Here is a 115,343-nt window from a genome sequence, read left to right as displayed (position 1 = left end):
ACGGTAAGCGAAGTCCAGCGCGGCATGCCGCCGCTGCCGCCAAGCCAGTGCGAGCTGGTGGTCGGCGCGTTGCAGGAGGCCGGGCTACCGGCCTAGGTGCTCAGCTATTTCTGCGGCATCGCGACCTTGCGGCCGGTACCCTCGGGCCGCGCCACGGCGGCATGCGACGCCACGACCGCGTCGATGCGCGCGCGAATGTCGGGCGGGAAGGGCGCGACTTTTCGCGCCTTCATGTCCATATGCAGCGTCATGTTTTCCGACGTTGCCGAGAGCCAGCCTTCCGTCGCGTGGCGCAATTCCTCGAACGTGTGCAGCCGCTTCTCGTCGGTACCCAACAGATAAACTGAAATCTGAACGGGGTCGCCGAGGTGAATTTCCCTGATGTAACGCACATGGGCTTCGGCCGTGAAGGTGGAGCAGTGGCGTTCCTTCATGTAGGCCGGCCCGATCCCGAGCTGCAGCCACATTTCGTCGATCGCGCGGTCCATCATCACGTTGTAATAGGCCATGTTGAGGTGGCCGTTGTAATCGATCCATTGCGGCTCGATCTGCATCACCGAGGACAGGAACGGGACCGGCGGTAGCGGCATATTCTTCAGGGTTTCCCCGGCGGCAGCGGCGGTCGTCATCATTGATCCCGTGGTTGTTTTCGCGCTCTTGACCCCCCTTATATCCTTTGCCACGGTCCGCTCAAATCCGGGAGGAATTTGACGTGGCGATGACGATATCGGGTAGTGTGAAGCGGCCGGAGCCGCAGGCGCTGGCAAGCGCGGTGGAGGCGCTGGCGGCGCGGTTCGGCAACCGGCTGATCACCTCGCAGGCGGTGCGCGAGCAGCACGCCCACACCACCACATGGCTGCCGACGCAGCCGCCCGACGCGGTGGTGATGGCGGAGGAAACCCGGGACATCCAGGACGTGGTGCGGATCTGCGCCAAGCATGGCGTTCCCGTGATCGCGTTCGGAACCGGCACCTCGCTGGAGGGCCAGGTCAACGCGCCGGCCGGCGGCGTCTGCATCGATCTGCGCGACATGAACCGGATTCTCGAAGTCCATGCCGAGGATCTGGACTGCGTGATCCAGCCTGGCGTCACCCGCAAGGCGCTGAACGAGCATCTGCGCGACCAGGGCCTGTTCTTCCCGATCGATCCCGGCGCCGACGCTTCGCTCGGCGGCATGACTTCGACCCGGGCCTCCGGAACCAATGCGGTGCGCTACGGCACCATGCGCGACAACGTGCTGGCGCTGAAAGTGGTGCGCGGCGACGGCGAGATCATCACGACCGGCACGCGGGCGAAAAAATCCTCGGCCGGTTACGATCTGACGCATCTGTTCGTCGGCGCCGAGGGCACGCTCGGCATCATCTCGGAGCTCACCATCAAGTTGCGCGGTATCCCCGAGACGATCGCGGCTGCCGCCTGTTCGTTCGAGACCGTGGGCGGCGCCTGCCAGGCCACGATCCTGGCGATCCAGACCGGCATTCCGCTGGCGCGGATCGAACTGCTCAACGCCGAGCAGGTGCGCGCCTGCAACGCCTATTCCAAGCTGACCCTGCCGGAGACGCCACTGTTGCTGCTGGAATTCCACGGCAGCGAGATCGAGGTCGCCGAGCAGTCGAAGAACTTTGGCGAGATCGCCAGGGAGTGCGGCGGCGGCGATTTCACCTGGACCACCAAGCCGGAGGACCGCACCAAGCTGTGGCAGGCCCGGCATGACGCCTATTGGTCCGTCAAGGCGTTGCGTCCGGGCGCCGGTGTGGTGGCGACCGACGTCTGCGTGCCGATCTCAAGGCTGGCCGATTGCGTCACCGAGACCGAGGACGATCTGAAGCGGCTCGGTCTCTTGTCTCCGATCGTCGGCCATGTCGGCGACGGCAATTTCCACTGCTCGCTGGTCTGCGACGTCGACAACAAGGAAGAAATGGCGCGCGGCGAGGACTTCATGCACCGCCTGGTCGAGCGGGCGCAGGCGATGGGCGGCACCTGCACCGGCGAGCACGGTATCGGCCAGGGCAAGCAGAAATACCTCAAGGCCGAGCTCGGCCCCGAGGCGATCGACGCCATGCGCGCGCTGAAGCAGGCGCTCGATCCGCAGAACATTTTCAACCCCGGCAAGATCGTGCCGGTGGGGTAGATGAGCCGCGCTCCGCCACCTCCGCGGTGAAACCGCAGGTGGCGGGCGAGAGCTTACGATGGTGTTCTTCGCGCAACAGTTGTACATTGTGGCGGCGATCCCAATTTCGTTCCAAACATAGCCTCGTTTCAACACGGCGCCGCCCGACTTAAACATCATCACGCCTGAAGTTCCCTCTTCAGCTTGGTTCCGCAACATGTGTTGCGTGTGCGTGCGTGATGAGGTGCGTTGATGCGTTTTGTTTCCTGGGGGATTGTTGCCGCTTGCGGCTTCTTGCTGGCAGGTCCGGGGGCTAAGGCTGCCGATCTTCGTGTTCCGGACCTGCCTTCGCCCTCCTATAACTGGACCGGGTTTTATGCGGGTATCTACGGCGGCGGCGGGTATGCGGCCTGGGCGGCCGACTACTGTCGAAACGGGGCGTGCCGTCATGCGGAGGGGCAGGCGAGCGGCTTCGCGGTCGGCGTCTACGGCGGCTACAACTACCAGTTCGCCAACCGTTTCGTGATCGGCGGCGAGTTCGAGTGGGGCAAGTCCTCTTCGTCGCGGGACGAACTGATCTTTGGCGATAGCGTCTTGCTGTCCAGCTTCGGCGCGTTCGGTGCGGCGCGCCTGCGCGCCGGCTACGCGTTCGACCGGCTGCTGGCGTACGGCGCCGTCGGTGTCGGCGTGGCCAGCATCGGCAATGGCTATCGCTATACGGTGCAGAAGGGTTGCGACACCGTGCAGGAGATGATCTGGGACGAACAGGTCAAGGCGGGGCTGATCTTGGGCGGCGGCTTCGAATATGCCTTCACCAAGCATTTTGTCGGACGCGGCGAATATCTCTACGCCGATTACGGCAGCGTCTCGCTGTCCGGCAAGGACCGCACGCGGACTGAATTCCGCAACGAGATGCACCTCGTGCGCGTGGGCGCCAGCTATCGCTTTTAACGCTTCGCTCAAGATGATCCGGCAGCGATTGGCTGCCGGACTATCGGATCGTGTTTCTGCGAGCCCTTTATCAGGCGTGCGGTGCGGTGATTGCCCTGCGGATCGCCGCCAGCGGCGCGGTGTCGTCGAATTCGAGGCTTTCGCCCTGCTGCTTCAATCCGAGGTCGCGCCATAGCGCGGCAAGGTCCGGCGTCACCGGCTTCGGCCCCATTTCGCGGTGAAGGCGCGTCAGCACATCGACGCCGACGGCCTTGTCGGCGGTTGCAAGAATGCGTTCGATCGGCCAGTCCTGTTCGTGATTACCGCCGGCGGCGAGTACGCCGCGCATCGCGTCCTGCAGGCCGAGGCGATTGTTCGTGGCTTTGCGGATCTCGATATCGGCGATCAGGCAGAACATCGCGCCGCCCCAATATTTCCGTCCCCAGGTGCCGGTATTGTCGAGTCCCTGATCGCCGGCCTGCGGCAGGCCCTTCGGCATGTCGCGCATCATCGCCTGCCAGATTTCCTGCGCCGAGAGGTCTCCGGCCTGCACCCGCGCGACCGGCTCGACATAGACGGCGAGACCCTCCGACAGCCACGCGTAGCGGTCGGGCATGTCGGGCAGGGCGGTATGCACCATCTCGTGCACCATCACCCAGTCGCGCCGCAAGACTTCCTCGGTGGAATCGCGGCCGAACGGAATGCGAATGGCGGCGCCGCGATAGCCCCAGGTCGTGCCGCCGCGAATGCGCCCGCCGTCGACCGGTACGAGCAGCAACCGCAGCGAACTGACGGGAAAGCGCCCGTAATAGGTCGTGACGGCCCGAGCCGACATCCTGATCCAGTCGAGCAGTTTTTCCCTCGGCAGTGCGATGTCGCCCGGCGCGAATGCGACATGAATGGTGCCGCCGCCGATCTCGAGATTGGTCCGGGGCAGTCGGTCGAACGCGTCATAGGGCATGCGGTCACCGCGCATATATTCCGATTGCGCGGCGGCGCGGAACGAAACGGTGCCTGCCAGCATCGCGGCGATGACGGCGGCGGCAATGGTCCAGCGAAGAGCGCCGGCGGTCTTCATCGGAGCACGCTTTGCGATACCGGTCGTCGTTGCTCAGGTGTGCCTTGCGCGATAAACGTGGCGGCCTGCTCGTGGAGATCGTCGAGCATGGCGGCGAGCAAGGCTTCGCCCTTGGCCGCTGTCGCCCGTGTTGGATCGCCATAGCAGCCGGAGCGGCTGTAGTTCGGCGAATTCGGATCCGACGGGGTCAATGCGCCCGGCGTCTCCCGGATCAAGGCGGGGCTGGCTTCGGCGCGCGCCATATCGACGAGATGCGGCGCCATCGCTAGCATCAGCGACGTTTCCAACTCATCGGCATGGCTGCCATGGCCCTGTTCGGCCAATTGCCTCGCCACGCGGGGATAGCGCGGACCCTCGTGAATCCACAAATGCCTGATCCGCTCGCCATCGAGGCGCGCCAAAGCACGGTCGACCGGCGCCAGGGTGCTGATCCCGGTATTGAGCACGAGCAGCTTTGGGCAGCCGCTGCCGAGAATCTGCCCCGCGATCTCGCGCACGAAGGCCTCGAAGGTCGAAATCGACAGGCTGCTGCTGCCGGCATATTCGGTGAAGGCGGGATAGTGGCCATAGGTCAGCGTCGGCCAGATCAGCGCGTCGATCTTTTCCGCCATCCTGGCTGCGAGCCATTCGGCCTGAATGCGGTCGGTATTGAGGGGGAGGTGGAAGCCGTGCTGCTTGGCGGCAGCGCCGATCGGCAATATCGCCACCGCGCCATCACCGATGCGCCGTGCGACGTCGTCCCAGTGCATGCGCTCGATGAAATGGCGATCGGTGTCACTTCCCATTCGCCGAGCGCTCCCCTTCATGAGCCGACGGAAACGTCCGTCAATAGTCCCGCCGTGATCCAGCCGTGCAGATAGCCCGCGCCGCGGCCCGCCGCGCTGTCGGGATCGTCATAGGTCGCAAGCATTTCGCAGAGCACGCCGAATGGAATGCCGTTTGCGGCCTCATCCCACATCATCGCCTCTTCTGTCGAAAGCTCGCGGAACATCGGCGTGACGTCCTGGCGCCAGATCAGGAGATGGGCAGGTTGCTCAGTCGTGGTTGCGTCCGGCGGTGTTTCGCCGTTCTTGAGCGCGAGCCAGATCGCAGACGCGTTGGTCGCGAGGTCGAGCCTGAATGCACTCGGATGCGGCTGGAATTTAAGGCCCGACCATGCCTCGGGCGCGAATCCCGCCATGTCGGTCAACTCAACCACTTTCCCTTCCGCGGCGTCGAAGGCGTCGTTGAGGGCCTTTTCCAGCGCGGCGAGATCGGACAACTCGGGATGTTCGGTGTAGGGTGCAGTCGATTTCAAGAACGCCGGCAGGCCTTGCGAGAACCAGCGCAGGTTCGGGTTCTCGGATGGGCGTGCCTTGACATAGGCGTAGCCCATCTCGTCGAACATTTCGTCGCCGAGATAAAGATGCAGCAGCTCGTGGTCATTGCGCATGGCCTCGACCAGCCGCGAGCCATAGGCATAGCGATAGACCCCGAACAGCGCCTCGCGCTTTTCCCGCGGGCTGTCGAGAATTTCGGCCAGCACCGTGTCGTCGCCGTCGAGGATACCGCGCTGGAATACGGCTTGCTGTCGGGCGAAGTTGCTCATGCCGCCTGCGTGCCTGTCGGCAGTATTTGCGCGGCCATCTCGCGGGTCCTGACAACCTCGCGCACAAGTTCATCGAGCGGCGGAATGTTGTCGTCGCGCTCGATCATGGTCGAGACCCGGCCGAAGCGCTTCAGCGCCGCGGCATAGAGATCCCAGACATCCTCGCATACCGGATGATCGTGGGTGTCGATGATATGGGTGCCCATGTGGCTGTGGCCGGCCATGTGAAACTGCACCACGCGATCCGCCGGAATGCCGTTGAGGAAGGTCATGGGATCGTAGCCATGGTTGAAGGCGCTGACATAGACGTTGTTGACGTCGAACAGCAGCCAGCATCCGGAGCGGCGCGACAACTCAGACAGGAATTCCCATTCGGTCATTTCGGAATTATTGAACTGGACGTAGGTCGAGACGTTCTCGAGAACGATGGCGCGGCCAAGGAAATCCTGCACCAGTTGTACCCGGCTCACGACATGATCGAGCGCTTCCCTGGTGTAGGGGATCGGCAGGAGGTCATGCAGGTTCTTGCCGTGCACGCCGGTCCAGCACAAATGGTCCGAGACCCATTTCGGTTCGACGCGTCGGGCGAGATCCTTCAGGGCCTGCAGATATTCGAAGTTTGGCGGTGCGGTGGAGGCGATCGACATCGACACGCCGTGCATGACTACGGGATAGCGTTCGCAGATCCGGTCCAGCGTGCGCAGCGGCTGGCCGCCGGGCAGCATGTAGTTTTCGCTGATGACCTCGAACCAGTCGATCGGCGGATTGCCCTTCAGAATTTCGTCGTAATGCTGGTGGCGCAGGCCGAGGCCGAAGCCGAGGAAGGGCAGCTTGGCCGATGTCGCCGGACGGTCGGCAAGCGCGGCCGCAGCGGTGTCGGGCAATCTGCTTGCGACGTTCATCTCGTCTCCGTTCGAACGGCGCCGTCAAACGGGGCGGCGGTACTCACTGCACTTCAACCTAGCATGGAACCGAGGCCCGGCCTACACCGGGCCTCGACGGGGTCACGCCCTAGGACGGCATGAACTTGCCCTTGGCGGCGTCGCATTTTTCCTTGGTCATGGCCGAGAAGCCTTGACCCTTGCAGGCGTTCTGGCCCTTGCAGGCGTTCGCGCCGCCCTTGCAGGCGCTCTGGCCCTTGCAGGCATTGGCGCCGACGCACTTGCCCTCGCCGGCAGCGTAGGTCGTGGTCGACACGGTGGTGCCGGCCAGGAACAGGGTGGCAGCGGCGGCGGCGAGCACGGCGCCGGATTTGGGAGTCATCTTCATTGGTATCCTCCAAAAGAAGTGTGAGGGTGCACCGCCCGCAAGCAGCGATAAATCCAGCCGACAAGCGGCACCCGGAGAGAGTTACGCAGCGGGTCTGGATTTAGTTACGGGCGAGGCCGACTTTATTTTAGCCGAAAGGCCGAAACAACGAGGGCCCGGCGATGCCGAGCCCCCGGCGCAGATGAATCCGCCGATCAACTCTTGACGAACTTGGCGCCCATGGCGGCGCACGCCTTCTCTGATGTCATCGAGAAGCCGGTGCCCTTGCAGGCGTTCTGGCCCTTGCAGGCGTTCGCGCCGCCCTTGCAGGCGCTCTGGCCCTTGCAGGCATTGCCGGCCACGCACTTGCCCTGGGCCGCGTTGGCAGGCGTCGACACTGTCGACACCACCGAGCCGGCGAGGAACAGCGTGGCGGCGGCAGCGGCGAGCGTCGCACCGGATTTGGAATTCAACTTCATGACGATCTCCTCGATCCTTGTTTGAAGACAACACGCCGCAAGCATCCGCTGATCGCCCGATCACGGACCCTCACAACGCAAGCGATGTGACGGATTGCAATCGGGCCGCGGAGGCTTGCCGGAAGGCCACGTCTTCGTGACCGAGTGCTCATCCGAAAACCAGCTACGGGGCATCAGGCGATTTGGTTACAGAGTTTCAAAAGAAAATTTTCATTTTTTGCGGTTGGGCATTCCGTAAGTCCCTCAGTTGCGCTGCACAACGCATTCGATCGAGTTATCCGCGTGCGGGCTTCAGCTTGGCCATCTGCGCGACCGTGGCCCGCAACTCCTCGGCATTGAAGGATGGAAACGAGCAGATCCGGTTGCTGCAGGCGAACGCGGCAGGTTCGCCGAGATCGGGATATTCGACGTCGGGGTTGGGCAATTTGCCTTCGCGCAGATCGAGCCACTCCAGGCGCTTGTAGCGGGCCGGCAGCGCACGGGCGAGGGCATGCAGGCTTTTTGCGCGGGCGTCGTCCTTGTGCCCGACGATCGTCATATGGGTCGGCTCTACCGCGAGTTCTTCGTCGGCCAGTAGAACGCCGGGCAGGGGACGCATCATCGTGCTTGCAGCGCTGGCGAGATAGCGCATCGCGTGCGCGGCCTGCTCGCGATAGGCCTCATTGCCGAAGTAACGGTTGAGCAGGTTCATGAATCTGGCGACCTGCACCTGATCTTCGATCAGCTTGGCAGGCTTCGCAAGCACGCCGGTCTTGCCTTCCGCGGTCTTTGAGGTCACGAAGCCGCCGGCCTCATCGCGGAAGGTCGCGACGAAATCGCCGGCTTTCGCGGCGGCAGCGAGCCAGTCGCGATTTCCCGTGGAAGCATAGAGATCAAGGAAGGCCTGGCCCATCGCCAGCATGTCGCCGATGAATGGCCCGCCGCGATCCTTCTCGCCATGACGGAAGCCGCCGCCGGGTAGCGCGCGGTTGTCGATCACCCATTTTGCGGCGCGCTCGGCGATATCAAGCGCCTTGGCATCGTTGCTGACATTGTAATAGGCCGAAAGCCCCGAGATCGCCCAGCCGTTCTCGCGCGCGTAGAGATTCTTGTCGATGCGCGGCATGCCGAGCTTGCGGCGCTCGCCATCCGACAGCGCGTAGTATTTGTGCCCGTCGGTATCGTGATCGAGATCCGCATCCTGACTGACATAGAACGCACCTTCGGGGCTGGTCAGGAATTGCGCGAGATAGCGTTCGATGTTGCGCGCGGCAGCGAGATATTTCGGGTCCTTCCACAGCGCGTAGGCCTGGCTGTATTGCCTGAGATACTGCGCCTGAAACGACATGATCTTTTCGAAATGCGCGCGGGTCCAGGAGCCGCCTTCGGAATATTGATACACGCCGCCCCAGACCGGATCGATCAGTGCAATCGCGGCATCCAGCGTCTGCCGGGCACGCTTGGCCGCAATCGCGTCGCCGGCCTCGGCGCGGGTGATCGCCAGGTCCATGCTGTCGGCATCGATGTATTTCTGGTTCTCGCCCCAGCCGCCGAGTTTTTCCTCGTAGGATTCGTCGACATTCTTTGTCAGCGCGGCGCGCTGTTCCTTGTCGAGGAAGGCGGATGTCGACGGCTTCACCTCAAAGGCTTCGCCGACCGACGGTCCGGGCGAGGGGTCATCGATGATCGCCTTGAGCAGCGCCTGCATGCGTTCCGGCTCGATATAGCCCCTGATCTTGGCGATCTCGGCGCCGTCGGGGCCGAACACGATGGTCGCCGGCCAGCCCCAGTCGCCATAGCGGCTCGACAGATCGGGATTGGCGTCCTGGTCGACCCGCACCGGCAGATATTTTTCCGCCAGCAATTCCCTGACCCTGGTATCCGCGTAGGTCGTCTTCTCCATGACGTGGCACCAGTGGCACCACACCGCCTCGAGATCGAGAATGACGAAGCGCTGTTCGGCCTGCGCGCGGGCGAAAAGATCATCGTTCCATTCGCTCCATTTCGGCCCGTCTGCGGCGGGCGAGGGGGACGCGGCAAAGGCGGCGAGGACGAAGGCGGCAATGCGGACGAATTTCATGGCGGCTCCCGAAGCGCTGGCGTTTTTCGAGCTACGCAGGCGGCAAGATCCGGGCTCAGGGTTTCGCCGATGTCACGGCATTGTGAGCGTCTTCGACGCGTCGCGGTGACCGCTGGCATTCACCAGCAGCCGGTCCAGCGAGGCGGCGCCGGGGCCTGCAATGGCGAGCCACATGAAGGCGGCGAAGTAGGTCGCTTCCTCGAAGCCGAGCAGCGTCTCCAGTGAATCGACGTCGCCCCATTTCGCCGACTTGATGGCGACGACCATGACCACCGCCAGCATCGCGGCCGGAATGCGCGTGAACAGACCAAGGATCAGCATCGCGCCGCCGAAAAATTCGACGCCCGAAACAAAGGGGGTGAGTATCGTGGGAAACGGAATGCCCCAGCCGGCAAAATTCTCGGTCACCTGCGCCAGGTTGTTGAGCTTGCCCCAGCCGGCCAGCATGAAGGTGTAACCGACGATCAGCCGCATGATCAGCGGGCCGGCCCATGGGAAGTAGGACGCGATCTGCGCGGGCAACAGAATGAGAAGATTGACGATGAAATGCATGCGAACCCCTCTTTAAATTCGGGCGGCGTGAGGCCGGCCTGTTGCCTCTTCGCGCGGAAAGGCTGCGACTGCGAAGGCGGCAATCTCGCCATGACAGGAATTTCGCAAGTACCCGCCCGCTTGTTACGGGCCTCAGCCGAAATTTTGCAGCGCCGGGAAAGTCTCCAATAGCCAGATGCTGACGCTGGAGACGGCGCCGGTCAGGAAGCCGATGCCGGTAATCACCATCAGGACGCCCATGGCCTGCTCGACCTTGCCGAGATGCCGCTTCATCCGCGCAAACAGCGAGGAGAACTGCTCGATCATGAAGGCCGCCAGCAGGAACGGGATTCCGAGCCCGGCGGAATAGACCGCCAGCAGGCCGGCGCCCTTGGTGACGGTGGCCTCAGCCGCCGCGATCGACAGGATCGCCGCCAGAATGGGGCCGATGCAGGGCGTCCAGCCGAACGCGAAGGCCAGCCCCATGGCATAGGCGCCCCACAGGCCGACCGGTTTCGGCATTTCCATCCGTCCCTCGCGCATCAACAGCCCGATCCGGGTCAGGCCGAGGAAATGCAGGCCCATGATGATGATCACGATGCCGGCGAGGATCGAGAGTTCGGCCGACCATGCCCGGATCAGCCCGCCGATCAGGGAGGCGCTGGCGCCGAGCGCCACGAACACGGTGGAAAAGCCGAGCACGAACATCAGCGCCGCGGCCATCACCGCGCGCTTGGAGGCCTGCGTCGTCTCGGCATTGGCGACCTGCTCGATGGTCGCGCCGGTCAGATAGATCAGATAGGGCGGCACCAAAGGCAGCACGCAGGGGGACAGGAAGCTGACAAGACCGGCAATCAGGGCCGCCGGGATGGAAACATCGTGCATTGCAAAACCTTCGAGAATTGCCGCAAGGCATAGCGCCGTCTTGGCATGTACGGAACAGGCAATCGATAAGTTTCGTCTTCATTACGGCTCAACTGCGGTCACAGAGCCGTGTCCGAAGGCCGAAATGGCCTCGGTCGCGAAACAGACGTTGCTATGATTCCGTATTGCGGTAATCAGACCGTCTACGGGACCCCGCATGCGCCTCGGCATCCGCACCGCCATTTCCGCCCTCGTGCTGACGTCCATCGCCGTCAGCGCCGTCGGCGTGCATCTGCTGTGGTGGCGTACCGCCCATCAGGTCAGCCAGACGCTCGCCAACACCATCAACGACCAGATCGTCTCCGCGGTCGGCGACGAATTGCAATCGGTCACGTCGGAGGCGCGCTCCTCCATGATGGCGGTGCGGACGCTGCTGGCCGAAAAGGTGTTCGACCCGCGCGATGCCCGGAAACGCGAAGTCGTATTCCGGTCGCAATTGCTGTCGCAGCCGACCATCTCCTGGGTGGCGTTCGGGTGGCCGGACGGCTCGTTCTTTGCCGGCCACAAGCTCGGCAACAACGTCATCGAAATGCTCGAGATCACGCCCGACCGCAATTTGCGCATCAATCGCTACGAATTCGTCGGCGACGATCTCAAGCTCAAGGCAAGCTGGTTCGAGGATACCGACTATTCCGTGACGGAGCAGCAATGGTTTCGGGTCGTCAGGGAGACCAACGACGAACACTGGTCGACGCTGACGGTGCATCCGCGCGGCGACCGGCTGGCGGCGGCTTTCTCGGCGCCGGTCGAGATCGACAAGAAGCCGGCCGGCGTTGCCGCCATCATCATCGAGCTCACACGTGTTTCGAATTTCCTGTCGCAGCTCACGGTCGGCAAATCCGCCGGCGCCTTCATTCTCGAGCGGGACGGCAAGGTGGTGGCCTCGCCCGATCCCGATGCCAGCGAACTGGTGGAACTGAAGACCGATCATCCGCTGTTTCCGGTCGCGGTCGAGGCAATCAGGAACGCCGGCAGTGCCTATGAGCCCGGCGAAGGGCAGCCGTTCAATACGACGGTGAAGCGGGACGGCAAGGCCTATCAGGCGGTGATCACGCCGATTTCGTTTCCCGGCTGGTCGCTGGTGACGGTGGTGCCGGAATCGGAATTTCTCGGACCGGTGCAGATGACCATCCGGAACCTGCTGATTGGCCTTGCGGTGCTGATCATCTTCGCCGGGCTGGTGTCGGCCTGGCTTGCCCAGCGCCTGATCGCCGCGCCCCTGATCAAGGTGGTCAACGAGATCAGGCATGTCGAGCGTTTCGATCTCGACAAGGTGCAGCGGCATCCGTCGCGATTGACCGAGATCGGCAATCTTTCCGGCGCGATCGGCGACATGGCGCAGGGGCTGGCCGCGTTCCGCAAATACATTCCCGCCGACCTCGTCAAGCGCCTGATCAGCGACGGCAACGGCGCGCGGCTCGGCGGCGCGGTGCGGCCGATGAGCGTGATGTTCATCGATCTCGCCGGATTCACCGGCATGTCGGAACGCCTCGGCGACCGCATCATTCCGCTATTGTCGCGCTATTTCGACTGCGTGTCGGCGCAGATTCAAAATCAGAACGGCACCATCGACAAGTTTATCGGCGACGCCGTGATGGCGTTCTGGGGCGCGCCGTCGCTCAATCCCGATCATGCCGTCGACTGTTGCCGTGCCGCGCTGGCGTGCCGGCGTGCGGTGGAAGAGGCTGACCTCGTCGATGACCACGGCCAGCGTGCAAGGATCCGCATCGGCATCAATTCCGGCGACATGCTGGTCGGCAATATCGGATCGGAAGTGCGGCTGAACTACACCGTGATCGGCGACGCCGTGAATATTGCAAGCCGCCTGGAAAGCACCAACAAGGCGTATGGTTCCACCATCATCATCGGCCCCGAAACGCGAAGGCTCGCCGGCGACCGCATCGTGGTCCGCGAGCTCGACCGGCTCGCGGTCTATGGCCGCGCGGGGGGACTGCAGATCTATGAATTGCTTGGCATGGCCGGTGAGTTCGATGGCGAGCTCGACTGGGTAACTTCCTATGAAGCCGGCCTCGCTGCCTGGCGCGCGGGCGACTTCACAGCCGCGATCAATGGCTTTGAAAAGGTGCTCGAGGTCCGCAAGGACGATGCCGCGTCATCCCTGATGATCGAGCGCTGCCGGCAGCAACTCGAAAATCCCGCCGGCGCGGATTGGGACGGTACGACGGTCGCGCGAAGCAAGTAGCCGGCGCGGCCACCACCTTGCGCAGGGCGCAGGGCTTGGCCATAGATGTGCCGGTCGTGATCCGCATGCCGCGGCGATCGACAGGGAAGTTGCCAACGTTGAAAGTCCTGCTGACGCATACGCCGCAGTCCCGCGCGCAGTATTACGGCGAGCGCAGCCTTGCCGGGCTGCAGGCCATCGCGCAGATTAAGCTGCATGAGGCAAACGATGCGCTCGACGCCGCCGGCCTGATCGGGGCGGCTGATGACGTCGATATCATCGTCGCCGACCGCCTCACCGCGGGGCCGAGCGAGATATTTCCAAAACTGCCGAAGCTGCGCGCCTTCGTTCGCTGCGCCGTCGATATCCGCAACATCGATGTCGACGCCGCTTCCGCCGCCGGCGTGCTGGTCACGCGGGCCGGGCCCGGCTTCGTCCAGTCGGTTGCCGAGCTCGCGCTGGGCTTCATGGTCGATCTGTCGCGCGGCGTTTCGCGCGCCACTGCCGACTATCATGCCGCACGCAAGCCTGAAATCATCATGGGCCGGCAACTGGCAGGCAGCCGCCTCGGCATCATCGGCTACGGCAGCATCGGCCGTTACCTCGCCGACATCGCCAGGGTGCTGGGCATGGAGGTCCTGGTCGCCGATCCCTTCGCGACCGTCAGCGACGCCGCCATCCAGCATGTGCCGCTCGACGATCTGCTGACGCGCGCCGACTATGTCGTCTGTCTCGCGGTCGCCAACGAGCAAACCGAAAACCTGATCGGGCAGGCAGCGCTGGCGCGCATGCAGCGGCACGCCTTCTTCATCAACCTGTCGCGCGGCAATCTCGTTGACGAGGCGGCGTTATCGGCCGCGCTCCGCGACAACCGCATCGCCGGCGCTGCGATGGATGTCGGCCGCGCGCTCGACCAGATGCCGTCGCCGGAATTGGCAAAGCTGCCGAACGTTATCGCCACGCCGCACATCGGCGGCCTGACGCCGCCGGCGATCGAATATCAGTCGCTGGAAACGGTGCGGCAGGTGGAGAAGATTATCGCGGGTGAAATTCCGATCGGCGCGATCAATGCCGATCATTGGAAGCGCCGTCCTTGACCTCCGAAATCGCGGATGCCAGCGTGACGTTGTCAGGACAATCCGCAACAGCGCGGTTCAAAACGGTAACGCGGTGATGCGTCTTCCCTTCTTCTACGGCTGGCTGATCGTTGTGGTGACGTTCGTCACCATGGCGATCGGTGTCAATGCGCGGACGGCGTTCTCGCTGTTCTATCCGCCGATCATCGGCGAGTTCGGCTGGGACCGCGGCGTCACCGCCGGCGCGTTTTCGTTCGGCTTCGTGGTTTCTGCCGGCGTCAGTCCGCTGATCGGGCGGATGATGGATCGCGTCGGGCCGCGCGGGGTGATGGAGCTTGGCGTCGCGCTGATGGGCGGCGGGCTGCTGCTGGCGCCGCTGACGACGCAGCCCTGGCATCTCTATCTCACCATCGGCGTGATGGTCGGCGCGGGCAGCGTGTGCCTCGGCTATTCCGGGCAATCGCTGTTTCTGCCGAACTGGTTCCTTCGCCGCCGCGGGCTCGCCATGGGGCTCGCCTTTGCCGGCGTCGGCATCGGCTCGGTGACCTTGCTGCCGTGGGTGCAGCACATGATCGAGCAGACCGGCTGGCGCACCGCCTGCACTGCGATGGGCATCCTGGTGTTCGCTGTGCTCGCGCCGATCAATCTCTTCCTGCGCAAGCGCCCCGAGGATATCGGGCTATTGCCGGACGGCGACGCCGCGCCGTCGGCGACATCGGCCGCACCGGTTTCAAACGTCGTCGATCCCGTCTGGGCCGGCACCGACTGGACACTGCGCCGCGCGCTGCGCACCGCGCGTTTCTGGTGGATCTCGATCGGTTACTTCTCGGGTCTGTACATCTGGTACGCGGTGCAGGTGCACCAGACCAAATATCTGCTCGACATCGGCTTCAGCGCGAACGTGGCGGTGTGGGCGCTCGGCGTCGTCAGCCTGCTCGGGATTCCCGGCCAGATCTGGCTCGGGCATCTCTCCGACCGGATCGGGCGCGAATGGATCTGGGCCATCAGCTGCGCCGGCTTTGCGATCTGTTTCGCGGCGCTGATCGCGTTGAAATTCGCGCCGGTGCTGCCGCTGGTCTATCTCATGATCTTCACCCAGGGCGCGCTCGGCTATGGCCTGACCTCGATCATGGGCGCGGTGGTGCTGGAAATCTTTCAGGGCAAGCAATACGGCAGCATCTTCGGCACCATCATGCTGGCGGCGCTGGCCGGCGGCGCCGCAGGCCCATGGGCGACCGGGCTGCTCTACGATCTCTCAGGCAGCTACACGCTCGCCTTTGCGATCGGCATTGCCATCAGCATCCTGTCGGGGATCGCGATCTGGCGGGCATCGCCGGGCAAGGTGAGGGCGGTCGCGGGACAAATGCACAAGGTGCCAATCAAGCGCGGCGCAGGCTAGCAGGATGAGGACTCACCGCGGACGCGCTTCGATGTCGAAGGTCTTTCGCAGCACTTCCGCGCCGTCTCTGGTCACGCGGTATGTCGCGATGTAGCGGCCGGCGGGCCACGCTGCCTCGGTGCGCTTCTTGCCGGTGAGAATCAGGAACTGCGCCTTGTCGCGATCGAGCGCGGGAAGGTTGTTGGCCGCGAATGATACGCCGCCCGGGCCCTGCACCGCGAGGAATTGCTGGTCGCCGGCTTGCAAGCCGATGGCTCTCACATAAGCGACGAGCGCGTCCGAAGCTGATGTGACGGAATGCTTGCCGATTTCTCCTGATTCGACCAGTTCCATGGTCGGAGCGATGGCGGCAAAGCCGTAATCGATGATTTCGCGGGAGCGGTACTGCATCTGTTCGCCGAGCGAAGCAGCCCAGATCGACCGGCCGCTGCCGCAGGAATTCTCCGTCGCGCCATAGGCAAAGGGGTCCACGACCTTGCCACGATGCCGCACCGTGAAATGCAGATGGAAGAATTCGGTATCGCCGGATAGTCCGACTAGGCCGATCGGCTGCCCGGTCACGAGTTGATCGCCGACCTTGACCCGTACGCTGCCCTTGGCCATGTGGCAATATTGCGTGCGCCAGCCGCCTTCATGCTCGATGACCGCGCCGTTGCCGCATTCCTTCCCGGCAATGGCAGCCTTGCCCACGGTTTTGACCGAAACGTCGTCCATGTCGTTTCGCGTGCCGATGACGCGGCCGGGCGCTGCGGCGAGCACCTCTATTCCCTGTTTTTGTATTTCGAGGTTTCGGATCCTGATGTCGGTGCCATCGTGGCCATCATAGCTGCGTCCGCCGCAGCGATAGTCGCGGGCCTTGTCGGAAGCGTCGTGATCGACATAGCTCTGGAAGAAGCAGGTCAGGCCCGGCTGGCACTTGACGGGCAGCGCGAGCGAAATGACTTCCTCCGCCCTGGCGTCGAGCGTGGTGGCAAAGCAGAGCGAAATCAAAATCAGGTATTTCAGGCGCATCCCTCCGCGTGCAGCGAAACGATGCACAGGTTGGCGCGCGGAATGTGTCGAATATCCGATGTATCGTTCGCGAGCATCCGCGGGGCGCGCGCGGGGAGGACGTTTCACTCACGCCGCCGAAATGCCCATCGCCCGCTGCAGGTCGCCTATCGCGCGGAAAAAGCTGTCGGGCGCCGTCGTCTCGGGATCGATCAGGCGGTGCAGACGAAAACCATCCTCCAGTGCCAGCACCAGCGCGCCGGCCCATGTCGGGTCGAGAATCGTCTTTCTGCCGCTGTTCCTCGCCGTGGTCTCGATGATGTCGGTGACAAGCTTCCGCCGCGCGCGCAGCCGTTTGGCAAGTTCGGGACGGCGCTTTTCGGCGCGCGCCACGAACAGGATCATTTCCATGTGGAGCAGGGGAGAGCGGCCGAGCGGATCCTGCGCGCTGCGGTTCATGCTCTTCAGCGCATCGAGGAAATCCGGAAGGTTTCTGTGCCGCTCGAGCAAATCGCGGATGCGCCCGATCGATTGCTCGACGTGATCCTCGAGCATGGCGATGATCAGTTCATCCTTGCTCTTGAAGTTCGAATAGAACGCCCCGCGCGTGAAGCCGGCCGCCGCCGCGATCGTCTCGATGCTGGCGCCGCCGATGCCCTGTTCCTCGAACACGCGCGCCGCCGCCTCGAACAGCTTGTCGCGGGTATCGTCCCTGGTCGGTCTGGTTCGCACTCTTGACATCTGCTCAGTTTAGGCGAGAATGCAACTCAATACAACAATGTATCGAGTTTCGATCGATCGGCCCCGGGGGAAACGCGCTGAATGGCGCATAGCCAGCATGAGGTCACCATGAACGAGCATGTTCAGACAGCCAGCAGCGCTCCGTTGTTCAATCCGCTGGCCCCGGAATTCATCCGCGATCCCTATCCGCATTACGAGCGGATGCGCACCACCGACCCGGTGCATCTGACGTCGTTCGGGGCGTATGTGGCAAGCCGTCACGCCGAGGTCAGTCTCGTCATGCGCGACAAGCGGTTCGGCAAGGACTACGTCGAGCGCACCATTCGCCGCTACGGTCCGAAGATCATGGACGAGCCGGTGTTCCGCAGCATGAGCCACTGGATGCTGCAGCAGGATCCGCCGGATCATACCCGGCTGCGCGGGCTGGTGGTGAAGGCCTTCACCGCACGCCGGGTCGAGGACATGCGCCCGCGCATTCAGCAGGTCGTCGACGAGACGCTCGACCGCATCATCCCGCAGGGCAAGATGGACCTGATCGAGGATTTTGCATTCCGCCTGCCGGTCACCATCATTTGCGACATGCTTGGGATTCCCGAAGAGCATCGCGAAGCGTTTTATAACGGTTCGCGCGATGGCGGACGGCTGCTCGATCCGGTGCCGCTCTCGCCCGAGGAGATCAAGCAGGGCAACGCCGGCAACGTGATGGCGGCGATGTATTTCCAGCAATTGTTCGAGCTCAGGCGCAAGAACCCGGGCGACGACCTGACGACGCAACTGGTGCAGGCCGAGGAAGACGGCAGCAAGCTCACCAACGAGGAACTGACCGCCAACATCATTCTCTTGTTCGGCGCCGGCCACGAGACCACCGTCAACCTGATCGGCAACGGCCTGCTGGCGCTCTATCGCAACCCCGACCAGCTCGCGCTGCTCAAGGCCCGGCCCGAACTCATCACCAACGCCATCGAGGAATTCCTGCGCTACGATTCGTCGGTTCAGCTGACCGGCCGGGTGGCGCTGGAAGACATCGACGATCTCGGCGGCAGGCGTATCCCGAAGGGTGAGAGCGTGCTGTGCCTCCTCGGCTCCGCCAACCACGACCCGGCGGTCTATCCAGACCATCCGGAGCGGCTGGACATCACCCGGCCCAATGTGCGGCCGCTGTCCTTTGGCGGCGGCATCCACTTCTGCCTCGGGGCCCAGTTGGCGCGGATCGAGGCCGAGATCGCGATTTCGACCCTGCTGCGCCGGCTGCCGGACCTGCGGCTGGATGACGCTGTCAATGCGGAGTGGCGGCCGACCTTCGTGCTGCGCGGCCTGAAGCGCCTGCCGGCAAGCTGGTAATGCCCCCGAAACGGCGTTTGGTCGCGCGGCTCCGATTGGTCAGGGGGCCGGCCGCGATGGGCTGGGACTTGGCGATACTTGTCTCTATATTCCGGGCTGCTCCGGCGCCGGGTCCAGCGTGACGCGGCCTGCGCCGGGGCGGTTCAAGAGGAGACACCGTGCAGACGACGCTGCTCGGCCTGGCAATTGCCTTCATCATTGCGCTGATCGCCGCACTCGTCGGGCCGTATTTCATCGACTGGAGCCAGTTCCGGTCGCAATTCGAGGCTGAGGCGACGCGAATCATCGGCGCGCCGGTCCGTGTCGGCGGCAAGCTGGACGCGCGCCTGCTGCCGGCGCCGTCGCTGCAACTGCACACGGTCGCCGTCGGCGGCGCCAACGATCTCGGCAAGGTTCGTGCCGACAAGCTCGACGTGGAGTTCAGCCTGGGATCGCTGATGCGCGGCGAGGTGCGCGCCACCGAATTGACCATCAACGGCCTGTCGCTCGATCTCGGGCTCGATGCCAGGGGACGGATCGACTGGCCGGCAACGACCGGGACCGTCAATCTGGGTTCGCTGGCGATCGACCGGCTCAATCTCACCGGCCGCATCGCCCTGCATGATGCAGCGAGCCGTTCCACGCTCGAACTGAACGACATCGCCTTCAGCGGCGACGTCCGTTCGCTGGCCGGCTCGATCCGCGGCGACGGCAATTTCATGCTATCAGGCATCCGCTATCCGTTCCGGGTCTCGTCGGGGCAGGGTCCCGACGGCAACGGCACCCGCGTTCATCTCAACATCGATCCGGGCCAGCGTCCGCTCGCCATCGATCTCGACGGCGTTCTGAACTTCGATTCCCGCGCGCCGCGGTTCGAAGGCGCGATCACGCTGGTCGCTCCTCCCGGCCAGAAGGGCAAGGGCAACGATCCGCCGTGGCGCATCGCTGCGAAGGTCAAGTCAGACTATTCGGCGGCAAGGCTGGAACAGGTCGAGGTCACCTATGGCACCGAGGAGCGCGCGCTGAAGCTCGCGGGCAGCGGCGACGTTCGTTTCGGCGCGGCGCCGCTGTTGCGCGCGGCGCTGTCGGCGCGTCAGCTCGATGCCGACAGGTTCGTTACCAGGGAAAATGCAAAGGAAAATGCCGCCGAGCCGGTCCGCGCGTTGCCGGGGCTGCGGGCTCTTACGTCAGTCGTTCCGCAATTGCCGATCCCGGCACAAATCGAACTCGCTTCCGAGCAGGTCATGCTCGGCGGGCGCCCGTTGCAGGACATCGCGGCCGAGCTCGAAAGCGACGCCGGGTTCTGGCGCGTCCACAGGCTGGAGTTCCGTGCGCCCGGCGCGACCCGGGTCTCGCTAAGCGACGCCGGCATGAAGAGCGCTGCGCCGGACCAGTTCAAGGCCACGCTCAATATCGATTCCTCCGATCCCGAGGCGCTGTTGACCTGGCTGCAGGGCCGCAGCGACGGTGCCTTTCGCAGCCAGAAGCCGCTTCGCCTGCGCGGCGATCTCACCGCGGCGCCCCAGGGTTTTGCCATCGACGCCATGAAGGCCGACATCGAGGGCGGCACGGTAGAGGGGCGGGTGGCGGTCTCGCACCGGCAGGTGGATCGCGGCTCCCGGGTCGATGCGGAATTGAAGGCGGAGCGTCTCGATCTCGATGCCGCCACCGCCTTTGTGCGGTCGCTGGCGGGACCGCAAGGCGAGTGGCCGGATGAAGGAAGGCTTTCGCTCGACATCGGCCGCGCCACCTCCGCCGGGCAGGTGCTGAGTCCGCTGCTCGCCAGGCTGGCCTACTCGCCGGCGAAGCTATCGCTCGAGCAGTTGAAGATCGGCGAGTTTGAGAATGTGGTATTGGACGGCGCCGGCAATTTCGATCGCGTCAACGCGAGTGGATGGTTCGTGCTCAATTCGAACGCCCCCACGCTCGGTCGGTTGACCAGCCTGATCGTCCCGTTTTCACCGGCGCTGGCCGCGCGGCTCAACGCGATGGGGACCATCCCGGGCCCGGCGCGCCTGAAGCTGGCGCTCGACCTCACGGTGAATGCCGGGCAGCCCGATCGCGTCCAGGCACGCGCCACAGCTGATCTCGAATCGAAGGCACTCAAGGGCGTTATCACGATCACCGCCAAGCCGGCCATTGCGGCGATCCAGGGCATCGATCTCGCCGCACTCCGAAACAGCGAAGTCGGGATCGAGTCGAAATTGTCGTCCCAGCAGGGCCGGGCCTTGCTGGCCTTGCTCGGCCTCGATCGCACCGTCATGGCGGGTGACGGCCCGGCGCAGTTCGAGGGCACCGCGACGGGCGCCTGGGGCGCGCCGCTGCGGCTCAAGGCAAAGATCTCGGCGGCGGGCCTCGATGCCGAAGCGGAAGGCTCGGCCGAACCATGGGAACAGGAGGCGAGGGCCGACCTCGCCTTGAAGGTAGGCCGCGCCGATTTCGCTCCGCTGCTCGACCTCAAGCCGGCGGATACGCTGGCGCAGAACATCGGCCTGTCTTCGCGCGTGCAGCTCGCCGGCAACAGGCTGACCTTCGACGACCTCGACAGCAGCATCGGCGGTTCGCGCCTGCGCGGCCGCGTGGCGGTGACGCTCGGCGAGGAAAAGGAGATCGAGGGTGAAGTCGGCGCCGAGCAGCTCGCGCTGGCGCCGGCCTTTGCCCTGGCGCTCGGTGCCGCCGGACACGATCCCGGCGAGCCGCTCGGCACCGGGCTCGCGAAGGGCTGGCGCGGCAGGATCGCGTTTCAGGCGCTGCGCGGCCTGCTTCCGGGCGGAAGCGAATTGCAGCCGGTGAGCGGCGTGGTCAAGAGCGACGGCCGGGCGCTGACCATCGATGACATCAAGGCCAGGATCGGCGGCGGCGATGTTGCCGCGAGTGTCGATGCAAGGCCGGGCGACAACGGAATTACGGTGAATGCGAGCGTCCAGCTCTCCGGCGTGGACGGCACAGCGCTGCGCTACCGTAATCTCGCGATGCCCGGCGGCCGCGCGTCGCTGCAGATGACACTGTCGAGCCAGGGCCGCAGCGCCTCGGCGCTGGCGGGCGCGCTGTCGGGCAGCGGAACGCTGACGCTGGAGGCGGCCAGGATTGCCGGTCTCGATCCGCGCGCGTTCGAAGCGGCGGTCCGCGCCAATGACAGCGGGCAGGCCAAGGACGACGTCCGCTTGAAGCAGATCGTCGAGGGCGCGTTGCCGGCCGGCGCGCTCGCGGTGCCGTCGGCGCAGATCCCGTTCACCATCCGGGACGGCCGGCTTCGTGTCGGCGCCACCACGCTGGACGGCAATGGCGTGCGGGCGATCGTCTCCGGCGGATACGATATTGCCGCCGATCAGGCCGATATCCGCACCGCGCTTTCGCTGACGATGACGACCGGGAAGCCGGAGATTCAATTGCTTGCAGTCGGCACGCCCGACGCGCTGAACCGCAGCGTCGACGTCGCACCCTTGTCGTCGTGGCTGGCGGTGCGCGCGATCGATCACGAGACGCGAAGGCTCGATGCCATCGAACGCGGCGAGCCGCCGCCGCCGGCGCCGCCGCCGATCGTGCTGCCTGCGGAGGGTTTTTCACCGATCCAGGAAGCGACGCCGCCGAGCGCGCCGGTGACCCCGGCGCCAAAGGGCCGCGAGCGGCGGCCTCCGGCGAAGAAGGCGACGCCGCAGCGCTCGCCCGTCGTCAATGCGCCGCCTGCGCCCGTTGCTGGCGCGCCGCAGGTTGCGCCGCTGCCGCCGCCGATCGACGTCAAGCCCGCGCCGGGCGCCGCCAAGGCGAGGCCGCCGCGTCCGCCACTGGCGCTGACGCCGCAGGTCGCCAATCCGCCGCCACGCTCGAATTAGGGCCACGGACTTGTTGGCACGCTGCAATAGGCAGCGGTTCGCTTTTGAGGCAAAGCAGGCATCAATGATAGGCAGCGCGCGCAGACCCGGTCGAAAATGACCCGTTGCGGACGTTCACTTGTTCATTGAAAATTGAGCATGCGGCAATGCCGGCAGTTGACGCGATGTAACTCCGCAACCAAAAGACGACGGCTAGTGCGCCCAGATACAATCAGAGGATGGACATGCGTCGTACTACGTTCGCTTTCCTCCTTACGCTGTTTTTGGCTGCGACTCTCGCCTTAAGTTACATTCTTGCATTCGGATCTGGCGAAGCTACTTGCATAGTTGCTGATGCAGTCAGATTACAGGTAAACGGGATCGAGTATCGTATTCCGGCTGCGCTTCAGCCGCATTACTCGCCTGAACGGGCTTTACCTACGCGGGACTATTTTCAGAATAATTTCCGAACCAAGCAATATTGCCAATCTCCGCAGAGCCCACCGGTAGTAGTTGACAGCATTTCCTTTCCAATGAAAAGCCTCATTGCTTGGGCTCGCGAGGATGCCGACCGCGCTGAACTCGTCGGTATTTTTCCCCTGGCTATCAATAGTTCGCTTCGCGCAAACGTTCCTGTTGCAGAAGGTGGCCAAACAACGCCGGACGGCTTGTTTCGAAAAATCGTTCAAGGGCCAAGGTTTGAGATCACTTCGATCGAGCCCATCTTTTTCGGCTCCATGATTAATGCAGTTTGTGGTCCCGCTGGGACCGAGCAACCAAGCAACCAATGTATGATCTGGGGCCGGCTCCGCGACGGATCACTCGTAAAGCTTGGCGTTCTCGACACCGAGAAGCCGATCGATGTTTGGCCGCGTATGTTGCGGCAGGTCGAGGCTTTTATTTCGTCTATGGCTATTGGCGTTCGATAGAACGAAGGAACACTGAGCGAAGAACGCCATCCGTCAGCTTTAACGCCTAAGCGGCGGTAAACTGCTTGCTCGAACAGCCTGCAACTTCAGCTAATGGCCCAACCCGAACCTCCGCGCGTCAATAAACGTGCACGGGGAGCGGGGCGCCGGCCGGACCGACCAGCAGGCCCCAGGTCTCGTCGGCAGCGACCTCGAACTCCCGGCTCTGCGCCGCGCCGTTCGCGACCTTGAGGGCGACCTTGTATTTGCCCGGCGGCAGATCGATCTCCGGGCTATCGGGCGATTTGCGTCCGGTTTCAGGATCGTCCGTCAAGTCGCGTCCGGCGCGAGCCGCCAACTTGATGGTCTGCTCGTTGATGGTGATGACGGTCTCTTCATCGGTGGCGTTGCCGAGCCGCAGCCTTACCTGCCCCGGCCGCGGCAGGATGCCGGCATTCGCGGCGGCGGACTTATGCCGCGACAGGTCCGCGATCGTCCTGTGGTCCTGATAGACAAGGCGGAGCAGCGCCGGTCCATCTGATGTCGTGAACGCGATCACGGCCCGGTCCGGCTCGACGAGCGCGTCGCCATTCTCCGTCCAGCCGCGCTTGCTCAGCGCGCCGCGATAGAAGCCGAGCGCAGCCGCGAGATCGAGCGGCGTCTCGACGTGAACCGACACGATGAACCGTGAGTTCTTCGCCGTCCTGAGGACCCAGGGCTTGGGCACCGGCAGCCCGGTGTCGGGATCGTCGCTCGCGGCCTCTACGGGTGCCGTGACCGAGGCGGCGCAGAACAGGCGCCTGGCGATGTAATTCTGCGGACAATGGGCAACGGCCCATGACGTGACGTCGACGTAGCTTGGCTGGAACGTCGGAGGCGAACTCGACGGAGTGGTGAATATCGGGGTCCCTTGGCCGATGCTTTTCGATGACCGTTGGTAGGTGCAGCTGATGAACTTTGAAAAACCACTGTCACAATGATGAAGGAGATCCAGGCGCTGATTGAGCATCGTGGCCGCGACGATTGTCACGACGGCCAGGCCGCCGCCGATATGCAAGATGTTTTTCGTTAGACGATTCATCGCCGGATTCCCATCTCTCCGAGAGCCTTTATGAGAGCCTCTAAGAGCCGGGCTCAGGTGCTCATCATGAGCTTAGTGGCATTGGTCACGTAAAACGTTCATCGCGCATTTATCGCTTGATTCCTCCATCGATTCTCGGTGCGCAGGCCTAGCCGGGCACGATTTCCCTTTCGATCCCGATCGCCCGCAAGAATGCCTCGTCGTGGCTGACCACGATCAGCGCGCCGTCGAATCCTTTCAGCGCGCCCTCCAGCTCCTCGATCGAAGCGAGATCGAGATGGTTGGTCGGCTCGTCGAGCAGCAGCAGAAATGGCGGCTGCGGGCGCGCGAACACGCAGGCGAGACCTGCGCGCAGCCGCTCGCCGCCGCTGAGCGTCGATGCGATCTGCAGCGCTGCCTTGTTACGGAATGCGAAGCGCGCCAGCGCCGCGTGCGCTGCGTTGGCCGAGAGCTCCGGATTGAGGCGTCGCAGATTATCGAGAATGCTCATTGCGGGATCGAGCAGGCCGATGTGCTGGTCGAGCACGGCAATACGCTCGGTGCGGCGAGCGACGTCGCCGCTCGCAGGTTTCAGCTCGCCGATTAGCAGGCGGAACAAGGTGGTCTTGCCGGAACCGTTGGCGCCGCGCACGGCGATCCGCTCAGGTCCGCGTATGTCGAACGACAGCGGTCCGAACAGGCGGCGTTCGCCGAAGGTCATCACGACGTCCCTGAACGCAACGAGTTCGCGGCCGCCAGGCAGATCGGTGCGCGGCAGATCGATCGACAGCGGCGTCAGGATCTCGACCTGCGCCTTCGCCGTCTCCAGCGCCTCGGTGCGCTCGCCGAGCAGGCGGCCGGCGAGGTGGCTGTCGCGCGCGGCGCTGTTCTCGGCGCGCTCCTTCTCGCGGTCCATGAACATCTTGTCCTCGATGCCCTTGGCGCGCCAGGCGCGGCCGGCCTTGTCGCGGCGCGCTTTCTTTTCCCGCGCCTTCTGCACCGCGCGCTCGGTATTGCGCAGGGCATCCGAGGCGCGTTCGAGATCGTCGGCGGCGCGGGCGCGGGCGGCGTCACGCGCTTCGGCAAAGGCCGGCCATGCGCCGCCGAATATCGTGATGCCGACCGGCGTCAGTTCGACGATGCGGTCGACGCGTTCGAACAGTGCGCGGTCGTGGCTGGCGACGAGGACGCCGCCCTGCCAGCGCTCGAGCAACTGCGCCACGGCCTGCCTGCCGTCGGCATCGAGGTTGTTGGTGGGCTCGTCCAGCAGCAACAGGTCCGGCGCCTCGATCAGGAGGCGCGCCAGCGCGACCCGCGTCCGCTCGCCGCCGCTCAGGGAGACGATCGGGCGGTCCAGCGGCAGTGACGGCAATCCGGCTTCGGTCAGCGCCGCCTGTATCCGCGTTTCCAGCGTCCAGTCCGCCTGCGCGGCGTCATCGAGCGATCCTTCGCCGTGGTCGAGCCGCTGCAACCGGGCAAGACCGCCCGTGACGCCGAGAGCCTCGTCGACCGTCAGCCGTTCATCGGTCAGTTGCGCCAGCATGCCGATCGAGCCGATGCGCTGCAGCGATCCGCCGGCGGGTTCGATGTCGCCCGCGATCAGGCGCAGCAAGGTGGACTTGCCGCTGCCGTTGCGGCCGACAAGGCCGGTTCGCTCGCGGCCGATCGCGAGCGTCAGTCCATCGAACAGCGGGCGTCCGTCAGGCGTGATGAGGGATATGGAATCCAGAACAAGGAGGGCAGGCATGGAGAGCTTCCGAAAATGGACGGAGGTCGCGAGGCGGGGTCAGCTTTGCGATGTCCATTTCTCTCTCCAGGGATTCCCGATAGGGCGTCTTCAGATCGTATTCGATGTTCCGCCAACTGCCCTTGCGGGGGAACTGTGACGCCCATCAACTAGATACGCATTCCTCCAGCCTGCCGCAAGGCGCAACGCTTTCCAGGCGAGTGGCGGGAATACTTCGCGTGCGGCGGGGTCAGTACCTGCGGCTGGACCATGGTTTCACTGACGTAAGGAAAATCGGAGGTTCGCATGATGAAGTCGGCCATCAAGCTTGCAACGCTGGCCATGTTTTCAATGGTTCTGATCGCTTCGCCGCCATCCGTTCCGGCCTTTGCCGCAGGCGGCGGTGGCGACCCGCCCTCGGCCGCCCCGCCGCCGCCCAACACGGGGGCGGGTCCGAAGTCGAGCTCGAAAGCCAAGAAGAAGACCAACAAACAGTCGAGCGCCGACGATGCCGCGTTCAGGCAGGGGTATCGCGCCGCGCATGCAACGATCTACGAACGACAGGACTACGCCGACGCCATCGCGCAGCTGAAGGCGCTCGGCCGCGACGACAACGCCAACGTTGCCAACCTGATCGGCTATTCCTATCGCAAGCTCGGCGACTACAGTCTGTCGCAGACTTGGTACGAGCGCGCGTTGAAGGCGGACCCGAAGCACGTGCTGACCTGGCAGTATTATGGCCTGTGGCAGATCGAGCAGGGCAATCGCGACCAGGCGTCGTATCATCTGACGCGGATCGCGGCGATCTGCGGCACCGGCTGCGAGGAGTATCGGTCGCTGGCCGCGGCGCTCGAAAAGCCGCCCGGCACCGGACTCGTTTATTGAGCCCTGCGATGAAGCGGGCGGGCGCGCCGTGTAACGCGCTCGCCTGATCGAGGTCTAAGCCTGCGGCCGCGGTGCGTCCGGCGGCGCGGCGGCCGGCATGGCGCGGGTGCGGAAGTAGTCGAGCACGAAGAGGCGGATCGCCGAGGACAGATTGCCTTGCTGGCGGTTGCCGTCGATCTCGCCGACCAGTTCGGACAGCGTCATGTTCCGCAGGCCCGAGATTTCCTTCATGCCGTTCCAGAAAGCCTCTTCGAGGCTGACGCTGGTCTTGTGGCCGGCGACGACGATCGAGCGCTTGACGACGGGTGACTTCATGACGCCTCTCCGTCATCGAGCTTGTGTTGGTCCAGAAGATCGGCAGCGCGATCCTTGCGACGTTCGTCGAGCGTGCGTTCGGCTTTGGTCCGGCCAAACCGCGCGCGGTTGGCATCGGCCTGCTTTGCCGATTGTTCCCGTTCGTTACGCTTCTTGAATCGCTTCAGATTGATCACGTCTCCCATGCTCGTCTCCATCATCCGGCGACTCGAAGGCATGATGATTCATGGGGCAGAAAAAAGTCGCGTAGCACGCAAGCAAATTGAATGGTCATCCGGAATCCCCGTGTAGCGCTCATTGATAGCATCAAAAAATAAATTTCGCTCTGCGAAAAACCGAATAATTCCTGCTCCTACCATGCATCAACGCAATCGCGATAGATGATCAACCTCATTCTTCCGATATGATCCATAATTTCTAGCTCTCATCCGTAGTTTCCCGGGGGGCGATGCGGCCATCAGCCCGGGTGTGTCATTTTGTCCGGCTGCACCAGGCGTTCGAATTCTGCGGCGTCCACAAAGCCGAGACGCACAGCCTCTTCCTTCAACGTCGTTCCACGTGCGTGAGCTGATTTGGCGACCTTCGCCGCGTTGTCGTATCCGATCTTCGGCGCCAGCGCGGTGACCAGCATCAGCGATCGCTCCATCAACTCGCGGATTCGCTTTTCGTCGGCGCGGATGTCGACGACGCAATGCTCGGTGAACGAGCGCGCCGCGTCCGACAGCAGTTGAATGGAATGTATCATACAATATGCCAGCACCGGCTTGTAAACATTCAATTCGAAATGCCCCTGGCTGCCGGCGACGGTGATGGCCGTCTGGTTGCCGAACACTTGGCAGCACACCATGGTCATCGCCTCGCACTGCGTCGGGTTCACCTTGCCGGGCATGATCGATGAGCCCGGTTCGTTTTCCGGCAGGATTAATTCGCCGAGACCGGAACGCGGGCCCGATCCCAAGAGGCGAATGTCGTTGGCGATCTTGAACAGGCCGGTCGCCACCGAATTGATTGCGCCGTGCACGCTGACATAGGCGTCGTTGGAAGCCAGCGCCTCGAACTTGTTGGGCGCGCTGGTGAAGGGCAGCTTGGTGATTTTCGCGACCTGGCTTGCGAACAGTTTGGCAAATTTCGGCTTCGAATTGAGGCCGGTTCCAACCGCGGTGCCGCCTTGCGCCAGCGGGAACAGTTCCTTCACCGCCGTCCGCAGCCGCGCGATCCCGCTCTCGACCTGCGCGGCGTAGCCCGAGAATTCCTGCCCCAGCGTCAGCGGCGTTGCGTCCTGGGTATGGGTCCGCCCGATCTTGACGATCTTGGCGAACGCCTTCTCCTTCTTGCGCAATTCGCGATGCAGTTCGTCGAGCGCCGGAATCAGGTCGGCGATGATGCGTTCGGCGGCGGCGATATGCATCGCCGTCGGAAATGAATCGTTCGACGACTGGCTCATGTTGACGTGGTCGTTGGGATGAACCGGCTCCTTGGCGCCGAGCTTGCCGCCGAGCAACTCGTTGGCGCGGTTGGCGATCACCTCGTTGAGGTTCATGTTGGTCTGGGTGCCGGAGCCGGTCTGCCAGACGACCAGCGGAAAGTGATCGTCGAGCTTGCCGTCGATTACCTCGCGCGCGGCGCGGATGATGGCGTTGGCTTTGCGCGCATCGATCAGTCCGAGCTCCAGGTTGGTCTGGGCGGCGGCGAGTTTGACGAGGCCGAGCGCATGGACGATCGCCAGCGGCATGCGATCCTGGCCGATCTTGAAATTCTGCCGCGAGCGCTCCGTCTGCGCGCCCCAGTACCGATCGGCGTCAACGTCGATCGGACCGAAGCTGTCGGTCTCGCTGCGGGTGGAATTGTTTCGAGATGTTTCTGATCGAGCCATGTGTAATGTCCGTTGCGCCGTGAAATGGCGGAACGTGTACACTACAGCGAGGCGGAGCTTCCCGCGCTTAGATTATTTCTTGCGAAAACGATCCAGCCGAACCACTTCCGCGCCTTCGCTCGTCTTGGCTGGCTCGTCCTTGCTTTCCGCGGCGGGCTCGGGCTCCGGCGCGGCGACGGGCAGGGCGGACGCTGCCGGAACCGCCGGCAGCTTCGCCGCGGGCGGCGCCTCGGCGATGGTTTCCGACGGCTCGAATTGCAGGCCGAACTGCACCGACGGATCGAGGAAGCTCTTGATCGCGGCGAACGGCACCACCAGCCGCTCGGGAATGCCGCCGAACGACAGGCCGACCTCGAAACGATCCTCCATCACCACCAGATCCCAGAACTGATGCTGCAGGATGATCGTCATCTCTTCCGGATATTGCGCCAAAAGCCGCGGCGAGAGCTTCACGCCGTCGGCGGTGGACAGGAAGGTGATGAAGAAATGATGCTCGCCGGGCAGGCCGTGTTCGGCGGCGTCGGACAGCACGCGGCGCAATACTCCGCGCAGCGCGTCGCGCGCCAGCACGTCATAACGGATATGATCGGTTGCCATGGTCGTCCTGTTACGTCTGTGGCCGCCGGTCCCCCGACTCGCCCCTTTGCCCCATGCTACCCCGGCGGGAGCCGCAGGTCAGCAGGCGCGACGGATCGAATTTGCAGCAACGGCTCCGTCGGCCGAAAATGAAAGAAATTAAGTGGAGGCTTCTGTTGCCAGGTGCCTCCGGACCCCGCCTAGCGGAGCTTAACCCGCTAGGACTTTAGATTGGTCTTTCAAACTGCGTTACGCAGCCTGAGCAACCGGAGCATAGTTGTCGTTTGCAACTATTGCATGGCCCGATATCGGCGGAACCATACCGAGAAAAAACGCGCCCTTTACGCCCTCGTCGATCCTGTTTCGCCCCCGCCGGAACCCAACCCTTTCGGGGTGGGCTTCGGTGGAGGCGCCGGGTACTGCCCCCGGGTCCGAATGGTTTATTGCGACGGTCATTTATTTCCATAGCCGGCGAACCGGCACGCCCAATATAGGGTGCAAGTCGGAAGAAAAACAGGGCCGAGGACGCTGAACGGGACCGGAACGAGGCCCTGGACTTTCGGTTTGATGTCGTCCAGTTGCGGTTTCGCCACGGATTCGATCATTGCCGAAATGTAATGGGCGTCGTGGACCTCCGGGGCCCGCATCCGTGCTAGCCCGGCCAGCGCGGGTCGTGCAGCCTAATGGCCCGTCGTCCGGGGGTACTGCGGCGATGCAATCGCAATGGTTGCGGTCGGTGGCCCGTCGGCGGGCTTGATTATGGTCTTGAGGCGTCATTTGCCGTTCGGCCCAAAACCGTTTTTGGTTTTGCTGGCGTTGTCCGACGAAAGTCGCTAGCAAGTTTCCGGGACAAGCTTTCAAGTTATCCAAACAAGCGGGCGTATCCGCCTTTTGGGGGAGGAGTATCGATGAACGCTACGCCGGGCCAAGCGCCGGTTAAATCCATCATGCCGAAATGGGTTCGGAATCCGCAGGAATTCGTCGGCGGGATTGCCCTGATGGCGATTGCCGCGTTTGCCCTCTGGGCATCGAGCGACCTGCAGGGCATGCGCGGCTTTTCGTTCGGTGCCGGTACTGCGCCGCGGATGTTCGCGTTCTTGCTGCTGGGACTGGGCGCCCTGATCGCCATCGTTGGCGTTGTCACCGAAGGTCCTCATCTTGCGAAATACCATTGGCGGGGACCTTTCTTCGTAACCGTCGCGATTTTGACGTTTGCTTTCACGATCCGGTCCATGGGGATGATCTTTGCCGCCATGGCCAGCTTCCTCATCGCGGCATGCGGGACACCGGAGACGAAGTGGGTGGAAACGGTGATCGTTGCCGTCTGCCTGACGACGTTTTGCAGCCTGTTGTTTCCGTATGCGCTCGGCCTGCCTTTGCAGCTCCTGCCGACTTTCATGATCCGGTGAGGGCGTGATGGGAGATATCTTCACAAATCTTGGACTCGGTTTCGGCGTCGTTTTCCAGTTCGTGCAGTGGAGCCCCGCTTTTCTTGGCGGCGCATCCATTCCGATCCCGGTCAACATTCTCCTGTGTCTGATCGGCGCGCTGGTCGGCACGCTGGTCGGCGTGCTGCCGGGCATCGGCACCATCGCCACCGTCGCCATGCTGCTGCCGATCACCTTTGGTCTGCCCCCGGTAGGCGCGCTGATCATGCTGGCCGGCATCTACTACGGCGCACAATATGGCGGTTCGACCACGTCGATCCTGGTGAACATTCCAGGCGAGGCCGGTTCTGTGGTCACCGCGCTCGACGGCTTCCAGATGGCGAAAAAAGGCCGCGCCGGTCCGGCGCTCGCGATCGCCGCGATCGGATCGTTCTTCGCCGGCTGTGTCGCGACCGTGCTGATTGCGCTCCTGGGCGCGCCGCTCACCAGGGTGGCGCTGGCGTTCGGTCCTGCCGAATACTTCTCGCTGATGGTGCTCGGCCTGATCTTCGCGGTTGTGCTCGCGAAAGGCTCGGTGCTGAAGGCGATCGCGATGATCGTGATGGGCCTGCTGCTGTCCATGGTCGGGTCCGACATCGAGACGGGCGCGTCCCGCATGGCCTTCAACATTCCCGAACTGGCTGACGGTCTCGGTTTTGCCACGCTGGCGATGGGACTGTTCGGGTTTGCGGAGATCATTCGCAATCTCGATGCCGGCGGCGAAACCGATCGCAAGCTGGTTCAGGAGAAGGTCTCGGGACTGATGCCGACGGGGAAGGATCTCAAGGAGTCGACCCCTGCGATCTTGCGCGGCACCGTGCTCGGATCGATTCTCGGCATCCTGCCAGGCGGTGGCGCTACGATCGCATCGTTCGCGGCATACACGCTTGAGAAGAAGGTCGCGAAGAATCCCTCGAGGTTCGGTCATGGCGAAATCCGCGGCGTCGCAGCGCCCGAGAGCGCCAACAATGCGGCCGCCCAGACCTCCTTCATCCCGTTGCTCACGCTCGGCATCCCGCCCAACGCCGTCATGGCGCTGATGGTCGGCGCGATGACGATTCACGGCATCGTGCCGGGTCCGCAGGTGATGCAGAAGCAGCCGGATCTCGTGTGGGGCATGATTGCCTCGATGTGGGTCGGCAATCTCATGCTCCTCATCATCAACCTGCCGATGGTCGGGATATGGGTGCGGCTCCTGCGCGTGCCGTATCGCCTGATGTTCCCGTCCATCGTCATCTTCTGCTGCATCGGCATCTACTCCGTGAACAATGCGCCAACGGATGTCATGATCGCCGGCGCCTTCGGCCTGGTCGGCTATTGGCTGATCAAGCACGATTTCGAGCCGGCGCCTTTGCTGCTCGGCATGGTGCTTGGGCCGCTGATGGAAGAGAACCTGCGGCGGGCGCTGTTGATCTCGCGCGGCGACTGGTCAGTCTTCCTGACGCGGCCGCTGTCGGCGGTGTTGATGGCAATTGCCGCAGCGTTGCTGGTCCTTACGGTACTGCCAGCGCTCCGCAAGAAGCGCGACGAGGTTTTCGTCGAGTCGGAGAACTGACCTGCGTCGGTGCGCCGCAGCCCGAAGTCTGGTCGACTTCGGGCTAATTTTCTATGCCATGGAAAATGCCGACCCGGCGGGTTCGGCATTTGTAACGGATTTCGGGAGATCAGAATGAATTGGTACGGTCGCTCGCTGGCGAGCGGTTTTCTGGCAGTGCTTGCCGGACTGGGCTTGTCCTCGTCGCAGGCGCTGGCGCAGGCCTATCCGACGCGTAACATCACCATGATCGTGCCGTTCGCGGCGGGCGGGCCGACTGACGTCATCGCGCGCATCGTCACCGGCCACATGGCGCAGACGCTCGGTCAGACCATCATCATCGAAAACGTGGTCGGCGCTGGCGGCACCACCGCCACGACGCGCGCGGCGCGGGCCGCCAATGATGGCTATACGCTGATTACCGGGCATATGGGCACACATGCGGCCTCCGTGCCGCTTTATCCCAAGCTCGCCTATCACCCGGAAAAGGACTTCGAACCGGTCGGATTGCTCGCCGGCACGCCGATCCTGATCCTGGCGCGCAAGGACCTGCCGCCGAAGGATCTCAAGGAATTCATCGCCTACGTCAAAGCGAATGAGTCCAAGATCAACGCCGCACATGCAGGCGTCGGCTCGGTATCGAACGTATCGTGCGAATTGCTGCACTCGGTGCTTGGCGTGAAGCCGATCGGCGTGCCCTTCAACGGCACTGGTCCGGCGATGAACGCGCTGGTGGCCGGGCAGGTCGATTACATGTGCGACCAGATCGTCAACGCCGTGCCGCAGATCAATGGCGGCACCATCAAGGCCTATGCGGTGGCAACGCCCGAGCGCAATCCATCGCTGCCCAACGTTCCCACTACCGCCGAGGCCGGCCTGCCGGCGTTCCAGGCCCAGGCGTGGAACGCGATCTTCGCGCCGAAGGGAACGCCACCCGATGTCGTCGCCAAATTGAACGCTGCGGTGCTCAAGGCGCTGGACGACGAAACCGTGCGCAAGCGCCTGCTCGAACTCGGCAGCGTCATCCCGCCGGCCGCGGATCGCACCCCGGCGGCGCTGGGAACACTCGTGAAGAACGAAATCGCCAAGTGGACGCCGGTGCTCAAGGCGGTCAATTGATCCATACAATCAAGGCTATGGGCAAGGGGGCGGGACGCTGGTTCCGCCCCTTGTCGTTTGTCCGGGAGATGATCATTTTTCCGGGTATAATCGGTGTTTGACGCCGAATCGGCGTGTCGATCGGATGTCCCGGCCGCTAAATTCGCCGTCCCGATAAAGGCCTGAAGCACCAGCCATGAACCAGTATCACGACCTGCTCGAACGTATTCTCAGCGACGGCGCGGAGAAGCACGACCGCACCGGTACCGGCACGCTGTCGATCTTCGGTCACCAGATGCGGTTCAACCTTTCGTCCGGCTTTCCGATGCTGACCACCAAGCGGCTGCCGCTGAAGGCGATCGTGCACGAATTGCTCTGGTTCCTGGCCGGCGACACCAACATCAAGTACCTAAAAGACAACGGCGTTTCGATCTGGGATGAATGGGCCGACGCCAACGGCGATCTCGGTCCGGTCTATGGATCGCAATGGCGCTCATGGCCGGCGCCGGACGGCCGCAGCATCGACCAGATCTCGAACGTCATCGACATGATCAAACGTAACCCGGATTCGCGGCGCCTGATCGTGAGCGCCTGGAATCCGGCCGACGTCGACAAGATGGCGCTGCCGCCCTGTCACTGTCTGTTCCAGTTCTACGTCGCCAACGGCAAGCTTTCCTGTCAGCTCTATCAGCGCTCGGCCGACGTGTTCCTCGGCGTGCCCTTCAACATCGCGTCCTATTCGTTGCTGACCATGATGGTCGCGCAGGTGACGGGATTGAAGCCCGGCGATTTCGTGCATTCGCTCGGCGATGCGCATCTCTACTCCAACCATCTCGAACAGGCGCGGTTGCAATTGACGCGGCCGACGCGGCAATTGCCTGCCATGAAGATCAATCCTGATGTGAAGGACATTTTCGCCTTCCGTTACGAGGATTTCGCGCTCGAAGGCTACGACCCGCACCCGCATATCAAGGCCGAAGTCGCGGTATGAGTCGCGGTGTGAGCATCTGATGTCTCTCACGATCCGCCGTGCGCGCCCGGGCGAAGCGGGACTTGTCCTGTCCTTCGTTCGCGAACTCGCCGAATACGAAAAGCTGCTGCACGAAGTGGAGGCGACCGAAGCCGACATTGACACGGCCCTGTTCGGCGCCAATCCGCGCCTGTTCTGCGAAATCGCCGAATGGGACGGGATGCCTGCCGGCTTCGCGGTCTGGTTCGTCAATTTCTCGACCTTCAGCGGCCGCTCCGGAATCTATCTGGAAGATCTGTTCGTCCGTCCGGCGCTGCGCGGCAAGGGAATCGGCAAGGCACTCCTTGTGCATCTCGCAAGGGAATGCGTGGCGAATGGCTGGTCGCGTCTGCAATGGTCGGTGCTCGACTGGAACACGCCGTCGATCGCGTTCTACAAATCGCTCGGCGCGGAGCTGATGGACGAGTGGACGATTTGCCGGGTCGGCGGTCCGGCGCTTGCGGCGCTGGCGCAGGGGACGCGATGATGGAAATTGTTTTCGTCGTAGCGGTCGCGGAGAACGGCGTGATCGGCGCAGCCGGCGCCATTCCGTGGCGGCTGAAATCCGACATGGCGCACTTCAAGGCGCTGACGACGGGAAAGCCTGTGGTGATGGGACGCAAGACTTTCGTCTCGATCGGACGGCCGCTACCCGGACGGACCAATATCGTCGTCACCCGTGACAGCGGCTTCCGTGCCGACGGCGTCGTGGTTACCCATTCCTTCGCCGACGCTAAGGCGATCGCCACCGGCGATGCGCTGCGACGTTTCGCCACTGAGATCGCCGTGATTGGCGGTGCGGAAATCTACGCGCAATGGATGGACAGCGCCGATCGCCTGGAGATTACCGAGGTGCACGCCCGTCCCGAGGGCGACACGCGTTTCCCGGCGCTTGATCCAACCGCATGGGAAGAGGTGGCGCGCGTGCGAAATCCGGCCGGTCCGGACGACAGTGCCGATTTCTCCTATGTGACATTTCGCCGGCGCCATCAGCGTTAACCTCGCTAACCAATGTTTGCATTGACAATTATGGCGTCAGGCATAGCTGCTTCGAGCAGGAAGCTTGCGTTGTAAGGGCCCGGGCGGTCCCCTATAAAGCCGGGCAGATATGCGAGGCTGAGGCATCCCCCAACAGGCGGACGCGGGTCCCCCCGCAGAGGAGAGTTTATATGCCGTGGAAGAATCAAGGCGGGGGCCCCTGGGGTCAGGGTCCCAAAGGACCGTGGGGCGGTGGACCGCAGTCGGTCGGGCCGAGGCCGCCTGATCTGGAGGACCTTCTGCGGCGCGGCCAGGACAGGCTGCAGCAGCTGCTGCCGGGTGGGCATTTCAGCAGTATGGGCATCGCGCTGGTGCTGGCCGGCGCGCTGGTGATCTGGGGATTGTCGGGCTTCTTCCGCGTGCAGTCGGAAGAGCTCGGCGTGGTGCTGCGCTTCGGCAAGCATGTGCGCACCGTGGAGCCCGGTCTGAACTATCATCTGCCCTATCCGATCGAAACCGTGCTGCTGCCGAAGGCGCTGCGCGTGTCCACCCTCTCTGTCGGCATGTCGCTGATCGACGACCCGGCGCGGCGCGGCCGCACCATGCGGGACGTGCCGGAAGAAAGCCTGATGCTGACCGGCGACGAAAACATCGTCGACGTCGATTTCACCGTGCTGTGGCGGATCAAGCCCAACGGCGTTGGCGATTTCCTCTTCAACATCCAGAATCCGGAAGGCACGGTGAAGGCCGTGGCCGAAAGCGCGATGCGCGAGGTGATCGGGCGTTCGCAGATCCAGCCGATCCTCACCGGCGCGCGCAACACGACCGAGCAGGCCGTCCATGAGCTGATGCAGAAGACGCTGGATAGCTACGGCTCCGGCGTTCAGATCACGCAGGTGCAGATGCAGAAGGTCGACCCGCCCGCGCAGGTGATCGACGCGTTCCGCGATGTGCAGGCTGCGCGCGCCGACTTCGAGCGCCTGCAGAACGAGGCGCAGACCTATGCCAACCGCGTCGTGCCCGACGCGCGCGGCCGCGCTGCGCAGATTCTGCAGGTCGCCGAAGGCTACAGGGAACAGGCGATCGCCGAGGCCAAGGGCCAGAGCGCGCGCTTCACGAAGGTGTACGAAGAATACAACAAGGCCAAGGACGTGACGCGGCAGCGAATTTACCTGGAGACGATGGAGCGGATTCTCGGCGGGTCCGAGAAGCTGGTCTATGACGGCGGCAACAACGGGCAAGGCCAAGGCCTCGTGCCGTATCTGCCGCTCAGCGAATTGACGCCGCGCCGTCCGGCGCCGACCGCCGGTCAGCAGCAGAGCGGAGGCACGCGATGAGGTCTCCGGTTGCAGGTATTGTCAGCCTGATCCTGCTGTTCGCCCTCGTGATCGTGGGTTACAGCTCGATCTTCACGGTGCAGCAGACCCAGCAGGCGCTCGTGGTCCGGCTCGGCCGGCCCGTGGCCGTCGTGTCCGAGCCGGGCCTGAACTTCAAGGCGCCGTTCATCGATACTGTCATCAACATCGACAAGCGCATTCTCGATCTGGAAAATCCGTCGCAGGAAGTCATCGCTTCCGACCAGAAACGGCTCGTGGTCGACGCCTTCGCCCGCTACCGGATCAAGAACCCGCTGCGCTTCTATCAGAGCATCGGCTCGATCCAGGCCGCCAACGTCCAGCTCACCACGCTGTTGAACGCGGCGCTGCGCCGCGTGCTTGGCGAGGTCAGCTTCATCAATGTGGTGCGCGACGAACGCGACGGCTTGATGACGCGCATCCGCGAGCAACTCGACAGGGAGGCCGACCAGTACGGCATTCAGGTGGTCGACGTGCGTATCCGACGCGCCGACCTGCCGGAACAGAACAGCCAAGCGGTCTACAAGCGTATGCAGACCGAGCGTGAGCGCGAGGCCCAGGAGTTCCGCGCCCAGGGCGGCCAGAAGGCGCAGGAGATCCGCTCGAAGGCCGATCGCGAGGCGACCGTTATCGTTGCGGAGGCCAATTCGACCGCCGAGCAGACGCGCGGTGCGGGTGACGCCGAGCGCAACCGGCTGTTCGCCGAGGCCTATGGTCGGGATCCGGATTTCTTCGCCTTCTATCGTTCGATGTCGGCTTACGAGACCGGGCTCCGCTCCAACGACACCCGTTTCCTGCTACGGCCGGATTCCGAGTTCTTCCGCTTCTTTGCCAATCCGTCCGGCCACCCGCCGGCGGCCGCGGCACCGAAGCAGTAAATCTCGGGCCGGGGATATATCCGGTCAACGGCGAAGCGGAGGGGCCGCTTCGCCGGCATAAAAGCAAAAGGCGCTTGAATAGCGGGGGGATGCCATCCGATGAGGTCCATAGCGTTCGCCGACTTCCTCATCGGTGTGGGCATCCTCTTTGTGCTCGAAGGCCTGATGTTCGCTGCGAGCCCGGCATGGATGCGTCGGGCGATGAAGAGCGCGCTGGCAACGCCGGACAACATCCTGCGGATCGTCGGCATAGTTTCGGCGGTTGTCGGTCTGCTGCTGATCTGGTTCGTGCGGCGGTAGTTCCAGCCGCCGTCATTCCGGGGCACGCGAAGCGTGAACCCCAATGTGCAATTGCACATTGTGGAATCTCGAGATTCCGGGTTCGCATCTTCGATGCGCCCCGGAATGACGGTAATCAACGGCCGAAAAACAGCTCCGGCACCAACGCAATCGTGAGCCGTCTGGCGCCGGTTTTTCGCCGGAATATCAGGTGCAGATGCTTGCGCCTCGGACCCGTTCGGGCGCAGTGTGGACCCAAATCGACCCCTTTTGGAGATAACCCGATATGACCGGTGTCAGACCCGCTTTGACGAGCCGCCTGCGCCTGCTGGGGATTGCGATCTCGTTCAGCGCCGCCAGCATGCTGGCGTCGGCGCCGGCCAGCGCGCGCGGGCCTGATGGCATCGCTGACATCGCCGAAAAGGTGATCGACTCCGTCGTCAATATCTCGACCTCGCAAAGCGTGGAGGCCAAGGGGGGCGGCCGCGAGGCCATGCCGCAATTGCCGCCGGGCTCGCCGTTCGAGGAGTTCTTTGACGATTTCTTCAAGAACCGGCGTGGCGGATCGCCCAAGGGCGGCGAGCGAGGCGAAATGCAGCCGCCGCGCAAGACCAATTCGCTCGGCTCCGGCTTCATCATCGATGCCGCAGGCGTCGTCGTCACCAACAATCACGTCATCGCGGATGCCGACGAGATCAATGTGATCATGAACGACGGCACCAAGATCAAGGCGGAGCTGGTCGGCGTCGACAAGAAGACCGACATCGCGGTCCTGAAGTTCAAGCCGGTGAAGCCGATCGTTGCGGTGAAGTTCGGCGATTCCGACAAGCTGCGGCTCGGCGAATGGGTGATCGCGATCGGTAACCCCTTCAGCCTCGGCGGCTCGGTCACGGCCGGCATCGTGTCGGCGCGCAACCGCGACATCAGCCAGGGACCGTATGACAGCTACATCCAGACCGACGCCTCCATCAACCGCGGCAATTCCGGCGGTCCACTGTTCAACCTCGAAGGCGAAGTCGTCGGCGTCAACACGCTGATCATCTCGCCGACCGGCGGTTCAATCGGTCTCGGTTTCGCGGTGCCGTCGAAGACGGTGTCCCGCGTGGTCGATCAGCTGCAGCAGTTCGGCGAATTGCGCCGTGGCTGGCTCGGCGTGCGCATTCAGCAGGTCACCGACGAGATCGCCGAAAGCCTCAATATCAAGCCCGCTCGCGGCGCACTGGTGGCCGGCGTCGATGACAAGGGACCGGCGAAGCCCGCCGGCATCGAGCCCGGCGACGTCGTCGTCAAGTTCGACGGCAGGGACGTCAAGGATCCGAAGGATCTTTCCCGCGTCGTCGCCGACACGGCGGTCGGCAAGGAAGTCGACGTCGTCATCATCCGCAAGGGTAACGAGGAGACCCGCAAGGTCACGCTCGGCCGCCTCGAGGATACTGAAAAGGTGCAGCAGGCCGCCGCCAAGACCAAGGAAGACCCCGTCGAGAAGCCGGTGACGCAAAAGGCGCTCGGGCTCGATCTTGCCACGCTGAGCAAGGACCTGCGCACGAAGTACAAGATCAAGGAGAGCGTGAAGGGCGTCATCGTGACCGGTGTCGACGGCTCCTCCGATGCCGCCGAAAAGCGGCTCTCCGCCGGCGACGTCATCGTCGAGGTGGCGCAGGAGGCGGTCACCAATGCCGCCGACATCAAGAAGCGCGTCGACCAGCTCAAGAAGGACGGCAAGAAGTCGGTGCTGCTGCTGGTCTCGAACGGCGAGGGCGAATTGCGCTTCGTGGCGCTCAGCGTGCAGTAACGCTGTGTGAGCGTGGTGGCTGCTCCGCCCGACCATGTCGTCCCTGCGAACGCAGGGACCCATAACCACCGCGCCGATTGAAGCAAAGGTAACTGGCCCCATCGCGTCACGGTTAGGCCGCGGCGTATGGGTCCCTGCGTTCGCAGGGACGACGGTCACGTCAGCGAGACCACGGCCAGAAAGTGGATCGGCTCGAGGCGCAGCTTCGACCGCTTCACTTCGGGTATCTTGCTGTAGTGCTGCAGCCAGAGTTCGAGAAAGCGGTCGAGGTCGACCAGCTCGATGTGGACAGCGCCGTTGCCGGCTTCACGGCGCGCCTCACGTGAGAAGCCGCCGGAAGAAACGAACAAGCCGATTTCGCGGTTACCCCGGATGATGCCGCGAAGCGCTGCGACATCTTCCCGCGACGCCGTCTGGTCGCGGTGTTTCACCTGGACCCGGATATGCGGCGTCTGCGCGCCCAGCGGATCGATATAGGCCAGGATATCCGTCCCGCCATCCGAGCCCGGTTTTGAAACGGTGCTGGTGGCGTACCCCATCCCTTCCAGCAGCGCGGCGACCAGGTTCTGAAACTCGTAGCCCGAAAGGGTGTCGAGATAGGTGTCGATTTCATCGCGCGCCTTTTCCTTGGCATCCTCGAACAGGACCGACGTATCGGGTGGCGGCGTTTCATCGACGGCGTTGGCAATTCCGGCGTCGATCTTGCTCTTCTGATGGCTCCAGCGCTTCCCGGTAACGGGATCGCATCAGGCGCTTGAGTTCGTAGTCAGGCAGGGTCACGAACTTCTGGCCCTCATCCGTGACGCGCCATCGTCCGTCCGACTTGACGAGCAATCCGGCCTTGGTTGCCGCGACGGAAAGGAAGTGCAGCGCGGCGCGCCACCGCGGCAGCCCCGATCCCTTCATTATCTCCTTGTCGAAATCATCCAGCGGGAGCTTTGATTCGATCTCCGCGTAGATATCGCGCGGACGCATGCCGTCCGGGTGAGCCCTTAAGAGTCCTAGTACGAATTTGATAAGTGAAACGCCACGATCAACCGTCCTAGGTTGGCTCATTGCGACCTCTTAAGATGCTCTTTTGTGCAAGCTACTTAAGGTTGCTCATCGTCGCAATAGGTTCACGTTGCTGGCGTGAGCAACGAACCGTTTTCAATTAGTCCGCGAACTCCTCGCGCCGATAGCCCTGCGCATAGAGCAACGCAGTGAGATCGCCGTAGTCGATCCGCGCGGCGGCGGCAGCCGCAACCGCCGGCTTGGCGTGATAGGCGACGCCGAGTCCCGCCGCCTGGATCATGCCGAGGTCGTTGGCGCCGTCGCCGGTCACCAGCGTGTCGATCTCGTCGAGGTCGAAGGATTCGCGCAGCTCGATCAACGTCGCGAGCTTGGTGGCGCGGCCGAGAATCGGTTCAGTGATTTCGCCGGTGAATTTGCCGTCGCGCACTTTCAGCTCGTTGGCGCGGTTTTCCTGGAAGCCGATTTTTGCCGCCACCGCAGTGGTGAACAGCGTGAAGCCGCCCGAGATCAGGCAGGTGTAAGCGCCGTTGGCGCGCATGGTCATGACCAGCTCGCGGCCTCCCGGCGTCGGCGTGATGCGCTTGGCCAGCACCTCGTCGACCACGCCGACCGGCATGTCCTTCAACAGCGCGACGCGCTCGCGCAGCGCCGGCTCGAACTCGATCTCGCCGCGCATGGCGCGTTCGGTGATGGCGGCGACGTGGGCTTTCAGCCCGGCGAAGTCGGCCAGCTCATCGATGCATTCTTGGCCGATCATGGTGGAATCCATGTCTGCCAGAAAAAGCTTCTTGCGCCTTGTCGCGGCAGGCTGCACGACAATGTCGATCGGCAGGTCGCCGCGCGCCTGTTGCAGGCGGGTTTCGATCGCCTTGATGTCGTCCGGGCTATTGACCTTGCTGTCGAAGGGAATGTCGACTGCGACCTCGTTGAACAGCCATTGCGCCGTTCCCGGCGAGGGGAGAACCGCCAGCGCGCCGTCGACAATGGTACTGTCGAGCGCCGGATTGGCCGGGTTGCAGATGAGGGTGGCGACGAGGGACATGCAGGCGCATCAGCTTAGTTTGAGCAAGGCCGTGCTTATCGCAGGGCCGACCGCCAGCGGCAAGTCGGCCCTGGCGCTCGAATTGGCGCAAAAGGCCGGCGGCGTCGTCATCAACACCGATTCCATGCAGGTCTATCGCGATCTCCGCATCATCACGGCCCGGCCGACGGAGGAGGAGGCGCGCGTTCCGCACCGGCTCTATGGCCATGTCGATGCCGCGGTCAATTTCTCGGCGGGCGCCTGGGTGGCGGATGCCGAAAAGGTACTGGCGGAAGCGCGCGCGGAAAGACGTCTGCCGATCTTCATTGGCGGCTCCGGCCTCTACTTCAAGGCGCTGACGCGCGGCCTCTCCGCGGTGCCGGCGATCCCCCCGGAAGTGCGCGAAGCCGTGCGCGCCCGGCTGGAGCGCGATGGCGTCGAGGCGCTGCATGCAGAGTTGGCACTGCGCGATCCTGTGTCAGCCGAACGCCTGAAGCCGCGTGACCGCACCCGGATTGCCCGCGCGCTGGAGGTGATCGAGGCGACCGGCCGCGCGCTGCCCGACTGGCATCGCGAAGGTCTGCCGCCGCTGCTGCCGCCGGGCGAATTCATGGCACTTTTCCTCGCGCCCGAACGCGACCAGCTTTATGCGCGGATTGATGCGCGGTTCGGCGCGATGCTGGACACTGGTGCGCTGGAAGAAGTCGCCGCGCTCGCTGCGCGAAAACTCGATCCCTTGCTGCCGGCGATGAAGGCCCATGGCGTGCCGGCCTTGATCCGCTACCTCGGCGGCGAGATCACGCGCGAAGAGGCCGCTGAAATCGGCCGCGCCGATACCCGTCACTACGCAAAACGGCAATTCACCTGGTTCCGGCACCAACTGCCGGAGTTTGAATGGGTAACGCCGGAAGCGGCGAGGGGGTGGGTCGGCACCGTCATTCCGGGGCGCGAAGCGAACTATGGTGCGCACTTGCGCACCTGAGAATCTCGAGATTCCGGGTCTGGTCCTTCGGACCATTCCGGAATGACGTCGGAGTAACGCCCCGCCGCATGGCTGCACGCGCAAAATTCCCCCTCGCCGAATGGCCGGAACACGGTTACACTGCCTAAATCGCGCCGAAAGCGTCCATCCCTTGACTTCCAGGAGCCGGACGGTATAACCCGCGCAACCTTTGGGAAGTCCGAGCCGCAAAATGCGTAATATTATTACCAAACTCCTTATCGTCGTCGTACCCAGGCGCACCGCCGGGGGTGGCTAGCGGCCACCCAAATTCAGGCGGTGTGCATGGGGCCTCTCGGGCCCCTTTTTATTTCCCAGGACAGACAACCGAAAGAAGCCGCGCCAACAGCGCATCCGGAGCAGACCATGACCGACCAGAGCAACGACCCCAATCAGATGACCGGCGCCGCGATGATCGTGCGCGCGCTCATCGATCATGGCGTCCAGCACATTTTCGGCTATCCCGGCGGCGCCGTGCTTCCGATCTATGACGAGATTTTCCAGCAGAGCGAGGTCGAACACATCCTGGTGCGGCACGAGCAGGGCGCCGGCCACGCCGCCGAAGGCTATGCGCGCTCGACCGGCAAGCCGGGCGTCGTGCTGGTGACGTCGGGCCCCGGCGCCACCAACATGGTGACGCCGCTGACGGACGCGCTGATGGATTCGATCCCGCTGGTCTGCATCACCGGGCAAGTTCCTACTCACTTGATCGGCAACGACGCGTTCCAGGAATGCGACACCGTCGGCATCACCCGTCCCTGCACCAAGCACAACTGGCTGGTGCGCGACGTCAACGATCTCGCAAAAGTGCTGCACGAAGCCTTCTATGTCGCGAGTTCAGGCCGTCCTGGCCCGGTCGTGGTCGATGTCCCCAAGGACGTGCAGTTCGCAACCGGTACCTATCATCCGCCGCGCAAGGACGATGTGCACGTTTCCTACACGCCGCGCGTGAAGGGCGACCCGACGCAGATCCGTAAAGCGGTAGCGCTCTTGGCTTCCGCCAAGCGGCCGGTGATCTATTCCGGCGGCGGCGTCATCAATTCCGGGCCCGAGGCGTCGAAGCTCCTGCGCGAGCTGGTCGAGGTCACCGGATTCCCGATCACCTCGACGCTGATGGGGCTGGGCGCCTATCCGGCGTCGGGCAAGAACTGGCTCGGCATGCTCGGCATGCACGGCACCTACGAGGCCAACATGACGATGCATGGTTGCGACGTCATGCTGTGTGTCGGCGCGCGCTTCGACGACCGCATCACCGGCCGCACCGACGCGTTCTCGCCGGGCTCGAAGAAGATCCACATCGACATCGATCCATCCTCGATCAACAAGAACATCCGTGTCGACGTACCGATCATCGGCGATGTCGGCAACGTGCTGGGCGACCTGTTGCAGGTGTTCAAGGCCGAAGCGAAGAAGCCTGACATCAAGACCTGGTGGCAGGAGATCGCTACCTGGCGGGCGCGCAATTCGCTCGCCTACAAGAAGAGCAACGACGTCATCCTGCCGCAATACGCCATCCAGAAGCTGTTCGAGGCGACGCGCGGCCACGACACCTACATCACGACCGAGGTCGGCCAGCACCAGATGTGGGCCGCGCAGTTCTTCGGTTTCGAGGAGCCGCATCGCTGGATGACGTCGGGAGGATTGGGCACCATGGGCTACGGCCTGCCGGCCGCGCTCGGTGTACAGGTCGCGCATCGCGACAGCCTCGTGATCGACATCGCCGGCGACGCCTCGGTGCAGATGACGATGCAGGAAATGTCGACGGCGGTTCAGTTTGAACTGCCGATCAAGATCTTCATCCTGAACAACCAGTACATGGGCATGGTGCGGCAGTGGCAGCAGCTTCTGCACGGCAACCGGCTGTCGCATTCGTACTCCGAAGCGCTGCCGGATTTCGTCAAGCTCGCGGACGCCTTCGGCTGCGTTGGCATCCAGGCGGTCAAGCCTGGCGATCTCGACGGCGCGCTGAAGGAGATGATCAAGGTCAAGCGCCCGGTGCTGTTCGATTGCCGTGTTGCGGCGCTGGAAAACTGCTTCCCGATGATCCCGTCCGGCAAGGCGCACAACGAAATGCTGTTGCCGGTGGAAGCGACTGACGAAGCAACGGCCGCAGCTTTCGCCGGCGGCAAGGCGCTGGTGTGAGGTCGCCAGACACATATTCCGCTGTCATCGCCCGGCTTGATCGGGCAATCCAGTACGCCGTGGCATCTCGATTCATTTCGAACGTCTCTGGAATACTGGATCCCCGCATTCGCGGGGATGACGAGCATACGAGAGGATCGAGAAGTGTTTGACCTCGCAGAGCTCGAACGCGCGCATGGGATTGTGGGGCAGGCGGTGCCGCCGACGCCGGCGCATGCCTGGCCGCTGCTCGCGCAGCGGCTGGGGACGCGCGTCGTGGTCAAGCACGAGAACCACACGCCGATCGGCGCTTTCAAGGTGCGCGGCGGGCTGGTCTATCTCGACCGGCTGAAGCGCGAGCGGCCGAATACGCCCGGGATCATTTCCGCCACCCGCGGCAATCACGGCCAGAGCCTGGCGTTCGCGGCTTCCCGTCACGGCGTTCCGGCGGTGATCTACGTGCCATCAGGCAATTCGGTGGAGAAGAACCGCGCCATGCGCGCGTTCGGCGCCGAGCTGGTCGAGCACGGCGAGGATTTTCAGGCGGCAGCCGAAGAAGCCCAGCGCCGCGCCCAGTTCGCCGGCCTGCACATGGTGCCGTCGTTCCACAGGGATCTCGTGCTCGGCGTCGCCACCTACGCGCTCGAACTGTTCCGCGCCGCGCCCGACCTCGACATTCTCTACGTGCCGATCGGGCAGGGCTCCGGCATCTCCGGCTGCATCATGGCGCGCGACCTGCTCGGGCTGAAGACGGAAATCGTCGGCGTGCAATCGACCGAAGCGCCGTCCTACGCGCTGTCCTTTGCTGCGGGAAAGATCGTGACCACCGAAACCAGCAACACGCTGGCCGACGGCATGGCGACGCGCATTCCCGATCCGGACGCCTTCGCGCTCATCCGCAAGGGCGCCTCGCGCATCGTGCAGGTGACCGACGATGAGGTCGGCGCCGCGATCCGCGCCTACTGGACCGATACGCACAATCTGGCCGAAGGCGCCGGCGCAGCCGCGCTCGCCGCCGCGCTGCAGGAAAAGCAAAAGCTCGCCGGCAAGCGTGTCGGCCTGATCCTGTCAGGCGGCAATATCGATTTCGATCTGTTCCGAAAATGGGTCGGGACGGATGTCACGGCAGCCGCGCAACGGGCGATGGCGTAACGAGAGGACATGTAAGGGGACGACCATGAACCAGCCCGCATCCGCCTACTTCCTGGAAGAGCGCCACGATCCCAACGAGACGCACACGCTCTCGGTGTTGGTGCAGAACGAGCCCGGTGTGCTCGCGCGCGTGATCGGCCTGTTCTCCGGCCGCGGCTACAACATCGACAGTCTCACCGTCTCCGAGACCGAGAGCCAGAAACATCTCTCGCGCATCACCATCGTCACCACGGGTACGCCGATGGTGATCGAGCAGATCAAGCACCAGCTCGACCGCATGATCCCGGTCTACCGCGTCGTCGACATGACGATCACCGGCCGCTCGATCGAGCGGGAACTCGCCATGGTGAAGGTGGTCGGCCGCGGCGACAGCCGGGTCGAGGCGCTGCGATTGGCGGATGCGTTCCGCGCCCGCGTGATCGACGCCACGACCGAAAGTTTTGTGTTCGAGATCACAGGCAACTCATCGAAGATCAGTCAATTTATCGACCTGATGCGCCCGCTCGGCCTTCTCGAGGTATCGCGCACTGGCGTTGCCGCAATCGGGCGTGGGCCTGAGGGGATGTGAACATGCTGGCGCGTGACTGGTATTACACTCAACGAAGGCGGCTCGGGCTCGATCGCGCGGTCGCCTCGATCTACGACCGGCATGACGACAGCGACGAGCGTGCCCGCGCCGCGCTCACCATGCTCGGTGTGCAGCCGGGCTGGCGGGTGGCCGATATCGGTTGCGGCAACGGCGTGCTGGCTTGCGAAGCGGCGCTGATGGGGGCGGAGGTCGATGCCATCGACATATCGCCGGCCATGCTGGCGCTTGCCGATATCCAGGCCCGCGACCGCAAGATCGCGATCCGCACCCAGCCGGCCGGCATGCTGAGCTTTGCCTACCAGCCCAATTCCTACGATCTGATCGTCAGCGAATTCACGCTGCATCATCTGCCGGATTTCTGGAAAGCGGTGGCGCTGGCGCGGATCTATGCCGCGCTGAAGCCCGGCGCGAACTTCTACCTGCGCGACATCGTCTTCGTCAGCATGCCCGACGGCGTCGAGCGCGATGTCGACCAATGGGCCGATTTCACCATCAAGAACCACGATTTCCAGCGCGAAGGCGTGGTCACGCATATGCGCGACGAGTACTCGACCTTCGGCTGGGTCATCGAGCGCATGCTGACCGATATCGGCTTCACGCTGGAATCGGTCGACTATCACGCGCCGCTTCACGGCACCTATCTCCTGCGCAAGCCAAAGCCGGACCAACAGAGCTAGAAAAAAATGAAACCGGCGGATGTCTGCATCGCCGTGCTGGTAGCGGTGATCTGGGGCCTTGCTTTCGTGGCCAGCCGGATCGCGCTCGACGAGTTTTCGCCGGAACTGATGACGACGCTGCGCTTTTCCATCGCCGCCTTGCCGTGCCTGTTCGTGGCGCGGCCGAAGGTTTCGTGGACGGTGCTGGTCTCGATCAGCTTCACACTGTTCCTCGGCCAGTTTCTGGCGCAGGCCTTCGCTATCGCGCATGGCGTTCCCGTCGGCCTCTCCAGCGTGATCGTGCAGAGCCAGGCGCTGTTCACCATCGGCTTTGCCGCGCTGTTGTTTCGCGAGCGACCGGGCCCGTGGCAGACGGTCGGTATCGGCATCGCCACGGTTGGCCTGCTGATGATCTGCGGCACCGTCGGTTACGATTTCAGCGTCAGCGCTTTCGCCATATTGATGATCTCGCCGCTCAGCTTCGCGGCCGGCAACCTGCTGCTCCGGCGCGCGCAGGGCGTGCCGATGTTCGACCTGTTCGCATGGCTGTGTTTAGTCGCGGCGGTTCCGCTGCTGGCGCTGACGCTGGTCAGCAATGGCCTGCAGCCGACCTGGCATGCGCTGACCCACATGTCGCTCACCGGCCTGATGTGCATGATCGGTCTCGGCGGCATCTCCACCAGCATCGCCTACTGGCTGTGGGGCCGGCTGCTGCGGGACTATCCGGCGGCGCAGGTGGTGCCGTTCGCGCTGCTGGTGCCATTCGTCGGTTCCGCGGCCTCGAGCGTGGTGTTCGGTGAAACCTTCGGGCCGCTGCGGCTCGCCGGCATGATCACCGTGGTCGGCGGCATCGCCGTCATGCTGCTGTCCAAACCTACCCAGGCTTCAGAAAAACAAGTTCTGCCAAAGATCGCGTGAGGCCCCCATGTCGCAATCGCTACTGATCGCCTTCGTCATGTTCGCCACCGTGATGTTCTTCACGCCAGGGCCGAACAACATCATGCTGCTGTCGTCGGGGCTCACTTACGGCTTTCGTCCGACCATCCCCCACATCCTCGGCATCACGGTCGGATTTGCCTTCATGGTCGGTGCGGTCGGCCTTGGGCTTGGCACCATCTTCATCGCCTATCCGGTGCTGCAGACCATCCTGAAATATGCCGGCGCGGCCTATCTGATCTATCTGGCCTGGGCGATCGCGATGTCCGAACCGCCTTCCGCCGAGGAGGACAAAAGCCGCGGCCATCCGATGACGTTCTGGGGCGCGGCCATGTTCCAGTGGGTCAACGCCAAGGGCTGGGTCATGGTGATCGGCACCATCACCGCCTATGCGGCGATCGCCGCCTATCCCTGGAACATCGCGATCCAGGTCGGCCTCAGCCTGCTGCTGGGGATCCTGTCCTGCACCGCCTGGGCCCTGTTCGGCACCGCGCTGCGGCCGGTCCTGACCTCCCGCCGGGCGGTGCGGGCCTTCAACATCGTCATGGCGGTGCTGCTGCTGGCCTCGCTCTATCCGGTCTTCATGGACGCATGATGCCGCACCGGGCCATGCATAAACGGGTTTCCCATGGGCAGGAAAATGCTCTAGACAACGCCGGAAATTCGCGGGCGACCGGCGGTCACCACCCACCCAAATGCCTGATTAACCGGCCCTTTTTGGCCATCGCTTGAGGAAACGACCATGCGTGTTTATTACGATCGCGACGCCGACCTGAACCTGATCAAGGGCAAGAAGGTCGTCATCGTCGGCTACGGCAGCCAGGGCCACGCCCATGCGCTGAACCTGAAGGACTCCGGCGTCAAGGAAGTCGCCATTGCGCTCCGCAAGGGCTCGGCCTCAGCCAAGAAGGCGGAAGCCGCCGGCTTCAAGGTGATGGAAGTCGCCGAGGCCGCCAAATGGGCCGACCTCGTCATGATGCTGACCCCGGACGAACTGCAGGGCGACATCTACCGCGAGCACCTGCACGACAACATGAAGAAGGGCGCCGCGCTCGTCTTCGCCCATGGCCTCAACGTTCACTTCAACCTGCTCGATCCGCGCGCCGATCTCGACGTGCTGATGATCGCGCCGAAGGGCCCCGGCCACACCGTGCGCTCGGAATACCAGCGCGGCGGCGGTGTGCCCTGCCTGATCGCGATCGCCAAGGACGTCTCGGGCAACGCCCATGACCTCGGTCTCTCCTACGCCTCGGCCATCGGCGGCGGCCGCGCCGGCATCATCGAAACCACCTTCAAGGAAGAGTGCGAGACCGACCTGTTCGGCGAGCAGGTGGTGCTCTGCGGCGGCCTGGTCGAGCTGATCAAGGGCGGCTACGAGACGCTGGTCGAAGCCGGCTACGCCCCCGAGATGGCCTATTTCGAGTGCCTGCACGAGGTGAAGCTGATCGTCGACCTGATCTATGAAGGCGGCATCGCCAACATGAACTACTCGATCTCCAACACCGCCGAGTACGGCGAATACGTCACCGGCCCGCGGATCGTCACCGCCGAAACCAAGGCCGAGATGAAGCGCGTCCTCGCCGACATCCAGGGCGGCAAGTTCGCCCGCGACTGGATGCTGGAGAACAAGGTCAACCAGACCTCATTCAAGGCGACCCGCGCCAAGCTCGCCGCCCACCCGATCGAGGAAGTCGGCGCCAAGCTCCGCGACATGATGCCGTGGATCAAGAAGGGCGCGCTGGTCGACAAGACCAAGAACTAAGGCAAGCGCCGGTCTGGTAGATTCCATGAGGCGGTGAGCGTGGCCTTTCCGATAAGGTTTGGGTTTCCACACTCGAACCCCTCGGAGAGTCAGATGCAAGCATCCACCGTAGCCACGCCCACCGCCGGCCATATTGGCACAATTTTCGTTGCAATCGAACTGAGCCAGCGGAGCTGGCGGGTCGCGCTGCACAGCCCGGACAAGGACAAGATATCGCACCACAAGCTGGAGGGTGGCGATCATGCCGAGCTGTTGGCGTTGGTGGGTCGGGTTCGGGAGCGGGCGGCTCGAACGCTGGGAGGCGTTCCGGCGGTGGCGAGCTGCTACGAGGCGGGCTACGACGGGTTCTGGCTGCACCGGCTGCTGCTGGCGGCCGGCATCACGAACTACGTGTTTGATCCCGCCAGCATTGCGGTGGACCAGCGGGCGCGGCGGGTGAAGACCGACCGGATCGATGGCGAGCGGATGCTGCGCACGCTGATGGCGTATCTGCGCGGCGAGCCGCGGGTGGTGCGGATCGTCCGGGTGCCTGCAGCCGAACAGGAGGACGCCCGCCGCGGCAGCCGCGAACGCGACCGGCTGATCAAGGAGCAAACCGCTCACACCAACCGGATCAAGGCACTGCTGCGGCTGCGGGGCATGGCGGTCGGGAACCCGCGGCGGCGCGACTGGCTGAGCTGGCTGGCAACGCAGCGGGATTGGCAAGGCCAGGCGGTGCCGCCGCGGATGCTGAGCGAGATCCGACACGAGCACGCGCGGCTGATGCTGGTGCGCGATCGGCTCGACGTGCTCGCGCAGGAGGCGGCCGCAGCGGAGCCAATGCCTGCGGAAGCCGAGATGACCCGGCGCAGCGAACTGCTGCGCCGGCTCAAATGTCTCGGCCCGGCGTTCGCGACGACGCTGACCAGCGAGGTGTTCTACAAGGACTTCCGCAATCGCCGCGAGGTCGGGAGTTATTTCGGACTGACGCCCAGTCCATGGCGGAGCGGCGGCATCGACCGCGACCAGGGCATCAGCAAGGCGGGCAACCCGCGCGCCCGCTGTGCCGCGATCGAACTGGCCTGGCTGTGGCTGCGGCATCAGCCGGACAGCAAGCTGACCTTGGAGTACCGCAAGCGCACGCTCGATGCCGGCAAGCGCATCAAGCGCGTCGCCATCGTCGCCCTGGCGCGCAAGCTGATGGTGGCGCTGTGGCGCTACCTCACGACCGGTCTCGTGCCGGAAGGCGCGGTGCTCAAGGCCGTAAAGATCTAACCACTTTCAACGAACGCGTCAGCGTCGCGGCATCTGCCGCGGTCAGCGCGGGATGGATGGTGACCGTGCCACCCTTGGGCCAGCAAACAGGCTGTTTCGTAGATGGGTCTCATCCTCGTGGCTTCCTCGCCGCATGCATGCGGAATGTGGGTGCGGATCACAGCGGTCCGACCGGATATGAGGTGATGCAGTGAGCAACTGCATAAATCGCCGGAAGCCAGTCCCTGAGCGCACCGACCGCGGCGGCACGCTGCGCTACGCATGGCTCCGCGCGCCGCCGCTCCACCGAACGTAAAAATCACATCCAAGCCCTGTCGGGATGCTTGACTCAAAACGCCTCATATGAGGGTGGGCAAAGCGCAGCGTGCCCACCACTAACGGTGACGCCTGGGAGAGATGGTGGGCACGGCGCGATGCGCCTTTGCCCACCCTACGGCTCCGGGGCAGACCGGTATTGAAACACCAAATCTTAAGTCTTGCTCGACAATATCCGGCGAGATCGCGCCCCGCGGTCTCGCCGTTTCCTTGAAGGATTGATGCTTCAAGCACATTCTTCAACGCGCCGCTCGCAGCACGCCAGCCCCGCCGAAACGAAGAACTGATGCGTCACGCACATTCTAGGCGCGAAGCAATCTCACCAGTTACATCAGCGACGAAAAAGCCAGCGTTTGCAGATTCAAAGCGTGGGTTCTTAATCTGCATTCGATGCGTGTGCCGCTCGCGGATCAGGCCGATCCTCAAGCGAGCCGGGCGCGGGAGCGCTACGTTCTGCGCGCTCACCTGTTGGATCAGCGCAGCGAAGCGGCACCTTGATAGATGCCGCTTGTCCGGCCGGACTCAATGCGTCCGGATGATCGGCTCTTTCTCGATCTTGTTGTGCAACTGCCAGAAGCGGACGGTGCGCTGGGCCGTCTCCATCGACAGCTTGCGGAAATCGCGTTGCGCGATCTCCAGCGTCTGTTCGCTGATCGCTGGCTTGACCGGCCGGTTGCGCAGGATCGACTCGACCGTCGGCCAGTTCAGCTTCGCCGAGCGGCAGGGAATCAGGATCAGGTCGGCCCGCGGCCCTTCCATCAGCCTGGCCGTCATTTCCACCGGCATTTCGTTGAGAACCGCCAGCGCTACGGTGACCTCGTCGAACTTGTTCGATTCGGCGAATTTGTAGACCGCCGCATCGTCGAGTTCGTTCAGCCCCTTCATCAGCTTCACCAGCTCCTCGGCAACGCCGAAGCTGCGGCTTGGGGGCGGCGCCTCGCGGGCGATGTCGTTCAGGACCCGCTTGATCTCTTCCTGCACCGTGGGCGGCGCGATAGCGAGCAGCCGGGCGCGGACCGTCTCCTTGGCGCGGCGCAGCAGGTCACCCATGAACTTTTGCGGGAAATCGGCGCGCAGGCCGAGGGCCTCGACCAACTCATCGTCCGCACCGGCGCGCGCGACGATGCTGGAAAAGCCCTGGTCGGAAAACCTGGCGCCGGCATTGTTGGCGAGTTTGCGGATCACCTGGCCTTCGCCGCGGTCGACGATGACGTCGGTCACCGCCGCGGGCAGTTCGGCGCGGCCGGAAATCGCGAGCAGGTGGTCCTGTCCCTTGCTGCTGGCGATTTCAACCAGCACGTCGGTGCCGAGTCGGCTGGAATGGGTCAGTACATTGCTGGCGACCTCGATCTCGTCGTCCCAGGCGAGATGCTGGATCACCTCGAACGGGGCGTAGTCGAGCGGCGCCAGCCGTTTGGAAAGCTCCGCCTTGGCCCGCGTTTCGACGCGCGCGATCAGGAGGCAGAGCACGTCATCGAAGACCTTGACCTGGTCGTCGCTGAGACGTTCTCCGTCGTTGAGGAAGAGGTCGGTGACCTGCCGCAGGGTTTCCACCCGCTTGGCGGATGAACCGCCCCTGACGGCGTCTTCGAGTTCGGCAATGATCGAGTGTGCGGGCTGTTGCACCATTCTGGGCAGCCTGTCGGTTGTTGATGGGTTGGCGCACACCATGGCGAGCCGAGCCTTACACCCGCGTTAAAGGCGTGGCCGGGCAGGACTACACGTGGCTGCATCCGAAACGGGCAATACATGGATTTCGATCGCCGTCGGCCACGCCGACGTCGAAAGCATGCCGAGCATTGCAAATGCCGCGTTGCGAATTGCTTTACCAAGGCGATCGGGGCGTATGCGGCGATTTCACGCGATAAATCGCGCATGTCTGACAGGATCGGGCTTGCGGCGCCGCTTCCGGTATCCCGGTCCGGCTGCTATCCTCACCAAACCGTTCCCGGGAAAAATCGAATAGCAACTTGCCGAACAAGACGCCGTCAAGGCTGGACGCACCCCGCGAAGGAAGCACGCCAACCGGCGCTTAAGCATTCCTTCACGACGAACTTCATTAAAACCTCCGACCAAGGGCTTGGACCATGAGATCTGTCGTCGTCACCGGCGCTTCCACCGGCATCGGCTGGGCCAGTGCAAAATTGCTGCTCGACCGCGGCTTCCGCGTGTTCGGCAGCGTCCGCAAGCAGGCCGACGCCGACCGCCTCAAAGGCGAGTTCGGGCCGAGCTTCACGCCGCTGATCTTCGACGTCACCGACGAGGCCGCGGTGCTGGCCGCCGGGCGCGAGGTTCGCGCCGTCCTGAATGGCGAAACGCTGGCCGGCCTCGTCAACAATGCCGGGATCGCGGTGTCAGGTCCGGTGCTGGAGCTCGCCGCCGACGAATTCCGCCGCCAGATGGAGGTCAATTTCATCGGGCCGATCATCGCGACCCAGGCGTTCGGGCCGCTGCTCGGCTCCGATCCGACCCTGAAGGGGCCGAAGGGACGGATCGTGATGATCTCCTCGGTCGCCGGCAAGAACGGCAATCCGATGACCTCGGCCTATTCCGCCTCCAAGCACGCCATCGAGGGATTGTCGGAGAGCCTGCGCCGCGAGCTGATGCTGTTCGGGATCGACGTCATCATCATCGCGCCGGGCGCGGTCAAGACGCCGATCTGGAGCAAGGCCGAGGAGGTCGACATCTCGCCCTACAAGAACTCGCCGTATTTGCCGGCGCTGGAAAAGATCCGCGCCTATATGCTTGCGCTTGGTGCGAAGGGATTGCCGGCCGAGATGATTGCCGAGAAGGTTTTCGAGGCCTTGACGCTGCCGAAGCCGAAAGTGCGCTACACAATCACGCCTGATCCGATGCAGCTGTTCATGGCTGCCGTGTTGCCCAAGCGCACAATCGACAGGATCGTCGCCAAACGCCTCGGGCTGACGCCGCAGGGATGAGCATGATGCTGCGAACCGTACTCGGCGCCGCGACGCTGCTGGCGCTGGTCTCGATCGCCCATGCGGGCGATCAGGACGTGTCAGAACAATCCTGCGACGGCAACACCTACCAGATGGTCGAATGCCTCAAGGCGAAGACCGCGCAATGGGACAAGCGCCTGAACACGGCCTATCAGAAGGCACTGGGCGCCGCGGGTGACAAGCAGCGCGAACAGTTCCGCGCCGCGCAGCGGCTGTGGATCCAGTATCGCGACGCCAACTGCCTCTATTACGGAATGGGCGAGGGCACCATCGCGCGGCTCGAAGCCGGCGAATGCATGCGCAGCATGACGGAAGCGCGCGCCAAGGAGCTGGAAGGCATCGGCCAGCAGTGACGACCGGCAAGACCAGGGCGGAATTGACCGAGATCGCTGACCAGGCGCTTCGCAGCCAGCCGGGATGCGAAACCGCGTCCGTTCCTGCCGTGCGCGGGCTTCCCAACATCCGCGAGGGACGAAACTGGGAAATTCCCAACGTGTTTCTCGGTGACAGCCTGATCAGTGACGTCGACCGTGCCGTGATGTCTGTGCATCGCCGGCTCGGGCGGAAGTACCATTTGCTGACCGGTGATTAGCGCGGACTCGAGGACGCTGCTCACATCGCTTCAGAATCATGAAGGGCGGCCGCGTACAGAGCGCCACGCGCCGCGGCCATCGTGAAGTACGGCGTCAATGGCGGCTTCCACTTACGGTTTCAGAACGATGGCGCCGGCCGACCTTCCGTGTTCGAGGGCTTCGTGCGCGCCCGCAGCATCGGACAATGCGTAGGTCTTCCAGACCGACGGCTTGATGATACCGCGTTCCACGGCGTCGAACACGTCGAGGACGCGCTCACGATATTCGCCGATCTCGGTCGCGTGCGCAGCCAGTCCGGGACGCGTCAGAAAGAGCGAGCCCTTGGCGTTAAGCGTTCCAACTTCTACCGGCGGAGGCGCGCCCGTCGAGGCGCCGAACGACACCATCGTACCGCGCGGCCGCAGACTGTCCAATGAGGCGGCAAACGTGGTCCGTCCGACACCGTCATAGACGACGTCGGCCATACGACCAGCCGTCAGCCGCCTGATCTCGGCCGGAAGGTCTTCGTTCCAGATTACGACGGCATCGCATCCCGCCGCCTTCGCGCGCGGAGCGCTCGCGTCCTTCGATACGACACCGATCACGAAGGCGCCCAAGTGCTTCGCCCAGGGCGCGAGGATCTGGCCGAGCGCTCCAGCGGCGCCATAAAGCAGAACCGTCGTCCCGGACTTGACTTGAAACGTGCTCTTGATGAGGTACTGGGCCGTGATGCCCTTGAAGATCACCGCCGCCGCATCCTCGGACTTGATTGCGTCCGGAAGCTTGACCAGACGATTAGCGGGATAGAGGCGGCCGGTCGCATAGCTGCCAAGGGGACCGAGCGCGTAGCCGACCCGATCGCCGACCGCGACGTTCTCGACATCGGGGCCAATCGCCGTGACGCGTCCCGCGCCCTCCAGTCCGAGACCGCTCGGCAGCGGTATCGGCACCGCGCCATTGCGTTGCGTGACGTCGAGGTAATTCACGCCAATGGCGTCGTGCTCTATCCAGGCTTGACCGGACTTGGGAGCTTCCTGTTCGACCTGCTCGAGCCTGAGGACGTCAGGTCCTCCCGTGGTTTCTATTCGAATTGCCGAAGTCATCTCGTTCTCCAGAATTGCTCCCTTGCCCAGGCCGGCAGTCGGCCTGCTGCGGTCGGTGTTGGCGATCGATGGGATCGGTTCGCCGTTCAGACGTTGGCCGGACTGTAGGTTGCTTCGGCGGTCCAGGCGTCCCGCGGCTGGCTGTAAAGGCGCCAGAAGTGCTCGGCGACCGATGCGGCTTCCTTTGAATCCGGCGACACGAACGCAGCGACCGTCACCGTCGCGACGTGGATTCCCTTTTCCCGGAAGGGCTCGAAGAGCCCAAGCGCCAACGCACGGATGCCGGCCTTGCCGATGCTGAGCGACAGATAGTCCGGGCTGGGAGCAAGCGCGAAGCCGCCTCCCGTCAACAAGATCGCACCGGACTTCTGCTCTTCCATCTTCGGAGCGACGGCCTGAGCAGCAACGAGGGCGCCGCCGATGTTCGCGGCCAGATCGCCATTGAAGGTGTCGCGCGGCTGCTCCGCGAGGGTCGCCTTGCGCATGGCGGCAGCGTTGTAGTGCAAGACGTCGATGGAGCCGTGCTGCTTTTCGACTTCCGCGACCAGTTTGGCGACGCTCTCCGGATTGCTCGAATCCACCGTTCGAACTTCGGCCCTGTACCCTTTCGACTTGAGCTTGTCGGCTAACTGCTCGGTTCTGGCCGCGTTCCGGGCGGCCAAAATCAATTGGAATCCCTCCCTGGCGAACCGCTCGGCGGTCGCGAAGCCCATGCCTGGGCCGGCTCCGATGCTGAGAAATGTCTTCATGGCGTGTTTCCCTTCGACCTTTCGATGCGCCCGATGTAGAACGTGCAGGCCGTGCCGATAATCGGGTTCGACGGCATTAAACTCGTGCAAATCATGCAGGAATTGTCGGAGCATGGATCACTGGAGGAACTGACAGCCTTCGTTGCCGTCGGCGAGGCTGGCAACTTCGCTGGCGCTGCGAAGCAGATCGGACGCGACGCATCGGTGATCTCCCGGCGCGTCAGCCAGCTTGAGCAGCGGCTTGGCGTCCGGCTGCTCTCGCGCACGACGCGGCGCGTGTCGCTCACCGAAGTCGGCGCTCTCTACTTCAGGCGGGTTCAGGCTCTTCTGGGCGAGCTTGTGAGTGCCACCACCGAGGCAAGCGATTTCGCGGCGAGTCCTCAAGGCGTTTTGAAGATATCGCTGCCGGTCACCTTTGGGCGGCATTGGATTGCCCCGTCCTTCGCGCCGTTCCTGGCACAACATCCGCAGATCCGGATCGATGCTCACTTCACCGACCGGATCGTGGACGTCGTCGCGGACGGGTTTGACGTGGCAATCCGCGTCGGAGTGCTAAGCGACAGTTCGTTGACGGCAAAGCGCATGGCTTCCTACAGGAACATCTTGATAGCCGCGCCGAGCTACCTCGAGGCCCACGGTCGGCCGCGTACGCCGGCCGATTTGAAGGACCATGCCTGTCTGGGATTTCCGAGCCATCCCTATTGGCCGGACTGGATGCTGACCAGAGAAGGACAGCGCAAGACCGTACGTCCGAACTGCAACCTCGTTGCCGATAATTCGGAGGTTATCTTCATGGCCGCCCTTGAAGGCGCCGGTATTGCTTTGTTGCCCGATTGGCTCGTTGGTCCATCGGTGAAGGCGCGCAAACTTGTTCAAGTGCTTCCCGGATGGACCGGAAGAGGTGAAGGCGGGGTCTACGCCGTCTTGCCGCCGGGCCGTCTCGTGCCGACGAAGACCCGCTTGTTCGTCGATGCTATTTCAGCATCCATCAAAGCAGGATGGCAGCGGCATTAGGGTTGCTTCGATCATCCCGCCCGCGCCGGAGCCTGCGCACGCGGCGCCATCGCAATCATCCGCAGCGCGAACACGGCGACGAGCGGAATCAGGAACAGCGCGTAGGGCGGCATGTCCGGGATCCGCTTGCCGAACGACACCATGAACTGGAACAGCAGATAATAGCCGCCGGCGAGATGCAGCCGGCGCCAGGCGCGCGCGCCGATCGCGGACGCGGTGCGGTCGAATGAGGTTGCGGTCATGGCGATGATGAAGGCGTAGCCGATGCCGCCGAAGATGTAGGAGGCGATCGAGGTCGCGGCTGCGTAACCGACCGGGTCCATCACCGCGAAGGCCAGGATGGCGGCCGCGTGGATGGCGTGCGAGGCGGCAAAGGTGACGCCGAGATAGCGGCGGTTGCGGCGCAGCCATCGCGTCGATGCGTTCGGCCATAGCCGTGCCAGCGCCGCACCCGCGAAGGCGAGGCAGAACAGCAGCAGCGAAGTCCGCGCGGTGAAGCGGATCACCATGCGCACGCCCTCGACCTCGAATGCGCGCATGCCGGCGATCCAGATGCTGAGAGCCAGCAGGGTCAGCGAGAGCAGGGCGAACAGCCGCCAGCCATCGAACCAGTTTTGACGCGTCGCCATATGTCGTCCCCCTGATGTCTACGCCGTCATTGCGAGCGCAGCGAAGCAATCCATGTCGCCGCGGAAAGAAAGAGTGGATTGCTTCGCTGCGCTCGGAATGATGCGGATGGTAATGTAATCATCAGTTACATACGTTGCGCGGATCTGGTCAATTGGTGTAATCAGCGCTTACATTCACAAGCTGGTGATGCTAGGAGAAGGCCATGCGCCCCGCCGCCAAATCTCCCGCTGTGAAATCATCCACCGCCAAACTCCGCCGTCGCGCAGCCCGGGCGCCTGCGCCCAAGCCCTATCACCACGGCGACCTCCGGCGGGTCCTGATCGATGCCGCGCTGCAATTGGTCGGCGAGGGCGGCGCGGAGGCGGTCAGCGTCCGGGAGGCTGCCCGCCGCGCCGGCGTCTCGCCGGGGGCGCCGTTCCGGCATTTTCCGAGCCGCGATGCGCTGATGCAGGCGGTGGCGGAAGAGGCGCAGCGGCGGTTCCGCGCAGAGATCGAGGCCGCGCTGGCCGGGGCGCCGGGCGGCGATCCGCTCGGGCGCTTTCGCTGCCTCGGGCTTGCTTATCTCCGCTGGGCGATGCGCAACCCGACCCATTTCGAGATCATTTCCAGCCGCCGTTTTTTCGACCATGACCGGGCGGTCACCATCTCCAGCGACAATGCCGAACTGATCGGGCTGACCGAGCGGACGCTGGCGGACGCGTTTGCAGCAGGCCAGCTCCGTACCCCCGACCTCAAGCAGGTCCAGATCGCCGGACGGGCGCTGGTCTATGGCTTTGCCCGGATGAATATCGACGGCCATTTCCCGCGTTGGGGCGTCGGCGCCGCCGAGGCCGAACGGACCGCCGAGGCGATCCTCGATCTCTTCATCGAGGGCATTGCACGACGCGGATGAAGTCATTCCGGGTTCGCTTCGAACCATCCCGGAATGACTACCTCGCCGTATTCACCACTGCGTCGTCGATCGGGGGCAAATTCATTGCGCGTTCATGACGATTCCACTACGTTTTTGTGACGCGACGCAGGTTCCGGCTGGGTCGTGCGTCTCCTGGCACGTCGCCAGCCAAGGCTTTGCATTGCGCCGGGTGATGTTGCGTACCTCCGATGGCGCCCGCGCCAAATTCAGGGCCTTCCGCCACCACACTTGCCGCCGGCCTTGCCGCGATCGGCTTTTGGCGCCTTTCGGCCGTTGCTGCGCCGCACATGGCGGCGCTGGCGATCCTGCTGCACACCGAAGCCGATTTTGGCGGCCGCCTGGGTTTTGCGCTGGCCTGGGGGATTCTGAATTTCTTCTTTATTGCACTGCTGCGGCGCCCGGCGCTGTCGGGCGCCTTGTCGCTGACGCTGGTCGTGCTGCTGGTGCTGCTGTCGCGGCTCAAGCACGACGTCGTGCAGATGACCGCGAACTTCGTCGACCTGATGGTGATCGACCGCGACACCGCGGCCTACCTGTTCACGATCTTCCCGAATCTGCGCTGGAGCGTGGTCGGCGCATCCCTCGTCATCCTGCCGCTGATGTATGCGCTGTGGTGGCTCGATCCGTTCCGCATCCGCCGCCTGCCGGCGGTAGCAGGCCTTTTGGCCGGTCTCGCCGCGCTGACCGGCTATTCCATTGCCTGGCCCGATGAGGCCTGGCACGGCTATTACGACGACGGCTACCTCTCCAAATTCGCCCGCTCGGGCGTGACGGCGGTTTCCGACTTCGCCAATTACGGCTTCATGGAATCGGACGCGGTGGTCGCCGAACGCTTGAAGGTGCCGCTGGAGGATTCCTGTCAGGCGGCCGGGCGCCGCCCGCACATCATCATGATCCATGACGAGTCGAGCTTCGACATCCGTCAAGCCAATGGCGTCAAGGTGCCGCCGGGCTATGGCAGCCACTTCAAGTCGTTCGACGGCCGCGAGCGCAAGTTCATGGCCGAGAGCAGCGGCGGCGCAAGCTGGATGGCCGAATACAACGTGTTGGCCGGCCTGTCGTCGCGCTCGTTCGGCCGCTTCTCCTATTTCGTCACCCGCATCGCCTCGGGCCGCGTCGAGCGCGGACTGCCGCTGGCGCTACGCCGCTGCGGGTACAGCACCCTCTCGCTCTATCCGGCCTATGGCGCCTTCATGGGCGCGCGCGGATTCCAGACCTCCACCGGCATCCAGCACTTCTATGATGCGCGCGACCTCGGCGCGAAGGGCATCGAACCGGACAGCTTCTTCTACGACAAGGCGGTGCAACTCATTGCCGAGCAGCCGGCCAACACGCCGCTGTTCACCTTCGTCTATCTCGCCGCCAATCATTTCCCCTGGGAAACCAAATTCCGTCCCGACCTGCTGCCCTCCTGGCGCAAGCCGGGCAACGAGCCCGTGGTCGATGAATATCTGCGCCGCCAGACCATGAGCGCCAACGATTACGCGGGCTTCGTCGCCAGCCTGAAGAAGAAGTTCCCGGCGCAGCCGTTCCTGATCGTGCGCTACGGCGACCACCAGCCGGAGTTTTCCTCGAACCTGCTGGACCCCGGTCTGGATGAAGCCAAGGTCGTCCGCAAGTTCGATACCTACGACCCGCGCTACTTCACCACCTACTACGCGATCGACGCCATCAATTTCGAGCCGGTGAAGAGCCCCGCGGTCATGGACAAGATCGACGCAGCCTATCTGCCGCTGGTGATCCAGGAGGCTGCCGGCATTCCGCTCGACCCGTCGTTCGAGGAACAGAAGAACATCATGCTCCGTTGCAAGGGAGTATTTTACGCCTGCAAGGACGGCGCCGAAGCGCGCAGGTTCAACCGGTTATTGATCGAGGCAGGTTTTATAAAAGGGCTTTAGAGAGCATGTCAGCCGTTGCGGAACCCGGAAGGAGCGAACGCTCGCGCGCAGATGAGCGCGGCGTCCGGTTCTTTGCGCTGGCAGGCCTGGTCGCGGCGATCCATTTGGCCGCGCTCGCGGTCCTCCTGACCACCGAATACGGGCCGTTCGCGATCACGCTGTCCGTTCTGGCATGGGTGTTCGTGAACTGCTTCCTCTTGGTCGTGCTGCAGCGTCCCGGCGTCAGCGCCGCGCTGGCGCTGGCCTTCATCGTGATCCTGATCGTGTTGTCGCACTTCAAATTCGGCATCCTGCAGCTGACGCTGACGTTCCTCGACTTCCTGATCATCGACCGCGATACGTTTTCGTTTCTGCTCTCGGTGTTTCCGCGCTTGCAGATGCAGTTGATCGTGGCAGGTCTCGTCGCGGTTCCGCTGTTGTGGCTGATCTGGCGCTTCGATCCGTTCCGTGTGCGCCGCCGCGCTGCACTGACGGGCGTGGCGGCGTCGGCCGCGCTGATCGCGGCGATGTCGGTCGCATCGCCCGAGCAGGCATGGGAGCCGTTCCAGGGCGTCAATCATATTTCCAATCTGGCGCGCTCGGGCGTGGTGGCCGTGTCGCGGCTGGCTTCGACCGGCTGGATCGAGGCCGATCCGCCGGCGGATCGCCCGCTGCGCCTGGGCTCGGAAGCGTACGCCGCACGTCCTGTGATGCTGCCGCCTGCCACGGCCTGCGATCCGGCGGCCAAGCGGCCGCACATCATTCTGCTGCTCGATGAGTCCAGTTTTGACGTCACCTCGGCCCCCGGCATCAAGGTGCCGGTGGGCTATACCGATTTCTTCAAGTCGGTCGACGGCAAGCGCCGGACCATGATCGCGGAGTCGACCGGCGGCCCGACGTGGTACACTGAGTTCAACGTGCTGACCGGCCTGTCGGCGCGCTCGTTCGGCGATCTGAAGTTTTATGTCACGCGGATCACCGCCGGCCGCGTGACACGCGGGTTGCCGCAGGCGCTGCAGAATTGCGGCTACAAGACCATCTCGCTTTATCCGACCTATGGCGATTTCCTCAGCGCGCGCGCCTTCCAGAAGGGCACCGGCGTCGACCGCTTCATCGACATGGCCGAGATGGGCGTGAACGAGGATATGCAGCCCGACACCTTCTATTACGATCAGGCCCTGAAGGCGTTTGCGCGCGAGCAGCCGTCACAATCGCCGGTGTTCATGTTCGTCTACCTCACCGCCAATCATTTTCCCTGGACCGACGTCTACCGGTCCGACCTGACGCCTCCGGGCTGGACGCCACCCGGCAACACCGCCGAGGTCGACGAGTACATCCGCCGCCAGACCATGACGGCCAACGACTATCGCGCATTCACCGAGCGGCTGAAGCGCGATTACCCGGACGAACAGTTCCTCGTACTGCGCTTCGGCGATCACCAGCCGGCGATTTCGCAAAAAATGCTCGAGCCCGGGATCGATCGGAAATCGCTGGCGAAGCGCCTGATGGCGACCGACCCGCGTTATTATTCCACCTACTACGCCATCGACGGCATCAACTATTCGCCCGCCAATCTGTCGTCCGCGCTCGAAACCCTCGATGCGGCCTACATCCCCCTCGTGCTGCAGGAAGCCGCCGGCATCCCGCTCGATCCGACATTCGCGGAGCAGAAGAGCATCATGCTCCGCTGCAAGGGCGCATTCTATACCTGCAAGAAAGGCGCGGAGGCACGGAGATTCAACCGGATGCTGATCGACGTCGGGATGATCAAGGGGCTGTAGCTCTCTCCGTTATTGCGAGATCTCGTAGGGTGGGCAAAGCGAAGCGTGCCCACCATCTTTCAAACTACGTCAGGTTGCGGTATGGTATTTCATGCCGCGATATGTTCGTGCCAAGGGCAGCATCTTCTTCTTCACCGTCGTCCTCGCGCAGCGACCGAGCGCGTTATTGGTTGAAGAAGTCGATCGCCTAAGGCGCATCTATCAGACCGTTCAACGACAACACCCATTTGAAACAATCGCGATCTGTGTCCTACCGGATCATATTCACGCGCTTTGGGCATTGCCGGACGGCGGCGCAGATTTTTCTACGCGGTGGAGCCTTATAAAGAGTGGATTTTCGCGCGGCCTCGACGCTCAAGCCAGATCAAAGAGTAAGGTCGCCAAACGAGAAAAAGGCATCTGGCAGCGCCGTTACTGGGAACATGCAATTCGAGATGACGAAGATTTCGAACGTCATGTCGATTACATTCATTTCAACCCGGTGAAGCATGGGTATGTCACGCGCGTATCCGATTGGCCGCATAGCAGTTTCCACCGTTATGTAGATCGAGGAGTGCTCGCCGAGGATTGGGGTGGCGATCTGCACGACATCAAGGGGGCATTCGGCGAATAGAATGGTGGGCACGCTTCGCTTTGCCCACCCTACGGCCTGCGGCACGATGGATTGCTTCGCTACGCTCGCAATGACGGGGAGGGGCCGTCGGCACACCTCACTTCTTCCCCACCTTCTCCCACAGCCACTGCGCGACCGCATCCGCCGAACTCGCCGCATCGTTACCGGCCGCGCGCAAATTCGCCTCGCGCATCGTCGCGATGTCGATCTTGCCGAGCAGTGGCGCAAGCGCTTTCTGCAAGCCGTCGTCATCGGCGCGCTTCGGCGCCAGCAGCACGATGGCGTCATAGGGCGGGATCGCGTGCCTGACGTCGCCAAGCGTGACCAGGTCGTATTTCGCGATCAGTCCGTCGCTGGTGTAGCCGGCGATGACGTCGACCTCGCCGGAGGCGACCGCCGCATACATGAAGTCCGGCTGCATCTGTCGTTGCCCGCGGAACGAGAGCCCGTAAGTCTTGCGCAGCGCCGTCCATTCGGGCCGCGAGAAGAATTCATAGTCGCCGGCGATCGTCATGTTGGCCGCGCGCGAGGCGAGGTCGGCGATGGTGCGGATGCCGAGTTGTTCGGCGCGCTTGCGCGGCATCACCAGCGCATAGGCGTTCTCGAAGCCGAGTTCGCCCAGGAGCGTGATGTTCTGCCTTGCGAGCAGCATCTTCAGTTCAGCCACCAGCTCCTGGCGCGGCCTGATATCGTTGCGCTGGAACTGGTTGGCCCACAGCGTGCCTGAATAATCGACATAGACGTCGATATCGCCAGCCTTCAGCGCCTCGAAGATCACGCTGGAGCCGAGACCTTCGCGCGTCGTCGCGGAGAGCCCGGCCGCCTTCAGCCGCTGCCCGATCAACGCGGAGAGCACATATTGCTCGGTAAAGGTCTTGGCGCCGACGACGTAGCCCGTTTGCGGGCGTGTCATCGCCGGCGCCAGCGTAGCGACGACCAGCACCGCGATCCCGGCGCCGCCGAGCGCAGCGCGCAGACGGCTGCGGTTACGCAATCCGCTTTCGATCAACGCCAGCAATTGATCCACCGCCAGCGCCAGCACGGCGGCGGCAACGCAGCCGAACAGCACGAACACCCAGTTCTGGGTCTGCAGCCCTGCAAAGATGTAATTGCCAAGGCTGGTCTGGCCGATTGGCGTCGACAGCGTTGCGGTGCCGATCACCCAGACCGCCGCAGTGCGGATGCCCGCCATCATCACCGGCAGCGCCAGCGGCAGTTCCACCGTGAACAGCGATTGTCGCGGCGTCATGCCGACACCCTGCGCCGCCTCAAGAATCGCGGCATCGACGCCCTGCAGGCCAGTGATGGTGTTGCGCAGCACCGGCAGCATCGAATAGAGCGCCAGCGCCAGCACCGCGGGCAAAAATCCGAACGCGGAAAAGCCGACGCCGAACCATGACAGCGACAGCGCCGCGAGCGCCAGCAGCAGCGGATAGAACAGTGCGAGCAACGCCAGCCCCGGCACCGTCTGCACGATGCTGGCGATTCCCAGCAGCGCGCCGCGCAGCACCGGCCGGTGGCGCGAAAGAATCGCGAGCGGCAGGCTGACGATCAATCCCAGCGCCAGCGCGGCGAGGCTGACCCGGACGTGGCTGCCGAGATAGTCGGGCAGGTGGCCCCATGCTTCCGCCAGGCGCGGATCTGCTGACATGTTCATGCCGCACCGTCCTGCGGCAGCAGCGCACCCAGTCGCTCGGCCTGTCGCCGTGGTGTGCGCAGGAGTTCGCCGACATAGGGATCGTTGGAGGCGGACAACTCGGCTGGCGTGCCTTGTGCCAGCAGTTTCCCACCGCGCATGACCGCGATGCGGTCGGCGAGCAGGATCGCTTCCGTCATGTCATGGGTGATCATGACCGTGGTCAGGCCGAGCTTGCGATGCAACTCGCGAAAATCCTCGCCGAGCGCGTCGCGGGTGAGTGGATCGAGCGCGCCGAACGGCTCGTCCATCAGCACGATGCGCGGCCTTGCGGCGAGCGCCCGCGCCACGCCGACGCGCTGGCGCTGGCCGCCGGAAAGTTCGTGCGGCAGGCGGTCGCGATATGGCGCGCGATCGAGCCTGACAAGATCGAGCAGTTCATCCACCCGCGCGGAAATTTCCGCAGGCGGCGTGCCCAGAAGTTTTGGGGTGATACCCACATTGCCGGCGACGGTGAGATGCGGAAACAGCCCGCCGCTCTGGAACACATAACCGATCCGCCGCCGCAACAGGATCGGATCGACGTTGCGCACATCCTCGCCTTCTACCGTGATGGTGCCGGTATCCGCCTCGATCAGCCGGTTGGCGAGCCGCAGCAGCGTGGTCTTGCCCGAACCGGAGCCGCCGACAATGGCGAGGAACTCACCCTCGGCGACATCGAGCGAGACATCGTCGACGGCGACGACGCGGCCGCCATCGAATGTTTTTCCGACATTTCCGTAGGCGATCAGAGGAGGGTTCATGCGGTCTCGAATTCTTCACCCTCCCCTGGAGGGGGAGGGTAAGAGACCAACTACCACGTCATGACGCCGCGTTGAACTTATCCCGCGTAACCGCTAAGGCATCCCTCCAAAGATTTGGGGAGAAATATGGCAGATACCGCACAGCCGGCCGCGGTCGCGCTTGACGATGCGACGGTGGCGTTTCGCGTGGCCGGGGATCGCGTCTATACGGCGGTGGAACGGGCCAGCCTGAACGTGGCCCATGGCGAATTCGTCGCCATCGTGGGCCCGACCGGATGCGGGAAATCGACGCTGCTCAACGTCGCGGCCGGGCTGCTGAAGCCGGCGGCGGGATCGGTGAGGATCTTCGGCCAGCCGCTGGCCGGCCTCAACCGCGACGCCGGCTATCTCTTCCAGGCGGACGCGCTGTTTCCCTGGAAGACCGCGATCGACAATGTCGCGATCGGGCTGGAGATCAAGGGCGCGCCGCGCGAGCAGGCGCTGCAGCGGGCGCAGGGCTGGCTTACCTCGGTGGGGCTTGGCGCTTTCGCCAACCGCTATCCGCACATGCTGTCCGGCGGCCAGCGCAAGCGCGTCGGCCTGGCGCAGGTGCTGATCCGTGATCCCAAAATCCTCCTGATGGACGAGCCGTTCGGTCCCTTGGATGCGCAGACCCGGCAGATCATGGGCAATCTGCTGCTCGAATTGTGGAACGCCGACCGCAAGGCGGTGCTGTTCGTCACCCACGATCTCGAAGAGGCGATCGCGCTCGCCGACCGCGTCGTCATCATGTCGGCCGGCCCCTCGGCACGCATCATCGGCGACTGGCGGGTGACGCTGCCGCGCCCGCGCGACATCTCGGAAGTGCGAATGGAAAAGCAATTTCACGAACTGCACCGCGAAATCTGGAGCGTGCTGAAGGACGAAGTAATGAAGGGTTATGTACAGTCGACGCAAGCGGCGGAGGCAGGCTGATGTCGCGCCTGACGCTGCTGTCGCTGCAATTGCTGGTCGCGGTCGTTGCGCTCGCGATGTGGCACGTCCTCACCACTGTCCCGCTGTTCGGCCGCATTCTGTTGCCGCCGTTCTTCTTCTCCAACCCGATCGATGTCGGCAGCCAGGTCGTGAAGTGGTTCACGACGGGCGTGATCTGGAAGCACCTTTTTATCACGCTTTGGGAATCGATCCTCGCTTTCGTGATCGGATCGATTGGCGGCGTGCTGGTCGGGTTCTGGTTCGCGCGCAAGCCGCTCGTCGCCGCGGTGTTCGATCCCTATGTCAAGATGATCAACGCGCTGCCGCGCGTGGTGCTGGCGCCGATCTTCGCGTTGTGGCTGGGGCTCGGCATCTGGTCCAAGGTCGCGCTCGGTGTGACGCTGGTGTTCTTCATCGTGTTCTTCAACGTCTATCAGGGTGTCAAGGAAGTCTCGAACACGGTGCTTGATAACGGCCGCATGCTCGGCATGAACGAGCGGCAATTGACGCGCCACGTCTACTGGCCGTCGGCGCTGTCGTGGATGTTCTCGTCGCTGCATACGGCGGTCGGCTTTGCCGTGGTCGGCGCCGTCGTCGGCGAATATCTGGGATCGGCGGCAGGCCTCGGCTACCTGATCCAGCAGGCCGAAGGCGTGTTCGACGTCGCCGCCGTGTTCGCCGGCATGTTCGTGCTCTCAGCCTTCGTCATCCTGATCGACATGGTGGTGACGCTGGTCGAAAAGCGGTTGCTGGTGTGGCGGCCGACGGCGGCGGAGGGCAGGGGGTAGGTCTCTTCGCCATCGCAGGATTCGTAGGGTGGGCAAAGCGAAGCGTGCCCACCATCTGCTGACGCTGGACGGTGGGCACGGCGTGCCCTTGCTCACCCTACGATCCCGGGGGCCGATTAGGTGACGACATCGGATGCCAGCTTAAACTGCGGAGCCAGTATCACGTCAGCGGTGATCGAGTTGGAAATGAAGCAGTTTGCCTTCACCTCGGTCATGATCGTGCGCGCAGCCTCGATATCGGTCTCCGATCTCAAGACCACGATTGGCCGAACGTTGACTTCGACAATCCGATACTTGCCGTCGACGTTTGCCAGCAGGCCTTCTGCGGCGCTTTCGTAGGCCACAAACTCCAGCCTCTTACCTTGGGCGAACGCTACAAACGTCAGCATCATGCAGGCATTCAGCGCGGCGACTAACATTTCTTCGGGAGCCCACACACCCGCCTCTCCCTTGAATTCGGGAGGACTGCCGATCTCGATATCGGGCTTGCCGGGTGCGGATATTCGGCCGCGGCGAGCGGTGTCCCAGATCAGGTTGTTCCGGTACTGAAAGGATTTGTATGTTTTCCCTGTTGGCACGTGATCCTCCACAGAACGTAAGGTGGGCAAGGCGAAGCGCGCCCACCATCGAGACTGCGATGCGGATGGCTGGTGGGCACGGCGCGAAGAGCGCCTTTGCCCACCCTACGATTCTACGACGTGCAGACTCAATTCAGCATCTTCGTATCATCAGGCGCCTGCGGTGGCGTCTTGATCGCGATCGCCTTCAGCGTTCGGCCATCGGGCTTGGTGCCGCCATGCGCGGTGCCTTTCGGGATCACCACGAGGTCGCCCGGCTTCACCCGCACTTCCTTGTCGCCCAGCCAGATGGTGCCGGTGCCGTCGAGGATGTACTGGATCTCGTTGGTGTTGGGATGCATGTGCTTGCCGACATTGCCGTCCTGGATCGAGATGGTCATGCCGTCGGCGGCGACGAACAGTTTTGAGCGCATGCCGGTGCCCGAGGGCATGCCAAGCTTATCGCCTTCGAGTTCGCCGGTATGGATGACCTGCGCGGTGATGTTCTCGGCGGCGATCGCCGGACGCAGCAGATGGGTGACGCTGCAGCCGGCGGCGAAAGCGGCGGCGAGCGATAACACGGTAGCCAGGCGGTTCATTGGATAGTCCTCCCCTGTATTGTTTGTTGTGAAGCTATGCTATTCCGCCGGTCGTCAACTGACCAGCACCCCACCGATGTCATTCCGGGGCAATGCGAAGCATCGAACTCAGGGGCGCGCTCGCGCCCCTGAGAATCTCGAGATTCCCCGGGGTGCAATTGCACCCCTGAGGTCTGGTCCTGCGGACCATCCCGGAATGACGGCGATAGCTTCTCAAGGCCGGCCCGCTGCTTTATCTTGCCGCGCAACCAATGGAGGAAGTCATGAAGAAACTGCTCGGCCGGCTGGCCGCCTCGCTGCTCGCGCTGACGCTCACGACCGGGCTTGCCGCAGCGCAAAGCAAGGTCACCGTCGCGATCGGGGGCGGCTCCTGCCTGTGCTATCTGCCGACGGTGCTGGCCAAGCAGCTCGGCGAATATGAAAAGGCAGGGCTGGCGGTCGAGCTGGTCGACCTCAAGGGCGGCTCGGACGCGCTCAAAGCCGTGCTCGGCGGCAGCGCCGACGTGGTGTCGGGCTATTTCGACCACTGCGTCAATCTGGCCGCCAAGAAGCAGGAGCTGCAGTCGTTCGTGATCTATGACCGCTACCCCGGCCTGGTGCTGGTGGTGTCGCCCAAGCACACCAATGACATCAAATCGATCAAGGATCTGGCCGGCAAAAAAGTCGGCGTCAGTGCGCCGGGCTCCTCGACGGACTTTTTCCTGAAGTATCTGTTGAAGAAGAACGGCCTCGACCCGACCAGCGCCTCGGTGATCGGCGTCGGGCTCGGCGCAACTGCCGTGGCGGCGATGCAGCAGGGCCAGATTGAAGCGGCCGTGATGCTCGATCCCTCCGTCACCGTTTTGCAGGGCAGCTATCCCGATTTGAAGATACTGGCCGACACCCGCAGCACGAAGGACACGCTCGCCGTGTTCGGCGGCGAATATCCCGGCGGCGCGCTCTACACGACCACGGCGTGGATCAAGTCGCACGAAAAGGAAGTGCAGGCGCTGACCACGGCGATCGTCAACACGCTCGACTGGATTCACTCGCATTCGCCGGAAGAGATCATGGCGAAGATGCCCGAGGAAATCGTCGGCAAGAACAAGGAACTTTATCTGGCGGCGCTGAAGAATACGATCCCGATGTATTCGCTGACCGGCAAGATGGATCCCAAGGGCGCGGACGCGGTGCTCGCGGTGTTCAGCGAGGGGTCGCCGGAGGTCGCCAAGGCCAATATCGACGTGACCAAGACCTACACCAACAAATATGTCGAACAGGTCAAGAAGACCTCTGGTACGAACACCAAGTGAAGTCCGGATAGGTTCGGCGTGATATCAAGCGAAGTCCGGCGATGAGTGACACGAAGCAGCCGGTCATTCATCGCGTCAGCGCGCTCGACCTCGTTGTCGAAGCGTGGACGTGGCCGTTTGCCGAAACGCGGCGCGCGGAGATCGCGGCGCATTTCGCCGACAAGCAGCGCGAAAAGCCTGCGATGTGGAACGGTCGCGTCCTACTCGGACGCAATCTGGTGTTCGCCGGCGACCGCCTCAGCGCCAGCTATTTCGAGACTGACTTTGCAAGTTTTCTGGCCTGGCGCGACTGGGGCTTTCCCGACGCGTCCGTCTTCAACGGTTTCGGCATGGGTGCGCTCCGCTGCGCCGACGGTGCCTTCGTGCTTGGTGAGATGGGGCAGCATACGTCGAATGCCGGGCGCATCTATTTTCCTTCTGGCACGCCCGATCTCGACGACGTCAGGGACGGGACGGTCGACATTTCAGGCAGTGTCGTGCGCGAACTGGAGGAAGAGACCGGCCTCGCTCCCGGTGAATACGAGAGCGAGCCGCACTGGCACTGCGTCTACACTGGGCCGGCGCTCGCGATGATCCGCCTTCTGACTGTCAACGTGCCTGGCGATGCGGTGCGCAAGCGGATCGAGCGCAGTCTTGCCACGCAGGATCAACCCGAGCTATCCGCCATCCACCTTGTGCGCAGTGCGCGTGATCTGACCTCCGCCATGCCGCGCTTTGTCACGGCCTTTCTCGAGGCGCAGTTTGCGGCCTGACTTCGGCTTAGGGGCGCGCGCGATCGACCTGTTTCTTTCTCTTGATGTTTGTCTTCTTGACGACCGCTCGCTTCGTTGACGTGCCTGTGGCCGATCGTCGCTCGGCAGCGGCGGTCGTCGTCCGCCGGTTCGACAGTTTCACCTTCGTATAATCAAGCACCCGTTCCATCGCGATCCGCGCCTTCCCGGCGTCGCCGCTCTCGATCGCGCGGGCGGCGGCGGCATGGTTGGGCAGATTGTCCTTGAACCAGCCGACGCTGCCGACCGCCACGTCGAAGACGGTGTTCAGGATGGTGTCGATGGCGCCGCGAAAGCCCTGTAGCACCGGGTTGTGTGTGGCGTCGAGGATCGCAAGGTGAAACGCCTTGTCTGCGGCGATGGCACTCGCCTCGTCCTGCGCAGTCTCCATCGCGGCCAACGCCGTATTGATGCGCCAGCGGTCGTTCCGCGTGGCGCGCTCGGCCGCGAGCGCTGCGGCCGCCGGCTCGATGATCGAGCGGACTTCCTGGATGGCGAGCAGGAGATCGCGGTCCGGCTCCTTCTGGCCGACCAGCCAGCTCAGCACGTCGCGGTCGAGCAGGCTCCATTCGGCGCGCGGCAGCACATGGGTGCCGTGGCGCGGACGGACGCTGACCATACCCTTGGCGGCAAGCGTCTTGACGGCTTCGCGCACCACGCCGCGTCCGACGCCGAAGCGGGCTTCGAGATCGGGCTCGGGCGGCAGCGCGGTGCCGACCGGAATGAGATCCTGCGCGATTTCGCGGCCGAGTGTCGTCAATACGCTGCGAATGCGCCTCGGCTTGATGCGCCTGTCGGCGGTCCTTGGCCTGGCCACCTCTGCTGCTCCTGATGTCTACGGAATTCGCGATTGCCTAACACGCGCCTGCTGTGATACGCAATCATCCGATGTTTAACATCCGATGATTGTACGGCACACGCACGCATCGACGGAACGGGAGATTGCTACTTTGGGTGCCGAGACGCCCGCGACAGTGTGGCCTCGGTTATTCGGCTTGACATCGCACGGCGCTGCCCGTGTGATGAGAAGAATAAACAACGACAAAAATAAAACGATAAAAACAGAAGGTGCGTTGCACCATCGACAGAGGGAGGTTTTGATGCCGGGGCGCAAAGCTGCACGCCTTCTCGTTGGGCTGTCCGCCGCAATCGTGGCGCTGGGGATGGCGGTTTCCGCCGAAGCTCAGGAAAAAAAGATCAAGATCGGGGTGATTTACGACCTGACCGGCCCGCTCGCGGGCGGCGGTTCGGAGCTGCAATATATCGGCGCCAAGATCATGCTCGACCAGTACGCCAAGACCGGCGTCGAGGGTTACAAGGTCGAAGCCGTCTACGCCGACGCCCAGAGCAAGCCTGATGTCGCGATCAACGAGGCGGTGCGGCTGATCGAGCAGGAAAAGGTCAACATGCTGCTCGGCTTCTTCTCCTCGGCGCAATGCGTGCCGGTGGCCGCGCGCGTCGAGCAGCTCAAGAATTTCATGTGGATCACCACCTGCATCTCCTCTGCGGTGCTATCAGACAAGAACTTCAAATACGTCTTCCGTCCGCAAGCTTCCGGCGACCAGTTCGGCATGATGACGATGGATTTCATCGCGCAGAATTCCAAGGAGAAGCTCGGCAAGGAGCCGAAGGATTTGCGCGTCGCCATCATCCACGAGGACGGCGCCTATGGCGTCGACGTCTCCAAGGGCAACGAGGCCGGCGCCAAGAAAGCCGGCTTCAACATCGTGCTGAAGGAAGGCTATTCCGCCACCGCGCCGGATCTCTCCGCGCTCGTTACCAAGCTGAAGCGCGCGCGGCCCGACGTGGTCTTCCACACCGGCTATAACCCCGACATCACTTTGTTCGGCCGCCAGGCGCGCGAGCAGGGCCTGAAGTTTGCAGCGCTCGTTGGCCACGGCGCGGGCTATGGCGTCTACGAGAAGCTGAAGGAAGGTCTCGGCGCCGACGTCAATTACGTCTTCAACACCGATCCGATCTCGATCTGGCTCGCCAACCAGAAGTCGATGGATCCGAAACTGCCGCCGGTCATCAAGATGGTCGGCGAGGAGTTCGACAAGGCCAAGCCGGGGGTTGCGATCCGCTCCGCGCATGTCGGCATGGCGGCGTCCAACACCTATCTGTTCCTGACCGAGGTGCTGCCGCGCGCCATCAAGAAATATGGCGGCGTCGATCCCGATGCGCTGCGCAAGGCAGCGCTCGAGACCGATATTCCGGAAGGCGGCACCATGCTGGGCTTCGGCGTCAAGTTCCACGGTGAGGGCACCCAGATGGCCGGGCAGAACGAACGCTCGTTCCCGGTGGTCATCCAGTATGTCGACGACAAGTCATACGTGGTGTGGCCGAAGAGCCAGGCGCAGCGCGAAGCCGTGCTGCCGCTGCCGAAGGGAACCACGTTCAGCAACCAGTAAGAGCCGGGAAACGGCTAAGCGGAGGTTCTGGCGTGCTGACGGTAGAAGGGTTGGTGAAGCGTTTCGGCGGCTTCACCGCTGTGAACAACGTGTCGTTCCGGGTCGAGCAGGGCGAGATTCTGGGCCTGATCGGCCCGAACGGCTCCGGCAAGAGCACGATCTTCAACATGCTGTCGGGCACGCTGATCCCGACGGCGGGATCGATCCTGTTCAACGGCGCCGAGATCGCAGGCCACGCGCCGCATCGCATCATCAACGGCGGCATCGGCCGCACCTTCCAGATTCCGCGGCCATTTCACCGGCTCACCATCTTCGAGAATGTCGCGCTGGCCGGCTATTACGGCCAGGGCCGCCACAGCCGCGCCAGGGCGGATGAGGCCGCCGAACGCGCGCTTCATATGGTCGGCCTGCCGACCAACCGCCACGCCGGCGTCGACGGCTTGGGTGCCGCCGGGCTGAAGAAGCTCGAACTCGCCAAGGCGCTCGCCACGGGGCCGAAACTTCTGCTCGCCGACGAAAGCCTCGGCGGGCTCGATGAGCACGAGATGGATCAGGCCGCCGACATGCTGCGCAAGATTCGCGACGAGCTCGGCATCACCATCATCTGGGTCGAGCACATCATGGGCGTATTGATGCGCGTGGTCGACCGCGTGATGGTGCTCGATCACGGCGAGAAGATTTCGGAAGGGCTGCCGAGCGCGGTGGCGAGCGACCCGCGCGTGATCGAGGTCTATCTCGGCACCGACGCTGATTCGAGCCAGGCCGCGGCGGCGGAAGCGCGCCGGAAGGCGGGAGTCTGACGGATGCTCGAACTGAAATCGCTCGACGCAGGTTACGGCACCTTCCAGGCATTGTTCGGCATCAATCTCGATGTCAAGGCGGGCGAGGCGGTCGGCGTCATCGGCCCCAATGGCGCGGGCAAGACCACGCTGATGCGCGTGATCTCCGGCCTGATCCGCCCCGTCAGGGGCAGCATCGCGATGGAAGGCCACGACGTGCTGGCGACGCCGGCGCATCGCATCGTCGATCTCGGCATTGCGCATGTGCCGGAAAACCGGCGGCTGTTTCCGCGGCTCACCGTCGACGACAATCTGAAGATGGGCGCCTACATGCCGGGCGCCCGCGCCAAATATGCCGAGCGCCTGGAATTCGTGTTCAATCTGTTTCCGCGCATGAAGGAACGGCGCAGCCAGATGGCCGGCACCATGTCGGGCGGCGAGCAGCAGATGTGCGCGATCGGCCGCGCCCTGATGTCGGACCCGAAACTGCTGTTGCTCGACGAGCCTTCGGCCGGCCTCGCCCCGGTCGTGGTGCAGCAGGTGTTCGAACTGGTCAAACGCATCCGCGCCAGCGGGCTCACGGTGTTGATCGTCGAGCAGAACGTGCAGCAGGTGCTGAAGGTGGTCGACCGCGCCTATCTGCTCGAAGCCGGCACCATCCGCGCCTCGGGCACGTCGGAAGAGATGATGAAGACCGACACGATCAAGCAGGCATATCTCGGGGTGTAACGATGCAAGGGTTCCTCGACATCTTCGACATCTATCTGCTGGAAGCCGTGGTCAACGGCATCCTGCTCGGCGGCGTGCTGGCGCTGCTGGCACTCGGGCTCAATTTGATCTTCGGCGTCATCGACGTCACCTGGATCTGCTACGCCGAGCTGGTCATGATCGGCATGTACGGCATGTACTACATGGTGCAGGTGTTCGGCCTGCCGTACTGGGTCGCGGCGCCGATCGCGATCATGCTGGTGGCGGCGCTCGGCGCGCTCCTGCATTACCTCGTCATCGAGCCGCTATTGACCGCGCCGCCGATCAACCAGCTGCTCGCGACCGGTGGCGTGCTGTTCATCCTGCAGAGCTTTGCCACCGTCGCCTTCGGCATCGATTTCCGCAATCTCGGCATCCGCCTGCCGGTGCTGGCGATCGGCGACATGCATTTCAGCTATTCGCGGCTGCTCGCCTTCGCCGCCGCCTTGCTGGGCATGCTGGCGGTCTATTTCTTCATGACCCGCACCTTTACCGGCACCGCGATCCGCGCCATCTCTCAGGACCGCCAGATCATGTCGCTGATGGGCGTGGATACCAAGCGCATCTATCTCATCACCTCGGCACTCGGCGGCGCGCTCGCCGGTCTCGCGGCCTGCCTGCTGGTGCTGCAGTATGACGTGCATCCCTTTGTCGGGCTGTCGTTCGGACCGATCACCTTCCTGATCTGCGTGCTCGGGGGCCTCGGCAATTTCGTAGGCGGCTTCCTCGCGGCCTTCGTGTTCGCCCAGATCATTTCGCTGGGCGGCCTGTTCTCCGACCTCGAATGGGGCTACGTGCTGGCGTTCGCCTTCTTCATCGTCATGATGTTCATCCGGCCCGCGGGCCTTTTGGCGAGGCGCTCGTGAATTCCCGTCATGCTGCATGGGCCGTCGGACTCGTTGCGCTGATCGCGCTGCCCTTTGTCTATCGCGAGCCCTATCACCTGCACATTCTCGTGCTGATCCTGATCTGGTCGTTCGCCTATACCGCGTGGTCGATCATGGGCCGTTTCGGGCTGGTGTCGCTCGGCCATGGCGGCTTCATGGGCGTCGGCGCCTATGTCACCGCGCTGTTGTGGAACCATCTCGGCGTCTCGCCATGGATCGGCATTCCCATCAGCATGGTGGCAGCCGGTGTGCTGGCGCTCGTCGTCGCCTATCCCTGCTTTCGCTTCCGCATCACCGGGCACTATTTCGTGCTGGTGACGCTGGCGCTGTCAGGCATCGTGCTGCAGGTCATAACCGCCACGCGCGACCACACCGGCGGCTCGCTCGGCTACACGCCGAACCGCGCCCCCAGCGGCCATGGGCTGATGGCGCTGCAGTTCGACAGCAAGACGACATGGTATCTGATCGCGCTCGGGGTCTGGGTGTTCGGCCTTCTGATCTGGCGCTGGGTCGACCGCAGCATGAGCCGCTACGCCATGGAGGCGATCTCGGAGGATGAAGACGCTGCCGCCGCCGCCGGCGTCAACGTGACAGCCGAAAAGCTCAAGATCACGCTGATCTCGGCGCTGATGACCGCGCTCGCCGGCGCGCTGTACTGCCAGTACCAGATGTTCATCTCGCCCGACACGGTGAGCGGCATCGCAGTGTCGCTGCAGATGGTGTTCGCCGTCATCGTCGGCGGCCTCTATGTCTCGCTCGGGCCCACCGTCGGCGCCGTCATCACCATCCTGCTTGCGGAGGTATTGCGCATCAAGTTCGGGACCAACGCGGTGGGCTGGGACAACCTCGTCTATGGCGTGATGCTGGTGGTCTTCATCATCTTCCTGCCCAAGGGCATTCTTGGTAGCATCCTCGACAGATTGAAGACGCAACCGAAGAAGGCGTGAGGGATCGATAACGTGCACGGCACTCATCCCGTCATGGCCGGGCATAGCCGTCCGAAGGACGGCGTCGCTTACGCTCGCCTATGCCCGGCCATCCACGTCTTTCTATCGGCGACGGAGTCAAAACGTGGATGCCCGGGACAAGCCCGGGCATGACGACGGGGTGAGAGATGAACAAGAAATCTTCGCGATCGCTCGCGGATGAACTGAAGTCCTACGTCGCCCCGTTCCGCTACGACGGCTCCGGCGAATTTCACTTGAAATCGCACAAGACCAACGAGAAGGGCGGCCTCGACAAGGACACGGCGACGAAGATCATCGAGGCCAACCGCAAGCGGCTCAATGACTTTCAGGAAAAGCTCTACGCGCAGGACCGTTGGTCGATGCTGCTGATCTTCCAGGGCATGGACGCTGCCGGCAAGGACAGTGCGATCAAGAGCGTGTTCGAAGGGATCAATCCGCAGGGCTGCGACGTTTGGTCGTTCAAGCAGCCGTCGAGCAGGGAGCTCGACCACGATTTCCTCTGGCGCAGCACGATCGCGCTGCCCGAGCGCGGCCGCATCGGCATCTTCAACCGCTCCTATTACGAGGAATGTCTGGTGGTGCGGGTGCACCCGGAAATTCTCGCCAAACAGAAGATCCCGCAGCAGTTGGTCACCAAGGACATCTGGAAGGAGCGTTTCGAGGACATCTCCGCGATGGAGCGCTACCTCGCGCGCAACGGCACCGTGATCCTGAAATTCTTCCTCAACGTCTCCAAGGAGGAGCAGCGCGAGCGCTTTCTCGAGCGGCTCGAGGACCCCGCCAAGAACTGGAAGTTCTCGCTGGCCGATATCGGCGAGCGCGCGCTGTGGGCGAAATACCAGGCCGCCTACCAGGACATGATCCACCACACCTCGACCAAGGCCGCGCCATGGATCGTCGTCCCCGCCGACCACAAATGGTTCTCCCGCGTCGTGATCGGTTCGGCGATCGTGTCAGCGCTCGACAAGCTCGACCTGCATTTCCCGAAAGTCGACAAGGCCGACCGCAGCGAGTTCAAGCAGGTCCGCGAGGCGCTATTGGCGGAAGAGAGGGCGAAGTAGGGTGGGCAAAGGCGCGCAGCGCCGTGCCCACCATTGGTGCCGAGTAATCCGGACGAATGGTGGGCACGCTGCGCTTTGCCCACCCTACAAATTCCGGATCGGCCGGCTTCTTCAGCGAGAACCCGGGCAACATCGTAAACAAATATTAACCAGACAGGGGCGTTGTAAACGAATTATTAACCAATTGGGTTCGGGATTGGTCATGCGACAAACCCCGCACTAACGGAGAAGCTGATGGATACCCCAACATCTGCCGCACCCGACGAAAAAACGACTTCGGCGGAACCGGCTTTGGCGACACAATCCAGCAAATCGGAACCGCAAGAGAAGTCGAAACCCTCCGGCGCGCTGGAGGCCAGTGCCGAACGCATCAGCTCTTCCGTCGCCCGGTTGACCTCGAACTCGATCGACGAACTTCAGGGGTTGGTTTCCGAGCTGCAAAGAATGCAGGACTTCCTGAAGTCCGAGGTCAACAACGTCCAGCGCCAGATCGACAGCGCGTTGGCCGGAATCAACATCATCGTCGAAACGATCAGTCCCTGGAAAAGTATCGCGGCCTCGCAAGCGCATCCATCCGGCATGCGCAACGTCCGCCCGGGAGGACCGGCGGCCAATGTTGAGCAACGCATGCGCGTCGGGTAGTAACGGCGGGCGGGCCGCCCGTCGATATTTGCGGTGTATGGTGCGCACGAGAGAATGAACGCCGCATCGCCACCGCCACGTCACTAAATCGCCTGGCGACTCAACGACTGCTGTAGCAGCGGGCCGCGGGTGATGCGCGTGGGTGTAGCAGTGATGCGTTTTATGTCCAATTTAACTCCGGCCACGAGTGGGCTGATTCTGGTCGCACTGCTCGTGCTTGGCGCGGTCGTCGTTCAACATGTCGGCCCGGCTGAGAAAGGCGGTGTGGTCATCAGGGCGTCCGAACACGATGAGGGCCGCACGCGCACCACCGTCGGGAATGGTGACTGGGTTACTCCTGACATCGGTGGTGTCAAAGGCCTGAGAGGGTCGCTGCCGTAGGATAAATTGTTGGACAGGGGTGACTACGCAGAAGGGTGGGCACGCTTCCGCCTTCGCTCTTCGAGCTACGGCGGACAAGTCGCTTTGCCCACTCTGGGGCTAACGCGCTACGCCGCGGCTTCCCCGAAGATCATCTGCCAGCCTTTTCGCGTGTCCATGTACTCGCGAACCTGCTTGATGCGGCCGCCTGCCACGACAAAGATGAAACAATAGTCGTTGTCATAATGCCGTCCTTCGGGAAGTCTCGCCCGCATCCGCTCCTCGATGATCACCGTGTCACCATCGGCATGAACAGCGCGGAACGAGATATCGATTTCGGAGAACAGGCGGTGCATCTCAGAGGCGATGAAGCGCGCGATCTGGTCGGGGCCGACCATGTGATCGGTATGCGCGAGCGCCACCGCCGTCGCATTGCGGGCCGGCGCGATCCATTCGGCGTCCGGCGTGAAGAGGGATGCGATCTGGCCGGCGTCGCGGGTCGAAAATGTCTTCCAGGCGTTGAGGACGACGTCCTTGGCTGTCGGATTCATGATTGTTGCCTTCAGTGGAGAGTGAAATCGATCGCCCCCGATGTAGGACGGTCCGACCGCGACTGCTGGCCGGAATCGGACCTCATCACCTCCAGCCATTTTTCCCGGCCGCGCGATGCGGTAGAGTTCGAGGATGCTGAGTTTCGATGTCTGCAATGCTGCGCGGCTGCGGCGCGACGCGCGCTACGACGGCCGCTTCTTCACGGCGGTGCGGACCACGCGGATCTATTGCCGCCCGGTCTGTCCGGTGAAGCATCCGCTGACGCGTAACGTCAGCTATTACCCGACGGCCGCCGCCGCCGAAGCGGCGGGATACCGGCCATGCCTGCGCTGCCGCCCGGAAACCGCGCCGTTCTGCCCGGCCTGGAACGGCACGCGTTCGACCGTTGCGCGCGCACTGAAACTGATCGACGGCGGCGCACTGGAACGCGGATCAGTCGTCGCATTGGCGGAGAGGCTGGGGGTCACCTCTCGCCATCTCGCGCGGTTGTTCGAGCGCCATGTCGGCGCCAGCCCGCAGCAGGTCGCGACCACCCGCCGGGTGCAGCGGGCGAAGCGACTGCTGGACACCACCAACGACACGATGACGGAAATCGCCTTTCGCGCAGGCTTCGGCAGCGTCCGCCGCTTCAACGCGGCATTTTCCGATCTCTACGGCCGCTCGCCGTCGAGCCTCCGCGCGACATCGCGCGGTCGAAGAAGGTGAGGGGCGGGGAAGAACTCGCCGGGGCCTGCATCGCCCCGGCCGTCATACGCCGCGAAAGCGGGGTATCCAGTACGCTGCGGCCTCTCGGCCCGAGCGCCGAATACCGGGTCGTCCGGTCCCGGCTACGCCAAGGCTTCGCCGAGGCTGTCCCTTTTGGCTCGCCGTAGCCTTAGCGGAGGCGGCACGCCGGACGACGACATCAGAATCTAGGTCACCCATCCTGACCATCTTTTGGCATTGCGGCCGGCTGTATTTCTCGTCTAGAACAGCCCCGGAACGCCCTGCGGCAACGGACCGTCAACGGTTTTGGCCGAGATTTGGGCGTCCACAAGGGTCTGGCAATGCTGATTCGCAGCGAAAAGTCGGGAGTTTTGGGTGGAGCCGCCAAGGCTGCCCCCGCAATTCCGGCTGCGTCCGCGCCCACCCTCCTTCTTGGCGGGATTCTGCTTCTTATCGGCCCCTGAGGGCCGTCTGGGCATTTGCGCCTGGGCACTCAGGGGTTTTGAGCGAGATCACCAGACCCTTCAGCGCCACTTGAACCGGCGCAAGACCCAAAGGAATACAGAACCATGACCACCGCCAACAAGTCCGAGAAGGACCGCGTCATCATTTTTGACACCACGCTGCGTGACGGCGAGCAGTGCCCCGGCGCGACCATGACCTACGAGGAAAAGCTCGAGGTCGCCGAGATGCTCGACGACATGGGCGTCGACGTCATCGAGGCTGGCTTCCCGATCACCTCGGAAGGTGATTTTCAGGCGGTCAGCGAGATCGCCCGCCGCTCCAAGAATGCCGTGATCGCCGGCCTGTCGCGCGCGCACCCGAAGGACATCGACCGCTGCGCCGAGGCGGTGAAGTTCGCCAAGCGCGGCCGCGTCCACACCGTGATCGCGACCTCGCCCTTGCACATGCGCGTCAAGCTGAACATGACGCCGGAGCAGGTGATCGAAACCTCGATCGCCAACGTCACCCGCGCCCGCAACCAGATCGACGACGTCGAATGGTCGGCGGAAGACGGCACCCGCAGCGAGATGGACTTCCTCTGCCGCATCGTCGAGGCCGTCATCAAGGCCGGCGCCACCACGGTGAACATCCCCGACACGGTTGGTTATACCGTGCCGGAGGAATACACCCACTTCATGCGCACGCTGATCGAGCGCGTGCCGAACTCCGACAAGGCGATCTTCTCCGTCCACTGCCATAACGACCTCGGCATGGCGGTGGCGAACTCGCTGGCCGGCATCGCCGGCGGCGCGCGGCAGGTCGAATGCACCGTCAATGGCATCGGCGAGCGGGCCGGCAACGCCGCGCTCGAAGAGATCGTGATGGCGATCAACGTGCGCAACGACAAATTCCCGTGGTGGAACAAGATCGACACCACGCAACTGACGCGGGCCTCGAAACTGGTATCGGCGGCGACCTCGTTCCCGGTGCAGTACAACAAGGCAATCGTCGGCCGTAACGCCTTCGCGCATGAGAGCGGCATCCACCAGGACGGCGTGCTGAAGGACGCTTCCACCTACGAGATCATGCGGCCCGAAATGGTCGGCCTGAAGCAGTCCTCGCTGGTGCTGGGCAAGCATTCCGGCCGGCACGCCTTCGTGCACAAGCTGGAGGAGATGGGCTACAAGCTCGGCCCGAACCAGCTGGAAGATGCCTTCGCGCGGATGAAGGCGCTGGCCGACCGCAAGAAGGACATCTACGATGAGGACATCGAGGCGCTGGTCGATGAGGAAATGGCTGCCTCGCATGATCGCATCAAGCTGACCTCGCTGACCGTCATCGCCGGCACCCACGGTCCGCAGCGCGCGACCATGAAGCTCGACGTCGACGGCCAGGTGAAGATCGAGGAAGCCGAAGGCAACGGCCCGGTCGATGCGGTCTTCAACTGCATCAAGGCGCTGGTGCCGCACGAGGCCAAGCTGGAGCTGTATCAGGTCCACGCCGTCACCGAAGGCACCGACGCGCAGGCCGAAGTCTCCGTGCGTCTCTCGCATGAGGGCCGCTCCATGACGGCGCGCGCCGCGGACCCGGATACGCTGGTCGCCTCGGCAAAGGCCTATCTCGGCGCGCTCAACAAGATCGTCATGAAGCGCCAGCGCGATATGCCGGCCCAGGCGGCGGGCTGACGCGCGGCGCGTTGTCCCCATCGTCATTCCGGGATGGTCCGAAGGACCAGACCCGGAATCTCGAGATTCCGGGTTCGCTTCGCGCCCGGAATGACATCAATAACCAGCAACGAAACACGGCGCCTTGAGCGCCGTGTTTTGTTTTTAGCGACGCGACCGTAGGGTGGGCAAAGGAGCGCCAGCGACGTGCCCACCATTTATCATCGAGCGCGTTTCGCGATGGTGGGCACGCTTGCGCTTTGCCCACCCTCATATGAGGCGTTTTGAGTCAAGCATCCCGACAGGGCTTGGATGTGATTTTTACGTTCGGTGGAGCGGCGGCGCGCGGAGCCATGCGTAGCGCAGCGTGCCGCCGCGGTCGGTGCGCTCAGGGACTGGCTTCCGGCGATTTATGCAGTTGCTCACTGCATCACCTCATATCCGGTCGGACCGCTGTGATCCGCACCCACATTCCGCATGCATGCGGCGAGGAAGCCACGAGGATGAGACCCATCTACGAAACAGCCTGTTTGCTGGCCCAAGGGTGGCACGGTCACCATCCATCCCGCGCTGACCGCGGCAGATGCCGCGACGCTGACGCGTTCGTTGAAAGTGGTTAGATCTTTACGGCCTTGAGCACCGCGCCTTCCGGCACGAGACCGGTCGTGAGGTAGCGCCACAGCGCCACCATCAGCTTGCGCGCCAGGGCGACGATGGCGACGCGCTTGATGCGCTTGCCGGCATCGAGCGTGCGCTTGCGGTACTCCAAGGTCAGCTTGCTGTCCGGCTGATGCCGCAGCCACAGCCAGGCCAGTTCGATCGCGGCACAGCGGGCGCGCGGGTTGCCCGCCTTGCTGATGCCCTGGTCGCGGTCGATGCCGCCGCTCCGCCATGGACTGGGCGTCAGTCCGAAATAACTCCCGACCTCGCGGCGATTGCGGAAGTCCTTGTAGAACACCTCGCTGGTCAGCGTCGTCGCGAACGCCGGGCCGAGACATTTGAGCCGGCGCAGCAGTTCGCTGCGCCGGGTCATCTCGGCTTCCGCAGGCATTGGCTCCGCTGCGGCCGCCTCCTGCGCGAGCACGTCGAGCCGATCGCGCACCAGCATCAGCCGCGCGTGCTCGTGTCGGATCTCGCTCAGCATCCGCGGCGGCACCGCCTGGCCTTGCCAATCCCGCTGCGTTGCCAGCCAGCTCAGCCAGTCGCGCCGCCGCGGGTTCCCGACCGCCATGCCCCGCAGCCGCAGCAGTGCCTTGATCCGGTTGGTGTGAGCGGTTTGCTCCTTGATCAGCCGGTCGCGTTCGCGGCTGCCGCGGCGGGCGTCCTCCTGTTCGGCTGCAGGCACCCGGACGATCCGCACCACCCGCGGCTCGCCGCGCAGATACGCCATCAGCGTGCGCAGCATCCGCTCGCCATCGATCCGGTCGGTCTTCACCCGCCGCGCCCGCTGGTCCACCGCAATGCTGGCGGGATCAAACACGTAGTTCGTGATGCCGGCCGCCAGCAGCAGCCGGTGCAGCCAGAACCCGTCGTAGCCCGCCTCGTAGCAGCTCGCCACCGCCGGAACGCCTCCCAGCGTTCGAGCCGCCCGCTCCCGAACCCGACCCACCAACGCCAACAGCTCGGCATGATCGCCACCCTCCAGCTTGTGGTGCGATATCTTGTCCTTGTCCGGGCTGTGCAGCGCGACCCGCCAGCTCCGCTGGCTCAGTTCGATTGCAACGAAAATTGTGCCAATATGGCCGGCGGTGGGCGTGGCTACGGTGGATGCTTGCATCTGACTCTCCGAGGGGTTCGAGTGTGGAAACCCAAACCTTATCGGAAAGGCCACGCTCACCGCCTCATGGAATCTACGGTTCTGCGAACTGATTTGCCGCAAGCACAATTCTTGATGCGCAACTGCGACAAGATATCCCGAAGGCAAATCATTTCTGATTTTCAGAAATGGTGTCAAGCCCGGGAAGCAAAAATATTCCGCTTTCGTTCTCACCCAAATCAGCCGCATAACTCCGCCCGTCTCACGGCAAGATGAGGGGCGCTCGCGATCGTCACGAACGCGCGGTGAGATGCGATGGACGCTGATGTCACGACGACGGACGTGACGTGAGGCGTACGGCGAAGTCGTGTGGTTCGGGCGCCGCGGTGCTGGCGTTAAGTCCTGAGAAGCGAAGCTTCTCAAAGGCGACGGAGGCAAAAGAGCCGTTCTCCGGGAAGAGCACGAAGTAAGTCGTAAAGCCATTGCGCAGGGAAGGCCGGAGTGTTTCCGCTGTACCTGTATGCTCGTGTGCGCCTTTTGCTATGCGCAATGGCACGCGAGACCGCGGGTGCGGCAAGCACCCGGTCTTCCCTGCGCCCTCTGATCTCAAAGGGGGTAAACAAAGATGCAAACCTCGGGCAGAACATGTCGCGAGATCGCCGACCTACATTCAAGTGTCATCGGCCGGCTTGCCGCCTTCGCTAAAGCTTCGGCGAGCCAAGAGGGAAAGCCTCGGCGAAGCCTTGGCGTAGCCGGGACCGGGCGACCAAGTATCCCAGAGACAACAATGATTGAATCGATAAGCCGCGGCGTACTGGATCCCCGCCTTCGCGGGGATGACAGCCGAGTGTTGGTTCGCAATGACGGATGAGAAAATCCCCGAGCCTTTCGTTGCGAGGAAAGCAGACACAGCGAACGTTTATTGGACGCGGATTGCGGAGCTCCGGCACGCTGCCCGAACCAATAATCCGACACCGGGCGACCGGAATTGATTTTGCAGCGCAGCAAAGTGCGTCAACAGGCCCCTTCTAACGGGCAATGGCAATTCGGTCGGCTTGTCTATATTGGTGCATCTGGCATGCAAGCATCGGAACCGCGTCGGCGCGTTCCGGGAAAATAACGGGAGGAAACATGCGCAAGCTGATTTTGGCCGCGGCATCGATCGCGGCGCTGGCTCTGGTCGGACCTGCTGCGGCGCAATCGCCGATCGTCATCAAGTTCAGCCATGTGGTGGCAACCAATACGCCGAAGGGGCTGGCGGCCGAGAAGTTCAAGGAACTGGCCGAGAAATACACCGAGGGCAAGGTCAAGGTCGAAGTCTATCCGAACTCGCAGCTCTACAAGGACAAGGAAGAGCTGGAAGCGCTGCAGCTCGGCGCGGTGCAGATGCTGGCGCCCTCGAACTCGAAGTTCGGCCCGATCGGGGTCAAGGAGTTCGAGGTCTTCGATCTGCCCTACATTCTTCCCGATCTGAAGACGCTGCGGAAAGTGACTGACGGTCCGCTCGGCGCCAGGCTCCTGAAGCTGCTCGAACCGAAGGGCATGATCGGTCTTGCCTACTGGGACAACGGCTTCAAGCAGATGTCCGCCAACAAGAAGCTGGTGGCGCCGGCCGACTATCGTGGCCTGAAGTTCCGCATTCAGTCGTCGAAGGTGCTGGAAGCGCAGTTCCGCTCGCTCGGCGTGGTCCCGCAGGTGATGGCGTTCTCGGAAGTCTATCAGGCGCTGCAGACCGGCGTCGTCGACGGGCAGGAGAACACCTGGTCGAACATCTATACCCAGAAAATGCACGAGGTGCAGAAGTACATCACCGAGACCAATCACGGCTACATCGGCTATGTCGTGGTCACCAACAAGAAGTTCTGGGACGGGCTGCCGGCGGACGTTCGGGCCAATTGCGAGAAGGCGATGAAGGAAGCCACCGCCTATGGCAACGCGCAGTCGCAGAAGGAAAACGACGACGCGCTCGCCGACATCAAGAAGACGGGCAAGAGCGAGATCATCAAGCTCACGCCAGAGCAGGACGCCGCGATGCGCAAGGCGATGGAGCCTGTCTACAAGGATGTCGCCGGCCGCGTCGGCCAGCCGCTGATCGACGAGTTCCTGAAGGAGACGAGGGGCGCGACGAACTAGGTCAATGTTGATTGGGCTTCCGTGTCACGGCACGGAAGCCCTTCGCATTTTCGGGGCGAGCGGCGCGAGCCGCGCAGGATAGGGTAGGGCTGTCAGAGGCCCAGCCTGAAGGGGGAACATTGATATTGCTTCGCATCCTCGACCGGCTTGAGGAGATCTTGATCGCAACGCTGATGGCGCTCGCGACCGTGCTGATCTTCCTCGCCGTGTGTCACCGCTATCTGCTCGGCATACCCTTCCTGTTTCCGATCCTGTTCCCGATCAACCTGTCCTGGGCGCAGGAGCTCTGCATCTACATGTTCGTGTGGGTGGCCAAGTTTGGCGCCGCCTATGGCGTGCGCACCGGCATCCATGTCGGCGTCGACGTCGTGGTCAATCAGCTCAGGTCGCCCTGGCGCAACTATGTCGTGCTGTTCGGTTTGCTCTGTGGCGCGTTCTTCACCGTGGTGATCGGCACCATGGGCGCGAAGTTCGTTTACGGGCTCTACCATACCGACCAGGTGTCACCCGACCTCGAGATTCCAAGCTGGTTCGTCTACCTCTGCATTCCTCTCGGCTCCTATCTGATGTGCTTCCGCTTCCTGCAGGTGGCATATCATTACTTCTTCACCGGTGAACTGCCGCATCACGACCACGCCCATGTCGAGGGCGTGGACGTCGATGAGCCGGGTGCGGGCGCTGCGGGGGTGACGCGATGACCTCGGTTATCATCTTCGGCCTCCTGATCGCGCTGATGCTCACGGGCATGCCGATCTCGATCGCGCTCGGCCTCACGGTGCTCACCTTCATCTACACGATGACCAACGTGCCGACGGAATCGGTGGCGCTGAAGCTGTTCACCGGCATCGACAATTTCGAGATCATGGCGATCCCGTTCTTCATCCTCGCCGGAAATTTCCTCACCCATGGCGGCGTCGCGAGACGCATGATCGATTTTGCGAGATCGATGATCGGCCATTGGTATGGCGGGCTGGGGCTCGCCGGCGTCCTGGCCTGCGCGCTGTTCGCCGCCGTGTCGGGCTCTTCGCCCGCCACCGTGATCGCGATCGGGTCGATCATGCTGCCCGCGATGGTGAAGCAGGGTTTCCCGAAACGCTTCGGTGCCGGCGTCATCACCACCTCGGGCGCGCTCGGCATCCTGATCCCGCCGTCGATCGTGATGGTGATCTATTGCGTGGCGACCGGCGGCAACATCGCGCTCGATCCGGCCGGCCAGCGCGTCTCCTCCGCGTCGGTCGGCCAGATGTTCATCGCCGGCGTCATTCCCGGCCTGATGCTGGCGACGCTGCTCGGCATGACCACCTTCTACCGCGCCTGGCGCAACGATTATCCGAGGCTGCCGAAGGCGAGCTGGGGCGAACGCATTACTGCGTTCCGCAAATGCGTCTGGGGCCTGCTGCTGATCCTGATCGTGCTCGGCGGCATCTATGCTGGTATTTTCACGCCAACCGAAGCTGCGGCGATCAGCGCCGTATATGCCTTCGTGATCGCCGTGTTCGTCTATCGCGACATGACGCTGTGGGATGTGCCGAAGGTGCTGCTCGGCTCGGCCAACATGAGCGCGATGATCCTCTACATCATCACCAACGCGGTGCTGTTCTCCTTCCTGATGGCGAACGAGAACATTCCGCAGCAGATCGCCAACTGGATCACCTCGATCGGCGTCGGCTGGATCGTCTTCCTGCTCGTCGTCAACGTGCTGCTGCTGATCGCCGGCAACTTCATGGAGCCGTCCTCGATCGTGCTGATCATGGCGCCGATCCTGTTTCCGGTGGCGGTCAAGCTCGGCATCCATCCGGTGCATCTCGGCATCCTGATGGTGGTCAACATGGAGGTCGGTATGTGCCATCCGCCGGTCGGGCTGAACCTCTATGTCGCCTCCGGCATCGCCAAGATGGGCATCACCGAGCTGACGATCGCGGTGTGGCCGTGGCTTCTGACCATGCTGATCTTCCTCGGCATCGTGACCTACGTGCCGGAGATCTCGCTGTGGCTGCCGCGAATGCTCGGCATGCTCTAGCCATGCTGCATTGCGCTGGATCAAACGGAGGGCGGATTACATCTTGGTAAGGGAAGCCTCTCTTGCCAATCCTTAAGTTGAACGCAGGCCGGGGCCGGCCCATCTTCAGGCAACCTTTCACAGGAGGTTCGCATGAGGAAGTTCGCCATCGCAGCGGTCGCGGTTCTCGCCATCGCCGGCTCCACCGCTGTTTACGCCCAGCACCGCCATTGGGGCTATGGCCATATGCGGATGAGCCCGGAGGACCGGGCGGCTTTTGCGGACGCGCGGATCGCGGCGGTCCATGCCGGCCTCAAGCTTTCGGCCGAGCAGGAAAAGCTGTGGCCGCCGGTCGAGGCGGCGGTGAAGGAGTTCGCCAAGCTCAGGATCGATCGCGCCAATGCGCGGATGAGCTCGCGGGACGATTCCGACCAGCAGAAGCCGGACGATCCGGTCGCCCGGCTGCGTGACCGGGCCGAGAACATGGCGGCCTCGGCGGCGGCCATGAAGAAGATCGCGGACGCGGCCGATCCGCTCTACAAGACGCTGGATGACGGCCAGAAGCGCCGGCTTGCCGTCCTGACCCGGATGGACCGGTTCAGGGAGGGCTGGCGCCACCGCCGGTTCGAGCGCGAAATGGGCCGGGATCGCGACTTTGACCGGCATCGGGGCTATGACCGCGACCGGTATGACCGGAATGGTGGCCCGGATCGGAACGGCTCCGAACGGCTCTGACGCGCGCCCGATCGGGTCCCGATCCAGACAACGGCAGAAGCCGCTGAAATCCAGCGGCTTTTTGCCATTCCGGAAAGCCGCCAAAGCCCGGGAAAACTTCACGCCTCTTGCTGGACATCCCGGGATCGCTTTGCTAAACGACGCCCCTCGCAAAGGTTTTCCGGACCTAAAGCGTCCGGGCGCATAGCTCAGTTGGTAGAGCAGCTGACTCTTAATCAGCGGGTCCCAGGTTCGAGCCCTGGTGCGCCCACCACAGGAAAACGATTGTTTTCCAATGACTTCGCTGGGTGGTTGCCAAGAACAACTGGGTCTCGTGCGACCATTTCTTGGTTGGGACGTCGCATAGCTAGATTGCGGTTGTCATTGTCCTTGTTTCTGTAGCCTCACCCGAGTTGATACAACGCCCAGATGCGACGGTACAGGTCGATTGCTTGCTCGTCGTAGATTGGGATACTGGGGCGAATAAAACGGACGATCTGCTCCCTGCGTCGCCTCGCGTGCCGATTTGTGCAGAACCAGAATCCGATTGGCTAGGTCGAGGTTGGCGTGACGTCCGGCGCCAACCGCGACTGCCTACAACTTGGTGCGTTCAGTAGGACGTGTGAACAGCTCCGGCACCTCGACCTTCCCATCTTCTCTGCTGCACGTGGAACAGGGGCTTGTGAGAGCTGGTTACAGCCCCCGCGACCCGGAAAGAATCAAGCTCTCCACAGCAATTAGTATGATCCACCGTCGGTTGCTTGGCTATCTAACACTATTATAACGAGTTGAATTGCTGCCCTCCCGGCGGTGATTCGCAGTGATTTTCAAAAGCAAGCAATTAGGGAAGACGCTCATTTGAACGACAGGATGGCTCTGAGTCTTTTAGCTGAAGTGATGGGCTGGCCAGAAGACGATCAAGCGGTTGCAACTCGCGAGTATGCTTGGCTGCGAATGATGTCCGCGGTGAAGTACGATGGCTATTCGTACTTCCGAGCAGGCGTGCGCTTTCTCGAGAGTCTCGCTACGTGGCTTAAGCAGTTCGATCCAGCCGATCGGGCCGCAGCGTACGATTTTGTAAAGAAGCGCCTTGTCTATATTTCGCTGTCCGAGATGCAGTGCTTGGTCGAGACCTTCGTGCCTGAGGTCGTCACACCCCATCTTCGGCGAACGGTAGCGCATCAGCTCGGTATCAAGCCATATGAAGTGTGGACCGACAAGAGCGGTGCGGACGCGTTCACGCGATGTCTGCGCAAGACGTTGTTCGTCGGGATGAGCGACGGGAGTCGCATCGACATGCTTCGCCGTGCGAACGCTGGTCGGATTTCGACAGAGCAAGTCGTACCGATGATGAATGTCGACAAGGAGAAGTGGCTCGATCTCAGCAAGAATCTCAGGCAGGCCCACGGAATGACGCCGACCGAACAGTTCGACTGCGTCTACTTGATTGACGACTTCACCGCCTCTGGTACGACGTTCATTCGCAAGAACGCCGACGGCGAGTGGAAGGGAAAGCTAAAGAAGTTTAACGATTTGATCCGCGATGCGCGCGACAGCGTCGGCGATGGCTTCCCGATCGCGGAGAATTACGAATTGCATATCCATCACTACATTTCCAGCGCCCAGGCCAGGTCGGCGCTAATGAAGCGGCTGGAGATAGCTAAAGCGGAATGGAGCGAATGGACCTGCTCCGACTATACCGTGACGGAAGGCCTGCTCCTGCCGGACACTCTTCCTCTGGCGCGGCCCTCCGACGGGGCGATGCTCGACCTTGGCGATAAGTACTACGACCATGAGATATTCACGCGCGCCGAGAAGCATTGCCGCGAAGCGGGGCAGAGCGACATGAAGCTCGGATACGCCGATTGTGCTCTGCCCATCATCTTGGAGCACAATACTCCGAACAACAGTGTCCCGCTACTATGGGCTGAAACGGCGGGTAACGGCGGCGCACGTGCGATGCGACCTCTGTTCTACCGACGCGACAGGCACGGGTCTCTTCAATGACTAATCCCTTCCTCAGGCGTGCGACGGAATACATACGCGATGATTCCGCATTTCTTGCAATCATCAGCCCGGAGCCGCTGACGGCGTTTGTTGCTAAGCACAAGAAGCGCGCGCTTTTGTTCGATCATCCGGTTCGGGTGATTGGAACACCTGGAAGCGGTAAGACCATGATGGCGAGCCTGGTCGAATTCAGGCTTCTCGAGTCGATCTTGCGCGACCAGAGCAGCGAGAACAACCGATCACTGGCGTCTGTCTTGGCGAGCTGTGGCTTCACCGAGGATGAGCGACCGAAGGTCGCGGCTGTCAGAATTCCCATGGAGTCGGAATATAGGGACTTCTGGGAGCTCCCCTACGAACCAGCCGTCAAGACAAAGCTCGTTCTGGCCCTGATCCAGGCCCGGACGATCCTCGCGCTGGTTCGCAACCTGACGGCCAATCGTCGGCGGCGCCTGAATGAGATCAAATTCATCCCACGCGAGGGGGCAGGGGCCCAGCTCGAACAGATTGGCGGAGCCAATGCGGAGGACGTCGTTGCTCGCGCTCGCAGTGTGGAGCGAGCTGTTTACTCGGTCGGTGCAAGTCTCCTTCCTCCTTCCCTAGATAACATCGCTGAGGAGGCGCGCGAGCCTTACCAGCCATTCGAGGCAATTCAGGAAATTGAGATCGATTGGGGCGGCAGTTCGTGCCGCTTGCGGCCCCTGACGATACTGGATGACGTCCATACCCTGCATCCGGACCAGTTCGAGGCCCTCTTTCGCGCTCTCGCACGTCGCGAGATACGTTTTGCTCGTTGGATGATGATGCGGATGGACGCGCTCTCGCCGAACGCGGTCTTTCGATCCGCGGACGAGGATGCGCTGCCAGGCCTGAAGGTCGAGCGCGACTATCTCGACATTTTCATGCAGACCGATAGTGTCAGGCTCGATGAGCGTCGCCAGTTCCGCAAGATGGCCGCTGACATGGCCGATCGCTATCTCCGTCTGGTGCAGCCCCTCCGCGATCGCAACTACACTCGGTTCAAGGACTTGCTCGGCGAAGAGCCGCCGCGACTTTCGGCAAGCCAGATTGCCGAGCTGCGGACGCTCATCGATCGCGACCAGCGGAAGCTGCAGATTGGCCACGAAAGGCGGCGGAAGATCCAGCAGGCGGTTGAGCGTTACGTCAAGGGAGCGAAATCGCTAGATCTCGGCGAGGAAGTGCAGCTCGTAATGACGCGTGTGCTTTTGCACAGGTATGCGATCAGAACGTCAGGTCAGACAGGAAACCTGTTCGCGGACGATCCGGAGCCGCGGCAACCGCTAAAGGTTAAGAGTACTATCGCTGATGCCGCTCGTCTTATGCTGAACGACTTGTTTAAGCGACCATTTCATTTCGGACTGGACGATCTCTGTGACGCGAGCAACGAGAATGCCGAGGTATTTCTTCAGCTAGCCGGCGCTCTTGTCGAGCGGATGGAGACCAAGGCGATAAGAAATCAGGATCCCGCGCTTACGCCTGCGCAACAGCAAGGCGCGCTCCGTGAGAAATCGGGCCAGATGATCGATGCATGGGGGTTTCCGTTTGCTCGCAAGGTACGAGCCCTCATAGACCGGATCGCCGAAGATTGCCGTACGGTATCGACCGAGCCGAATGCTCCGTTAGGAGCCGGCGCAAACGCGGTCGCCGTGCTCGAAACGGAGATGAAGGATTTGCTCGCGAGCGAAAGCGAGCTGGCGCTCGTTCTGAAGTTCGCGATAGCCTACGGCGCGCTCGTTGCCATCCGCGATTACGGCCAAGGAGGCAAGAACTGGTGTCTCCTCGAGCTGTCAGGCCCGGTTTGCCTTGCCAACGGTTTGACCCTTAATCGTGGAGGGTTCCTAGAGCGTACCGTTTCAGATCTCGGTCCAGTCGAGGAAAAGGTCTAGCGGATCATGCGCCGACATTGGGAGAATTGCGTTACCCATTTTGACGATGGCGTAGACCAGTTCATCGACGACTTCTTTTCTGAATCGTCTCGATGCTGTGTGCTTGTCGCGGGCGCGGGATTCGATCCGAGAGCTCAACGAATAGCGCGCAAGCTTTCTGCAACGATGGGGGATCGCGTGCACGGTCTCTTCATCAGGGAGGATCGTGGAGATCCTGCCGTCGCACTTCAGAAGCTCGCCGACGAAAACGAAGCGCAGCTGAGGAGTGTGATTGCCGACACGACCGTCGCCCACGTTCAGATTTTCTCGGCGGATGATCGCGCACCAATCGGCGGTCACGGCGTACGCTCGGCCGTGGACGGCTACAAATGGCCTGATGACATTACCGACGTTGTGCTGGATATGAGCGCGCTGTCGACAGGGGTAGGATTTCCGCTCGCCAAATTGCTGCTCGAATTCGCCGAGGCTAGGCCGAAGGTCAGCCTCCACTTGATGGTTGTCTCAAATCCGGAACTGGATGACCGGATCGTCGGCGAGCCGTCGGCGCAGGTTCAGTTCGTTCGCGGATATTCCGGTCCTTCCGGGAGTTACGACGAACTCCCGGTCGCGCGCATCTGGCTACCGCAACTTGGGAAGGGGCGGGTTGAAACGTTGCGGAGGATAAGGAGCACCCTCGATAGCGTTTATAAGGTGTGCCCCGTCGTGCCATTCCCCGCGCGAAATCCCAGGCGGGCCGACGAACTTCTAGCCGAATACCAGGCGCAGCTCCTGAACGAATGGGAGGTCGATGCACGCGACCTGATCTACGTGTCGGAACGGAATCCGCTCGATTGCTACCGGACAATCTCCACCCTAAAGAAGAGATACGATCGAACCGTGGAGGATGTCTTTTTCCCTCAAATCATTCTTTCTCCGTTCGGCAGCAAAGTGATCGCAGTCGGGGCGATGATGGCGGCCATAGAACATGATCTGTCAGTCCAGTACGTCGAGACTCTTCGGTACGAATACGACCCTGTTAATCCAACCGGAACGCCTCCTTTGCCAGATATGGCCGTTCATGTGTGGCTTCACGGACCCGTGTACGGGAGCTACGATGCGGGAACCCAAAAGGTTGCGAGCTAGGGCGCACGTACGGGCGTGATCTTTCGGCAGCCTACCGTTGCAAGATGGGCGGCAATGTCACATCTCAATGCAGAAGGCGCCGTTACTGAACTTTGGCAATTCTCTGCTGAATAGAAGCCTCGACGCGAGACAATCGGCAATCTTATGACCGCAGTGTTCACAACGAAGTTGACCGGCCTCTGCAATACCATCTCGGCGACGTGCGATGGCGAAATCAGCTTTTTAGCCGAGGCGCTCGAGCGCGCGGCCGATTATCCCGTGGCCGCAGTCGGAAGCGGAGGCTCCGCTGTCGCTGCCGAGTTCTTATCGTCTTGTCGGACTTCGCTTTTCCATTCGGCGACGGCGGTGACGACGCCGATGGCGTTCGCGCTCGATCCTGTCTTGCCGAAGTGGGGTGTCTGGCTGTTCACTGCTGGCGGCGAGAACGCGGATATCCGCGCAGCATTCCGGACTGCCATCAAGGAACATGCCCGCCGGATCGATGTCGTCACCGCACGGGGCAGAAGTCTTGTCGCTGATGCGGGGGCCGAGGACGTCAGGCTACACGTCGTTCCCGTAACCGATCAAAAGGACGGTTTTCTGGCGACGCACTCGCTGACGGCGACCATCACGTCGTTGCTCCTCGCAAGCGATCACGTTGCCGGGAATGACGTCGATCAAAGAAGTGCTCAAGTGCGAGCGAGATCGGAGAACCTCTTGAGGTCTTCGTACCGCGCTCGCTTGATCGAGACTGTCGCTGGCTCTTGGGATTCCGGGCGCGATACGCTGATTATACTCCACGATCCCGCCCTGACAGCAGCTGCAGTCATGATCGAAACAAGTTGTTGGGAAGCCGGGCTATGCGGAGTGCAGCGAACGGATTTTCGCAACTTCGCGCATGGTCGGCACGTCTGGCTTGACCGGTATGCGGAACGCACGGTTCTTCTTTCGCTGACCTGCGGTCGAAGCCAGCCGTTTTGGGATTCGATCCGGTCTTGTATTCCGCCCACGATACCGCAGATGCATTTTGGCTTCGGCGCGCCCGGCCGACATACCCTCTTTGATGCGGTACTGAGCTCATTCAGTATCGTCGAAGGCTTGGGGGAGGCTACGGGTATCGATCCCGGGAAGCCTGGGGTCGCCGATTTCGGACGCTTGATCTACGACAGCCAGGACCTGCTTGTCGCGATCGAGAGTGAAGATGCGGCCACGCGCAGAAAGCGTCGATCGGAGCAGAAGGCGGATGAGCCGGATAGAACGGATGCACTCTGGTGCACGCACCGCGACGAGTTCATCGAGCGCCTTGGAGCCGCGGAGTTCGGTGCCGTCATCCTCGACTATGACGGGACAATGGTGGCGACGGACAAAAGGCTCAAGCCGCCCACTGGTCCCGTGATCGACGCTATCAAGAAGCTCCTGGACGGCGGCATAGCCATCGCGCTTGCGACTGGCCGAGGAGGATCGGTCGGCGAGGATTTGCGCAAGTGCCTTTCGGCAGAGCACTGCGAGCGCGTGCTCGTTGGCTATTACAACGGAGCGCACATCGTTCCGCTCTCTGTCGATATTCGAGGAACTCCGCCGAAAGCTGATGCCGCGATTTTGGACGCTTTCGAATGCATCCGAGCCGAAGCTGGGATGTTCCTCGGTGGATGGCTTCCGAAGGAAAATCCGCTACAGATCACGATCGGTATCGAAAAACTGGTCTCGTCCGCCGACGGCCTTCGTAAGCTGCGCGAGATCGTGAGTTACCGCCCGTCACTGAAATTGGTCCGCTCGGGACATTCGATCGACATCTGTCCCGCCTGGGCAGCCAAGACACGCGTCTTGGAGGTAATTCAAGCCGGGATGAGCGACGGCCGTCTTCAAATGCTGGCAATCGGCGATAGCGGTGATCGCCATGGCAATGACTTCGATTTGCTGGGTGGAGACTTCGGACTAAGCGTGGACCGGGTTTGCGATCGCGAGATTTCCTGTTGGAATCTCTTGCCCGGCAACGTCTCGGGTCCTGATGGTCTGTTAAGGATACTCAGCGGCATGCGCCTGACGGGTGAGGGCCGCGCGCAATTGGATGTATCCGTGTTGCGAGGGACTTGATAGTATGTTCACGTTATGGTCCAATTGAAGCAGCTGGAATTTTCTCGAGAGTCGCCGCGGCCTGCCGTCGCCGGTACCGGTCTGACTGCGGTCGATCGGGTCTACGCGAACGACTACTCGGCGCCGACGGAGGCTTTGGGCGGCTCGTGCGGGAACGTGCTGCTATCGCTTGCCATGCTGGGCCATCCCGTCTTTCCGGTAGTCAATCTCGGCGATGACGACCATGGCCGCTTCCTTTTCAATGAGTTTGAGAGGGGCGGATGCGAGACCCGTTATATCTCAAGGGCCCACACGGGAAGCTCTCCTGTCATCGTCGAAATCGTCGACACAACCAGTGCGACTCACCATTTCACGACGACGTGCCCTCAGACATTCGTCCGGTTTCCAAAATGGCGCTCGATTGACCGCGACCACGTCTGCCAGGCCGCCGAGACGTTGAAGTCGGTATCGGTTTTCTATGCCGACAGGGTTTCGGAATCGATCATTCTTGCGATGGAAGAAGCCAAGCGAGCGAGCGCCCTGATCTTCTTCGAGCCGGCATCAGCCGACGGTGAACTGTTCGCTCGAGCTGTGCGATACGCTACCGTGATCAAGCTTTCCGACGACACCGTTGGGAAAAGCGTTGCTGACGACGATCTTGATCCTAGAACGATAGTCATCAGAACTCACGGCGCGCGCGGACTGACCGTTTCGAACGGGAACGTCAGGCGTTATTTTCCGTCAAGTGTTGCTCCGCGAGTCGTCGACACATGCGGATCGGGCGACATGGTGACGACCGGCCTGCTCGATCTTGTCCTGAAGCGCTGGTATCGAGACGGAAGTTGGAAGGTCGAAGATATCTTCGACGGGGTCGAGGTTGGCCAGCGCCTAGCGGCACTGAACTGCGGCTTTACCGGTGCTCGCGGTCTTTTCCAGGCTGCGGGTGCGAGCCACGTCCGGGATATGCTCGATAGAGGTCTCGACGAGGTTTCTACCGCGTATTGGACGGCGCTCGGAAGCTGCGACCGCTGAGTTCTTATTCGGCGGCCTGCATCGTGACTTTGCGCCGCTTCTTACTGTTGTTCTGCGCGAAGTGCTCGCGGACCTCCATCAGCAGCACCCCGAGCATATTCTTACCCCCCTTGCCGGGTACTTCTCCCCACAGCCTGTTCACGGCGTTGTCGACGGTTGCAGTCTCGATCAGCACGGCATCCTTGGTGTCGAGGAGAATCGCCGCCAGGTCGGGATGTTGGGTGAACTTCGCCATCAGCACGCCCCTCATGCGGTCGAACTTGACTCTCGACCAGTCGGGGGAGATGTCCCACTGGTAGAGACCGTGCGCTGCCATCGCAAGCAGCGCGGGTGAGGGGGCGGCCATGAGCCATTCCCGGACCTCGTCCTTGCGCGCTTTCCCGGCCTGATAGGCATGCTCGGAGGTGGGATACTCGCGCCCCTCGAAGATGATCTGCCGCCGGTAGAGGTTGCTGAACACTCCATACGGCTTCTCGCTTGCACGATAAAAGCGGATTTCCTTCATCTCCGACCTCTTGTGTAGACTGAATTTCTGCATTATTGCATATATGTGGCCCGTAGGAAAGATGAAATTCGACATTCCGTTGGACGACCTGTCAGCCTCGAAGAGGGAGCGGTCGAAGCGGTCGCGTGCGTGGAAAGGCTAAAAAAGAAGCTTAATCTGCACGATACGAAACTGGCAGAGTTGGTCGGCGTAGACCAGTCGAGCGTCCATCGGGCTTTGAACCGGAAGCCGCCGCGGCTCACGCCGACTTTGGAAAAATTATGCAATTATGCAAAAAAACGTCTTTCCGTCGATGGCTCGCAACTGGCCGACAATGGAAAGGAGCAATTGGCCAAAGCGGTTGCCGGAGTTTGGGACGGGTCGCCCGCGGGATTGAACAAGCTGCTCACGCTGTTGCGTGATCTGGGGGATCTTGTCACCCGCGACTGAAGCGTGAAGCGCGGCTTTCACCCGGTACGCATCTCAGGCGTGGAGCGATCGTCTCGCTCGCGAGGGGACTTCGGCACTGCCGTCACGTCGTCGGACGGGCATACACCTGCATCGACTAATCCGAATTGCATCGCCAGCAGCGAAAAAGATGAAGCAAGTACTGACGCGATATGGAGTTCTGGATGGAGCGCGACCTTGAGTCGGAACGCATCGGTCTAATTGGGGAGAGCCAATTCCAGCTCCTCTCCGCGCAAGCTGATTTGATCTGCAACAAAAGCACTGTCGACGTGATGGGCTGGGATTTCATCGTCGAATTTCCGCCAGATCGTTCCGGTGATGGAACTGCGCTCGACCGACGACAGGCTAGGGCTGTCCGTGTGCAATTGAAATCGACGGCTGGACGAAAGAGCAGTCGGGTTCGCTTGAGCCTATCCGCGGTTGATAGGCTCGCGAAGGATGCACACCCCTCCGTCATCGTTGTCTTTCGGATAAGCCAGGAAGGCAAGCTACAGTCCGGCTATCTGGTGCATCTTATTGGCGATGAACTCGCCAAGGTGTTGAAGAGACTTCGTCTGGCCGAGGCTAACGAGTCGTATGACATCAACAACGCGAACATCAGCTACGATTACGAAAAAATCGGACGACGCTTCGATCCAACCCCCGAGGGGCTGCGCGAGGCCCTCTCGGATGTTTGCCAAGATGATTTCAAGGCCTACACGATCGAAAAGCAGAGACAGCTCGCGGAGCTAGGCTATGAGCGCGGGCGATATGAAGCTGAAGCTATTGCGCTCATAGATGGCCCCCAGCACTTGAACAATGTGCTGCTCGGGTTGGCGCCGATCAAGCCGACGCAATTTCGCGTCTTCGATTCTCGATTTGGCATCCGATTGCCATATCAAGGGACGTTGTTCGACGACATCGAGGAGTTTGTATTCACACCCCCAACCCTTGGGCCTTGCGTGATATCGATCAGAGGGGCTGCATTCGGGCGAGCAGCGCGGTTTGATGCCACGATGTTTATTGGTCCGCCCATCGATGATGTCGATGGTCCGGAGTTCCTGATACGGCACGAGGACTTTATCATTCGGATGACCCGCAGCAGCGCCAAGTTCGAATCCGAGCGGGGTCTGGACGGCGTTCTGCGTTCCCTTGACAAGCACGCGGAGTTCGCGCGAGCGCTTTCCCTCATAGCAGGCGGGCAGGCGGAGCTGACGATATCTGGAAACCCTCGCATTCCAGCCGTCTCACTGCCACTCGGTGAGGTGCTCAGTGGTCCATATGTCGATCAGTTGCCAATGATCTCCGAATTCTTGGACGGCTGGCAGGTGCTTTTGTCAAAGGCAGGCATCAATTCGGCGAACCTATTCAACTTTGATGAGCTCTGGACGGCGGACGAAGCGCGTTGCGCGGTTGAGATGCTCCTCAATCCAAGCCCGTCGATGCGACTCGAATTCAAGAGTTTCGAAGGCGTTGATCGGCCGGATCCGCTTGAAGTGCTCCTATTCCGTACATGCTCATTCGGTGGGACTAGCTTGACTTACAGTGCCAAGGTAACCTTCGAATGCACGGATGACCCCGTGTGGCGATATCGTTCGGCGCGTTTCGAGGCGCTCGACGTTCGCCCGGAGGTTCAAGATCTTGACGAGTACGGCTTCGACCAGGGGGAGGCTCGAGGCATACCTTTGCTCCTCGACCAGCGGAGCTTGAAGTTGGACCGTGAGGCGCAGATTAGTTGAAATGCTCCGCGCTGGCGCATCGCGCACCATCAAGAGAGATCTCCAGAGATGTTCAAAACGCTTCTCGTCCCCGTTCGAGCGGTCTCGCGATTTCCTCTCGTTCAATTTTGACGCGGCTCTCAACCGCGATCGTCGCCCCGATCGCACATCACCTTATTCAAACCCTCGAAACGTTCATTCCAATCGAGCCGTCGGAGGTCTTCGCGTTGATCGCTCAGGCTGCGAAATCGGCTGAGCAAGGCGGCTATAGCAACGAGCAGATGGCGTCGGATCTTATCGTTCGGATCGTCCAGCGGTACTTGGCGGACTATCGTGCAACCTTTAACCGATCGTGACAGGTTGAATGACCTGATGGATTGCCTGGACGTCTTTGTGCGCGCCGGCTGGCCGCAGGCACAAGCGCTCACTTTCAAGCTCGACGAGATTTGGCGCTGACATCTGGGCGATTGTGTTCTGGTCGCGAAGGGGGCAGCCCTCAGCGGTAGAGTCCTAGCCGATTAGACCGTTCGGAATCTAACCGATTGCACTCCCGACACTTGCCGTTGCTGACCAGCCGATCCTCGACATGACCATAGATGCAGGGCTCGCCTGTAAAGTACCACTTCTTTCCCTCTGCCTTAGCTTCCGCCCGCAGTCTTCGTGCTCGTACCCTGGGACCTTCGCCGCGTCTGCTGCTCTGACGCGAAGTCCTGAACGCGAACCGCGTGGCATCTCGCGGTACCACTTCAACCTCTGTGTCGATCACAGGCGGCGGAAGCCCGACTGGTTCACTTTCTTCGGCAGGTATTTTGTCGTGCTCGGTATCGTTCGAGACGAAGTGTTCTTTGACGGCTCTGCTTCGCAGAGATCCCGTCTTAAGTCGTATTCGCGGAATCGCGCTGTCGTCGGCATCTTCATCAACGTCAATCTCTTCGCTTGCGGAAGCCACCGCATCGCTATCGATAGCTTCGCGTGCCGAAGACGCGACACTTTCATCGATGAGTCGCTTCATTGCCAACAGTTCGTCAAGATCAGCGATATTGCCAACCTTGACTATATGTCTCGGGTAATCCGTCACAGAGGCGGAAAAAAGCATCTCAATTTTGTCAACCTCCGCCTTGTCGGCTACGTCCGCCAAATCGAAATCGAGCAGCATTCCGGCTTCGATATTGTAGTGCAACCCCGCAAGAGTGAGATTGGCGCTACCTATGATCAGGCGCGCACGCTCTCTCCCGCGCACGAGGTATAATTTGGGATGGAAGATTACTGTCCGGGAGCCCGTATCTACAGTGTAGATCTCGTTTACCACGCGATGCAGCCGAGCCAACCCTTGATACGACGTAGCGCCGTTTCGAATGCCCACAAATACAGTCGTGCAGGCCACATGTGGGACTAGATGTTCTTCAATCCGCTCCACGCCTCCCTCAGAAGCGAACGCGGTGCTCACCAGAACCTTTTGAACGTCCGGTAGATCAAATACTCGATGCAACGCATCGATATGCGTGGTCGACGTGAAACCCTGAAGGATGAATTCGGGTGTGGGCATTCAAGGAGAATAGCAGATCTGGATTTGTTGCACAGACCGGAGGGCTCGCTGGGTGCGGGTAACCCGTCCTGACAACTGGGACCTACGACGGCTATGTTTGGCCGCTACGCGGCTGCTGGCGGCGACTTGGACTTCGCGGCTGGCGACGTGATTTGTCTGAGTGAGCAAGACACAGCACCCTGTCATTTCGGAAGAAAGTGAGAAGTCCGACTTTCGCCGGACGTCGTTTCTTGATGCTCACTTCGGATTGTGGTCTGCATAGACGATCAGGCGCCAGAGGATCGAGCCCTGCGCCGTCGTGTGCGTGTGGTGAGATTGCGGCGGCAGGATGTGACCCGATGCGATACCGATTTCGCGGTGACATCCATGCACCGGTAGATGCCGGCATAGGGAGCTGCCGAGCCAGGTCCGTGGTCCTGATCAAACGCTTCGTGCGTCGATTGTGAGAGATAGGTTCCGTACTTGTAGCTAGCCATTCGACTTTCTTTCGACTGAAGAAAGCCGGACTTGACCCGTCGGGTGTGACCGAATGTAATTCGGATGCTGTCAACATCAGCAATTGGCCCGCAGTCCGGCTGGATTGCGCGGGCAATTCGGGGCCGCCAGTCGCAAGCTGGCGGTCCTCCCCGAATCGTCAATGATAGGTTGACCATGCCTTGCCGTGGGCAAGGGTTAATCGGCCAGTCTATCCCGGCTATTCACAGGCACAACCTGTGGAGAACTAAAGAATCCGGCACTCCCCGGCGGCCCCCCGATCGTGTGCGGTCATGAAGAAGCGGCGACAGCACCACGTTTGGCAGCATTATCTGAAGTCGTGGACGGTTGACGATCTGCTCTATTGCTTGAGAGATGGCGCGATATTTGCCACCGGCGCGAACAGCGTTGCCGTGGATCGCGACTTTTATAAGCTGCAGAATCTGACTGACGACGACCTCGCCTTGATCAAGATGCTGGTGATTGATCCCGGTCATCCTCTTGCGAAGCGGCATCACGAGGATCTGCTCGTAAATCTTGTGGGGCCCGCCCGCCTTGTCGAACAAAACCGGCATCGGCTTAACAACCTCGATAAGATCGAGGCACTGCTCGATGTCCACCAGACCAATGCCCTGGAGGATTATCATTCAGGCGTCGAAAGTCGGTTCTTGCCGCTCCTCGACATGATACTGGCGGGCGACCTTTCGTTCTACGAAAGCGACGCTCAATGCGTTACATTTTTGCACTTCATCTGTATGCAGACCATGCGAACGAAGGGCGTGAAGGAAAGGACGATCGACCGCGTCAAGCGCCACAATGGAAAGGAGCTAGCACGTATATGGGACATCATGAGTCCCATGTTCGCCTTCAACATCGGCATGAGCCTCTTTCTTGAACGCAAGCAGCGAAAGCTGGCCTTGCTCGATAACAATACGAATACGCCATTCATCACCGGGGATCAGCCAATCATAAACTTACGTGGCGATGGCGTCCGGCCTCCAACAGAACTCTGTTTCTACTATCCGGTTTCTCCGCGTTCAGCGCTTCTGTTGACGGAAGCCAATGAGCAGCCCGCGTTCTCGTCCGCGAGTCTGACCGCGGCGCAGGTCGGAGAGCTGAATCAGGAGATGCTTCGAGCTTCTCACAGCCAACTCTTTGGGCAGAGCAAGGACTCGTTGCTTCTCGTCAAGGGCTAGTGCGTTATCGCGAACGCATCCCGGTCTTCAGTTGCGCAATGGTGCGACGATCTTTGCCCAAGAGACCGATCCTGCCCAGTGCGTCCGCTGTCGCGCATTGGGCTTTGCGCGCTACGCTTACCTAGTCCCCTGAAGGAAACAAGGGCCTCTGCCATTTAAGTTTACGATCCCATACCGCAAGACATCAAGTCCTCCTCGCCGGGGGCACGCGGAACGGGGGCTCGCCCGCGGGAATTGCTATCACTGTCCCGTTCCCGGGTGCCGCTGCTAAACCGTCCCGCACGCCGCCTTCGGGTCGTTTTGATCACGCGGCCCGGCGCGCGGCTGCTTGGACAGATCGTAAAGAGGCGTTGTCAATCTCGGCGGGTCGAGGTTGGACATGACCTTGTCGAATTGCAGGGGCAGAAGGGGATTCTACGAAGAAGGCGACGCGGAGGCCGCTTCTCGGCAGTCACCTATCCCGCCGTGAGAAGACCTCGGAGTGACCGCTCTCCAAGGGATTGGCGCCTCCTGACGTGGGTAGAGCGAACCACTGAAAAACGTTAGTTTGCGACACCGATCTTCGGCATTGGTCTCGCAGCGATGATGCTGTCGTGACGCTGCCTTCTAGCTCAAAGCAAGATCTATAGACTCGGCCGAAAAATGCCTTTTCACTTGCATCGATCCAACTTAAAGTAGTGGTATCACCGAGGGGGCGAGCATGTGGGGGGCACCACTTCGTGTCGAAAGACATGAAAATCAGAAGAGTTTGGGACCGGAAGCTGCGGACACGGGCGGCGGCGTCGAGAAGTGGGCGGTAGCGGTTGCCAAACTTGTGCCTGGAGAGGTCGTCGCGGCTTACCTTGCAGGTAAATCTATCCTGCAAGGCCCCCCGCCGTCGAGCATCGTCTGGTGGTCCGGATGGACTATCTTCTGCCTTGCGGCAGTCTTCGGTCTACGTCGGTGGATGACATCCGACACGGCCGCCGGCGTTCCCGCCGAATGGTCAGCCGTCATCATGTCTACGCTCTCTTTCGTGCTTTGGGTTTACTCGTTCGGGGACGTCTTCAAATTACTGGGTGTCTGGGACGAGCGAGGCTCAGGTCTATTTCTGATTGCTTGGACGCTTGTTGCACCCCTCATTCTGTTTGGGCTTAAAAAATTGTTTCGAGAATAGGGCCGCCGAGCGTATGCCCTTTCCCGCGGGCTCAATTCGTATCGAGGAGAAGTGGCTGTCGTCACAGCTCAGCTGGCCAGAGCCACACATGACTCCAGTTGATCTGGACGCCTGGTGGTGGTGGCGAGGGCGTAACCTTGACCTTTTCGCCAGTGATGTCGGCGCTCGGATCGATGCCATCAAGGGCATCGATAAGGTCGTCCAGGGACTAGCAGTCCTGGCAAAAGGCCGAACCGGAGGCATCTTGCCGATCGCCGGTGGGAAGATTGCCGACCAAATGCCGTGGGAGGCGCTTGAGCGAGGATTCATCGATCGTGCCCTCGACTATCATCCAGTTCGCGCCGATGGAACAGTAGCAGCGGCGCCAGTCGACCGCGCTGGTCCGCTGAGGGTAGCCCTGCTGGTCGGCCACGAGGGCAACGACCCGGCGTTCGCGCGCGACCAGCAGCTGACCTTGTTGAAAAGCGCATTTTCCGCGTCTGCCCAGGTCCAGGCGCGCATTGTGGACGCCGACGCTATCGCAACATTGGATCTTGCAACCGCGGCCTCTGAAAAAGACCGGAGCGACTTTTTTGCAAATGCCGACCCACATGTAGTGTTCTACTTCGGTCACGGTCGGGCAGGTCGAACGCCAGCCGTGTGGGTAGGCCCGCAGTGCGGCAATTGGCTACCGCTGGACCAATTGGCCGGCTACGCAGCCAATCGGAATCCCTTTCCGACGTCTTGGATATTTATAGCTTGCTCGATCGGTGAAGCGCCCAGCCACGACACCGGGCCGGCCGGCCCTGAAGCATTCAGGATTCTCGCTGCGCGTGGCGCGCGAGCGATGCTTGCGATGCGAGCACGCATAAGACCGCAACTTGGTCAAATCGTCGCCGCCTCGCTGATCGAAAGTCTGAGCGGGAAAATTCCGCTTGAACTCGCCGCTGCGGTGGCAAGAAAGACGGCACGCCGAGCCCGGGAGGGAGGTACATCATCCCTTATCGACTGGGCTGCGCCGGCCGTATGGAGCACGGTTGTTGGTCCGACGCCACCGCGAACCGCCGATATCCCGCCGGAACTGATTGCCGTAAAACTGACGCGCGTGGCGGCGGACGATCCCGGCATCGCACTAGGTCCACCCGACAACGACGTGGCGCAGACCGCCGGCCGCTGGGCGCGAGATCGGCGAGTCAGAGTAGATGTTGCAGGAACTGACGAGCCGTCGCTCGCGGCGCTTCTTGCCAAGATCGCTGGTACAATTGCAGCACTGTCATCCAGGCCGACGATGTTTGTCCGCGTAAGGGAAGCGGGACCTTTCGTGTTTCGGCTCGCCGAGTGGGCGGGCTCGATGCTGCCAGCGCTTGACGGGCTCGAGCGTGAGACGGTCATCGGTCGCGCACTGCGGCAATTGTCTATGCGTGATCTCGATGGCCTGGAAGTGCTGCTTGGCATTCCCGATATCGCGCTGATTTTCAGTTCGCCACCGAGTGCGAGCGACACCGCAGCTTGGGCCATTCTCGAAGAAGCGGGCGCCGACGTGACGGTCGTGATTGGTTACGCCTCCGTCAATCAGGAGCAAAGGCCACTTTGGACACTTGATCGGGTCGATACGGAGGCGATCATGCAGATCGCACGTGATGCCATCGGACGCTATCCGGCAACCCTCGCGCTCCTTGCGGTTCTGGATGGGCCCGCCAAGCGCGAGGCCCTTGCACAGATCACAGGCGAAGCGACTGCGGACATGGCCGCCGAGCTCACGATTGACATGCCGAGCGGGGTCGTGCTTGCACCTGGCGCCAGGAATATCGTTCGCTCCGCACTCTCAGCAAGTGAGATGGCGCGCGCGCATCAGCGAGCGTTTGAGGCGCGGCAGAGCGTACCGGCATTGATCGAGAGTGATGATCTGTTCGCACCAGTGCGTGATCTTGCAGGGGCAGGCGCTATCGAACTCGTCGACTTCGTCAATGCGCTCGCTGCTCGCTTTGCCGGCGATTGGGGCGCTGTCGAATGGCTGCGGCTGGGACGCGCATTGGAGTTAGCAAGGGATCGCTGGGACGCAGTCGACCCTCGGATATTGCTTGAGATCGCAAGCGCTCTCGTTGAACGGCAAACATTGCGACAGGCATTGCCTTGGCTTGACGCAATACAGGCGGACAGCCCCCTGCTGAACGCTACACGATTGTCACTTCTGTCCGAGATTGCAAAAGCCGAAGGCACAGCGCAATCGCAGCAGCGAATGTGGCGTTATGCCCAGAATGCCTTAGAGCAGATAGAAGAAGCGGTAGCTCAAGCTCCAGCGGATACACAACTCCGAGCTCGCGCGCGTGACATGAAAGGAAATATCGCCCGGCTCAATCTTTATTTTAACCACGACGCCGAGGCGGCGAGAGCGACCTTCATAACCGTTCTTGGTGAGTTGGATCTAGCCAACGAGGCTGTGGTCGCCGCTTCGCTCGTTGCGACGCTGCGCAACTTAGCTGAATGCCTATTTGAGTTTGAGCCGTTCCGGTCGTCAGGCGTGGAGCGCGCTGACGCGCGGCGGCATCTTCTACGTGCCGTCGATATTGCTGGGCGACATGGCCTCAACGCGCTCGGCGCCGAAGCGGCGTACAGCATGGCAAAGCTCGATGAGATCGAGAACGACTGGGCCGCAGCACGCGACCATTTGACAGGGACGATCGAACTCGCCCGCTCAGCTGGCCATGCCGTATGTCAGCGCATTGCCGAGATGCGTCTGTTCCGACTTGCAGTAGAGCGCGAGGATGCGCCGTTCGACCAGGCTCTTTTTTCAGCCCGTCTCCGGAAACTCAAATTTCTGGAATCTCACATTTGGGCAAAGCGCTACGCTGCACAGGCTCGTCTTTGGGCGGCGCGCGAGCTAGAGCGTGCGGGCGAACTTTCCGGAATGAGGCTCCAGCTCGTGCAAAATATTCAATCGTTCGAACCCCTGGCGGAGGTGGCGTCGAACTCCGACAGGCAGCTGGTCGCGCTAAGCTTCGCGGGGCTGGCAAGCGTCGAGGGTGGAAGCAATCCGGAAAGCTGGACTCGTTTCAGAGAGCTGTCCTGGGCGGCCCCCTGGATCGAGAACCACAACCCACACGATCCATCGGCTTATTGGCGCGGAGGCTTGTAGATGGGAAGCGGATCGTTCGGCGGTGGCAGCGGATCCTTCGGGGGAGGCGGCTCTGGGGGCGGGGGCGGCGGCGCCGGTAGGGGAGGCGGTGGCGGAGGAGGCGGCAGTGGTGGGGGCGGCGGCGGCCAAGGCACGGATTCGGCGCATGATCGCATCTTGAAGCTCAACAAGCTCACAAACGCTGTCAATGCCAAGCCCGAGATAGCAAAGGTAAGCAAGCAAATCTACGAGATGCTGCAGGATCGCACACGCTCGGCGTTCGTGCGCGCCATGCTGTCGGACCAGATGCTCACAGCTTCTTATCAGCGTCTGCTGTCGATCGAAGCCGATTTGCGCGGCGGCGCTACCGTGCTGGGCGCAGCCGTCTCAAAGATCGGCGGATCGGCTGATGGTACTTTGGCGGATCTGGCCGACGTCATCTGCCAAGCTGGTCAAAGTCCCAGTACAGATGAACGCTTTGAACGAATCGTAAGGCGTGCGGTAACGGATGTCCTGATGCGAACGGTCAACAACGGACACGACCTCTATTACGAGACGCCCATCCAGAATCTCGGCGCTAAGTTTGACGCGCAGCCTTTGGCGAACACGGCCGGCTTTTTTCTCGGTGGGATCATCGCAAACACCGTGCGTGGCGACCTGCTCAAACTCAGCGCAGAAGCCCGCGCGGTCATCGGCGATGCAAGCAGCCAAATCGCAGAGAGCTGGACGGATAAATTCAGCGATCGTAGCCGAAAGGAGGGCGTGTCCTTTCGTGACATCATGCGGACGATTGCAGACGATTTCGCCGTCTATGCAGGAGGCGGAAAATGACCAGGCGAAAGCTTCCAGTCGATATCGCCGCCACAATGCGATTGCCGCGTGATCCTCAAAAAACGCTTAAGCTGGATTTGGCGACCCTCACTTGGTCTGCACACGGCTTGGATGGAACAGGAGCGGGTCCGGCGTTGCTCGATCTGCTGGAAATCGCGCGCACTGTGCATGAGTTTGATCGCCGGCAGCCGAAGCGTACGACGGGTGTTAGGGCAAAGCAGGTGCATGTCACTATGCCATTGCGCCGGCCTGCGCGGTGGACGTCGGCCGCAAAAAGCGAACTGAGCGCGCTGTTGCGGGTTCAGGGCAATGCCGAATGGATATTCGATTTCACCAAACGGATGGCCGAGACAACTTCCGCTGATCTCGTGTTTGGCAAGGGCAGGCCGAAGAAGACGACGTCAAAAAAGAAAGCAAGCGAACGCGAATCCATTGAAAATGTGATGCTCTTCTCGGGTGGTCTTGACAGCACCAGCGGCTTAGCGACGTTGATGGAACAGGCCGACAGGACGCTCCTTGTCGCGTACTATGCACGAAATCGCGTGAAACAGGAGAGCATAGCCAAGGAAATGGGATTTGGCCGGGTGATCCAGATAGGCAGCAGTTGGAATATATCTGAAGCTGCTCCCCGCGTCGGCGGCCAGTTCATGTATCGCTCCTTCCTGTTCCTTGCGCTGGCTCTTCTCTTTACCGATACGACGCGTGCCAAGTCAGTGCTTCAGTTCGAAAATGGGCCGCTAGCGTTAGCTGTAGAACCACTTGATCTGTACCGCATCACAAGACACGCTCATCCGCTCGTACATCAGCATCTCGCGAGCTTGTTCAAGATCTTGACCGGGCGGACCATCAACGTGCGCAATCCATTCCTAAATAAGACGAAAGGGGAAGCGGTTGAACTATTGAGGAGCCGACTTGCAAAAGACCAATTCAAGAACGTTATCGCTCAGACAGAGACCTGCTGGTATCTTAGCTCGAAAACCATTGTGGCGGGTAGACCTCGCAAGAGAAATGGCGAACCCTGTGGTGCGTGCGTTCCATGCCTTGTGCGAAAGGCGGCGCTTGGGGCGGACGATACCACCTCGGCCGTCGACTTTACAAACGGAAGGCGACGGGGGCCGCGCGATCCTGTCGTCAGAGTGCATTATGAGTCGTATTCGGCGTTCGCTGAGCGGCTGCTCGATGAGAGTTTCGATGTCTATGATTTTATGGAAATCGTTCCTGCTGCGACCCGAATCGCGCTCGGAAATGGCGGCGAGATGACACCCACGGAGGCCTTCGCACTTTACCGTCGTTTTGCTGAAGAGTGGACGAGGACGTACGCGTGAAACCGGTGTTTAACGATTTCAGCGAACTGCGTCGCCTGCTGACAGATGCACCATGTCTCAGCATTCGTCAGCCTTGGGCGGAACTAATCTTGCTTGAACGGAAGAAGGTGGAATTGCGCCAGTGGTCCACTCAGCATCGCGGATGGGTATGGCTTCATACGGGAAGGACCTTTGACCAAGCCGGCTGCGACCGATTTGGGTTCACGTCGCTGTTCACAGGTGGCTTCGTTGGCGCATTTCGTCTGCGCGATGTCGTGCCTCTTGATAGCGAGCGCTGGGAGGCATGGCGCTCCACGCACTTGGATCTGGGGGAATGCCCAGCGAACGTTTTCGGCTGGGTGGTTGCAGATCCGGTACGGTTAGCGAGGCCCTTAGCCGCACCAGGAAATCGGGGCCTCTACCGACCAGATGCGGAGATAGTAGCGCGATTGGTTGTCCTTCCGTTCGCTGGCGAAGCCCAAGCCACCTAGAGGAGTTTGGCAAGCACCTCAACCGGTGTGCGAGGGTTCGCGTAACCCTTGGTACCTGACTAAAATGCTTCGCCGTCTCCGCCAGTTTGTTGGCGTTGCCGAGAAAGATGTCGGTCTGACGATCTCGCCAAAAAGTAGCTTCGCAATGAGTGGAGCGACTGAATCCGTTCGAAAACCCATTTGTCACGTTGCTTCGATTTTCGTATTTTGGTGACAATTTCGACATCTGAGGTTTGTTCTTGTAATGTTCTAGCCGGGTTGCTAGGATGGAGGCGCATGTCGCGTCCAGTTGGAGGAGTCGTCCCGAGCCGCACTGAGCTTAAGCACTCCAAAACGCTCAAACGCGTCTCAGCGCCCTGTGGCCAAACCATAAGTAATTCACGCGTATGAATTCTAGCCAAGGTCACACCACGGCGCCACGCCTTACGAGCCACCTTCGCGCGCTATCGCTGATTGCACCCATTCAAAAGCTCGAAGACACGAAGGTGTTGCTGCACACCCAGGGCCAAGTGGCCGAGCATGTCGACCTTCGTTATCTAGCCCTTGCCGCCATTGAGTTGTTGATCGAACGCATGGGGGCGGGTGGTACTGCGAGTCGCGCTGATCTCTTGGACTATCTTGCAAGCCTTGCTGCTATCCAATGGAACGCGATCTCTCCGGACGACGCTGTAACTTTCGCCGAGCACGTCTTTGACGGGTTGACGAACGCCCGCGATCGGCGCGCCCGCTTCAAGGTGCGGCTCTTTGATCCTGAGAGACCCGACGGCGCACCATTAGAGTTTGGGCTCCTACGCGCGGAGGCGTTGCCGGACGGCAAGGTCGGCTACCGGCTTACCCAGGAGGCGATCGAGGTCCATCTTAGCTTGCTGGATCATGATCCGCTAACTGCTACGCAGGTGAGCGAGATCATTGTCGAAGAATTCTTGAGGCGTGGACTCTATGACCATGCGGTAAACGCTGCCGAGCGAACGCGGACGAACAGCGTTCGCCTCGCCGAGGCGCTCCGCTTGCTTATGGCGGAGGCGCGCCGCGCCATCCTTAAGGTAATGTGGCAGCATGAGCTCGGGCCCAAGATGCAAGAGGCGCGCGATCTTCTCGACGCCTCGATTGCGCGTGAGGGTGCGATGCTCTCTCATCTCAATGATACAGCCGCGGATGTTACGGACGACACCGACCGACGTCATCTCGCCCGCGTTCGCACGCTCTTGCTTGATGTGAATGACCGACACCGCAACTTGATGGTGATCGTGCAGACGACCGCCGACGATTACCTGTTGCTTCAGGCCGATGCGCTGAAGCTTCGCCCACCAACGCGCTTACCGGACCTCGAACACGAAATCCTCAATCCCCTACTTGAGGCGCCGGTGTCCTTCCTGAGTCGCACGGCCTCTAGGATTTTTTGCGCCCTTTCAGGTGCGCTCACGCCACTGGTGTTCGATCTCGCTGCCGCGCTCAAGGCGTTCGAGCCGGATCTCGCGGATTATAGCGAAAGCGAGTTCATTCTAGAGGTGGGCGCACCCTTGGCGCCGGTTCCGCTCCCCTTCGATGCGGCTACAATTGCGCGTGCGGAAACGTTCGCGCGTGCAACGATACTTGCGGCAGGCTCGATTACACTCGGCGATATTCTGGCGCGTGCCGCCGAGAAAGATGCCGACGACATGAGCTTTCAGCGCTGTCTGTTTTTGATCCTTGAGCAAGCGATCGATCCGCGGACAGCTGACATCGCTGGCGAGGCCTCGATTCTGGGGGCGCGGTTTGACGCGGGCTTCGTGGAAGGCACCGACGTCCGATTTACTGGAAAGCCAATAGGGAGGTCGCATGCATCCTGATGATGTTCGTGATGCGGCGCGGCTAGTGGAGTGGGGCCTGCACCCACGCGCCTTGCCGGAAGCCTTTCCCGATTACCGCGAGCTCGTGCGCCGCTGGATGGATGATGGTGCGTTCAAGGCCCTTGTCACCTCAGTCGCGGAAGGCCTCAAACTGAGGGTGGTCGGGGTCTCGCTACGCACGGGCATTGTACTCGGGACGGAAACGGAGTCCGTATTTGGCTACACGATCTCGCGCTTCCGGCGGCACGTCTCCAACGACGATGGTGCCGTGATTGCGCTTGTTCTTGTCTCAGCTTGCGCGACGTTCTATCCCGCCAAGGATGCACTCGACAACGATGAGATCATGCCGCCGAGCGCAACCCTCTCTGAGGTGCGCGATCATTTGAGCAAGCTCTGTCAGGCGCTGGAATCACAAGACCAGCGAGGCGATGCCACCGCCGCCCGCTGGCGGCGTGGATGGCAAGCACTGCGGGCCTTGCCCGACGTCAACGAGGATGCGCGGCGCGGGTCGCGTAACCATCTTCATGGGTTGGTTGCGCTTGTCCTCGGCCATCTCCATGAGATGGGCCTCGTCGCCGTAGACGAGCGCCAAGATGGCAATCATCTTTATGTGGTGACACCGCGTTTTCGCATGATGCTGGCTGAACACGCCGCCGTACCCTTGCTCGACATTGCCCGCGAAGCACAAGCGGAGAAGGTCAATGCTTAAGATCAACCGCGCCTATCTTGATGCTTGCGGCTATGTCGACGGCGTATTCGAAGAGCTGCTCGTCAAGCCGGTCGGCAAAGATGGGCGGCCAGCACATCATGTCATTCATGCACCCAATGGAGTTGGCAAGACGACCGTTCTCGCGCTGCTGTTTAGCATCTTCGAGCCCGATCGCCGCAAGTTCTTGCGGACAGAGATTAATCGCCAGCACAAGATCGAAGACTATTTTATGCCGGGCCGACTGGGAGTTGTCGCGCTGGAGTTAATTAAGCCCGGCGTTAAGGACCGGCCGATACGGCACGTCGTCGGCCAGATTTTCTGGCTGACCGCGGCCTCCAAAGGTGATGACGGAGAGCCCGGTCTGCGCCGTTTCTTTGGCTTCGAGTGCGATGATGAGCTGTCATTGGAAGGTTTGCCGTTCCGGGGGCTTGGCAGCCAAAGCCCGCTCCGCTCGCTCGATGATTTTTCAAAGTGGGCGCGTGAGATGCGCGCTTCCCACGCGACGTTCTATAATACGGACTCGCTCGCCGCATGGCGGCGGTTCCTTACCGACGAACTCGGTGTTGACCTGAAGCTGGTCGATGTGCAGCGGCGGTTCTGTGCAAAAGAGGGTGGAATTGGCGCGACGTTCCTAGATTTTAAGACCGAGCAGCAGTTTTTGGAAAAGATCTTCTCGTTCATGATTCCGACGAACGCCGCCGAAGGCATCATCACAACGTTAGAGATAGCGCTCTCCAAGATTCGCGGATTGCCGCAGCGCAAGGAGCAACACAAAGCCCTCACGCGCTTGGGAACTTCCTTTCAGCCCTTCGCTACGGCGGCGACCGCGCTCGAAACTGCAGAGGCGGAACGCGAGCAGGATTTCTTGAGCCTCGGCCGCCTTTTTAGCCGGCTTAAGCTTGAGCGCAGCAAGCTTGACGTAGAGAACAACACTGTCGAGGGCGAAATCGTTCTCAAGCAGCAGTCCCTGGAGACAGCGCGCAGGCGCTTGCGAACGCTTCAGGGCGAGATTCTCTTTCTTGAGAAGGCGGCGGCGGATCGCCGTTTCGAGGACGCCAAAGTTGAGCTCGCGCAAGCAAAAGAGCGCTCAAGCGTCGCAGCACGGAACCTGAAAGCAGCGCGCGCGACCGATCTGCTCCGCAAGCTGGTGTCGGCCAGAGCGGAGCAAGCCGACCTTGAGGCGGAGCTTGTGCGCATCGAGCGCGACCTTGCGCCCGACCGCGCGCGGCTCGCGCGCGCCGGAGCCAACCTCCATGCCCTGCTGGACCGACTGGCGTCTGAAGCGGAGGGCGATGCAGCCTCCAAGGAAGCCGAATCGCGCCACCTTCAGGAAGAGGCGGACCGCCAGCACGGAATCGCAACGGAGGCGATGAAGCGCGCCCATGCTTTCAAAGCGGAAGTGGACCGGCTCGCCTCGCGCGTGGCCGACCATGACCGGGAGCGGAAGGAGCTTGAACGCCTGGGTGCATGCAAACCGTCCGAGCGGCCTTCCGCCACAATCAGCCGCCTGGAGATGGAGCGCGCGGATCTCGAGGATCAGGTTGCGGGCTTGGTGTTGGCGGATGAAGGGCTTGAAGCGGAGACACATGAGCTCGAGGGAAAGCGCACGGCGGCGCTCGGCCGTTCGCAGTCCTCGGCGGCGGAGGCGCAGCGGCTTGGTCGGAGGGCCGAGACAGGCCACGGGCTTGAGCGTGCCATACTTGACAGTCCTGTGTTTGCTGCGGTCCTTGCCGGCGATGCGAGCGATCCCTACCGAACGGATTTGTTGGATCGCGTGCGTACGGCCCGCGCCTTAAGCGAGGAGCGGCGCCGTACCCTGACGAACGAACGCGAAACGATCGAGGGCGAGCTTGCCTTTCTCGATGCCGAGGGCGTGTCCTCGGTACCGGAGGATGTCAACCTGGTCGTGCAGGCTTTACGCGACGCCGGCATGGCACATGCCGTCCCGGCCGAGCACTATCTCGCGCAATACCGACCCGATGCCGACAAGGCTCTGGCGTTGCTGCGAAGCGATCCCGCTCGGTTTAGCGGTGTCTTTGTATCCCACCTCGACCGCGCGACGCTGACGACCCTCGCCATCGATAACAAGCTGAAATTAAGAGGCCCGGTCGTAGTGTCGGAAGCGAGTCTTGAAGCCTCCGCCGTCGTTGCGGACACGGGTGTCGTGTTCGGCCCGTTCAGTGCCGCGCGCGTCAATAAGCAGGCAGCTGCCGAGGAGAAGGCGCATCTCGCGGCCGCGCTCGAAGGAAAAGAGCGCGAACTAGCCGAGGCGCTAACCCAGCTCGGTCACTTGGAGGTCCTGATCGACAACCTTCGGGAGTTGCATGGTGCGTTCGATGAAGAACGACCGGACGCCTTGCAGCGGCGTTCGCGCCTCCTGCAGAGCGACGCCGAGAGCGCCACACGCGAGGCACAGCAGGCAGCCGAACGTCAAAAGGCGATCACCGGTGAGCGCACGAAAATAAGGAGCCGACTCTCGGATACGAATGCCACAATCAGCCGGCTGAAAAGCTGGGTACAGCATGTCGAACAGT

The 115,343-nt window shown here is 62.3% G+C and carries 105 protein-coding genes, 1 tRNA gene and 1 other RNA gene (2 of these 107 only partly in view); 72 read left to right on the top strand and 35 right to left on the bottom strand.

Annotation, left to right across the window (positions count from 1 at the left end; all coding sequences use genetic code 11):
- On the top strand, positions 1-96 hold the 3' portion of the coding sequence (locus tag LMTR21_RS30860; RefSeq protein ID WP_065752679.1) for a helix-turn-helix domain-containing protein. 1,440 nt of this gene lie to the left of the window's left edge; 96 of the gene's 1,536 nt are visible here — the last part of the coding sequence; its start codon lies beyond the left edge, outside the window; it ends in the stop codon at positions 94-96.
- A gap of 8 nt (positions 97-104) precedes the next feature.
- Here LMTR21_RS30860 and LMTR21_RS30855 read toward each other — a convergent pair whose 3' ends face one another.
- Positions 105-629, bottom strand: a complete 525-nt coding sequence (locus LMTR21_RS30855) for a thioesterase family protein (RefSeq protein WP_065752742.1) — start codon at positions 627-629, stop codon at positions 105-107.
- Between the two features lie 89 nt (positions 630-718).
- On the opposite strand from LMTR21_RS30855, the gene LMTR21_RS30850 reads away from it, so the two are divergent.
- Positions 719-2,131, top strand: a complete 1,413-nt coding sequence (locus LMTR21_RS30850) for an FAD-binding oxidoreductase (RefSeq protein ID WP_065752678.1) — start codon at positions 719-721, stop codon at positions 2,129-2,131.
- Positions 2,132-2,362: 231 nt separating this feature from the next.
- Positions 2,363-3,061, top strand: coding sequence for an outer membrane protein (locus LMTR21_RS30845; protein WP_084030586.1), 699 nt, complete (start codon positions 2,363-2,365; stop codon positions 3,059-3,061).
- Between the two features lie 70 nt (positions 3,062-3,131).
- Here LMTR21_RS30845 and LMTR21_RS30840 read toward each other — a convergent pair whose 3' ends face one another.
- The 9 genes from LMTR21_RS30840 to LMTR21_RS30800 all read right to left on the bottom strand — a co-directional run bounded on the left by LMTR21_RS30840 (position 3,132) and on the right by LMTR21_RS30800 (position 10,908).
- Positions 3,132-4,118, bottom strand: a complete 987-nt coding sequence (locus LMTR21_RS30840; protein WP_065752676.1) for a hypothetical protein — start codon at positions 4,116-4,118, stop codon at positions 3,132-3,134.
- Positions 4,115-4,903, bottom strand: coding sequence for a creatininase family protein (locus LMTR21_RS30835; RefSeq protein WP_065752675.1), 789 nt, complete (start codon positions 4,901-4,903; stop codon positions 4,115-4,117). The genes LMTR21_RS30840 and LMTR21_RS30835 overlap by 4 nt, the downstream gene beginning before the upstream one ends.
- Before the next feature lie 17 nt (positions 4,904-4,920).
- Positions 4,921-5,706 carry an HvfC/BufC N-terminal domain-containing protein gene (locus LMTR21_RS30830; protein ID WP_065752674.1) on the bottom strand — a complete coding sequence of 262 codons (786 nt, stop codon included), beginning with the start codon at positions 5,704-5,706 and terminating at the stop codon, positions 4,921-4,923.
- Positions 5,703-6,608: an MNIO family bufferin maturase gene (gene bufB, locus LMTR21_RS30825; protein WP_084030584.1), complete on the bottom strand. Its 906-nt coding sequence runs from the start codon at positions 6,606-6,608 to the stop codon at positions 5,703-5,705. The genes LMTR21_RS30830 and bufB overlap by 4 nt, the downstream gene beginning before the upstream one ends.
- Before the next feature lie 109 nt (positions 6,609-6,717).
- Positions 6,718-6,975, bottom strand: a complete 258-nt coding sequence (gene bufA2, locus LMTR21_RS30820) for a BufA2 family periplasmic bufferin-type metallophore (protein WP_063799799.1) — start codon at positions 6,973-6,975, stop codon at positions 6,718-6,720.
- Positions 6,976-7,169: 194 nt separating this feature from the next.
- Positions 7,170-7,433 (bottom strand): BufA2 family periplasmic bufferin-type metallophore, encoded by a 264-nt coding sequence (gene bufA2, locus LMTR21_RS30815; RefSeq protein WP_084030582.1) that lies wholly within the window; start codon positions 7,431-7,433, stop codon positions 7,170-7,172.
- Between the two features lie 274 nt (positions 7,434-7,707).
- A complete protein-coding gene (locus LMTR21_RS30810; RefSeq protein WP_065752673.1) occupies positions 7,708-9,492 on the bottom strand; it encodes a thioredoxin domain-containing protein in 1,785 nt (594 codons plus the stop codon).
- Positions 9,493-9,564: 72 nt separating this feature from the next.
- Positions 9,565-10,044: a DoxX family protein gene (locus LMTR21_RS30805; protein ID WP_065752672.1), complete on the bottom strand. Its 480-nt coding sequence runs from the start codon at positions 10,042-10,044 to the stop codon at positions 9,565-9,567.
- A gap of 132 nt (positions 10,045-10,176) precedes the next feature.
- Positions 10,177-10,908 carry a cytochrome c biogenesis CcdA family protein gene (locus LMTR21_RS30800; RefSeq protein ID WP_065752671.1) on the bottom strand — a complete coding sequence of 244 codons (732 nt, stop codon included), beginning with the start codon at positions 10,906-10,908 and terminating at the stop codon, positions 10,177-10,179.
- A 196-nt stretch (positions 10,909-11,104) separates the two neighbouring features.
- On the opposite strand from LMTR21_RS30800, the gene LMTR21_RS30795 reads away from it, so the two are divergent.
- From LMTR21_RS30795 to LMTR21_RS30785, 3 genes are all read left to right on the top strand, one after another.
- Positions 11,105-13,150, top strand: a complete 2,046-nt coding sequence (locus LMTR21_RS30795; protein ID WP_065752670.1) for an adenylate/guanylate cyclase domain-containing protein — start codon at positions 11,105-11,107, stop codon at positions 13,148-13,150.
- 98 nt (positions 13,151-13,248) lie between these two features.
- Positions 13,249-14,226, top strand: a complete 978-nt coding sequence (locus LMTR21_RS30790; RefSeq protein WP_065752669.1) for a hydroxyacid dehydrogenase — start codon at positions 13,249-13,251, stop codon at positions 14,224-14,226.
- Between the two features lie 76 nt (positions 14,227-14,302).
- Complete coding sequence (locus LMTR21_RS30785; protein ID WP_065752668.1) at positions 14,303-15,604, top strand: MFS transporter; 1,302 nt, start codon at positions 14,303-14,305, stop codon at positions 15,602-15,604.
- Positions 15,605-15,616: 12 nt separating this feature from the next.
- On the opposite strand, the gene LMTR21_RS30780 is transcribed toward LMTR21_RS30785, so the two are convergent.
- Positions 15,617-16,615, bottom strand: a complete 999-nt coding sequence (locus LMTR21_RS30780) for a M23 family metallopeptidase (protein ID WP_065752667.1) — start codon at positions 16,613-16,615, stop codon at positions 15,617-15,619.
- 108 nt (positions 16,616-16,723) lie between these two features.
- The gene (locus LMTR21_RS30775) at positions 16,724-17,335 is read right to left on the bottom strand and encodes a TetR/AcrR family transcriptional regulator (RefSeq protein ID WP_065752666.1); all 612 of its coding nucleotides are present in this window, start codon (positions 17,333-17,335) and stop codon (positions 16,724-16,726) included.
- Positions 17,336-17,443: 108 nt separating this feature from the next.
- Here LMTR21_RS30775 and LMTR21_RS30770 point away from each other — a divergent pair, with 108 nt between their 5' ends.
- The 3 genes from LMTR21_RS30770 to LMTR21_RS30760 all read left to right on the top strand — a co-directional run bounded on the left by LMTR21_RS30770 (position 17,444) and on the right by LMTR21_RS30760 (position 23,396).
- On the top strand, positions 17,444-18,676 hold the full coding sequence (locus LMTR21_RS30770) for a cytochrome P450 (protein WP_065752739.1): 1,233 nt from the start codon (positions 17,444-17,446) through the stop codon (positions 18,674-18,676).
- 158 nt (positions 18,677-18,834) lie between these two features.
- Entirely contained in the window at positions 18,835-22,488 is a 3,654-nt protein-coding gene (locus LMTR21_RS30765) for an AsmA family protein (protein ID WP_065752665.1), read from the top strand.
- Between the two features lie 224 nt (positions 22,489-22,712).
- Complete coding sequence (locus LMTR21_RS30760; RefSeq protein ID WP_141688267.1) at positions 22,713-23,396, top strand: hypothetical protein; 684 nt, start codon at positions 22,713-22,715, stop codon at positions 23,394-23,396.
- Between the two features lie 118 nt (positions 23,397-23,514).
- Here the strand turns inward: LMTR21_RS30760 and LMTR21_RS30755 are convergent, their stop codons facing one another.
- Together LMTR21_RS30755 and LMTR21_RS30750 are read right to left on the bottom strand one after the other, a co-directional pair.
- Complete coding sequence (locus tag LMTR21_RS30755) at positions 23,515-24,456, bottom strand: hypothetical protein (protein WP_065752663.1); 942 nt, start codon at positions 24,454-24,456, stop codon at positions 23,515-23,517.
- A 148-nt stretch (positions 24,457-24,604) separates the two neighbouring features.
- Complete coding sequence (locus tag LMTR21_RS30750; protein WP_065752662.1) at positions 24,605-26,182, bottom strand: ABC-F family ATP-binding cassette domain-containing protein; 1,578 nt, start codon at positions 26,180-26,182, stop codon at positions 24,605-24,607.
- 285 nt (positions 26,183-26,467) lie between these two features.
- On the opposite strand from LMTR21_RS30750, the gene LMTR21_RS30745 reads away from it, so the two are divergent.
- On the top strand, positions 26,468-27,046 hold the full coding sequence (locus tag LMTR21_RS30745) for a tetratricopeptide repeat protein (RefSeq protein WP_065752661.1): 579 nt from the start codon (positions 26,468-26,470) through the stop codon (positions 27,044-27,046).
- 54 nt (positions 27,047-27,100) lie between these two features.
- On the opposite strand, the gene LMTR21_RS30740 is transcribed toward LMTR21_RS30745, so the two are convergent.
- From LMTR21_RS30740 to ssrA, 5 genes are all read right to left on the bottom strand, one after another.
- Positions 27,101-27,361, bottom strand: a complete 261-nt coding sequence (locus LMTR21_RS30740; protein ID WP_065752660.1) for a ribbon-helix-helix domain-containing protein — start codon at positions 27,359-27,361, stop codon at positions 27,101-27,103.
- Positions 27,358-27,546, bottom strand: coding sequence for a DUF4169 family protein (locus tag LMTR21_RS30735; protein WP_065752738.1), 189 nt, complete (start codon positions 27,544-27,546; stop codon positions 27,358-27,360). Before LMTR21_RS30735 ends, LMTR21_RS30740 begins: the two co-directional genes overlap by 4 nt.
- A 272-nt stretch (positions 27,547-27,818) precedes the next feature.
- Positions 27,819-29,234: a class II fumarate hydratase gene (fumC, locus tag LMTR21_RS30730; protein WP_065752659.1), complete on the bottom strand. Its 1,416-nt coding sequence runs from the start codon at positions 29,232-29,234 to the stop codon at positions 27,819-27,821.
- Positions 29,235-29,306: 72 nt separating this feature from the next.
- Entirely contained in the window at positions 29,307-29,831 is a 525-nt protein-coding gene (locus LMTR21_RS30725) for an SspB family protein (protein ID WP_065752658.1), read from the bottom strand.
- Positions 29,832-29,972: 141 nt separating this feature from the next.
- Positions 29,973-30,330, bottom strand: a transfer-messenger RNA (tmRNA) gene (gene ssrA / locus LMTR21_RS30720).
- 388 nt (positions 30,331-30,718) lie between these two features.
- Between ssrA and LMTR21_RS30715 the strand changes: the two genes are divergently transcribed.
- The 10 genes from LMTR21_RS30715 (at position 30,719) to LMTR21_RS30670 (ending at position 40,160) form a co-directional block, all read left to right on the top strand.
- Positions 30,719-31,219 (top strand): tripartite tricarboxylate transporter TctB family protein, encoded by a 501-nt coding sequence (locus LMTR21_RS30715; RefSeq protein ID WP_065752657.1) that lies wholly within the window; start codon positions 30,719-30,721, stop codon positions 31,217-31,219.
- 7 nt (positions 31,220-31,226) lie between these two features.
- A complete protein-coding gene (locus LMTR21_RS30710; RefSeq protein WP_084030581.1) occupies positions 31,227-32,792 on the top strand; it encodes a tripartite tricarboxylate transporter permease in 1,566 nt (521 codons plus the stop codon).
- A 114-nt stretch (positions 32,793-32,906) separates the two neighbouring features.
- Positions 32,907-33,890, top strand: coding sequence for a tripartite tricarboxylate transporter substrate binding protein BugD (locus LMTR21_RS30705; protein ID WP_065752656.1), 984 nt, complete (start codon positions 32,907-32,909; stop codon positions 33,888-33,890).
- Between the two features lie 175 nt (positions 33,891-34,065).
- Complete coding sequence (locus LMTR21_RS30700) at positions 34,066-34,860, top strand: thymidylate synthase (protein WP_065752655.1); 795 nt, start codon at positions 34,066-34,068, stop codon at positions 34,858-34,860.
- Positions 34,861-34,879: 19 nt separating this feature from the next.
- Positions 34,880-35,365 (top strand): GNAT family N-acetyltransferase, encoded by a 486-nt coding sequence (locus tag LMTR21_RS30695; protein ID WP_065752654.1) that lies wholly within the window; start codon positions 34,880-34,882, stop codon positions 35,363-35,365.
- Entirely contained in the window at positions 35,365-35,877 is a 513-nt protein-coding gene (locus LMTR21_RS30690; protein ID WP_065752653.1) for a dihydrofolate reductase, read from the top strand. The genes LMTR21_RS30695 and LMTR21_RS30690 overlap by 1 nt, the downstream gene beginning before the upstream one ends.
- A gap of 170 nt (positions 35,878-36,047) precedes the next feature.
- Entirely contained in the window at positions 36,048-37,193 is a 1,146-nt protein-coding gene (gene hflK, locus LMTR21_RS30685; protein WP_065752652.1) for an FtsH protease activity modulator HflK, read from the top strand.
- Entirely contained in the window at positions 37,190-38,089 is a 900-nt protein-coding gene (hflC, locus tag LMTR21_RS30680; RefSeq protein ID WP_065752651.1) for a protease modulator HflC, read from the top strand. Before hflK ends, hflC begins: the two co-directional genes overlap by 4 nt.
- A 99-nt stretch (positions 38,090-38,188) precedes the next feature.
- Positions 38,189-38,389, top strand: coding sequence for a DUF2065 domain-containing protein (locus tag LMTR21_RS30675; protein WP_028350308.1), 201 nt, complete (start codon positions 38,189-38,191; stop codon positions 38,387-38,389).
- Between the two features lie 265 nt (positions 38,390-38,654).
- Entirely contained in the window at positions 38,655-40,160 is a 1,506-nt protein-coding gene (locus LMTR21_RS30670; RefSeq protein WP_065752650.1) for a Do family serine endopeptidase, read from the top strand.
- A 155-nt stretch (positions 40,161-40,315) separates the two neighbouring features.
- On the opposite strand, the gene LMTR21_RS30665 is transcribed toward LMTR21_RS30670, so the two are convergent.
- From LMTR21_RS30665 to serB, 3 genes are all read right to left on the bottom strand, one after another.
- Positions 40,316-40,699 (bottom strand): restriction endonuclease, encoded by a 384-nt coding sequence (locus LMTR21_RS30665; protein WP_065752649.1) that lies wholly within the window; start codon positions 40,697-40,699, stop codon positions 40,316-40,318.
- A 130-nt stretch (positions 40,700-40,829) separates the two neighbouring features.
- Positions 40,830-41,216, bottom strand: a complete 387-nt coding sequence (locus LMTR21_RS30660; RefSeq protein ID WP_084030579.1) for a winged helix-turn-helix domain-containing protein — start codon at positions 41,214-41,216, stop codon at positions 40,830-40,832.
- A gap of 97 nt (positions 41,217-41,313) precedes the next feature.
- Entirely contained in the window at positions 41,314-42,216 is a 903-nt protein-coding gene (serB, locus tag LMTR21_RS30655) for a phosphoserine phosphatase SerB (RefSeq protein ID WP_065752647.1), read from the bottom strand.
- On the opposite strand from serB, the gene miaA reads away from it, so the two are divergent.
- The 9 genes from miaA (at position 42,215) to LMTR21_RS30610 (ending at position 51,665) form a co-directional block, all read left to right on the top strand.
- Complete coding sequence (gene miaA / locus LMTR21_RS30650; RefSeq protein ID WP_065752646.1) at positions 42,215-43,177, top strand: tRNA (adenosine(37)-N6)-dimethylallyltransferase MiaA; 963 nt, start codon at positions 42,215-42,217, stop codon at positions 43,175-43,177. The genes serB and miaA overlap by 2 nt on opposite strands.
- Before the next feature lie 384 nt (positions 43,178-43,561).
- Positions 43,562-45,337 carry an acetolactate synthase 3 large subunit gene (locus tag LMTR21_RS30645; protein WP_065752645.1) on the top strand — a complete coding sequence of 592 codons (1,776 nt, stop codon included), beginning with the start codon at positions 43,562-43,564 and terminating at the stop codon, positions 45,335-45,337.
- Positions 45,338-45,481: 144 nt separating this feature from the next.
- Positions 45,482-46,468 carry a threonine dehydratase gene (locus tag LMTR21_RS30640; protein WP_065752644.1) on the top strand — a complete coding sequence of 329 codons (987 nt, stop codon included), beginning with the start codon at positions 45,482-45,484 and terminating at the stop codon, positions 46,466-46,468.
- 25 nt (positions 46,469-46,493) lie between these two features.
- On the top strand, positions 46,494-47,036 hold the full coding sequence (ilvN, locus tag LMTR21_RS30635; RefSeq protein ID WP_057838623.1) for an acetolactate synthase small subunit: 543 nt from the start codon (positions 46,494-46,496) through the stop codon (positions 47,034-47,036).
- 2 nt (positions 47,037-47,038) lie between these two features.
- Complete coding sequence (locus tag LMTR21_RS30630) at positions 47,039-47,734, top strand: class I SAM-dependent methyltransferase (RefSeq protein ID WP_065752643.1); 696 nt, start codon at positions 47,039-47,041, stop codon at positions 47,732-47,734.
- Positions 47,735-47,740: 6 nt separating this feature from the next.
- Positions 47,741-48,631, top strand: a complete 891-nt coding sequence (locus tag LMTR21_RS30625; protein ID WP_065752642.1) for an EamA family transporter — start codon at positions 47,741-47,743, stop codon at positions 48,629-48,631.
- A 7-nt stretch (positions 48,632-48,638) separates the two neighbouring features.
- A complete protein-coding gene (locus tag LMTR21_RS30620; RefSeq protein WP_065752641.1) occupies positions 48,639-49,244 on the top strand; it encodes a LysE family translocator in 606 nt (201 codons plus the stop codon).
- A 147-nt stretch (positions 49,245-49,391) separates the two neighbouring features.
- Positions 49,392-50,411: a ketol-acid reductoisomerase gene (gene ilvC / locus LMTR21_RS30615; RefSeq protein WP_065752640.1), complete on the top strand. Its 1,020-nt coding sequence runs from the start codon at positions 49,392-49,394 to the stop codon at positions 50,409-50,411.
- Between the two features lie 93 nt (positions 50,412-50,504).
- The gene (locus LMTR21_RS30610; protein WP_148636028.1) at positions 50,505-51,665 is read left to right on the top strand and encodes an IS110 family RNA-guided transposase; all 1,161 of its coding nucleotides are present in this window, start codon (positions 50,505-50,507) and stop codon (positions 51,663-51,665) included.
- A gap of 837 nt (positions 51,666-52,502) precedes the next feature.
- On the opposite strand, the gene LMTR21_RS30605 is transcribed toward LMTR21_RS30610, so the two are convergent.
- On the bottom strand, positions 52,503-53,609 hold the full coding sequence (locus tag LMTR21_RS30605; protein ID WP_065755942.1) for a DUF2336 domain-containing protein: 1,107 nt from the start codon (positions 53,607-53,609) through the stop codon (positions 52,503-52,505).
- Between the two features lie 458 nt (positions 53,610-54,067).
- On the opposite strand from LMTR21_RS30605, the gene LMTR21_RS30600 reads away from it, so the two are divergent.
- Genes LMTR21_RS30600 through LMTR21_RS30590 form a run of 3 tightly spaced genes read left to right on the top strand, consistent with a single transcriptional unit; the run spans position 54,068 to position 55,532 of the window.
- Positions 54,068-54,919, top strand: coding sequence for an SDR family oxidoreductase (locus LMTR21_RS30600; protein ID WP_065755941.1), 852 nt, complete (start codon positions 54,068-54,070; stop codon positions 54,917-54,919).
- A gap of 5 nt (positions 54,920-54,924) precedes the next feature.
- Positions 54,925-55,293 (top strand): lysozyme inhibitor LprI family protein, encoded by a 369-nt coding sequence (locus LMTR21_RS30595; protein ID WP_065755946.1) that lies wholly within the window; start codon positions 54,925-54,927, stop codon positions 55,291-55,293.
- Entirely contained in the window at positions 55,290-55,532 is a 243-nt protein-coding gene (locus LMTR21_RS30590) for a hypothetical protein (protein WP_065755940.1), read from the top strand. Before LMTR21_RS30595 ends, LMTR21_RS30590 begins: the two co-directional genes overlap by 4 nt.
- 111 nt (positions 55,533-55,643) lie before the next feature.
- On the opposite strand, the gene LMTR21_RS30585 is transcribed toward LMTR21_RS30590, so the two are convergent.
- Entirely contained in the window at positions 55,644-56,615 is a 972-nt protein-coding gene (locus tag LMTR21_RS30585) for a quinone oxidoreductase family protein (protein ID WP_065755939.1), read from the bottom strand.
- Between the two features lie 86 nt (positions 56,616-56,701).
- Positions 56,702-57,328 carry an SDR family oxidoreductase gene (locus LMTR21_RS30580; protein WP_246174486.1) on the bottom strand — a complete coding sequence of 209 codons (627 nt, stop codon included), beginning with the start codon at positions 57,326-57,328 and terminating at the stop codon, positions 56,702-56,704.
- Positions 57,329-57,406: 78 nt separating this feature from the next.
- Between LMTR21_RS30580 and LMTR21_RS30575 the strand changes: the two genes are divergently transcribed.
- Positions 57,407-58,378, top strand: coding sequence for a LysR family transcriptional regulator (locus tag LMTR21_RS30575; RefSeq protein ID WP_246174478.1), 972 nt, complete (start codon positions 57,407-57,409; stop codon positions 58,376-58,378).
- Positions 58,379-58,389: 11 nt separating this feature from the next.
- Here the strand turns inward: LMTR21_RS30575 and LMTR21_RS30570 are convergent, their stop codons facing one another.
- Complete coding sequence (locus LMTR21_RS30570) at positions 58,390-59,007, bottom strand: hypothetical protein (protein ID WP_065755937.1); 618 nt, start codon at positions 59,005-59,007, stop codon at positions 58,390-58,392.
- 203 nt (positions 59,008-59,210) lie between these two features.
- Between LMTR21_RS30570 and LMTR21_RS30565 the strand changes: the two genes are divergently transcribed.
- From LMTR21_RS30565 to LMTR21_RS30550, 4 genes are all read left to right on the top strand, one after another.
- On the top strand, positions 59,211-59,900 hold the full coding sequence (locus LMTR21_RS30565) for a TetR/AcrR family transcriptional regulator (RefSeq protein ID WP_065755936.1): 690 nt from the start codon (positions 59,211-59,213) through the stop codon (positions 59,898-59,900).
- Between the two features lie 209 nt (positions 59,901-60,109).
- A complete protein-coding gene (locus tag LMTR21_RS30560) occupies positions 60,110-61,819 on the top strand; it encodes a sulfatase-like hydrolase/transferase (protein ID WP_065755935.1) in 1,710 nt (569 codons plus the stop codon).
- A gap of 5 nt (positions 61,820-61,824) precedes the next feature.
- Complete coding sequence (locus LMTR21_RS30555) at positions 61,825-63,579, top strand: sulfatase-like hydrolase/transferase (RefSeq protein WP_084030932.1); 1,755 nt, start codon at positions 61,825-61,827, stop codon at positions 63,577-63,579.
- Between the two features lie 91 nt (positions 63,580-63,670).
- Positions 63,671-64,192: an REP-associated tyrosine transposase gene (locus tag LMTR21_RS30550; RefSeq protein ID WP_187399238.1), complete on the top strand. Its 522-nt coding sequence runs from the start codon at positions 63,671-63,673 to the stop codon at positions 64,190-64,192.
- Positions 64,193-64,289: 97 nt separating this feature from the next.
- Here the strand turns inward: LMTR21_RS30550 and LMTR21_RS30545 are convergent, their stop codons facing one another.
- Positions 64,290-65,849, bottom strand: a complete 1,560-nt coding sequence (locus tag LMTR21_RS30545) for an ABC transporter permease/substrate-binding protein (protein WP_065755933.1) — start codon at positions 65,847-65,849, stop codon at positions 64,290-64,292.
- Entirely contained in the window at positions 65,846-66,631 is a 786-nt protein-coding gene (locus LMTR21_RS30540; RefSeq protein WP_065755932.1) for an ATP-binding cassette domain-containing protein, read from the bottom strand. Before LMTR21_RS30540 ends, LMTR21_RS30545 begins: the two co-directional genes overlap by 4 nt.
- Before the next feature lie 126 nt (positions 66,632-66,757).
- Between LMTR21_RS30540 and LMTR21_RS30535 the strand changes: the two genes are divergently transcribed.
- Complete coding sequence (locus LMTR21_RS30535; protein ID WP_065755931.1) at positions 66,758-67,585, top strand: ABC transporter ATP-binding protein; 828 nt, start codon at positions 66,758-66,760, stop codon at positions 67,583-67,585.
- Positions 67,585-68,373: an ABC transporter permease gene (locus LMTR21_RS30530; RefSeq protein ID WP_065755930.1), complete on the top strand. Its 789-nt coding sequence runs from the start codon at positions 67,585-67,587 to the stop codon at positions 68,371-68,373. Before LMTR21_RS30535 ends, LMTR21_RS30530 begins: the two co-directional genes overlap by 1 nt.
- 116 nt (positions 68,374-68,489) lie before the next feature.
- Here the strand turns inward: LMTR21_RS30530 and LMTR21_RS30525 are convergent, their stop codons facing one another.
- Entirely contained in the window at positions 68,490-68,951 is a 462-nt protein-coding gene (locus LMTR21_RS30525; RefSeq protein ID WP_141688596.1) for an OsmC family protein, read from the bottom strand.
- 128 nt (positions 68,952-69,079) lie between these two features.
- Entirely contained in the window at positions 69,080-69,529 is a 450-nt protein-coding gene (locus LMTR21_RS30520; protein WP_065755928.1) for a cupin domain-containing protein, read from the bottom strand.
- A gap of 263 nt (positions 69,530-69,792) precedes the next feature.
- Here LMTR21_RS30520 and LMTR21_RS30510 point away from each other — a divergent pair, with 263 nt between their 5' ends.
- Both LMTR21_RS30510 and LMTR21_RS30505 read left to right on the top strand, forming a co-directional pair.
- Positions 69,793-70,821, top strand: a complete 1,029-nt coding sequence (locus LMTR21_RS30510) for an ABC transporter substrate-binding protein (RefSeq protein WP_065755943.1) — start codon at positions 69,793-69,795, stop codon at positions 70,819-70,821.
- A gap of 41 nt (positions 70,822-70,862) precedes the next feature.
- Positions 70,863-71,573: a hypothetical protein gene (locus LMTR21_RS30505; protein ID WP_065755927.1), complete on the top strand. Its 711-nt coding sequence runs from the start codon at positions 70,863-70,865 to the stop codon at positions 71,571-71,573.
- A 7-nt stretch (positions 71,574-71,580) separates the two neighbouring features.
- Here the strand turns inward: LMTR21_RS30505 and LMTR21_RS30500 are convergent, their stop codons facing one another.
- On the bottom strand, positions 71,581-72,408 hold the full coding sequence (locus LMTR21_RS30500) for a FadR/GntR family transcriptional regulator (protein ID WP_065755926.1): 828 nt from the start codon (positions 72,406-72,408) through the stop codon (positions 71,581-71,583).
- Between the two features lie 283 nt (positions 72,409-72,691).
- On the opposite strand from LMTR21_RS30500, the gene LMTR21_RS30495 reads away from it, so the two are divergent.
- From LMTR21_RS30495 to LMTR21_RS30460, 8 genes are all read left to right on the top strand, one after another.
- Positions 72,692-74,002 carry an ABC transporter substrate-binding protein gene (locus LMTR21_RS30495; protein WP_065755925.1) on the top strand — a complete coding sequence of 437 codons (1,311 nt, stop codon included), beginning with the start codon at positions 72,692-72,694 and terminating at the stop codon, positions 74,000-74,002.
- 32 nt (positions 74,003-74,034) lie between these two features.
- Positions 74,035-74,802, top strand: coding sequence for an ABC transporter ATP-binding protein (locus LMTR21_RS30490; RefSeq protein ID WP_065755924.1), 768 nt, complete (start codon positions 74,035-74,037; stop codon positions 74,800-74,802).
- A gap of 3 nt (positions 74,803-74,805) precedes the next feature.
- Positions 74,806-75,510, top strand: coding sequence for an ABC transporter ATP-binding protein (locus LMTR21_RS30485; protein WP_065755923.1), 705 nt, complete (start codon positions 74,806-74,808; stop codon positions 75,508-75,510).
- 2 nt (positions 75,511-75,512) lie between these two features.
- Positions 75,513-76,394, top strand: a complete 882-nt coding sequence (locus LMTR21_RS30480; RefSeq protein ID WP_065755922.1) for a branched-chain amino acid ABC transporter permease — start codon at positions 75,513-75,515, stop codon at positions 76,392-76,394.
- Positions 76,391-77,362, top strand: a complete 972-nt coding sequence (locus LMTR21_RS30475) for a branched-chain amino acid ABC transporter permease (RefSeq protein ID WP_065755921.1) — start codon at positions 76,391-76,393, stop codon at positions 77,360-77,362. Before LMTR21_RS30480 ends, LMTR21_RS30475 begins: the two co-directional genes overlap by 4 nt.
- Before the next feature lie 167 nt (positions 77,363-77,529).
- Positions 77,530-78,444, top strand: coding sequence for a polyphosphate kinase 2 family protein (locus LMTR21_RS30470; protein ID WP_065755920.1), 915 nt, complete (start codon positions 77,530-77,532; stop codon positions 78,442-78,444).
- 234 nt (positions 78,445-78,678) lie between these two features.
- Positions 78,679-79,086, top strand: a complete 408-nt coding sequence (locus LMTR21_RS30465) for an RAD23 family protein (RefSeq protein ID WP_141688594.1) — start codon at positions 78,679-78,681, stop codon at positions 79,084-79,086.
- Between the two features lie 138 nt (positions 79,087-79,224).
- On the top strand, positions 79,225-79,467 hold the full coding sequence (locus tag LMTR21_RS30460; protein WP_141688593.1) for a hypothetical protein: 243 nt from the start codon (positions 79,225-79,227) through the stop codon (positions 79,465-79,467).
- Between the two features lie 107 nt (positions 79,468-79,574).
- Here LMTR21_RS30460 and LMTR21_RS30455 read toward each other — a convergent pair whose 3' ends face one another.
- Positions 79,575-79,997 (bottom strand): nuclear transport factor 2 family protein, encoded by a 423-nt coding sequence (locus LMTR21_RS30455; RefSeq protein WP_065755917.1) that lies wholly within the window; start codon positions 79,995-79,997, stop codon positions 79,575-79,577.
- A 133-nt stretch (positions 79,998-80,130) separates the two neighbouring features.
- Between LMTR21_RS30455 and LMTR21_RS30450 the strand changes: the two genes are divergently transcribed.
- Positions 80,131-80,703: a bifunctional transcriptional activator/DNA repair enzyme AdaA gene (locus tag LMTR21_RS30450; protein ID WP_065755916.1), complete on the top strand. Its 573-nt coding sequence runs from the start codon at positions 80,131-80,133 to the stop codon at positions 80,701-80,703.
- 569 nt (positions 80,704-81,272) lie between these two features.
- Complete coding sequence (locus LMTR21_RS30445) at positions 81,273-82,832, top strand: 2-isopropylmalate synthase (protein WP_065755915.1); 1,560 nt, start codon at positions 81,273-81,275, stop codon at positions 82,830-82,832.
- A gap of 595 nt (positions 82,833-83,427) precedes the next feature.
- Here LMTR21_RS30445 and LMTR21_RS30435 read toward each other — a convergent pair.
- Positions 83,428-84,588: an IS110 family RNA-guided transposase gene (locus LMTR21_RS30435; RefSeq protein WP_148636028.1), complete on the bottom strand. Its 1,161-nt coding sequence runs from the start codon at positions 84,586-84,588 to the stop codon at positions 83,428-83,430.
- 1,110 nt (positions 84,589-85,698) lie between these two features.
- On the opposite strand from LMTR21_RS30435, the gene LMTR21_RS30430 reads away from it, so the two are divergent.
- The 10 genes from LMTR21_RS30430 to LMTR21_RS30385 all read left to right on the top strand — a co-directional run bounded on the left by LMTR21_RS30430 (position 85,699) and on the right by LMTR21_RS30385 (position 97,530).
- Positions 85,699-86,700, top strand: coding sequence for a TRAP transporter substrate-binding protein (locus LMTR21_RS30430; RefSeq protein WP_065751046.1), 1,002 nt, complete (start codon positions 85,699-85,701; stop codon positions 86,698-86,700).
- Positions 86,701-86,822: 122 nt separating this feature from the next.
- The gene (locus tag LMTR21_RS30425; protein ID WP_065751171.1) at positions 86,823-87,398 is read left to right on the top strand and encodes a TRAP transporter small permease; all 576 of its coding nucleotides are present in this window, start codon (positions 86,823-86,825) and stop codon (positions 87,396-87,398) included.
- Positions 87,395-88,720: a TRAP transporter large permease gene (locus LMTR21_RS30420; RefSeq protein ID WP_065751047.1), complete on the top strand. Its 1,326-nt coding sequence runs from the start codon at positions 87,395-87,397 to the stop codon at positions 88,718-88,720. Before LMTR21_RS30425 ends, LMTR21_RS30420 begins: the two co-directional genes overlap by 4 nt.
- A gap of 132 nt (positions 88,721-88,852) precedes the next feature.
- Positions 88,853-89,434 (top strand): Spy/CpxP family protein refolding chaperone, encoded by a 582-nt coding sequence (locus LMTR21_RS30415; protein WP_065751048.1) that lies wholly within the window; start codon positions 88,853-88,855, stop codon positions 89,432-89,434.
- Positions 89,435-89,611: 177 nt separating this feature from the next.
- Positions 89,612-89,687: transfer RNA gene (locus LMTR21_RS30410), tRNA-Lys, on the top strand.
- 584 nt (positions 89,688-90,271) lie between these two features.
- Positions 90,272-91,420, top strand: coding sequence for a phosphoribosyltransferase-like protein (locus LMTR21_RS30405; RefSeq protein WP_246174469.1), 1,149 nt, complete (start codon positions 90,272-90,274; stop codon positions 91,418-91,420).
- A complete protein-coding gene (locus tag LMTR21_RS30400) occupies positions 91,417-93,324 on the top strand; it encodes a hypothetical protein (RefSeq protein WP_065751050.1) in 1,908 nt (635 codons plus the stop codon). The genes LMTR21_RS30405 and LMTR21_RS30400 overlap by 4 nt, the downstream gene beginning before the upstream one ends.
- Positions 93,325-93,330: 6 nt before the next feature.
- On the top strand, positions 93,331-94,446 hold the full coding sequence (locus LMTR21_RS30395; RefSeq protein ID WP_065751051.1) for a hypothetical protein: 1,116 nt from the start codon (positions 93,331-93,333) through the stop codon (positions 94,444-94,446).
- 144 nt (positions 94,447-94,590) lie between these two features.
- Positions 94,591-96,519: an HAD hydrolase family protein gene (locus LMTR21_RS30390; RefSeq protein WP_065751052.1), complete on the top strand. Its 1,929-nt coding sequence runs from the start codon at positions 94,591-94,593 to the stop codon at positions 96,517-96,519.
- Between the two features lie 24 nt (positions 96,520-96,543).
- A complete protein-coding gene (locus tag LMTR21_RS30385; RefSeq protein WP_187399237.1) occupies positions 96,544-97,530 on the top strand; it encodes a PfkB family carbohydrate kinase in 987 nt (328 codons plus the stop codon).
- Positions 97,531-97,534: 4 nt separating this feature from the next.
- Here LMTR21_RS30385 and ybiA read toward each other — a convergent pair whose 3' ends face one another.
- The gene (ybiA, locus tag LMTR21_RS30380; protein ID WP_065751172.1) at positions 97,535-98,035 is read right to left on the bottom strand and encodes a riboflavin biosynthesis intermediates N-glycosidase; all 501 of its coding nucleotides are present in this window, start codon (positions 98,033-98,035) and stop codon (positions 97,535-97,537) included.
- Positions 98,036-98,164: 129 nt separating this feature from the next.
- Here ybiA and LMTR21_RS30375 point away from each other — a divergent pair, with 129 nt between their 5' ends.
- Together LMTR21_RS30375 and LMTR21_RS30370 are read left to right on the top strand one after the other, a co-directional pair.
- Entirely contained in the window at positions 98,165-98,464 is a 300-nt protein-coding gene (locus LMTR21_RS30375) for a helix-turn-helix domain-containing protein (RefSeq protein WP_141688123.1), read from the top strand.
- A 182-nt stretch (positions 98,465-98,646) separates the two neighbouring features.
- Positions 98,647-100,200 carry a hypothetical protein gene (locus LMTR21_RS30370; RefSeq protein ID WP_141688124.1) on the top strand — a complete coding sequence of 518 codons (1,554 nt, stop codon included), beginning with the start codon at positions 98,647-98,649 and terminating at the stop codon, positions 100,198-100,200.
- A 475-nt stretch (positions 100,201-100,675) separates the two neighbouring features.
- Here the strand turns inward: LMTR21_RS30370 and LMTR21_RS30365 are convergent, their stop codons facing one another.
- Positions 100,676-101,725, bottom strand: coding sequence for a phospholipase D family protein (locus LMTR21_RS30365; RefSeq protein ID WP_065751057.1), 1,050 nt, complete (start codon positions 101,723-101,725; stop codon positions 100,676-100,678).
- Positions 101,726-102,492: 767 nt separating this feature from the next.
- Here LMTR21_RS30365 and LMTR21_RS30360 point away from each other — a divergent pair.
- The 9 genes from LMTR21_RS30360 to LMTR21_RS30320 form a co-directional block, all read left to right on the top strand.
- Entirely contained in the window at positions 102,493-103,395 is a 903-nt protein-coding gene (locus LMTR21_RS30360) for a DUF4238 domain-containing protein (protein WP_065751058.1), read from the top strand.
- A 700-nt stretch (positions 103,396-104,095) separates the two neighbouring features.
- Positions 104,096-104,551: a hypothetical protein gene (locus tag LMTR21_RS30355; RefSeq protein WP_141688125.1), complete on the top strand. Its 456-nt coding sequence runs from the start codon at positions 104,096-104,098 to the stop codon at positions 104,549-104,551.
- An 88-nt stretch (positions 104,552-104,639) separates the two neighbouring features.
- A complete protein-coding gene (locus tag LMTR21_RS30350; protein WP_141688126.1) occupies positions 104,640-107,666 on the top strand; it encodes a hypothetical protein in 3,027 nt (1,008 codons plus the stop codon).
- A gap of 156 nt (positions 107,667-107,822) precedes the next feature.
- Positions 107,823-108,476, top strand: a complete 654-nt coding sequence (locus tag LMTR21_RS30345) for a hypothetical protein (RefSeq protein WP_050383956.1) — start codon at positions 107,823-107,825, stop codon at positions 108,474-108,476.
- Entirely contained in the window at positions 108,473-109,801 is a 1,329-nt protein-coding gene (locus tag LMTR21_RS30340; RefSeq protein WP_065751061.1) for a hypothetical protein, read from the top strand. Before LMTR21_RS30345 ends, LMTR21_RS30340 begins: the two co-directional genes overlap by 4 nt.
- On the top strand, positions 109,780-110,271 hold the full coding sequence (locus tag LMTR21_RS42180; protein WP_084030432.1) for an ASCH domain-containing protein: 492 nt from the start codon (positions 109,780-109,782) through the stop codon (positions 110,269-110,271). Before LMTR21_RS30340 ends, LMTR21_RS42180 begins: the two co-directional genes overlap by 22 nt.
- A gap of 485 nt (positions 110,272-110,756) precedes the next feature.
- Entirely contained in the window at positions 110,757-112,100 is a 1,344-nt protein-coding gene (locus LMTR21_RS30330) for a hypothetical protein (RefSeq protein WP_141688127.1), read from the top strand.
- Positions 112,090-112,809 carry a hypothetical protein gene (locus tag LMTR21_RS30325; RefSeq protein ID WP_065751063.1) on the top strand — a complete coding sequence of 240 codons (720 nt, stop codon included), beginning with the start codon at positions 112,090-112,092 and terminating at the stop codon, positions 112,807-112,809. Before LMTR21_RS30330 ends, LMTR21_RS30325 begins: the two co-directional genes overlap by 11 nt.
- Positions 112,802-115,343, top strand: the 5' portion of a protein-coding gene (locus LMTR21_RS30320) for a coiled-coil domain-containing protein (RefSeq protein ID WP_065751064.1). It continues 1,805 nt past the right edge of the window; only the first 2,542 of its 4,347 coding nucleotides appear in the window; it begins with the start codon at positions 112,802-112,804; the stop codon falls past the right edge of the window. Before LMTR21_RS30325 ends, LMTR21_RS30320 begins: the two co-directional genes overlap by 8 nt.

The organism is Bradyrhizobium paxllaeri (genome assembly GCF_001693515.2).
Classification (GTDB): Bacteria; Pseudomonadota; Alphaproteobacteria; order Rhizobiales; family Xanthobacteraceae; genus Bradyrhizobium; species Bradyrhizobium paxllaeri.
Note: the sequence above shows the minus strand (reverse complement) of the source record. Positions and strands in the feature narration are given on the sequence as shown.

Coding starts and splice junctions, on each gene's coding strand:
- LMTR21_RS30855 (WP_065752742.1), bottom strand. CDS start 629: ATGACGACCGCCGCTGCCGCCGGGGAAACCCTGAAGAATATGCCGCTA.
- LMTR21_RS30850 (WP_065752678.1), top strand. CDS start 719: ATGACGATATCGGGTAGTGTGAAGCGGCCGGAGCCGCAGGCGCTGGCA.
- LMTR21_RS30845 (WP_084030586.1), top strand. CDS start 2,363: ATGCGTTTTGTTTCCTGGGGGATTGTTGCCGCTTGCGGCTTCTTGCTG.
- LMTR21_RS30840 (WP_065752676.1), bottom strand. CDS start 4,118: ATGAAGACCGCCGGCGCTCTTCGCTGGACCATTGCCGCCGCCGTCATC.
- LMTR21_RS30835 (WP_065752675.1), bottom strand. CDS start 4,903: ATGGGAAGTGACACCGATCGCCATTTCATCGAGCGCATGCACTGGGAC.
- LMTR21_RS30830 (WP_065752674.1), bottom strand. CDS start 5,706: ATGAGCAACTTCGCCCGACAGCAAGCCGTATTCCAGCGCGGTATCCTC.
- bufB (WP_084030584.1), bottom strand. CDS start 6,608: ATGAACGTCGCAAGCAGATTGCCCGACACCGCTGCGGCCGCGCTTGCC.
- bufA2 (WP_063799799.1), bottom strand. CDS start 6,975: ATGAAGATGACTCCCAAATCCGGCGCCGTGCTCGCCGCCGCCGCTGCC.
- bufA2 (WP_084030582.1), bottom strand. CDS start 7,433: ATGAAGTTGAATTCCAAATCCGGTGCGACGCTCGCCGCTGCCGCCGCC.
- LMTR21_RS30810 (WP_065752673.1), bottom strand. CDS start 9,492: ATGAAATTCGTCCGCATTGCCGCCTTCGTCCTCGCCGCCTTTGCCGCG.
- LMTR21_RS30805 (WP_065752672.1), bottom strand. CDS start 10,044: ATGCATTTCATCGTCAATCTTCTCATTCTGTTGCCCGCGCAGATCGCG.
- LMTR21_RS30800 (WP_065752671.1), bottom strand. CDS start 10,908: ATGCACGATGTTTCCATCCCGGCGGCCCTGATTGCCGGTCTTGTCAGC.
- LMTR21_RS30795 (WP_065752670.1), top strand. CDS start 11,105: ATGCGCCTCGGCATCCGCACCGCCATTTCCGCCCTCGTGCTGACGTCC.
- LMTR21_RS30785 (WP_065752668.1), top strand. CDS start 14,303: ATGCGTCTTCCCTTCTTCTACGGCTGGCTGATCGTTGTGGTGACGTTC.
- LMTR21_RS30780 (WP_065752667.1), bottom strand. CDS start 16,615: ATGCGCCTGAAATACCTGATTTTGATTTCGCTCTGCTTTGCCACCACG.
- LMTR21_RS30775 (WP_065752666.1), bottom strand. CDS start 17,335: ATGTCAAGAGTGCGAACCAGACCGACCAGGGACGATACCCGCGACAAG.
- LMTR21_RS30770 (WP_065752739.1), top strand. CDS start 17,444: ATGAACGAGCATGTTCAGACAGCCAGCAGCGCTCCGTTGTTCAATCCG.
- LMTR21_RS30760 (WP_141688267.1), top strand. CDS start 22,713: ATGCGTCGTACTACGTTCGCTTTCCTCCTTACGCTGTTTTTGGCTGCG.
- LMTR21_RS30755 (WP_065752663.1), bottom strand. CDS start 24,456: ATGAATCGTCTAACGAAAAACATCTTGCATATCGGCGGCGGCCTGGCC.
- LMTR21_RS30750 (WP_065752662.1), bottom strand. CDS start 26,182: ATGCCTGCCCTCCTTGTTCTGGATTCCATATCCCTCATCACGCCTGAC.
- LMTR21_RS30745 (WP_065752661.1), top strand. CDS start 26,468: ATGATGAAGTCGGCCATCAAGCTTGCAACGCTGGCCATGTTTTCAATG.
- LMTR21_RS30740 (WP_065752660.1), bottom strand. CDS start 27,361: ATGAAGTCACCCGTCGTCAAGCGCTCGATCGTCGTCGCCGGCCACAAG.
- LMTR21_RS30735 (WP_065752738.1), bottom strand. CDS start 27,546: ATGGGAGACGTGATCAATCTGAAGCGATTCAAGAAGCGTAACGAACGG.
- fumC (WP_065752659.1), bottom strand. CDS start 29,234: ATGGCTCGATCAGAAACATCTCGAAACAATTCCACCCGCAGCGAGACC.
- LMTR21_RS30725 (WP_065752658.1), bottom strand. CDS start 29,831: ATGGCAACCGATCATATCCGTTATGACGTGCTGGCGCGCGACGCGCTG.
- LMTR21_RS30715 (WP_065752657.1), top strand. CDS start 30,719: ATGAACGCTACGCCGGGCCAAGCGCCGGTTAAATCCATCATGCCGAAA.
- LMTR21_RS30710 (WP_084030581.1), top strand. CDS start 31,227: ATGGGAGATATCTTCACAAATCTTGGACTCGGTTTCGGCGTCGTTTTC.
- LMTR21_RS30705 (WP_065752656.1), top strand. CDS start 32,907: ATGAATTGGTACGGTCGCTCGCTGGCGAGCGGTTTTCTGGCAGTGCTT.
- LMTR21_RS30700 (WP_065752655.1), top strand. CDS start 34,066: ATGAACCAGTATCACGACCTGCTCGAACGTATTCTCAGCGACGGCGCG.
- LMTR21_RS30695 (WP_065752654.1), top strand. CDS start 34,880: ATGTCTCTCACGATCCGCCGTGCGCGCCCGGGCGAAGCGGGACTTGTC.
- LMTR21_RS30690 (WP_065752653.1), top strand. CDS start 35,365: ATGGAAATTGTTTTCGTCGTAGCGGTCGCGGAGAACGGCGTGATCGGC.
- hflK (WP_065752652.1), top strand. CDS start 36,048: ATGCCGTGGAAGAATCAAGGCGGGGGCCCCTGGGGTCAGGGTCCCAAA.
- hflC (WP_065752651.1), top strand. CDS start 37,190: ATGAGGTCTCCGGTTGCAGGTATTGTCAGCCTGATCCTGCTGTTCGCC.
- LMTR21_RS30675 (WP_028350308.1), top strand. CDS start 38,189: ATGAGGTCCATAGCGTTCGCCGACTTCCTCATCGGTGTGGGCATCCTC.
- LMTR21_RS30670 (WP_065752650.1), top strand. CDS start 38,655: ATGACCGGTGTCAGACCCGCTTTGACGAGCCGCCTGCGCCTGCTGGGG.
- LMTR21_RS30665 (WP_065752649.1), bottom strand. CDS start 40,699: ATGGGGTACGCCACCAGCACCGTTTCAAAACCGGGCTCGGATGGCGGG.
- LMTR21_RS30660 (WP_084030579.1), bottom strand. CDS start 41,216: ATGAGCCAACCTAGGACGGTTGATCGTGGCGTTTCACTTATCAAATTC.
- miaA (WP_065752646.1), top strand. CDS start 42,215: ATGCAGGCGCATCAGCTTAGTTTGAGCAAGGCCGTGCTTATCGCAGGG.
- serB (WP_065752647.1), bottom strand. CDS start 42,216: ATGTCCCTCGTCGCCACCCTCATCTGCAACCCGGCCAATCCGGCGCTC.
- LMTR21_RS30645 (WP_065752645.1), top strand. CDS start 43,562: ATGACCGACCAGAGCAACGACCCCAATCAGATGACCGGCGCCGCGATG.
- ilvN (WP_057838623.1), top strand. CDS start 46,494: ATGAACCAGCCCGCATCCGCCTACTTCCTGGAAGAGCGCCACGATCCC.
- LMTR21_RS30630 (WP_065752643.1), top strand. CDS start 47,039: ATGCTGGCGCGTGACTGGTATTACACTCAACGAAGGCGGCTCGGGCTC.
- LMTR21_RS30625 (WP_065752642.1), top strand. CDS start 47,741: ATGAAACCGGCGGATGTCTGCATCGCCGTGCTGGTAGCGGTGATCTGG.
- LMTR21_RS30620 (WP_065752641.1), top strand. CDS start 48,639: ATGTCGCAATCGCTACTGATCGCCTTCGTCATGTTCGCCACCGTGATG.
- ilvC (WP_065752640.1), top strand. CDS start 49,392: ATGCGTGTTTATTACGATCGCGACGCCGACCTGAACCTGATCAAGGGC.
- LMTR21_RS30610 (WP_148636028.1), top strand. CDS start 50,505: ATGCAAGCATCCACCGTAGCCACGCCCACCGCCGGCCATATTGGCACA.
- LMTR21_RS30605 (WP_065755942.1), bottom strand. CDS start 53,609: ATGGTGCAACAGCCCGCACACTCGATCATTGCCGAACTCGAAGACGCC.
- LMTR21_RS30600 (WP_065755941.1), top strand. CDS start 54,068: ATGAGATCTGTCGTCGTCACCGGCGCTTCCACCGGCATCGGCTGGGCC.
- LMTR21_RS30595 (WP_065755946.1), top strand. CDS start 54,925: ATGCTGCGAACCGTACTCGGCGCCGCGACGCTGCTGGCGCTGGTCTCG.
- LMTR21_RS30585 (WP_065755939.1), bottom strand. CDS start 56,615: ATGACTTCGGCAATTCGAATAGAAACCACGGGAGGACCTGACGTCCTC.
- LMTR21_RS30580 (WP_246174486.1), bottom strand. CDS start 57,328: ATGGGCTTCGCGACCGCCGAGCGGTTCGCCAGGGAGGGATTCCAATTG.
- LMTR21_RS30570 (WP_065755937.1), bottom strand. CDS start 59,007: ATGGCGACGCGTCAAAACTGGTTCGATGGCTGGCGGCTGTTCGCCCTG.
- LMTR21_RS30565 (WP_065755936.1), top strand. CDS start 59,211: ATGCGCCCCGCCGCCAAATCTCCCGCTGTGAAATCATCCACCGCCAAA.
- LMTR21_RS30560 (WP_065755935.1), top strand. CDS start 60,110: ATGGCGCCCGCGCCAAATTCAGGGCCTTCCGCCACCACACTTGCCGCC.
- LMTR21_RS30555 (WP_084030932.1), top strand. CDS start 61,825: ATGTCAGCCGTTGCGGAACCCGGAAGGAGCGAACGCTCGCGCGCAGAT.
- LMTR21_RS30550 (WP_187399238.1), top strand. CDS start 63,671: ATGCCGCGATATGTTCGTGCCAAGGGCAGCATCTTCTTCTTCACCGTC.
- LMTR21_RS30545 (WP_065755933.1), bottom strand. CDS start 65,849: ATGAACATGTCAGCAGATCCGCGCCTGGCGGAAGCATGGGGCCACCTG.
- LMTR21_RS30540 (WP_065755932.1), bottom strand. CDS start 66,631: ATGAACCCTCCTCTGATCGCCTACGGAAATGTCGGAAAAACATTCGAT.
- LMTR21_RS30535 (WP_065755931.1), top strand. CDS start 66,758: ATGGCAGATACCGCACAGCCGGCCGCGGTCGCGCTTGACGATGCGACG.
- LMTR21_RS30530 (WP_065755930.1), top strand. CDS start 67,585: ATGTCGCGCCTGACGCTGCTGTCGCTGCAATTGCTGGTCGCGGTCGTT.
- LMTR21_RS30520 (WP_065755928.1), bottom strand. CDS start 69,529: ATGAACCGCCTGGCTACCGTGTTATCGCTCGCCGCCGCTTTCGCCGCC.
- LMTR21_RS30510 (WP_065755943.1), top strand. CDS start 69,793: ATGAAGAAACTGCTCGGCCGGCTGGCCGCCTCGCTGCTCGCGCTGACG.
- LMTR21_RS30505 (WP_065755927.1), top strand. CDS start 70,863: ATGAGTGACACGAAGCAGCCGGTCATTCATCGCGTCAGCGCGCTCGAC.
- LMTR21_RS30495 (WP_065755925.1), top strand. CDS start 72,692: ATGCCGGGGCGCAAAGCTGCACGCCTTCTCGTTGGGCTGTCCGCCGCA.
- LMTR21_RS30485 (WP_065755923.1), top strand. CDS start 74,806: ATGCTCGAACTGAAATCGCTCGACGCAGGTTACGGCACCTTCCAGGCA.
- LMTR21_RS30480 (WP_065755922.1), top strand. CDS start 75,513: ATGCAAGGGTTCCTCGACATCTTCGACATCTATCTGCTGGAAGCCGTG.
- LMTR21_RS30470 (WP_065755920.1), top strand. CDS start 77,530: ATGAACAAGAAATCTTCGCGATCGCTCGCGGATGAACTGAAGTCCTAC.
- LMTR21_RS30465 (WP_141688594.1), top strand. CDS start 78,679: ATGGATACCCCAACATCTGCCGCACCCGACGAAAAAACGACTTCGGCG.
- LMTR21_RS30455 (WP_065755917.1), bottom strand. CDS start 79,997: ATGAATCCGACAGCCAAGGACGTCGTCCTCAACGCCTGGAAGACATTT.
- LMTR21_RS30450 (WP_065755916.1), top strand. CDS start 80,131: ATGCTGAGTTTCGATGTCTGCAATGCTGCGCGGCTGCGGCGCGACGCG.
- LMTR21_RS30445 (WP_065755915.1), top strand. CDS start 81,273: ATGACCACCGCCAACAAGTCCGAGAAGGACCGCGTCATCATTTTTGAC.
- LMTR21_RS30435 (WP_148636028.1), bottom strand. CDS start 84,588: ATGCAAGCATCCACCGTAGCCACGCCCACCGCCGGCCATATTGGCACA.
- LMTR21_RS30430 (WP_065751046.1), top strand. CDS start 85,699: ATGCGCAAGCTGATTTTGGCCGCGGCATCGATCGCGGCGCTGGCTCTG.
- LMTR21_RS30420 (WP_065751047.1), top strand. CDS start 87,395: ATGACCTCGGTTATCATCTTCGGCCTCCTGATCGCGCTGATGCTCACG.
- LMTR21_RS30415 (WP_065751048.1), top strand. CDS start 88,853: ATGAGGAAGTTCGCCATCGCAGCGGTCGCGGTTCTCGCCATCGCCGGC.
- LMTR21_RS30400 (WP_065751050.1), top strand. CDS start 91,417: ATGACTAATCCCTTCCTCAGGCGTGCGACGGAATACATACGCGATGAT.
- LMTR21_RS30395 (WP_065751051.1), top strand. CDS start 93,331: ATGCGCCGACATTGGGAGAATTGCGTTACCCATTTTGACGATGGCGTA.
- LMTR21_RS30390 (WP_065751052.1), top strand. CDS start 94,591: ATGACCGCAGTGTTCACAACGAAGTTGACCGGCCTCTGCAATACCATC.
- ybiA (WP_065751172.1), bottom strand. CDS start 98,035: ATGAAGGAAATCCGCTTTTATCGTGCAAGCGAGAAGCCGTATGGAGTG.
- LMTR21_RS30370 (WP_141688124.1), top strand. CDS start 98,647: ATGGAGCGCGACCTTGAGTCGGAACGCATCGGTCTAATTGGGGAGAGC.
- LMTR21_RS30365 (WP_065751057.1), bottom strand. CDS start 101,725: ATGCCCACACCCGAATTCATCCTTCAGGGTTTCACGTCGACCACGCAT.
- LMTR21_RS30360 (WP_065751058.1), top strand. CDS start 102,493: ATGAAGAAGCGGCGACAGCACCACGTTTGGCAGCATTATCTGAAGTCG.
- LMTR21_RS30355 (WP_141688125.1), top strand. CDS start 104,096: ATGTGGGGGGCACCACTTCGTGTCGAAAGACATGAAAATCAGAAGAGT.
- LMTR21_RS30350 (WP_141688126.1), top strand. CDS start 104,640: ATGACTCCAGTTGATCTGGACGCCTGGTGGTGGTGGCGAGGGCGTAAC.
- LMTR21_RS30340 (WP_065751061.1), top strand. CDS start 108,473: ATGACCAGGCGAAAGCTTCCAGTCGATATCGCCGCCACAATGCGATTG.
- LMTR21_RS30325 (WP_065751063.1), top strand. CDS start 112,090: ATGCATCCTGATGATGTTCGTGATGCGGCGCGGCTAGTGGAGTGGGGC.